This is a genomic window from Lacinutrix sp. MEBiC02404, assembly GCF_053601575.1.
In genome coordinates, this window is sequence record NZ_JBSHNV010000128.1 from 57,672 (window position 1) to 155,947 (window position 98,276).

89 protein-coding genes and 2 tRNA genes (1 of these 91 only partly in view) are annotated in these 98,276 nt (G+C 32.6%); 47 read left to right on the plus strand and 44 right to left on the minus strand.

Annotated elements, in window-relative coordinates; translation table 11 throughout:
• On the plus strand, window positions 1–404 hold the 3' portion of the coding sequence (locus ACVCXO_RS03225; RefSeq protein ID WP_452228242.1) for a serine hydrolase domain-containing protein. The gene continues 241 nt to the left of window position 1, outside the view; 404 of the gene's 645 nt are visible here — the last part of the coding sequence; its start codon lies beyond the left edge, outside the window; it ends in the stop codon at window positions 402–404.
• A 75-nt stretch (window positions 405–479) separates the two neighbouring features.
• Window positions 480–1,460: a fibronectin type III domain-containing protein gene (locus tag ACVCXO_RS03230; protein WP_452228157.1), complete on the plus strand. Its 981-nt coding sequence runs from the start codon at window positions 480–482 to the stop codon at window positions 1,458–1,460.
• A gap of 70 nt (window positions 1,461–1,530) precedes the next feature.
• On the opposite strand, the gene ftsY is transcribed toward ACVCXO_RS03230, so the two are convergent.
• From ftsY to ACVCXO_RS03270, 8 genes are all read right to left on the minus strand, one after another.
• Entirely contained in the window at window positions 1,531–2,505 is a 975-nt protein-coding gene (ftsY, locus tag ACVCXO_RS03235; protein ID WP_452228158.1) for a signal recognition particle-docking protein FtsY, read from the minus strand.
• A gap of 261 nt (window positions 2,506–2,766) precedes the next feature.
• A complete protein-coding gene (locus ACVCXO_RS03240; RefSeq protein ID WP_452228159.1) occupies window positions 2,767–2,919 on the minus strand; it encodes a DUF4295 domain-containing protein in 153 nt (50 codons plus the stop codon).
• Window positions 2,920–2,951: 32 nt separating this feature from the next.
• Window positions 2,952–3,134, minus strand: a complete 183-nt coding sequence (rpmG, locus tag ACVCXO_RS03245; RefSeq protein WP_055445230.1) for a 50S ribosomal protein L33 — start codon at window positions 3,132–3,134, stop codon at window positions 2,952–2,954.
• 25 nt (window positions 3,135–3,159) lie between these two features.
• Window positions 3,160–3,396, minus strand: coding sequence for a 50S ribosomal protein L28 (rpmB, locus tag ACVCXO_RS03250; protein WP_055445229.1), 237 nt, complete (start codon window positions 3,394–3,396; stop codon window positions 3,160–3,162).
• A gap of 75 nt (window positions 3,397–3,471) precedes the next feature.
• The gene (locus ACVCXO_RS03255; protein ID WP_452228160.1) at window positions 3,472–4,725 is read right to left on the minus strand and encodes a competence/damage-inducible protein A; all 1,254 of its coding nucleotides are present in this window, start codon (window positions 4,723–4,725) and stop codon (window positions 3,472–3,474) included.
• A complete protein-coding gene (locus ACVCXO_RS03260; protein ID WP_452228161.1) occupies window positions 4,725–5,066 on the minus strand; it encodes an Hpt domain-containing protein in 342 nt (113 codons plus the stop codon). Before ACVCXO_RS03260 ends, ACVCXO_RS03255 begins: the two co-directional genes overlap by 1 nt.
• On the minus strand, window positions 5,067–5,678 hold the full coding sequence (locus ACVCXO_RS03265) for a fumarylacetoacetate hydrolase family protein (RefSeq protein WP_452228162.1): 612 nt from the start codon (window positions 5,676–5,678) through the stop codon (window positions 5,067–5,069).
• 97 nt (window positions 5,679–5,775) lie between these two features.
• On the minus strand, window positions 5,776–6,552 hold the full coding sequence (locus ACVCXO_RS03270) for an exonuclease domain-containing protein (RefSeq protein ID WP_452228163.1): 777 nt from the start codon (window positions 6,550–6,552) through the stop codon (window positions 5,776–5,778).
• 64 nt (window positions 6,553–6,616) lie between these two features.
• Between ACVCXO_RS03270 and ACVCXO_RS03275 the strand changes: the two genes are divergently transcribed.
• Window positions 6,617–7,240, plus strand: coding sequence for a glutaredoxin family protein (locus tag ACVCXO_RS03275; protein ID WP_452228164.1), 624 nt, complete (start codon window positions 6,617–6,619; stop codon window positions 7,238–7,240).
• A 10-nt stretch (window positions 7,241–7,250) separates the two neighbouring features.
• Window positions 7,251–7,886 carry a glutaredoxin family protein gene (locus ACVCXO_RS03280; RefSeq protein WP_452228165.1) on the plus strand — a complete coding sequence of 212 codons (636 nt, stop codon included), beginning with the start codon at window positions 7,251–7,253 and terminating at the stop codon, window positions 7,884–7,886.
• Between the two features lie 116 nt (window positions 7,887–8,002).
• Here the strand turns inward: ACVCXO_RS03280 and ACVCXO_RS03285 are convergent, their stop codons facing one another.
• From ACVCXO_RS03285 to recR, 3 genes are all read right to left on the minus strand, one after another.
• Window positions 8,003–9,334, minus strand: a complete 1,332-nt coding sequence (locus tag ACVCXO_RS03285; protein WP_452228166.1) for a dihydrolipoamide acetyltransferase family protein — start codon at window positions 9,332–9,334, stop codon at window positions 8,003–8,005.
• 102 nt (window positions 9,335–9,436) lie between these two features.
• A complete protein-coding gene (locus ACVCXO_RS03290) occupies window positions 9,437–10,534 on the minus strand; it encodes a glycosyltransferase family 2 protein (RefSeq protein WP_452228167.1) in 1,098 nt (365 codons plus the stop codon).
• Window positions 10,535–10,543: 9 nt separating this feature from the next.
• Window positions 10,544–11,161 carry a recombination mediator RecR gene (gene recR, locus ACVCXO_RS03295; RefSeq protein WP_452228168.1) on the minus strand — a complete coding sequence of 206 codons (618 nt, stop codon included), beginning with the start codon at window positions 11,159–11,161 and terminating at the stop codon, window positions 10,544–10,546.
• 82 nt (window positions 11,162–11,243) lie between these two features.
• On the opposite strand from recR, the gene ACVCXO_RS03300 reads away from it, so the two are divergent.
• On the plus strand, window positions 11,244–12,680 hold the full coding sequence (locus ACVCXO_RS03300; protein ID WP_452228169.1) for a sodium:solute symporter: 1,437 nt from the start codon (window positions 11,244–11,246) through the stop codon (window positions 12,678–12,680).
• Window positions 12,681–12,772: 92 nt separating this feature from the next.
• On the opposite strand, the gene ACVCXO_RS03305 is transcribed toward ACVCXO_RS03300, so the two are convergent.
• Window positions 12,773–13,135: a CoA-binding protein gene (locus ACVCXO_RS03305; RefSeq protein WP_452228170.1), complete on the minus strand. Its 363-nt coding sequence runs from the start codon at window positions 13,133–13,135 to the stop codon at window positions 12,773–12,775.
• Window positions 13,136–13,255: 120 nt separating this feature from the next.
• Here ACVCXO_RS03305 and ACVCXO_RS03310 point away from each other — a divergent pair, with 120 nt between their 5' ends.
• On the plus strand, window positions 13,256–15,628 hold the full coding sequence (locus ACVCXO_RS03310) for a TonB-dependent receptor domain-containing protein (protein WP_452228171.1): 2,373 nt from the start codon (window positions 13,256–13,258) through the stop codon (window positions 15,626–15,628).
• A 380-nt stretch (window positions 15,629–16,008) separates the two neighbouring features.
• On the opposite strand, the gene ACVCXO_RS03315 is transcribed toward ACVCXO_RS03310, so the two are convergent.
• Complete coding sequence (locus tag ACVCXO_RS03315) at window positions 16,009–17,019, minus strand: 3-oxoacyl-ACP synthase III family protein (protein WP_452228172.1); 1,011 nt, start codon at window positions 17,017–17,019, stop codon at window positions 16,009–16,011.
• 201 nt (window positions 17,020–17,220) lie between these two features.
• The gene (locus ACVCXO_RS03320; protein WP_452228173.1) at window positions 17,221–18,786 is read right to left on the minus strand and encodes a GMC oxidoreductase; all 1,566 of its coding nucleotides are present in this window, start codon (window positions 18,784–18,786) and stop codon (window positions 17,221–17,223) included.
• A gap of 252 nt (window positions 18,787–19,038) precedes the next feature.
• Between ACVCXO_RS03320 and htpG the strand changes: the two genes are divergently transcribed.
• Together htpG and ACVCXO_RS03330 are read left to right on the plus strand one after the other, a co-directional pair.
• Entirely contained in the window at window positions 19,039–20,928 is a 1,890-nt protein-coding gene (gene htpG, locus ACVCXO_RS03325; RefSeq protein WP_452228174.1) for a molecular chaperone HtpG, read from the plus strand.
• Window positions 20,929–21,538: 610 nt separating this feature from the next.
• Window positions 21,539–21,721: a hypothetical protein gene (locus tag ACVCXO_RS03330; protein ID WP_452228175.1), complete on the plus strand. Its 183-nt coding sequence runs from the start codon at window positions 21,539–21,541 to the stop codon at window positions 21,719–21,721.
• 136 nt (window positions 21,722–21,857) lie between these two features.
• On the opposite strand, the gene ACVCXO_RS03335 is transcribed toward ACVCXO_RS03330, so the two are convergent.
• Window positions 21,858–22,523: a hypothetical protein gene (locus tag ACVCXO_RS03335; RefSeq protein WP_452228176.1), complete on the minus strand. Its 666-nt coding sequence runs from the start codon at window positions 22,521–22,523 to the stop codon at window positions 21,858–21,860.
• A 108-nt stretch (window positions 22,524–22,631) separates the two neighbouring features.
• On the minus strand, window positions 22,632–22,835 hold the full coding sequence (locus ACVCXO_RS03340) for a hypothetical protein (protein WP_452228177.1): 204 nt from the start codon (window positions 22,833–22,835) through the stop codon (window positions 22,632–22,634).
• A 174-nt stretch (window positions 22,836–23,009) separates the two neighbouring features.
• On the opposite strand from ACVCXO_RS03340, the gene corA reads away from it, so the two are divergent.
• From corA to ACVCXO_RS03355, 3 genes are all read left to right on the plus strand, one after another.
• Window positions 23,010–24,110 carry a magnesium/cobalt transporter CorA gene (gene corA / locus ACVCXO_RS03345; RefSeq protein WP_452228178.1) on the plus strand — a complete coding sequence of 367 codons (1,101 nt, stop codon included), beginning with the start codon at window positions 23,010–23,012 and terminating at the stop codon, window positions 24,108–24,110.
• Between the two features lie 165 nt (window positions 24,111–24,275).
• Complete coding sequence (locus ACVCXO_RS03350; protein WP_452228179.1) at window positions 24,276–24,935, plus strand: hypothetical protein; 660 nt, start codon at window positions 24,276–24,278, stop codon at window positions 24,933–24,935.
• Window positions 24,936–24,994: 59 nt separating this feature from the next.
• Window positions 24,995–25,942, plus strand: a complete 948-nt coding sequence (locus tag ACVCXO_RS03355) for a tRNA dihydrouridine synthase (RefSeq protein ID WP_452228180.1) — start codon at window positions 24,995–24,997, stop codon at window positions 25,940–25,942.
• 44 nt (window positions 25,943–25,986) lie between these two features.
• Here ACVCXO_RS03355 and ACVCXO_RS03360 read toward each other — a convergent pair whose 3' ends face one another.
• Window positions 25,987–26,844, minus strand: coding sequence for a YitT family protein (locus tag ACVCXO_RS03360; protein ID WP_452228181.1), 858 nt, complete (start codon window positions 26,842–26,844; stop codon window positions 25,987–25,989).
• Window positions 26,845–27,399: 555 nt separating this feature from the next.
• Here ACVCXO_RS03360 and ACVCXO_RS03365 point away from each other — a divergent pair.
• From ACVCXO_RS03365 to ACVCXO_RS03380, 4 genes are all read left to right on the plus strand, one after another.
• Window positions 27,400–28,461, plus strand: a complete 1,062-nt coding sequence (locus tag ACVCXO_RS03365) for a hypothetical protein (protein ID WP_452228182.1) — start codon at window positions 27,400–27,402, stop codon at window positions 28,459–28,461.
• 24 nt (window positions 28,462–28,485) lie between these two features.
• Window positions 28,486–31,938, plus strand: coding sequence for a pyruvate carboxylase (locus ACVCXO_RS03370; RefSeq protein ID WP_452228183.1), 3,453 nt, complete (start codon window positions 28,486–28,488; stop codon window positions 31,936–31,938).
• Window positions 31,939–31,977: 39 nt separating this feature from the next.
• A complete protein-coding gene (locus tag ACVCXO_RS03375; RefSeq protein WP_452228184.1) occupies window positions 31,978–32,955 on the plus strand; it encodes an endonuclease/exonuclease/phosphatase family protein in 978 nt (325 codons plus the stop codon).
• A 138-nt stretch (window positions 32,956–33,093) separates the two neighbouring features.
• On the plus strand, window positions 33,094–33,276 hold the full coding sequence (locus ACVCXO_RS03380) for a hypothetical protein (RefSeq protein WP_452228185.1): 183 nt from the start codon (window positions 33,094–33,096) through the stop codon (window positions 33,274–33,276).
• Window positions 33,277–33,464: 188 nt separating this feature from the next.
• Here the strand turns inward: ACVCXO_RS03380 and ACVCXO_RS03385 are convergent, their stop codons facing one another.
• The gene (locus ACVCXO_RS03385) at window positions 33,465–34,280 is read right to left on the minus strand and encodes a T9SS type A sorting domain-containing protein (RefSeq protein ID WP_452228186.1); all 816 of its coding nucleotides are present in this window, start codon (window positions 34,278–34,280) and stop codon (window positions 33,465–33,467) included.
• 246 nt (window positions 34,281–34,526) lie between these two features.
• Between ACVCXO_RS03385 and ACVCXO_RS03390 the strand changes: the two genes are divergently transcribed.
• From ACVCXO_RS03390 to ACVCXO_RS03465, 16 genes are all read left to right on the plus strand, one after another.
• The gene (locus ACVCXO_RS03390) at window positions 34,527–35,480 is read left to right on the plus strand and encodes a T9SS type A sorting domain-containing protein (RefSeq protein ID WP_452228187.1); all 954 of its coding nucleotides are present in this window, start codon (window positions 34,527–34,529) and stop codon (window positions 35,478–35,480) included.
• Window positions 35,481–35,783: 303 nt separating this feature from the next.
• Window positions 35,784–36,623 carry a T9SS type A sorting domain-containing protein gene (locus ACVCXO_RS03395; RefSeq protein ID WP_452228188.1) on the plus strand — a complete coding sequence of 280 codons (840 nt, stop codon included), beginning with the start codon at window positions 35,784–35,786 and terminating at the stop codon, window positions 36,621–36,623.
• Window positions 36,624–36,773: 150 nt separating this feature from the next.
• Window positions 36,774–37,130: a DUF6567 family protein gene (locus ACVCXO_RS03400; RefSeq protein WP_452228189.1), complete on the plus strand. Its 357-nt coding sequence runs from the start codon at window positions 36,774–36,776 to the stop codon at window positions 37,128–37,130.
• A 256-nt stretch (window positions 37,131–37,386) separates the two neighbouring features.
• The gene (locus ACVCXO_RS03405) at window positions 37,387–38,373 is read left to right on the plus strand and encodes a hypothetical protein (protein ID WP_452228190.1); all 987 of its coding nucleotides are present in this window, start codon (window positions 37,387–37,389) and stop codon (window positions 38,371–38,373) included.
• Window positions 38,374–38,394: 21 nt separating this feature from the next.
• Window positions 38,395–39,105 (plus strand): hypothetical protein, encoded by a 711-nt coding sequence (locus tag ACVCXO_RS03410; RefSeq protein WP_452228191.1) that lies wholly within the window; start codon window positions 38,395–38,397, stop codon window positions 39,103–39,105.
• 353 nt (window positions 39,106–39,458) lie between these two features.
• Window positions 39,459–41,195 (plus strand): hypothetical protein, encoded by a 1,737-nt coding sequence (locus tag ACVCXO_RS03415; protein WP_452228192.1) that lies wholly within the window; start codon window positions 39,459–39,461, stop codon window positions 41,193–41,195.
• A 1-nt stretch (window position 41,196) separates the two neighbouring features.
• On the plus strand, window positions 41,197–41,721 hold the full coding sequence (locus ACVCXO_RS03420; RefSeq protein WP_452228193.1) for a hypothetical protein: 525 nt from the start codon (window positions 41,197–41,199) through the stop codon (window positions 41,719–41,721).
• 4 nt (window positions 41,722–41,725) lie between these two features.
• Window positions 41,726–43,330: a YARHG domain-containing protein gene (locus ACVCXO_RS03425; RefSeq protein WP_452228194.1), complete on the plus strand. Its 1,605-nt coding sequence runs from the start codon at window positions 41,726–41,728 to the stop codon at window positions 43,328–43,330.
• Between the two features lie 297 nt (window positions 43,331–43,627).
• Window positions 43,628–45,502: a Xaa-Pro dipeptidyl-peptidase gene (locus ACVCXO_RS03430; protein WP_452228195.1), complete on the plus strand. Its 1,875-nt coding sequence runs from the start codon at window positions 43,628–43,630 to the stop codon at window positions 45,500–45,502.
• Window position 45,503: 1 nt separating this feature from the next.
• Entirely contained in the window at window positions 45,504–46,085 is a 582-nt protein-coding gene (gene miaE / locus ACVCXO_RS03435; protein WP_452228196.1) for a tRNA isopentenyl-2-thiomethyl-A-37 hydroxylase MiaE, read from the plus strand.
• A 21-nt stretch (window positions 46,086–46,106) separates the two neighbouring features.
• Window positions 46,107–46,667 (plus strand): hypothetical protein, encoded by a 561-nt coding sequence (locus ACVCXO_RS03440; protein WP_452228197.1) that lies wholly within the window; start codon window positions 46,107–46,109, stop codon window positions 46,665–46,667.
• A gap of 116 nt (window positions 46,668–46,783) precedes the next feature.
• Window positions 46,784–47,461, plus strand: a complete 678-nt coding sequence (locus tag ACVCXO_RS03445; RefSeq protein ID WP_452228198.1) for a carboxypeptidase-like regulatory domain-containing protein — start codon at window positions 46,784–46,786, stop codon at window positions 47,459–47,461.
• An 11-nt stretch (window positions 47,462–47,472) separates the two neighbouring features.
• A complete protein-coding gene (locus ACVCXO_RS03450; protein ID WP_452228199.1) occupies window positions 47,473–48,480 on the plus strand; it encodes a transglutaminase domain-containing protein in 1,008 nt (335 codons plus the stop codon).
• Between the two features lie 76 nt (window positions 48,481–48,556).
• The gene (locus ACVCXO_RS03455) at window positions 48,557–50,815 is read left to right on the plus strand and encodes an FUSC family membrane protein (protein ID WP_452228200.1); all 2,259 of its coding nucleotides are present in this window, start codon (window positions 48,557–48,559) and stop codon (window positions 50,813–50,815) included.
• 108 nt (window positions 50,816–50,923) lie between these two features.
• Entirely contained in the window at window positions 50,924–52,165 is a 1,242-nt protein-coding gene (locus ACVCXO_RS03460; protein ID WP_452228201.1) for a DEAD/DEAH box helicase, read from the plus strand.
• Window positions 52,166–52,501: 336 nt separating this feature from the next.
• On the plus strand, window positions 52,502–53,815 hold the full coding sequence (locus ACVCXO_RS03465) for a hypothetical protein (RefSeq protein WP_452228202.1): 1,314 nt from the start codon (window positions 52,502–52,504) through the stop codon (window positions 53,813–53,815).
• Between the two features lie 2 nt (window positions 53,816–53,817).
• On the opposite strand, the gene ACVCXO_RS03470 is transcribed toward ACVCXO_RS03465, so the two are convergent.
• Together ACVCXO_RS03470 and ACVCXO_RS03475 are read right to left on the minus strand one after the other, a co-directional pair.
• Window positions 53,818–54,231, minus strand: coding sequence for a hypothetical protein (locus ACVCXO_RS03470; protein ID WP_452228203.1), 414 nt, complete (start codon window positions 54,229–54,231; stop codon window positions 53,818–53,820).
• Window positions 54,212–54,877, minus strand: a complete 666-nt coding sequence (locus tag ACVCXO_RS03475) for an RNA polymerase sigma factor (RefSeq protein WP_452228204.1) — start codon at window positions 54,875–54,877, stop codon at window positions 54,212–54,214. Before ACVCXO_RS03475 ends, ACVCXO_RS03470 begins: the two co-directional genes overlap by 20 nt.
• Window positions 54,878–54,941: 64 nt before the next feature.
• Between ACVCXO_RS03475 and ACVCXO_RS03480 the strand changes: the two genes are divergently transcribed.
• The 3 genes from ACVCXO_RS03480 (at window position 54,942) to ACVCXO_RS03490 (ending at window position 58,358) form a co-directional block, all read left to right on the plus strand.
• Window positions 54,942–55,289, plus strand: a complete 348-nt coding sequence (locus ACVCXO_RS03480; protein WP_452228205.1) for a DUF6249 domain-containing protein — start codon at window positions 54,942–54,944, stop codon at window positions 55,287–55,289.
• A gap of 103 nt (window positions 55,290–55,392) precedes the next feature.
• Window positions 55,393–57,183 carry a DUF885 domain-containing protein gene (locus ACVCXO_RS03485; protein ID WP_452228206.1) on the plus strand — a complete coding sequence of 597 codons (1,791 nt, stop codon included), beginning with the start codon at window positions 55,393–55,395 and terminating at the stop codon, window positions 57,181–57,183.
• Window positions 57,184–57,371: 188 nt separating this feature from the next.
• Window positions 57,372–58,358 carry a hypothetical protein gene (locus ACVCXO_RS03490; RefSeq protein ID WP_452228207.1) on the plus strand — a complete coding sequence of 329 codons (987 nt, stop codon included), beginning with the start codon at window positions 57,372–57,374 and terminating at the stop codon, window positions 58,356–58,358.
• Between the two features lies 1 nt (window position 58,359).
• Here ACVCXO_RS03490 and ACVCXO_RS03495 read toward each other — a convergent pair whose 3' ends face one another.
• On the minus strand, window positions 58,360–59,025 hold the full coding sequence (locus ACVCXO_RS03495) for a M15 family metallopeptidase (RefSeq protein WP_452228208.1): 666 nt from the start codon (window positions 59,023–59,025) through the stop codon (window positions 58,360–58,362).
• A 54-nt stretch (window positions 59,026–59,079) separates the two neighbouring features.
• Between ACVCXO_RS03495 and ACVCXO_RS03500 the strand changes: the two genes are divergently transcribed.
• Window positions 59,080–59,460: an alpha-ketoglutarate-dependent dioxygenase AlkB family protein gene (locus ACVCXO_RS03500; protein ID WP_452228209.1), complete on the plus strand. Its 381-nt coding sequence runs from the start codon at window positions 59,080–59,082 to the stop codon at window positions 59,458–59,460.
• A 199-nt stretch (window positions 59,461–59,659) separates the two neighbouring features.
• Here ACVCXO_RS03500 and ACVCXO_RS03505 read toward each other — a convergent pair whose 3' ends face one another.
• Entirely contained in the window at window positions 59,660–60,694 is a 1,035-nt protein-coding gene (locus tag ACVCXO_RS03505) for an alpha/beta hydrolase family protein (protein WP_452228210.1), read from the minus strand.
• 576 nt (window positions 60,695–61,270) lie between these two features.
• Here ACVCXO_RS03505 and ACVCXO_RS03510 point away from each other — a divergent pair.
• The 4 genes from ACVCXO_RS03510 (at window position 61,271) to ACVCXO_RS03525 (ending at window position 64,976) form a co-directional block, all read left to right on the plus strand.
• Window positions 61,271–62,194, plus strand: coding sequence for an alpha/beta hydrolase (locus ACVCXO_RS03510; protein ID WP_452228211.1), 924 nt, complete (start codon window positions 61,271–61,273; stop codon window positions 62,192–62,194).
• A 2-nt stretch (window positions 62,195–62,196) separates the two neighbouring features.
• Window positions 62,197–62,622: a hypothetical protein gene (locus ACVCXO_RS03515; protein ID WP_452228212.1), complete on the plus strand. Its 426-nt coding sequence runs from the start codon at window positions 62,197–62,199 to the stop codon at window positions 62,620–62,622.
• 252 nt (window positions 62,623–62,874) lie between these two features.
• Window positions 62,875–64,185, plus strand: a complete 1,311-nt coding sequence (locus ACVCXO_RS03520; protein ID WP_452228213.1) for a DUF819 family protein — start codon at window positions 62,875–62,877, stop codon at window positions 64,183–64,185.
• Between the two features lie 98 nt (window positions 64,186–64,283).
• Complete coding sequence (locus tag ACVCXO_RS03525; protein ID WP_452228214.1) at window positions 64,284–64,976, plus strand: DUF4369 domain-containing protein; 693 nt, start codon at window positions 64,284–64,286, stop codon at window positions 64,974–64,976.
• A 343-nt stretch (window positions 64,977–65,319) separates the two neighbouring features.
• Here the strand turns inward: ACVCXO_RS03525 and ACVCXO_RS03530 are convergent.
• The 13 genes from ACVCXO_RS03530 to ACVCXO_RS03590 all read right to left on the minus strand — a co-directional run bounded on the left by ACVCXO_RS03530 (window position 65,320) and on the right by ACVCXO_RS03590 (window position 74,311).
• Window positions 65,320–65,393, minus strand: a tRNA-Thr gene (locus ACVCXO_RS03530).
• A gap of 59 nt (window positions 65,394–65,452) precedes the next feature.
• Complete coding sequence (locus ACVCXO_RS03535) at window positions 65,453–65,722, minus strand: hypothetical protein (RefSeq protein ID WP_452228215.1); 270 nt, start codon at window positions 65,720–65,722, stop codon at window positions 65,453–65,455.
• Between the two features lie 27 nt (window positions 65,723–65,749).
• Window positions 65,750–66,715, minus strand: a complete 966-nt coding sequence (locus tag ACVCXO_RS03540) for a type I phosphomannose isomerase catalytic subunit (RefSeq protein WP_452228216.1) — start codon at window positions 66,713–66,715, stop codon at window positions 65,750–65,752.
• 9 nt (window positions 66,716–66,724) lie between these two features.
• On the minus strand, window positions 66,725–67,135 hold the full coding sequence (locus ACVCXO_RS03545; RefSeq protein WP_452228217.1) for a 6-pyruvoyl trahydropterin synthase family protein: 411 nt from the start codon (window positions 67,133–67,135) through the stop codon (window positions 66,725–66,727).
• The gene (gene idi, locus ACVCXO_RS03550) at window positions 67,132–67,659 is read right to left on the minus strand and encodes an isopentenyl-diphosphate Delta-isomerase (protein WP_452228218.1); all 528 of its coding nucleotides are present in this window, start codon (window positions 67,657–67,659) and stop codon (window positions 67,132–67,134) included. The genes ACVCXO_RS03545 and idi overlap by 4 nt, the downstream gene beginning before the upstream one ends.
• A 60-nt stretch (window positions 67,660–67,719) precedes the next feature.
• Window positions 67,720–67,995, minus strand: coding sequence for an ATP-dependent Clp protease adaptor ClpS (locus tag ACVCXO_RS03555; RefSeq protein WP_452228219.1), 276 nt, complete (start codon window positions 67,993–67,995; stop codon window positions 67,720–67,722).
• A gap of 21 nt (window positions 67,996–68,016) precedes the next feature.
• Window positions 68,017–68,853 (minus strand): 50S ribosomal protein L11 methyltransferase, encoded by an 837-nt coding sequence (prmA, locus tag ACVCXO_RS03560; protein ID WP_452228220.1) that lies wholly within the window; start codon window positions 68,851–68,853, stop codon window positions 68,017–68,019.
• Window positions 68,854–68,899: 46 nt separating this feature from the next.
• On the minus strand, window positions 68,900–69,700 hold the full coding sequence (locus tag ACVCXO_RS03565) for a class I SAM-dependent methyltransferase (protein ID WP_452228221.1): 801 nt from the start codon (window positions 69,698–69,700) through the stop codon (window positions 68,900–68,902).
• Entirely contained in the window at window positions 69,701–70,450 is a 750-nt protein-coding gene (gene tpiA, locus ACVCXO_RS03570) for a triose-phosphate isomerase (protein ID WP_452228222.1), read from the minus strand.
• A gap of 31 nt (window positions 70,451–70,481) precedes the next feature.
• Window positions 70,482–70,973 carry a TlpA family protein disulfide reductase gene (locus tag ACVCXO_RS03575; protein WP_452228223.1) on the minus strand — a complete coding sequence of 164 codons (492 nt, stop codon included), beginning with the start codon at window positions 70,971–70,973 and terminating at the stop codon, window positions 70,482–70,484.
• A gap of 140 nt (window positions 70,974–71,113) precedes the next feature.
• The gene (locus ACVCXO_RS03580; protein WP_452228224.1) at window positions 71,114–72,190 is read right to left on the minus strand and encodes an ABC transporter permease; all 1,077 of its coding nucleotides are present in this window, start codon (window positions 72,188–72,190) and stop codon (window positions 71,114–71,116) included.
• A gap of 159 nt (window positions 72,191–72,349) precedes the next feature.
• Complete coding sequence (locus ACVCXO_RS03585) at window positions 72,350–73,672, minus strand: BT_3928 family protein (RefSeq protein WP_452228225.1); 1,323 nt, start codon at window positions 73,670–73,672, stop codon at window positions 72,350–72,352.
• 102 nt (window positions 73,673–73,774) lie between these two features.
• Window positions 73,775–74,311, minus strand: a complete 537-nt coding sequence (locus ACVCXO_RS03590) for a DUF1599 domain-containing protein (RefSeq protein ID WP_452228243.1) — start codon at window positions 74,309–74,311, stop codon at window positions 73,775–73,777.
• 311 nt (window positions 74,312–74,622) lie between these two features.
• Between ACVCXO_RS03590 and folP the strand changes: the two genes are divergently transcribed.
• The 4 genes from folP to ACVCXO_RS03610 are packed head-to-tail and all read left to right on the plus strand — an operon-like array spanning window position 74,623 to window position 77,771.
• Window positions 74,623–75,447, plus strand: a complete 825-nt coding sequence (gene folP, locus ACVCXO_RS03595; RefSeq protein ID WP_452228226.1) for a dihydropteroate synthase — start codon at window positions 74,623–74,625, stop codon at window positions 75,445–75,447.
• Complete coding sequence (locus ACVCXO_RS03600) at window positions 75,447–76,142, plus strand: hypothetical protein (protein ID WP_452228227.1); 696 nt, start codon at window positions 75,447–75,449, stop codon at window positions 76,140–76,142. Before folP ends, ACVCXO_RS03600 begins: the two co-directional genes overlap by 1 nt.
• Window positions 76,143–76,177: 35 nt before the next feature.
• Window positions 76,178–76,963, plus strand: a complete 786-nt coding sequence (locus ACVCXO_RS03605) for a diadenylate cyclase (RefSeq protein ID WP_452228228.1) — start codon at window positions 76,178–76,180, stop codon at window positions 76,961–76,963.
• 1 nt (window position 76,964) lies between these two features.
• Entirely contained in the window at window positions 76,965–77,771 is an 807-nt protein-coding gene (locus ACVCXO_RS03610) for a DUF3667 domain-containing protein (protein ID WP_452228229.1), read from the plus strand.
• Here the strand turns inward: ACVCXO_RS03610 and ACVCXO_RS03615 are convergent.
• Together ACVCXO_RS03615 and truA are read right to left on the minus strand one after the other, a co-directional pair.
• On the minus strand, window positions 77,768–79,537 hold the full coding sequence (locus tag ACVCXO_RS03615) for an ABC transporter ATP-binding protein (protein WP_452228230.1): 1,770 nt from the start codon (window positions 79,535–79,537) through the stop codon (window positions 77,768–77,770). The genes ACVCXO_RS03610 and ACVCXO_RS03615 overlap by 4 nt on opposite strands.
• On the minus strand, window positions 79,527–80,276 hold the full coding sequence (truA, locus tag ACVCXO_RS03620) for a tRNA pseudouridine(38-40) synthase TruA (protein ID WP_452228231.1): 750 nt from the start codon (window positions 80,274–80,276) through the stop codon (window positions 79,527–79,529). Before truA ends, ACVCXO_RS03615 begins: the two co-directional genes overlap by 11 nt.
• 143 nt (window positions 80,277–80,419) lie before the next feature.
• On the opposite strand from truA, the gene ACVCXO_RS03625 reads away from it, so the two are divergent.
• Complete coding sequence (locus ACVCXO_RS03625; protein WP_452228232.1) at window positions 80,420–80,911, plus strand: metallophosphoesterase family protein; 492 nt, start codon at window positions 80,420–80,422, stop codon at window positions 80,909–80,911.
• 124 nt (window positions 80,912–81,035) lie between these two features.
• Here the strand turns inward: ACVCXO_RS03625 and ACVCXO_RS03630 are convergent, their stop codons facing one another.
• Entirely contained in the window at window positions 81,036–81,446 is a 411-nt protein-coding gene (locus ACVCXO_RS03630) for a DUF4293 domain-containing protein (protein WP_452228233.1), read from the minus strand.
• Between the two features lie 197 nt (window positions 81,447–81,643).
• Between ACVCXO_RS03630 and rho the strand changes: the two genes are divergently transcribed.
• On the plus strand, window positions 81,644–83,317 hold the full coding sequence (gene rho / locus ACVCXO_RS03635; protein WP_452228234.1) for a transcription termination factor Rho: 1,674 nt from the start codon (window positions 81,644–81,646) through the stop codon (window positions 83,315–83,317).
• 271 nt (window positions 83,318–83,588) lie between these two features.
• Here rho and rpsT read toward each other — a convergent pair whose 3' ends face one another.
• The 3 genes from rpsT to proS form a co-directional block, all read right to left on the minus strand.
• A complete protein-coding gene (gene rpsT / locus ACVCXO_RS03640; protein ID WP_452228235.1) occupies window positions 83,589–83,840 on the minus strand; it encodes a 30S ribosomal protein S20 in 252 nt (83 codons plus the stop codon).
• Between the two features lie 32 nt (window positions 83,841–83,872).
• Window positions 83,873–83,944: transfer RNA gene (locus ACVCXO_RS03645), tRNA-Glu, on the minus strand.
• A 172-nt stretch (window positions 83,945–84,116) separates the two neighbouring features.
• Window positions 84,117–85,595, minus strand: a complete 1,479-nt coding sequence (proS, locus tag ACVCXO_RS03650) for a proline--tRNA ligase (protein ID WP_452228236.1) — start codon at window positions 85,593–85,595, stop codon at window positions 84,117–84,119.
• 101 nt (window positions 85,596–85,696) lie between these two features.
• On the opposite strand from proS, the gene ACVCXO_RS03655 reads away from it, so the two are divergent.
• Both ACVCXO_RS03655 and ACVCXO_RS03660 read left to right on the plus strand, forming a co-directional pair.
• Window positions 85,697–86,683 carry a hypothetical protein gene (locus ACVCXO_RS03655; RefSeq protein WP_452228237.1) on the plus strand — a complete coding sequence of 329 codons (987 nt, stop codon included), beginning with the start codon at window positions 85,697–85,699 and terminating at the stop codon, window positions 86,681–86,683.
• Between the two features lie 93 nt (window positions 86,684–86,776).
• Window positions 86,777–88,315 carry an OmpP1/FadL family transporter gene (locus tag ACVCXO_RS03660; protein ID WP_452228238.1) on the plus strand — a complete coding sequence of 513 codons (1,539 nt, stop codon included), beginning with the start codon at window positions 86,777–86,779 and terminating at the stop codon, window positions 88,313–88,315.
• Window positions 88,316–88,391: 76 nt separating this feature from the next.
• On the opposite strand, the gene ACVCXO_RS03665 is transcribed toward ACVCXO_RS03660, so the two are convergent.
• The 3 genes from ACVCXO_RS03665 to ACVCXO_RS03675 all read right to left on the minus strand — a co-directional run.
• On the minus strand, window positions 88,392–90,236 hold the full coding sequence (locus ACVCXO_RS03665) for a T9SS type B sorting domain-containing protein (RefSeq protein WP_452228239.1): 1,845 nt from the start codon (window positions 90,234–90,236) through the stop codon (window positions 88,392–88,394).
• A 15-nt stretch (window positions 90,237–90,251) separates the two neighbouring features.
• A complete protein-coding gene (locus ACVCXO_RS03670) occupies window positions 90,252–96,437 on the minus strand; it encodes a T9SS type B sorting domain-containing protein (RefSeq protein WP_452228240.1) in 6,186 nt (2,061 codons plus the stop codon).
• Window positions 96,438–96,677: 240 nt separating this feature from the next.
• Window positions 96,678–98,276, minus strand: a 1,599-nt coding sequence (locus ACVCXO_RS03675; protein ID WP_452228241.1) for a T9SS type B sorting domain-containing protein, incomplete at its 5' end; no start/stop codon positions are given.

Genomic DNA, 98,276 nt, shown 5'->3' on the forward strand with positions numbered 1-98,276 from the left:
TAAATGTGTATTGGAGTAATACCAGAAGCATGGCGCGTTTTGGTTTATTAATTTCGGCTAACGGAAAATGGAAAAACACACCAATGGTATCTTCAAATTATCTTAACCAAGCTACCAAAACCTCACAAAGCATAAATGAATCTTATGGTTATTTATGGTGGCTGAATGGAAAAACAAGCTATCATTTACAAGCTACACCATTTGAATTTTCGGGTTCATTAATTCCGAACGCACCAAACGACATGTATGCACCTTTGGGGAAAAATGACCAAAAGATTTATGTAGTCCCAAGTAAAAGATTAGTGGTTATTCGTATGGGAGAAGCTGCCGATGAATCTAACTTTGTGCTTTCTAATTTTGATAATGATCTTTGGGAAAGAATAAACGCTATAATTAACGAATAGCCGTTTTCTGCGACCATTTTTTTTATTTAAATGCAATTTCTATATTCGCGTCTGAAAAATCTTATATACCTTTTTATGAAAAAAATTATTTTATTATTTACAATCTCTTTATTTATATTGAGTTGCGGTAGCGATGACTCTGGAGACTCGAACAACTGTTCTACACCAGGAGGCTTATATGTTTCGAATTTAACAAACACAACAGCATCACTTTCTTGGAACTCTAATGTAAATTCTTCTTTATATCAAGTAGAATATGGCACTTTAGGATTTAGTCTAGGCAATGGAACCACTTTAACTATTCCAGAGACCTATGCAGATGTAACCAATTTACAACCGCAAACCCAATACGCATTCTATGCTAGAGTATTTTGTAATGAGACCAATGGTTACAGCAATTGGGCTGGACCTTTTTCTTTTGTAACTTTAGAGAACAATCCTTATTGTGATGCACCTACTAATTTAGCTGTTGATTTATATCCAGATTCTGTAACGCATGAACATATTGATTTAACTTGGTCCAATGGCGAATACGGAGGATCTCAAATACAATATGGCACCCAAGGATTTACTTTTGGTAATGGTACTACAGAAACCATAACGGATAGCTACCCTAGTTATAAAAGAATTAACGGATTGAATGCGGATACGGCATACGATTTTTATATCCGTAATAGTTGTAATGTAAGTGGGTATAGCACTTGGACAGGACCATTTACATATAGTACTTTAGAAAACCCTACAAACCCTAATTGTGTGGATCCTACTGTTTTTACATCTAATGGAACAGGGACCGATGCTAGCGGAAGTAAGTATTTTAATTTTTCATGGTCACATCCAAACTCTCAAAATAGTTGGGAAGTAGCCCGCATAATAGCAGGAACAACATTTAATGAATCTACTGCAAACCTAACAGCGACATCCTATGATAGCGTTAGAATAACTTATGCATCCTCTATCTCTGGTCAAGCTTACGATTTTTTCGTACGTGCCAATTGTGGTGGAACAAATGGATATAGCGCCTGGGTTGGACCATTAACTGTTACTGCACAATAGTCCTTATTTTACAAACATAAAAAAGCCTTAAGAAATTCTTAAGGCTTTTTTTATATGTGGATATTTATTTTTATTTGAAGAATGAATCTACAAATTCGAATTTATTAAATACTTGAAGATCTTCAATACCTTCTCCAACTCCGATATATTTTACAGGAATTTGAAATTGATCACTAATACCAATTACCACACCTCCTTTTGCTGTACCATCTAATTTAGTAACTGCTAAACTGGTAACTTCTGTTGCTGCTGTAAATTGTTTTGCTTGCTCGAAAGCATTTTGTCCAGTAGAACCATCCAATACTAAAAGTACATCATGTGGCGCGTCTAAAATTACTTTTTGCATGACACGCTTTACTTTAGTAAGCTCATTCATCAAGTTTATCTTGTTGTGTAAACGTCCTGCAGTATCAATTATAATAACATCTGCATTTTGGTTAACTCCAGATTCTAAGGCATCAAAAGCTACAGAAGCAGGATCACTTCCCATTTCTTGACGTATCATTGGCACATCTACTCTATCTGCCCAAACTTGCAATTGTTCTATTGCTGCTGCACGAAAAGTATCTGCTGCACCGAGCACTACTTTTAATCCTTGCTTTTTAAACTGATATGCTAATTTACCAATGGTTGTCGTTTTACCAACGCCATTTACTCCAACTACCATAAGTACATAAGGCGTTTTACTTCCGTCTGCTTGATTTGGTAATTTAGGAATCGTGTATTCTGTTTCTTCACCAGAATGCGTTTCACTTAATAATGCTGCAATTTCTTCGCGAAGTATTTTATTTAGTTCATCGGTACCTAAGTATTTGTCTTTGGCAACGCGCTCTTCAATTCGTGTAATGACCTTTAGTGTTGTGTTTACGCCAACATCGCTAGATACTAGTACTTCTTCTAAATTATCTAAAACGTCTTCATCTACTTTAGATTTTCCAGCTACCGCTTTACTTAATTTACCTAAAAAATTAGAGCTAGATTTCTCTAAACCTTTGTCTAATGTTTCTTTTTTTTCTGAAGAAAATATTTTTTTAAAAAAACTCATCGTTGTTTTGTTGTTTGTTATTTAGTGGTGAAGTTGTTGCTTCACGTATTTCTGCGTTAAGGATTGCAGCGACATACTTTTTGCTTTTTCTGCAAAAAGATATAGCGGAAAGCCTGACCTTTAGGTAACGCCAAAATGTAATAACAATAGTTGAGCCTTTTTTAAGTTACTGAAATATTGTCATTAATCTGAAATGTAAATATAAAACAAAAGCCGCTTTCTTTAAGAAAGCAGCTTTAAAATATCTTTTTTTAAGTAGACTTATTTTTTTGCTAAAAAATCAGCTACTAAATCTGGTGCCATTACAGACTCTACAAACATGTAAGCTCCTGTTTTTGGAGACTTAACCATTTTGATTGCCTTTGTTAATCTTTTTGCAGATGTTTGTAATGATGCTACGGTTTTCTTTGCCATGACGTATAGTTTTAGTATTCTATAAAAGAATATTATTTAATTTCTTTGTGAACAGTCATTTTCTTTAAGGTAGAATTGAATTTTTTAATTTCCATTCTATCTGGAGTGTTCTTTTTGTTCTTTGTTGTAATATAACGAGAAGTTCCTGGTAAACCAGTTGCTTTGTGCTCTGTGCACTCTAATATCACTTGTACTCTGTTACCTTTTCTTGCCATTTTCTTAAGCTTTTAAATGCGGCTATTATTTTATAAAACCTTTGGTTCTTGCTTCTTTTAAAGCAGCAGAAATACCTATTTTATTAATAGTTTTTAATGCTGATGTAGATATTTTTAATGTAATCCACTTATCTTCCTCTGGAATAAAAAAGCGCTTTTTGATTAAATTCGCATCAAATGTGCGTTTAGTTCTATTCATTGCGTGAGACACGTTGTTTCCAACCATTGCCTTCTTTCCTGTAAGTTCACAAACTCTTGACATTGTTCTAAATGTATTATTGTTATTTCAAAACGAGGTGCAAATATACAAATTCTTTACGTTTCCCCAATCTTATTCTTATCTATTTTTTAAAATTTCTTTTTGAAGCATTTCAAAAGCCTTATTTACAGCTTTATTTATCACTTTTATTCTAGGTTTTCCAAAGGTGAATTTTTGAGAATATACGGTATCTTTTGTTGCAATTGCAATAAAAACGGTTCCAACTTCTTCATCGGTATCGTCTTTTGTTGGCCCTGCATTTCCAGTTGTAGCTATTGCAAAGTCGGTTTTAAATAGTTGCAAAACATTTAATGCCATTGCTTCTGCTACCTCAGCACTTACAACCGTATGTTTTGCAATAAGCTCCTCTGGCACTTTTAGCACCTCTATTTTTATTTGTGTTGCATAGCTTACCACGCTTCCCTTAAAGTACGATGACGCTCCTGATATTGACGTTATACGTTCTGCTATTTTTCCGCCAGTACAACTTTCTGCTGTTGCTAAAGTTTGGTTACTAAAAGTTAATTCTTTTGCAATTAAAGCTTCTAAGGATTCTTCTTGATCTTCAAAACCTGTAAAATATTCTTCTATTTGCGGAAGTAATAAACGAATTTGCTCGTCTACTTCTTTTATTATTTCTTCTTTATTGTCTCCTTTTGCAGAAAGCCGTAAACGTACTTTCCCTAAATTGGGTAAGTATGCCAATTTAATATGTTTTGGCAAATTATCTTCCCAAACTTCTATTCTTTCCGCTAAACTACTTTCTCCTAAACCATAAGTAAGCAAGGTTTTATGCAGTATAAATGGGCATTTATATTTTTTTTGAAGCCTTGGTACCACTTCATTATCTATTAATGCTTCCATCTCAAAAGGAACTCCTGGAAGTGAAATAAAGGTTTTATTTCCTTTTTCTAGCCACATTCCTGGAGCACTACCAACAGTATTCATTAAAGCGGTTGCTTTACTTGGTATTAAGGCTTGGTCTATATTAACTTGGGTAAGTGGTTGCTTTATATATTTCTCCCAAAGGAGCTCTATATTCTTTAAAACTGCTGCATTTTGTACAAGCGTATCTTGAAAGTAAGTTGCAATGGTTTTTTTTGTAATATCATCTTTTGTTGGACCTAATCCACCAGTGACTATAATGATATCTGCGTTTTCTTCTGCTTCGCGTAGTGACTTTAAAATATGTTCTTTATCGTCTTGAACCGAAGTTATTTGATAAACAGATACACCAATTTTATTTAGTTGCTGTGCAATAAATGCGGAATTGGAATCTATTATTTGACCTATAAGAATTTCGTCTCCTATGGTTATTATTTCTGCTTGCATTATAAATTAAAGTCGGAACGGATTTCGTCTGAAGCTTGTTTTACTGCCGCAAGTACAATTTGTAGTTTAGGAAGTATATCTACCCCTTTTTTTTCATGTTTTCCCCAGTCTTGCACTTCTATCAAGTCCTCCAAAACTCCCAACTCGAACATATCTATAGTTGGTTTCATCTTATGCGCAACTTGATATGTTGCAAGATGGTTGTTGTTTTCTACAGACTCTTTTAAAACTTGCGCATCTGCAGGAACCTCTTCTAAAAAAGTTTGTGCTAATATATTAATGAACTCTTCATCTCCTTCTGCTAGTTCACGTACTCGAAATAATTTGTAATGTTGTTCCATTTATTTTACTGTTATTGAAAACATTTGCGTGTTTTCTATACATCCTACTAGTTTGTCATTTGCAATGACCTTGCCAACTCCTGCCGGAGTTCCCGTAAATATAATATCTCCAATCTTTAAAGTAAAATATTTTGACACATATTCTATAATTTCATCAATTTTCCAAAGCATATGACTTGTATTTCCTTGCTGTACAAGGGTTTCATTTTTTTGAAGTGAAAAATTTAAATTATCTACATCTGGAAATTGCGTTTTATCTAACCAATCCCCTATTACTGCTGCTCCGTCAAAGGATTTCGCTTTCTCCCAAGGCAAGCCTTTTTCTTTTAATTGCTTCTGTAAATCACGCGCTGTAAAGTCTATTCCTAGTCCGATTTGATCATAATATTTATGTGCAAACTTTTTTTGAATATGCTTTCCCACTTTATTGATTTTTACTAGAATTTCTACTTCGTGATGCACATCCTGTGAAAAATCTGGAATAAAAAACGGTTGCTTTTTTAATAAAATAGCAGTGTCCGGTTTTAAAAAAACCACAGGATCTGTTGGCTTTTCATTTTCCAGTTCTTTAATATGGTCTGTGTAATTTCTTCCTATACAGATTAATTTCATGGTAAATTCTTAATTTTTCATTCCCATGAAAATGGGAATCTTATTTTTAAATTACGATGCGGCTTCATATGAATTCCCAACTTCGCAGGAATAACAATTAGCCTAACTTATTATTTAGAGATCTTAACTTTATTGCTGTAAGCACTTTTTTTGTATACAACGGAAAGTCAGCATTTAGCAACCAACCAAAGTAACCAGGTTCATCCTTTAACACATCTACAACACGTTTATTTTTATGTTTCCCAAAAGAGAAACACTCTTCTCCTTTTTTATTAAAAGCAAGAAATCCAGCAAAATCTGCAAACTTTTTACGAGAGCTAAATTCGGCAAGAAACTTCGTGTCATTTTCTAGCTCATCATATTTTTCTATTTGTGCTTTTAAAACTTCAAAGGTTGCATTTGTATCTGCTTCTGCACTATGCGCATCTGTTAAATCTTTATCGCAATAAAACTTATATGCGGCAACTAGTGTACGTTGTTCCATTTTATGAAAAATGGTTTGCACATCTACAGAGGCTCTATTTTTCATATCAAAATCCATATCTGCACGAAGCATTTCTTCAGCTAAAAGGGGAATATCAAAACGATTCGAATTAAACCCTCCTAAATCGGAATCTTTAATTACATTATGGATCTCTTTTGCAAGCTCCTTGAAGGTTGGTTTATCTGCTACATCTTCATCAGAAATACCGTGAATTAACGTTACTTCTTCTGGAATATGCATTTCCGGATTGACTTTCCAAGTGTTACTTTCTTGCTTTCCGTCAGGAAAAACTTTTAAAATAGAAATCTCTACTATTCTGTCTTTTGAAATATTAATTCCTGTTGTTTCTAAGTCGAAAAAACAAATTGGTTTTATTAAATTTAAATTCATTAGTTTGGAATGGTTTATGCAAATATACTTTTTATTATATTTATTTTTTAATCCATAACTAATAATGAAAAAAACTACATTTTATTTTCTACTCTTTTTTGTTTCCGCATTCAGTTTTGCACAAAATAACCATGCACATATTTCTATTGAAAAAAAGGAAAAAGGGAAACGAGTAGATGTTTACGCCGTTAATTCAAGCAGTACAGATTATGAGGTTTTTATAAAAATCAATGCTGTTGGGTTTAGAAAATCCGCTGAAAACATGGTTACAAAAGCAGTTCCTGCTAAATCGGAAGTAAAAATGGCTTCGCTAATTAGAATCTCTGATGATTCTAACGTTACTTTCGGCATGATAGTTAATGAAATTGGACACGATACGGAAAAAGTAGCCAATGCAATTGATTTCACTTTTGACGAAAACAAAAAAAACAAACCAGTTATTATTTTTGTGAAAGACTATTGTAGTTTATGCGAAAGCACTATTAAATTATTTAGCGATAATAATATTATACATACCATTTATAATATAGATGAAGACAAAGAGTACTATCAGAAAATACAACAAGAGCTTTTAAACCGAAAAAATGATAAAACGTCACTTGTTCCTATAATAGAAGTGGAAGACTCTATTTACAATAGATTAGAAAGCAGAGACAAATTGATTAAAGCGTTAAAGAATCATTTTTAATTTACAAGTAATGAAACTTATATTTTTTAGTGTATTTACGCTACTCTTTACGATAGCTACCACTGCACAAAACGAACATGAATTTGTTAGTATACAAGAAAAAGTAACCGGAAAACGCGTGGAGCTTTTTGCCATAAACACAAATGATATTGCGTATGATATTTTTTTAAAAGTAGACGCTATTGGTTATCGACGAAGTAGTGCAAGACCAATTATAAAAAATATTCCTGCACATTCTAAAATTAGAATGATAACGCTTGTTAAACTTGTAAATACAGAACCTAGTTACAAATATACTTTGGTTGTAAATGAAGTTAGCTTTGATTTAGCGATGCAAAAAGATGATACCGGTTTAAATTTTAAAATAGATAAATCTTTAAAAGCTAAAACAGTGACGTTATTTACTAAAGACAATTGTTTATTATGTAACCAAACAAAGGACGTTCTGGCAAATAATAAAATAAATTATAAAGAGTTTAATATCGATCAAGATTCTACTTATTTAGTGCTCCTAATTAAAGAATTTAAAAACAACAAGGTAAATTATAAAACGCACGCACCAGTTTTAAAAATGGATGATTCGCTGTACACAAATATCAAAACACAAAAGCAATTAATTGAAACGCTGCAAGAACATTATAAATAGAATAAATTAAGTCTATAAAAAAAGCACCATTTTAAAATGGTGCTTTTCTATTAATATATTTTATAATTTAAATATGAGATTCTTCGTTATACTCGGAATGACATCTATCCTTTTTATTAGATCTCGCGATTTGAATCCCAAGCTTCTAAATAATCTTTAACCGCTTTTACAAACTGACCTCCAAGCGCTCCATTAACCACTCTATGGTCATACGAATGTGACATAATCATTTTGTAACGAATACCTATAAAATCTCCTTCTGGAGTTTCTATAACTGCAGGCATTTTACGTATTGCTCCTAAAGCTAAGATACCAACTTGTGGTTGGTTAATTATAGGAGTCCCCATAATACTTCCAAAAGTACCAACATTAGTTACTGTATATGTTCCACCTTGAATATCGTCTGGTTTTAATTTGTTTTCGCGAGCTTTATTAGCCAAGCTATTTACTTGCTTCGTCATACCAACCAAATTTAATTGATCTGCATTTTTAATTACAGGCACTATTAAATTACCATTTGGTAAAGCTGCTGCCATACCAAGATTGATGTTTTTCTTTTTAATAATAGTATCTCCTTGTAAAGATATATTTAGCATTGGAAAATCACGAAGTGCCTTTGCAACTGCTTCCATAAAAATTGGTGTAAAGGTTAAGTTTTCACCTTCACGCTTCATGAAACCGTCTTTTACTTTCTTTCTCCAATTCCAAATTTTAGTTACATCTGCTTCAATAAAACTTTGTACGTGCGCACTTTTTTGCACAGACTCTACCATGTGATGTGCAATTAATTTGCCCATTCTGGTCATTTCTATAATTTCATCTTCTCCACTAACTACTACCGGAGCAGCTTCTGCTTTTGGTTTTGCACCTTTACTAGCTGTAACTGCTACACCATTAGATTGTGCTGGAGTCACGCTTGTAGATTGTTGCGTACCTTTATTTTGTAAATATGTTAAAATATCATTTTTAGTAACACGTCCTTCTTTTCCAGAACCTGGAAGTGCATCTAATTCTGCCTGCGCAATTCCTTCTTTTTTCGCTATGTTTTTCACTAAAGGCGAATAAAAACGCTCTTCACTAGAAGTTACAGTAGCAGTTGTTCCTTGGGCTGCAACTACCGTTTGAGCAACCTCCTTAACAGCTGGCATTGAAGCTTCCTCCTTTACTTCTTCTACTTTGGTAGCAGAAGTCGCTGTAGAAGCGCTAGCTTCTGTTTCAATAATAGCAATGGTTTGTCCTACTTGCACAACATCATCTACATTAAATAGTATTTCGACTAGAACACCATCTACTTCACTTGGCACTTCACTATCTACTTTATCTGTAGCAATTTCTAGAATTGCTTCATCTTCTTCGATAGTTTCTCCAACTTGTTTTAACCATGAGGTAATTGTTGCTTCTGCAACACTCTCTCCCATTTTAGGTAATTTTAGTTCAAATCTTGCCATATCTATAATGTAAACCTTAGTTTTTATTTTTGTTTTGCAAAATTAATAAAAAAGGAATGATTTCTTTCCATATTCATTAAAAATTAACAAAGCTTATTTTTATTAAAAATGAAGGATTTCTCCTCGGTTTTGCGAGTCGTTACTTCCAATGATAAAATTAGCTCTTTTTGGAATAATTTTAAAAGTATGCGTATTATTTTTTTGCAGATCTACTATATGCGCTATAATTTCTTTATAACTCATGGTATTTGCATCAAAAATCACTTCCGCATTTTCCTTAACCTCTTTCGCATCCGTTATTTGATATGCATCCACTGGGAAGTTTTTCAGAAAAACAGGATCCTTCTTATAAGAAAAAACAGCATAATTATTTACCGACTTTACAGCAACTGCTGGAGCCTTTCGAAACCGTATTGCAAACTGAATACCTAACCATACTATTGCGTCAAAAAAAACATTGCTCTTAAAATGCTTTTCATAAAAAATCTGCATGGCACCATAAAAACGTTTTGCATATTCGGCGTCTTTTAGAGTGCTTTCTCCTTTATAATGTATAATTGTAGTTTCGCCAAAATAATAATTTTGATATCCTGCTTTTAATATTTTATACGACAAATCTACATCTTCACCATACATAAAATAATCCTGATCAAAACCTTTCACTTCATTGTAAACACTACGTTTCATAAACATAAATGCACCAACGAGAATATCTATTTCACCGACTTCATTCTCTTTTAAATGATTGGAATAATAGTGTTTAGAATTCCCGATCATTTTTTGACAAGCGACTTTTACAACAGGAACATTACGTTTACTTTCTGGAAGAAAATTTCCGCTTCCATCGATTAAGCGACATGCAATGGCGCCAAGTTTTTCCTGCTTATCCGCAAAATTTAAAAGTTTGGTGAACGTATCTTCAGCAACTACGGTATCTGGATTTAGGATACAGATATATTCGCCTTTAGCTTGCGCTACTCCAATATTATTTCCTGTTGAAAAACCGGAGTTCTCTTTATTCTCAATTAGTTTTACCTGCGGATGGTTTTGCTTTACCATAGCACAACTATCATCTGGAGAGTTATTATCTACCACAATAATTTCTGCATCTAGATTTACAATTGCAGCTTGTACACTTTGAAGACATAGGTCTAGAAAATAGCGTACATTATAATTTAATATGATTATAGACAGTTTCAAATGAAAAATTTATGATTTTAGAGAAGCTTCAAACGGAATTCTATTAATAATACTTCTTCCAAGTGTAATTTCATCTGCATATTCTAGCTCATCTCCTACAGAAATTCCGCGAGCAATAGTAGATGTTATTACTTCATAATCTTGAATTTGTTTAAAAATATAAAAGTTAGTGGTATCGCCTTCCATAGTAGAACTTAAAGCAAAAATAAGCTCTTTTACATGACCCAATTTTACTTTTTCTACTAAAGAGGTCACGTTTAAATCATGAGGTCCAACACCATCCATTGGTGAAATCTTTCCTCCCAACACGTGATACAAACCTCTAAAAGAACTTGTATTTTCTATTGCCATAACGTCTTTAACATCTTCTACCACACAAATTAACTCTTGATTTCTGTGCGGATTTGCGCATATTTCACACAAATCGACATCACTAATATTATGGCAAGACTTACAAAACTTAATCTGAGAGCGCATATTTTCTAATGCTCTAGACAGCTTTAAAGTTTGTTCTTCCGGTTGTCTTAACAAATGTAAAACCAAACGTAAGGCCGTACGTTTACCAATCCCGGGTAATTGTGACATTTCGTTTACTGCGCTTTCTAATAGTTTTGAAGAAAATTCCATTATGGCGAATTTAATATTTATTATCAACTTGTTTGAGTATCTTTTAAAGTAATTTGTATTTTGCTCACTTTAAATAAATTTTATGTCAGCTACACAAATTATTTTACTCATAGCAGCCTATTTTGGCGTGCTTATTTTAATATCCTATTTTACTGGAAAAAAGTCTGGGAATGATGCGTTTTTTAAAGGAAACAAACAATCTCCTTGGTACGTCGTTGCTTTTGGAATGATTGGCGCTTCGCTTTCTGGCGTAACCTTTATTTCGGTTCCTGGTTGGATTGAAGCTTCACAATTTAGCTATATGCAAGTTGTTTTGGGATACATTGTTGGTTATGTTGTAATTGGTACTGTTTTACTTCCTTTATATTATAAATTGAATTTAACTTCTATTTACACCTATTTGGAAGAACGCTTTGGTAATTATGCCTATAAAACGGGCGCTTCCTTTTTTATAATATCTAGAGTTATTGGTGCCAGTTTTAGATTGTTTCTAGTTGCTAATGTTTTACAAATTATTTTGTTCGATGCACTCGGAATAGAATTCTGGCAAACGGTAACTATTACGGTACTATTAATTTGGCTCTATACTTTTAAATCTGGAATAAAAACCATTGTTTGGACGGATACTTTACAAACCTTATTTATGCTAGTTGCTGTTGGTGTTGCTATTTATTTTGTTAGTGATGCACTGGATTTAAACGGAAGCAACGTCTTAAGTTTTGTATTAGATAGTGATTTAAGTAAAACTTTCTTTTTTGATGATTTTAAATCTGGAAACTACTTTTGGAAACAATTTATTTCTGGAGCATTTATAGCTATTGTAATGACTGGTTTAGACCAAGATATGATGCAAAAAAATCTAACTTGTAAAACATTAAAAGACGCACAGAAAAACATGTTTTGGTTTACTATTGTATTAACTATTGTAAACTTTATCTTTTTAAGTCTTGGTTTATTATTAACGGTTTATGCACAACAAAACGGTATTGATGCACATAAAGACGACTTATTTCCTATTCTAGCCAAAAACCATTTAGGTGTTGGTGTATTTGCTTTTTTCCTTTTAGGATTGATTGCTGCTGCTTATAGTAGTGCCGATTCTGCTTTAACTTCTTTAACCACTTCTTTTAGTATTGATATTTTAGATATCGAAAAGAAACACAGTCCGGAAAAACAAGTACACATAAGAAAACGTATTCATATATTGATTTCTATCGTTTTAATACTTGTAATTGTTTCTTTTAAATACATCATTAAAGATGCAAGTGTTATCGCAAAACTTTTTGTATTTGCGGGATATACTTATGGTCCGTTATTAGGTTTATATGCTTTTGGTTTATTTACAAAATGGCAAGTGAAAGATAAACTGGTGCCAATTATCGCCATCCTTTCTCCTATTCTATCCTATATAATAAGTGTGAATAGTTTAAAGTGGTTTGGATTTGAATTTGGTTTCTTTATCCTAATCTTAAACGGATTTTTAACCTTTCTAGGATTATTTCTTATTAAGAAAAAGTAATCCAAACGATACCTTTTCTATACCTTAAATTTCACAAAGCGGTCTAAAAAAAAACACTTTAAATACATGAATTTTTAGACCCTTAGCACTTTCTAATACTGTTTTGTAGAAAGTAAAACCAAAGTACAAGCTTCTTCAAAAGCAATATTATTTTCTTTTAAAATTGCATAAAATTCCGGATTCTCGGTTCCTGGATTAAAAATAACACGATTAGGTTTTAAAGAAATGATATAATCGTAATACGCTTTTTGCCGTGTTGGATTTAAATATAAAGTCACGGTATCTAATCCTTCATATGGCTTTAAAACAGTATCTATAATTACTCCAGATTCTTCGCCTGCTTTCATACCAAAAGCAACGGTTTCATGTCCATAATTCACCAATTTTTGCAAAGCCATATTCGAGTATCGATTCGGTTTTAATGAAGCGCCAAATACCAATGTTTTCTTATTCATATATTCTTATTTTCAAAATGTTAAATTTTGTTAACTACTGTATAAAACAGTAACAAGTTGTAAAAGTAGTCGTCTATACTAGTATTAACAAACATCAATCAATCAAAAATCAATTCACCAATGAAAAAGCTAATCACTATTTTCTTGTTATTGTTAGCACTTACAATTCAAGGACAAACCGCAACACCATCTTTACTAAAATCTGCAACCCTTACAGGAAAAGTAATAGACGCAACATTAAACGAACCCTTACCTTATGTAACCATTGTTATTAAGGATAGCACAGGAAAAATAATTACTGGAAGTATTACAGACGATAATGGCGATTTTAAAGTTTCCGATATTCCTTTAGGAAAAAACTTTGTAAGCATCCAGTTTATAGGTTATAAGACAATCACTAAAGAAACGAACACTACAGCGAACAACAATAAAGTAAACCTTGGTACTATTGCATTAGAAGAGCAAACCACAGGACTGGATGAAGTTACTATTATAGCCGAAGTATCCACCATTCAGCAAAAAGTAGATAGAAAAGTAATTACTATTGGTAAAGATTTAACGACTACCGGAACCACGGCAAGTGAGATTATGAATAATCTTCCTTCGGTTAGTGTAGATAGCCAAAACGGAAACATTAGCTTACGTGGTAATGAAAATGTAAGAGTGTTAGTAGATGGCAAACCTACTAATGTTCCTGCCGCACAATTATTAAAACAAATTCCTTCTTCTTCCGTAAAAAGTGTAGAGCTTATTACAAATCCTTCCGCAAAATACAATCCCGAAGGCATGAGCGGAATCATCAATATTATACTTCATAAAAACACTAAATTAGGTTTTAATGGAAGTATCGATTTAGGTTTACGAAAAGAAATTAATGCCAACTTTAATAGTGCTATTAATCTAAATTACCGAAACGGAAAATTTAATTTTTACGGCAACTATGGTAATAGCTATGGCAAAAACAATAACGACGGACAAATAGATCGATTTGACGATAACACAAGACAGTTATTTGCGATGCGTGATAAGGGAAAATCGCACCTGTATAAAGTTGGTGTAGATTACTATATAAATGACAGAAACACCTTTTCTATCTATACCAATCAAAATATTTATGATGGCACAACGCAAGGTATTACACAGGTACTTTATTTAGATAATAACGAAACTAATTTTGGTCAGAAATTCATTAATACTGGCGACAATAAAACCTCCACATACAACAGTTCGTTTAAACACGATTTTAAAAAAGAAGGACATAACCTCGTTTTAGAAGGAGATTACAGTACTTATAATGGTGATGAAATAGCGGACTTTAGCTTTTCTAATGCGCCAAAATATAAAGACTTGGTAGATGACAAAAGAACAAATACGCTTTTAAACATAGATTATACGAATCCATTATCGGAAAACACAAAACTAGAAATTGGCGCAGAATACCGTTTAAACAAATCAGAAAATGAATACAACACGAACAATACAAATTTATTTGATTCGAACTATGCATATGAAAGAACGATCTATTCCTTTTATGCCACTTTTGGAAAAACCTATGAAAAATGGTCGTACCAAGTTGGTGCTCGTGTAGAGCAGTACGATGTAGAAGCTAATTTTGTACAAGACACACAAGACAATGCAACGTTTACAGATGACCAATTAAGTGTTTATCCTTCGGCTTTTGTCACCTATAAACCTTCCGATGAGAACAGCTACCAAGTAAGTTTTAGTCGTCGTGTAGACAGACCAGGATTAGGCCAAATTAATCCGATTAGAGAATGGAGCACACCAAGATTAACCTCGGTTGGTAATCCAGAATTACAGCAACAGTTTACCAATTCGATCGAGTTTAATTATACTAGACAATTAGAAAAAGGAAGCATTACCGCAGGAACATTTTATAGAAATATAAAAGACGAAATTAACAGAGCGGTATATTTAGACCCAGAAGATGCCAATAGACTTTTATTAACCTATGATAATTTTGACAAAAATGCAGCTTATGGTTTTGAAGCTTCTAGCAACTACAGACCAGCAAAATGGTGGAATATTAACGCAAGCGCAGAATATTATTTCAAGAGTGTGAAAGGTGTTGTAGAATTGGAGAATGTGGATATAAATAATACCAATTTCAATATTAGAATGAACAACAACTTTAAACTTACTAAAAAATTAAGCTTTTCATTATTTGGAATGTATCGCGGCGAAGACGAAGGTTTACAGTTTAAAACAAAACCAATGGTACTGGTAAATACCGGTTTACGCTATACTTTCTTAGATAACAAAGCGACTTTAAGTTTTGGCTATAATGACATTTTCAATACGATGAAATTTGAATTTGATCAAGAACGTCCGTATCCTACGCATGGCGAATTTAATTGGGAAAGTAATGCTTGGCAAGTTGGCTTGAACTACCGATTTGGAGGCGGAAAATATAAAGCGTTAAGTAGAAAACAAAGAGATAATAACGAAAAATCTGGTGGCGGATTTATATAAAAAAATAAAAGAAATTTAATAACCTTCATAATAGTTGATGGTTAGTGTTAATGTTTGGTTATTAAATATAGAAAACCCAAGGTGTCATTGCTTTGGGTTTTTGTTTTTTATTATAATAACTGTTAAAATTCGTTAAAACCTGACTACCAACACAATAAAAGAAAAAACATTACGTTAAACTCAAACAACTACCAACTATTATATTATGTTTGAATTAGTCTTTTAATAAAATATATTAATTGAAGTTATTGTTATATTTAAATTAACAATAAGAAAAAATCCGAAATTGCTAAGTTTTCGGATTTTTTTTATGGCTTCCAATGAAACCTAAATTATTATTATTTTGGATTCTATAATAAGATTCTTGCTTTGCAAGAATTTTACCATTTAATAATCACACTTCCCCAAGTAAAACCACTACCAAAAGCAGCAAGTACTACCGTATCTCCTTCTTTTATTTTACCTTCTTCCCAAGCTTCCGTTAAAGCAATTGGTATAGATGCAGCGGTTGTGTTTCCGTATTTTTGAATATTATTAAAAACCTGATCGTCCCGTAAGCTAAATTTTTTCTGAATAAATTGTGCGATACGTAAATTAGCTTGATGCGGGATTAACATATCGATCGCGTCTTTACCCAATCCGTTTTTCTCTAAACCTTCCATAATCACTTCGCTAAAACGAACTACTGCATTTTTAAATACAAATTGTCCGTTCATATGTGGAAAATAACTTTCGTCATTAGGGTCATTATCCGCAAGAATATCATTCACCCAACGTGTTGCCATTCCTGGCGCTATTAGTGCTAATTCTTCGGCATGTTCTCCTTGACTATGTAAATGTGTAGATAAAATTCCTTTACTATTATCTTCTTCTCTAGTTAAAATTGCAGCTCCTGCGCCATCACCAAAGATCACCGAAACGCCTCTTCCTCTTGTTGTTTTATCTAAACCATGCGAATGTAATTCACTTCCTATTACAAGGATGTTTTTATACATTCCTGTTTTTATAAAATTATCTGCAACTGCAATAGCATATACAAATCCAGAGCATTGATTTCTTACATCTAAAGCGCCAACCGTTTTAATATCTAAAGCATGTTGCACTTGTACTCCTGGACCAGGAAAATACATATCTGGACTTAAGGTTGCAAATACAATAAAATCGATATCGTCTTTATCAATTCCTGCGCGTTCTATAGCAATTTTAGCAGCTTTCACTCCCATTGTTGCTGTAGTATCTCCAGAACCGTCTTTTACCCAACGTCTCTCTTTTATTCCTGTTCGTTCTTGAATCCAAGCATCGTTGGTATCCATCATTACAGACAAATCATCGTTTGTCACCACATTATCAGGAACGTAGTGACCAAGTCCTATTATTTTAGAATTATACATAAGTGCTATTAATTAAAATCTAAATCCAATGGTATTGTTAATATAACAATATTAGGAGCCGCAATTTAATCATTAAAAGTAGTATTCTTAAGATATTTAATTTTTAATATGAATTTAACAAAACATATGGAAAGAGCAGACCTACGACTACTAATTATAGACGTGTTATTTTAGAAGTTATGGATAACCTGAACTATTGCATTATGCTTTAGCTTCTATTTTACTCATTGCATGTTCTGAAATTGCTGTAATAGATAAAGATGGGTTTACACCCGGATTTGCAGAAATCATCGAACCATCACAAACCAACATATTTTTATATCCAAAAACGTTATTGTGTTTATCAATCACACCTTTAGATGCATCTTCTGCCATAACCGACCCTCCCAAAATATGTGCAGTGGTTGGTGTTCCTAATAAAGAGTCTGTAAAATTAGCGTACGGAATTCCGTTTACTTTTTCTGCAACCTTTTTCCCTAATCCCATAGCCTCTGGAATAAAAGCACTTGGTTTTGCTCCAGACTCTGTAACGGTTTTCATTTTGGTAAACTTGCCTAATTTAATTTGTAGTGTACTATCTAAGGTTTGCATAAACAAAAGAATGGTGGTTCGTTTTGCATAGTTTTTTGAAAAGATAGTTTTAAAAAAACGGGAAGGTTGCTTAAAAAATAATCCTATAATTCCGAGAAATCGAAAAAGTGCAAATTTATTATGAATGGTTGGTATGGTGAGAGCTTTAGTAAAACTAGAACCTTCACCATAACGAACGGGTTCTAAATGACTATTTTCATCGGTATGTAAAATAGAACCAATAGCAATTCCTTTAGAAAAATCTTTTGGGTTTTTATCTGTAGAAGTCACCAACAACAAAGATTCATTATTGGTTCGAATATTTTTCCCTAGAGCATCCGACAAGTTTGGTAAAGATGCTACTTTCAGTTTTAATAATAAAGGAACAGTCCCCATAACACCTCCTGAAAAAATCACGCCTTTGGCTGTAACACTAGCTTTATTTTTTTTGCCCATACTCGACTTATAATCTATTTTATAACCATCAGAACCATCTTCATTTCCTAAAACAGAAACATTATAAACTTCTTTTTCGGCTATAATTTTAGTTCCTAATTGTTGCGCTAAATGCAAGTAATTTTTATCCAAAGTATTTTTAGCATCATATCTACAACCGGTCATGCAAGCACCACAAAACACACAACCAGTTCTATCTGGACCTTTACCATTAAAGTACGGATCTGCAACTTTTTTTCCGGCTTCTCCAAAATACACTGCTACTTTTGTAGCTTCAAAATGCGCTTCTTTACCAATATCTTTGGCAAGGTCTTTAATTAACAAATCGGATTCGTATAATTTCGGGTTGGTAGCCGCTCCTAACATTTTATATGCAGTATCATAAAACGGTTTTAAATCGTTTTCCCAATTGCTTAAATTGGCCCAACTTCCTGTATTAAAAAAATCTGTTTTAGGTATAGGCAATGTATTGGCATATACTAAAGAACCGCCTCCAACTCCAACACCTGAAAGTACTGTAACGTGATTTAAAAAAGTCATTTTAAAAATACCATGCAGACTTGCTCGAGGCTCCCAAAGCCATTTTTTTAAATGCCAATTTGTTTTTGGGAAGTCTTTGCCTACAAACCATTTTCCTTTTTCTATAACCAGTACTTTATAGCCTTTTTCAGAAAGTCGCAAAGCAGATACAGATCCTCCAAAACCACTTCCAATAATGACGTAATCGTATTCTAATTCCACAATGAGATTCGTTTTTTTTTATAAAACTAAAGCTATTATTCCTTATTTCAGACTTTTTTAAATGGAATTTCAAGATGTCAGTTTGTCACTTTTATAGTATTGGCATTTTTGTTGACTATATCATTTCAAGCAAATTAATAATAATATTTCGTCAAATCTATTTGCGGTTTTTACCGAAGTACCGAGAACTTCTCGATACACTTTTCGCTAAATTCAAAGCACTCGAAGTGACGGAAAACAAAAAACATAACAATGGCAAAAGGAAATATTAATGTTTCGGTTGAAAACATTTTCCCATTAATAAAGAAATTTTTATATAGTGATCACGAAATATTTTTACGTGAGCTTATAAGTAATGGTACAGATGCAACTTTAAAACTGAAGCATTTAACAAGTATTGGAGAATCTAAATCAGAATATGGAAACCCGATAATTGAAGTAAAGATTGACAAGGAAGGAAAAAAACTTCATATTATCGATCAAGGATTAGGAATGACTGCAGAAGAGGTTGAAAAATACATTAACCAAATTGCTTTTTCTGGAGCAGAAGAGTTTTTAGACAATTATAAAGACGCCGCAAAAGATTCTGGAATTATTGGACACTTCGGATTAGGTTTTTACTCTGCCTTTATGGTAGCAGAAAAAGTAGAACTTATCACTAAATCGCATAAAGAAGGAACAACTGCTGCACATTGGACTTGTGATGGTTCTCCTGAATTTACTTTAACGGAATCGGATAAACAAGATAGAGGAACAGAAATCATATTGCATATTGCAGAAGACTCTACAGAATTTTTAGAAGAAGCTAGAATTAGTACTTTACTTTATAAGTATAATAAATTTATGCCTATTCCAATTAAATTTGGAACCAAAGAAATTGAAGTTGCTTTACCGGAAGACGCTCCAGAAGATGCAAAACCAGAAAAAGCAACTGTAGATAACATTATCAATAATCCAAATCCAGCTTGGACAAAACAACCAGCAGATTTAGATGATGCAGCGTACACGGAATTTTATCGCGAATTATATCCTTCGCAATTTGAAGATCCATTATTTCATATTCACTTAAATGTGGACTATCCTTTTAATCTTACCGGAATTTTATATTTCCCAAAGATGACGAACGATTTAAACGTTCAAAAAGACAAAATCCAACTATATCAAAATCAAGTGTATGTAACCGATAATGTGGAAGGAATTGTTCCAGAATTTTTAACCATGTTACGTGGTGTAATTGATTCTCCAGATATTCCGTTAAACGTTTCTCGTAGTTATTTACAAGCAGATGGAGCAGTAAAAAAGATTTCGTCTTACATTACTAGAAAAGTTGCAGACAAATTAAAATCTTTATTTAATGCGAATCGTAAAGATTTTGAAGCGAAATGGGATGATATTAAAATTGTTATTGAATACGGAATGCTTTCGGAAGATAAATTCTTTGAAAAAGCAGATGCATTTGCATTATATCCTACGGTAGATGGAAAATTCTATACGTATGATGAATTATTCAACAAAACAAAAGCGAACCAAACCGATAAGGACGGTAAATTAATTATTCTTTACGCTTCAAACAAAGACGAGCAACACAGTTATATTGAAGCTGCAAAAGCGAAAGGTTACGAAGTATTAATGTTAGATTCTCCTATCGTTTCTCATTTAATTCAGAAATTAGAAAGCTCGAAAGAAAACATTTCTTTTGCTCGTGTAGATGGGGATCATATTGATAATTTAATCAAGAAAGACGAAACTACCATTTCTAAATTAAGTGAAGACGAAAAGAAAACTTTAGACGAATTATTGAAAGAAGTAATTCCTTCTGATAAATTCATGGTACAATTAGAAGCTATGGACAGTGCGGCTTCACCATTTATGATTACACAACCAGAATTTATGCGCAGAATGAAAGAAATGCAGCAAACTGGTGGTGGCGGAATGCAAATGTTTGGTAACATGCCAGAAATGCATAACCTGATTGTAAATGTAAATTCGGATTTGGTAAGTGAAATTTTAAGCACCAAAACCAAAAAGAAACAAGAACGTTTAATTACGCAAAGTTTAGATTTAGCCAGACTTTCTCAAGGTTTACTAAAAGGAGAAGAATTGACTAACTTTATTAAACGTAGTTACGAGATGATTAAGTAATTCCCATCCCTAATCCTTCCCAAAGGAAAGGGACATTAAATGTGATTGCGAGTCGTTTTTTAACAACGAAGCAATCTCTTTAAATTACCTAAAATAAAAAACCACCTTGCTAACATCATGTTTACAAGGTGGTTTTTACATTAAAAAGTATAACAACAAAAACTAGAGCAATACAAGTTGATGAAGTATATAAAATATCTGTTTACTTTCCTTCTTGTTTTCGGACTGACGGTTAATTCGTGTTCTATATATTCTCCATTAAATTCTAAAAACTATCATCAAGTCTCTTCGGTAAAGACTCGAAAAAAAATAAATCGTAAACATTCAAAAGTATATGTTTATGCTAAAAAAATACGTTCTAAAAAAGCAGAAATTGCAAGAATTACATATCGTAATCTACGAGATGCGTATACTACACAAATACAAATTCTTTTAAAATTACGAATAACGCTTTATAAAAAGATAGATTCTAAAATAGCGGAAACCGTTTTTTTAAACCAAAGAACCACTTCTAGCACTATAGATTCTTGTTTATACCTAGCCTAGAGCCCATTTACGATCTACGCTAGTACCATGATAAAAAAATGTATAATCCTTTATCATTACTAAAATGTATAAACAAAAAAATAAAACCGTCTTGGAGAAATTCAAGCACATTGCCTATTGGATAAAAAGAAAATTATTTTTAATCCTTGCCGCACTTATGATTGGCATGTCGAACGGCATTTATAACGAAGAAAAAAACGTTAAAAACAATCAGATTCAAACAGAACAACAAGATAAAAAAGAGTAAACAAACATCGAAATAATCTTTTTATAATTCATAAAAAAACCACCTTTAGAATACCTAGGTGTCTATTTGGCATCAAACCAAAAATCTACAGCTACTTTTTCTGCTCCTGCATCAGATCGTTGCGCATCTTGGCCTCTCATTCCGCCACGACCTCCTCCATTTCCGCCACGGCCACCGCCATTTCCACGGCCTCACCACCACTTCGCATTCCTTGGTCTTGACTTTGACCTCTATCTTTACTATTAGATCCTTCTTTTTTATTAGTAACAACGCCTATGGATAATTTAGAAAAATCAGTGTTTTCTTGTGTACCTATTCTATATTTTGGAATTTTAACTGAAAATTCAAATAGTTGATTCGAGTTTGTATACTTCGTTTTAATCGCAATGTCTAAACTATTTAAGTCCTTATTAAAATTTTGACTTACTTTAAAAGAACTATACGCTGCCTCTGCAGGTAATTTTTCAATCATGCTATTTAAATCTATAGCATTTGGATCCATATTTCGTGAACCTTGTACAAATTGTTTTGGTTCGTTACCAGTTGGATACTTAACGTAGACATTCTTTTTTTTCTTTCCTTTAATGTCATAATAAATGGTAAGACCATTTCTAATTATTGACATTGCAGTCTTTTTATCCGTCGTACTTACATTAAGGTGCACATAATTGCCGTCTTGTGAAACTTTATACAAAACGTTTTCATTGCTTATTTGCGTAGTATCTGCTGGAAAACTTTTTTTATTGGATGCTAAAGAATTAAAACTTGAAAGTGCAAAGAGTACGATTATTAAATATTTCATTTTTGTTAAAAGTTAGATTTTAAAATTTATAGTATGGTATAAAGACTATTAAAATTTAGAAAGGTTTAATCCTTAAAAAATTAAAAATTAAAAAAAGACGAAAACTATTTAGTTTTCGTCTTCAGGTTGGATTAATTTGGATTGGTATTTCTCTAAAAATTTCTTTTGTCTAGTAATCATTTGCTGTCTTATTTTATCGATATCCATAAAGTCTGACCCAAAATCACTTCCAAAAAAACCATCATTAAAGAAACGTTTGCTAAAAAGGGAATCTAGTAAAAAAACAGATTCAACCCCTTGACTTTCAAACATCGAAATAATCTTTTTATAATTCACAAAAAAACCACCTTTCGAGGTGGTTTTTTTATTGACTTATTGATAAATATTAGGTAAATTCGTTTCGCTTTCCGTATAGGTTACTTTAACGGATTTAGAACATTTAGCTATTCGTGCGTTTTAAAGATATTTTGTTAAACAATACACCCAATGGCAATAAAAAAAACCATTTCACGACATAAGAATATGACAAGATTTATAAAAAAGAATAAGTTAGAAATTGGTTTATCTCCTGACGATTTAGTTTTTAGAGGGCAAATAAAAACGGACCAAGTATTACTAAGGATTATTGACTTTGACGCAAAAAATTTAACGGAAGATGATGTACAAACAGTCAAAGAAGTTGGCGAGTTCCAGTATAAAAACACAGTTACTTGGATAAACGTCGATGGTCTTCATAATACGTTAATAATGCAAGAAATAACCTCTGTATTTAACCTAGACACCTTGGTTATGGCAGAAGTTTTAAATACAGACGCAAGACCAAGAGTTATTGAGTATGACAATTGCACCTTAATAACAGTTAAGATGTTAAGGCTAGACGAAACCACAGGAAAAACGATAGTAGAAAACCTAAGTTTAATTCTCACAAAAACAGTTTTAATTTCTTTTCAAGAACAAAAAGGAGATGTATTTGAGCCAGTACGAGAAAGAATTAGAAAGCAAAAAAAGAGGATTCGTAATGGAGGTACCGACTATTTAACATTTGCCTTATTAGATATTGTTGTCGATAATTATTTATACGTTATAAGTGTATTAGGAGAAAAAATTGAAACCTTAGAAGAAAACCTTTTACTGAACCCGAATAAAAATATTATTAACGAAATTAATAACTATAAACGAGAGTTAAACTTTTTACGTAAAAGTATCAAGCCTGCCAAAGAAATGATTTTTTCATTAGCTAAAACAGATTCTGATTTTATAACAGAAAGCACCTATCTTCATTTCAAAGAACTGGAAGATAACATTAGCCAAGCCAATGATGCTTCAGACGATTATCGTGAGATATTATCCGACCAGCTTAATATTTATCACACCACCATAAGCAGTAAGCTTAATGATATAATGAAATTTCTTACCGTATTTTCAGTAATATTTATTCCATTAACTTTTATAGCTGGAATCTATGGAACCAACTTTGAATATGTTCCAGAACTTTCTTATAAATATAGTTATTTCATAATGTGGATTATAATGATCTTAGTTGCAATAGGCATGCTGTTATTTTTTAAAAAGAAAAAATGGTTTTAATAAAATAGATTCATCTTATATTTCACGAAGCATATTTAAAACTGTCTTTCGAGGTGTTTTTTTTATTGGCTTAGTGAGAAAAAACAGTTAGATTTCGTTTCCGTTTTATCTAACGTATTTAAAACAAGTTTATATTTCTCACACTTTATATTACCATTATATTATATGAATAGATTACTAGTATTAATCCTTTTAGTTTTAACAGGCTGTAAGTCGTCTCACACAAACTCTGAAAATGAAACTTCCACTAGTTTTGAAGGAGAAATAAAATTCGCTATTACAATTACAACTACTCAAAAAGCTTCAAAAAGCCTACAACAGAGACTTGATGATAGATATGGAGATAGTTTATATATGTATTATTCTAAAACAGGGGATTTTAAAAGACAACATATAAATACGGGCAAAAATGGTATTGACGCACAATATTATAACGCAAATAAGGGAAATGTAATTATCACCAATAAAGAAGCTCGAATAGTAAAGGAATTAAATGTAATGACAAATTCATTAAAATTTTTAAGCAAAAGAAAAATTGACAATGAGAAAATCATGGGTTTAGATTGTGCATGTTATGAATACCTAACTATTTGGAAAAAAAAGAACGTAGATGTAACTTTAAATTATTGCTTTAGTTTAGATAGCCCAGAAATTGATCCTGAATTATTTTCAAAACACAATGATTTCTTTTTGAATACATTTTATGAATTTACTAAAAGACCATACTTAAAATATTCTATGGAGACCGATCAGTTCAAATTATCTTATTCTGCTGTGGAATTAAGTGAGAAGCAAATTAACAAGAAAACTTTTGAAGTGAAATAAATTTTATTAAAGTATTTAACTAAAAAACAATTCTATTACCTTTGCGCCAACCATAAACTATGCCTTTCACTTTATTATCTTCGCCTTTACAGGGTTTTACCGATTTTCGTTTTCGGAATGCACAAAACAAATATTTTGGAGGTATGGATACTTTTTACGCACCTTATATTCGTTTAAACGGAAAGCTAAAAATAAAGTCTTCGTATGAACGCGATTTACTTCCAGAAAACAATACAACGCTAGAAGTCATTCCGCAAGTAATTACCAATGATGCGGAAGAATTTTTATTCGTCGCAAAATATGTACAAGATCTTGGCTATAAAGAACTCAATTGGAATTTAGGTTGTCCGTATCCAATGGTTACCAATCGCGGTATGGGTTCTGGACTCATCTGCGATCCAAATAAAATAGACCATATTTTAGAGCGTGCGCATAATGAAACCGATATTCTGGTTTCTATGAAAATGCGAATGGGTTATGAAAACAGTGAAGAAATACTCCACACCTTCCCTATTCTAGATAAGTATCCGCTTAAAAATGTTGCTATTCATGCGCGTATTGGAAAGCAATTATACAAAGGTGCCGTCGATTTAGAGGCTTTTCAAAAATGTATTGATGTTGCAAAGCACAAACTGTATTACAATGGCGATATTACGAGTGTAGATCAGTTTAAAAAAATGCGAGAACGCTTTCCTAGTATTGATCATTTTATGATTGGTCGCGGATTAATTGCGGATCCTTTTTTACCGAGTATGATAAAAAACGATACGCTAGAATACCCTAAAAACCGATGGGAAATATTTGAGGAGTTTCATAATGAAATCTATCAACAATACGATGCTTCTTTATCTGGACCAACACCAATAAAAATGAAAATGCTTGGCTTTTGGGAATACTTTTCCCAATCGTTTTCCAATCCGCAAAAAACATACAAAGCTATTAAAAAAGCGGGGAATCCTGTAAAGTACAAACAGGCAGTAAAAGAAATTTTAAATAAAGAAAAATAAAAACCACCTCTAGAAAGAAGTGGTTTTTTTATTATCTCATTTTTTTAAATCGATTCTGTATTAGACTCTAAAATACTAATATCTGCTTTAGCATCAACTTTATAAACAATCCTTTTAATAGCTTCCAATTGCTTGGTGTTTTTAGTAATTAAAATCAGTTTTCCTTGTGAGTCGTGATGAATCAATTTAAAGATCGTTTTGGTATAATCTTTATGTTTTAAAAAAGCTTCCTGAATACGTAAATTCTGTTTCGAAAACACAAAAACGGTCATATGTGTTGTAGACTGTTTTATATAATAAGCTATCGTTTTACTAATAGCTATAATTGCTGCAATACTATATGCTGCCATGGTAAAATCTTCAAAAACTAAAATCCCTAAGAAAATAACAACACCATCAACCATTAAAATAAGTTTGCTATATGGAAGCTTTATTTTGGTAGCCAAAATTCGAACCAAGATATCATTTCCTCCAGTTGTAGCTCCTGCTTTCATTACCATAAAAACAGAAAAGCCTACAATAACGCCTCCAAATATAGAAGACAATAAAACATCTTCTACAAAGATTTTATTTCCAGAGAATTTTGAAAAAACATCAATATAAAAAGATACAGATACCATAGAAAAAGCAGTTTTTATACCCGTTTTTCTACCAAGCACTTTTGTTCCCCAAAGCAACAAAGGAATATTAATAAGTAAGGCTACCAACCCAATAGACATTCCTGTAAGCTTATTAATAACAATACTTAATCCTAAAATTCCACCTGGCACTATATTATGCGGAATAATAAATATTACGTAGGCAATTGCCAATACAAACGAACCTAGCAAAACATGCGTATAACTTTTCAGTTCTGTAAGTACTTGCTCTCTTTTCAACAACAATGTGATTCTTTTTATCATAACATTAGGTATAAAAAAATCCCTTTGATTTCAAATGATATCAAAGGGATTAAAAATTTAAGTTTAATTAATTTTAAAAGCTCTGATATTGAAAAATAGACAACTTATTACACATATATATACGTGTATTCTTGGCACTATTAATTAAAATCAGGTTTAAAAAATTCATTTTATTATAGGTATAAAAAAAAGCGTTCTATATAAATAGAACGCTTTTAAATATTAATTAATATATATACGCTCTAGCCTTCGAGTTTAAACATCGAATGCTTTTTACAAATAGTATTTAAGTTATTGTTTTTCATAATTATAATGCAAAGGTAAAATTATTTTGAACATACAAACCATTCTTTTACACATAATTAACTTTAACAAAAATATAATGATATAATACAGCTGTTATATTTCAAATTTCGTACTTTTTGTTTACCAAAACAAACTATCTTGAAACGATTAACAATAGGATTTAGACCTCTATTTTAGTCAAAATAAATACTATGCACGCATTGTATTTTTAAGAATTATAAATTACCTTATAGCCTTTACATAATTACCATGGACAAAAAGTTAATTTCGAAGAAAAAACCAGCGTTTCCAATAACAGAATCCCTGTCTAAATATCTTACCAAGCAAGGTAGGAACATAAAAATCCCTATTTACTATGATGATTTATTAAGGTTTCAAGGTGCTATAGAAGTTTTTGATGCGGAAGGAAATGACACCTTATGGATTAGTTGTTACTACTCCGAGCATGAACGGGAAGAAATACACCATAGCTTAAAACAAATGTATTCTATCTTACATTCCGACGGAAGTGACAGCATTTTACCGTATTTAAATATTGACAGTATTGATTTTTGCACCTTTGGTAATAGTAAACCTTTTCGTATAAAAGTTAGAAATATATTAAACGACAACTATCTTTTTCTTTATATAAAAAAGGCAGATGCATCCCGTATTTACGGCTTAGAATTAGAGGATATATTATCCCCAAATCACATTAATTTTTTAGTCCACAAAGACACTTTAATAGAAGAACATATTTCTGGAATCCCAGGAGATATCTATATAAAAGAGTATTTACATACCATTTCAGAACAGGATAAAAGAGAATTAGCAAAAGAGTTTGTTAAGTTTAATGAACGTTGTTTTGTTAGACTATTAGGAGATATGCGTTCCTACAATTATGTTATTGTAATTAGCTACGATTTTGATCGTAAACAATACCGTATTCGTGCAGTCGATTTTGATCAACAGAGTTATGAAGGAAATGTCAAGGTTTACAAACCGCAGTTTTTAAAAGAAAATAATCCGTTTGTAAAAATGAGCTTAGAGCTTTTAGCAAAAGAGTCGATAGAGCAGTATAAAAATGAAGAACGTTCCCTATTAGCAAAACGTGCAAAGAGCGAACAAAAACGTTTAAAACTCTTAATACAATGCATGAAAAAAGACAATATTTCTAATCCTGAAAAAGTTAAGGAATTAAAAACAGGATTGTTTAGTTTAACGGGGGATGTTCGATTTAAACGCGCAAAAAACATGGGCGAATTGCTAAAAGCAGCTTTAGAATTTGTTATTAGAAATTACCAAACCGGAAATCCATATATTCTAAGATAACATAACTATAATTACCACCATACAATGAAAATAAAAAAGGTTCTTGTTGCCAATAGAGGCGAAATTGCGATTAGAGTACTTCGTGCTTGTACAGAATTAAACATTGCTACAGTTGCGATTTACACGTATGAAGATAGGTACTCGCAACATAGAAATAAGGCGGATGAATCGTACCAAATTGGCGAAAACAATCAGCCTTTAAAACCATATTTAGATATTGAAGCGATTATAGATTTAGCAAAATCTAAACATGTAGATGCCATTCATCCAGGTTATGGTTTTCTTTCTGAAAACTCCGAATTCGCTAGAAAATGTGCCGAGAACGATATTATTTTTATTGGTCCAGATCCAGAAGTAATGGATGCTTTAGGCGATAAAATTACCGCTAAAAAAATAGCAGTAAAATGTAATGTTCCTATTATTGAAAGCAATACAAAGAAATTAACTTCTTTAAAAATCGCCATTTCGGAAGCAGATAAAATTGGTTATCCTTTAATGCTAAAAGCAGCTTCTGGTGGTGGAGGTCGTGGTATGCGCATTATTAGAAATACGGAAGATTTAGAACTTCATTTTATATCTGCAAGTAACGAAGCATTAAATGCGTTTGGTGATGGCACTATGTTTTTAGAAAAATATGTAGAAAATCCGAAGCATATCGAAGTCCAAATTGTAGCAGACAGACATGGTAATATTCGTCATTTGCATGAAAGAGATTGTTCGGTACAAAGACGACATCAAAAAGTAGTAGAAATTGCACCTTCCTTTAATGTTTCCGAAGCAGTAAAACAAAATTTATACAAATATGCCATTGCAATTACTTCCGAAGTAAACTATAATAATATTGGTACGGTAGAATTTTTGGTAGACCAAGAAGATAATATTTTCTTTATTGAAGTAAATCCAAGAATTCAAGTAGAACATACCGTAACCGAAATGGTGACTGGTTTTGACCTGGTGAAAACACAAATATTTATTGCTGGTGGTTATAAATTATCTGACGAGCAAATAAAAATGTACGACCAAGACAGCATTGCTACTTATGGTTTTGCATTACAATGTAGATTAACCACAGAAGATCCCGAAAATAATTTCACGCCAGATTATGGTATTGTAACTACCTACAGAAGTGCTTCGGGAATGGGAATTCGTTTAGATGCGGGTAGTATTTACCAAGGCTATCAGGTGAGTCCGTTTTTCGATTCTATGCTTGTAAAAGTTTCTGCGCATGGTAGAAGTTTAGATGGGGCAACCCGCAAAATGGTTCGTGCTTTAAAAGAGTTTCGAATTCGTGGTGTGAAAACTAATATTCATTTTTTACAAAATGTGATTCAGCATGAAGATTTTTTAAGCGGAAAAGTAACCGTAAACTTCATTCAAAATACACCTAGTTTATTCAAAATAAAACTACCACAAGACAGAACTTCTAAAGTGGTGAAATTTTTATCTGAAGTTAGCGTCAACGGAAACTCCGATGTAAAATTTAAAGACGATAGCAAGATTTTCAGAAATGCAAAAGCACCAAAATTTAGTGCATCGGCTCCTTTCCCAAAAGGAACCAAAGATTTATTAACCGAACTTGGTCCGGAAGCATTTTGCCAATGGTTAAAAGACGAAAATAAAATACAATATACAGATACTACGATGCGAGATGCGCATCAATCGCTTCTTGCCACAAGAATGCGAAGTTTTGATATGCTTAAAGTTGCCGAAAGTTTTGCGAAAAATCATCCAAACACTTTTAGTATGGAAGTTTGGGGAGGCGCTACTTTTGACGTGTGCTTGCGCTTTTTACATGAAAGTCCGTGGACACGTTTACGCGAATTGCGAAAAGCAGTTCCAAATATATTATTCCAAATGCTATTACGTGGTTCTAATGCGGTTGGTTACAAAGCGTATCCTGATAACCTTATCGAGAAATTTGTAGAGAAATCTTGGGAAAATGGTGTCGATATTTTTAGAATTTTCGATTCCCTAAACTGGGTAAAAGCGATGGAACCTAGTATTAATTATGTGCGTAACAAAACGGGCGGAATTGCACAAGCAGCAATTAGTTACACAGGAGATATTTTAGATCCTAATCAAACCAAGTACAACCTTAAATACTATACACAACTAGCAAAAGATTTAGAAAATGCTGGAGCGCATATGATTGCTATTAAAGATATGGCAGGTTTATTAAAACCCTATGCGGCAACCGAGTTGGTTGGTGCTTTAAAAGACACCGTAAACATTCCTATTCATTTACATACGCACGATACTTCTTCTTTACAAACAGCAACGTATTTAAAAGCTATTGAAGCTGGAGTTGATGTTGTAGATGTTGCTCTTGGTGGCTTGTCTGGTTTAACCTCGCAACCCAATTTTAATGCGGTTGTAGAAATGATGAAATACCAAGATCGTGCACATGATTTTGATATGCATAGTTTAAATCAGTTTTCTAATTTCTGGGAAGACACTCGCGATTTGTATTATCCTTTTGAATCTGGTTTAAAAGCTGGAACTGCCGAAGTTTTTCAACATGAAATTCCTGGCGGACAATATTCTAATTTACGTCCGCAAGCAACTGCTTTAGGTTTAGGAGATCGTTTTGATGAAGTTAAAAAAATGTATGCAGAAGTAAATGCCATGTTTGGTAATTTAATAAAAGTTACACCAAGCTCTAAAGTAGTTGGTGATATGGCTATTTTTATGGTTACTAATAATTTCACTCCAGAAGATGTAATGACGCGAGGCGAAGAAATTTCGTTTCCAGAATCGGTTATTAATTTCTTTAAAGGAGATCTTGGGCAACCGGTTGGTGGCTTTCCTAAAAAGCTTCAAAAAATTATACTTAAAAATAAAACGGCATATACCGACAGGCCAAATGCGCATTTAGAACCAATAGATTTTACGGTAGAATATGCAGCCTTTAAAAAGAAATTTCAAAAAGGTTTTACAAGAGCCATAGAAATAGAAGACTTCTTGTCCTACACTTTATATCCTAAAGTGTTTGAGCAGGCGCATGAAAATTATAAACGCTACGGAAACTTAGCATTGGTACCTACAAAGAATTTCTTTTATGGGATGCAGCTTGGCGAAGAAATACTAATCGAATTAGAACCCGGAAAAACCGTTATAATCAAACTTCTTTCTATCAGTATTCCTAACAATGAAGGGATGCGAACCGTTTTCTTTAAAGTCAATGGGGAGAATCGATTTGTGGAAATTTTAGATACCTCCTTAAATATTAAAATTGAGCAAAACGCTAAAATAGATCCTGCAGATACCAATCAAATTGGAGCTCCTTTACAAGGTTCGCTTTATAAAATACTAGTTAAGAAAGGACACGAAGTAAAAGAAAACGATGCGCTTTTTGTTATTGAAGCCATGAAAATGGAAACTACGGTAAATGCGTTTAAGTCTGGAAAAATTAAATCGATTACTTTAAAAGAAGGAAGCATGGTAAAACAGGATGATTTAGTGATTACTATGGAATAATAAGATATATAAAGATTTCCGTTTTCACGGAAAGCATACATGAAACACATATTTAAAACAATTCTAGTATTATTCGTAGCATTAATACTATGCGCCATTATTTTTTTCTTTTGGGCTTCTACATCTGTTTTAGCAGAAAGCGATTACCAAAAGATAGAAGTAAATAATTTTAAATCTATTACAGATACCGATTCTATATATAGCATTGTTACCTATAATATTGGTTATTTAAGCGGTATGACTAATAACCTTCCGGTTGCAAAGCCGAAAACGTTATTTGATGCCAATTTAAAAAAGGTTTTAGCGGAATTTAAAAAGTTAAAACCAGATATTATTGCATTTCAGGAAATTGATTTTGATGCATCGAGATCGTATCATATAAATCAGCATAATGAAATAGCAACATTAGGTTATACCTATGAAGCGGAAGCTGTAAACTGGGACAAAACGTATGTTCCTTTTCCATATTGGCCGATTTCCACAAACTTTGGCAAAGTACTTTCTGGACAATCTGTATTGAGTAAATATCCAATAAAAAGCCAAGAAAGAATCGTTTTAGAACGTGTTCAAAGTAGTCCATTCTATCGGAATGCTTTTTACATTGACCGTTTAGCACAAGTAGTTAAAGTGCAAATTGAAAATAAAGAAGTCGTTTTAATTAATGTACACTTGGAAGCTTTTGATAAACAAACTCGCGAAAACCAATTTAAAGCGGTTATGAAAGTGTTCGAAAAGTACGCTGCTACAAATCCAACCATCTTATTAGGCGATTTTAATAGTGATGCCAATGACGAAAATGCAGTGATTCAAAACATACTACAAAATAACAGTATTGGAAATGCAGCATTTACAAATAGTGATTATGCTTTCACATTTAACTCCGAAAAACCAGAGGTACGTATCGACTATATTTTTTACAGCAAAAACACCATCCATTATGTAGATGGAAAAGTACTCAACCAGTTTGAACAAGCATCAGACCACTTGCCTATTGCAATGCGTTTTAAATTTAAATAATGTACTAAAGTTTTTCTTCAAACAAAACGATTCTTTTAGCCGAAGATACTTTAATGAATGCCGTTTTAATGAAACAAATTCTTAGTAAATGGGGCGTTGTAACAGAACATGTTGCCAATGGTATTATGGCTGTGGAACATGCCAGAGTTACATGGTTTGGATGCTACCAGAAGGATTAAAAAACCAGGCAGTTTAAATGCGCAGACTCCTGTTTTTGCAATAACAGCAGATGTAATGACTAGTAAAAATAAAGAGACCTCTCCATTATTTAATAGATCCTTTGGAAGTCGCTTGAAATGGATAAACTATATGCTGCTATAGCACAAGAAACGGTAACGTACATCAACCCAACTAACGAATGTTTAGATTTAGTTTAGTTCTTTGTGAATAAAAGATGAAGTTATTATTCTTAAACAAAAAATGTCATTTTAAATAGTGCGCTATACACACTCTTTAAAATGACATTAGTACTGGCCTAAACCATTATTCGCAGTAAGTTCCTAGTAATTTTACTTTATAAACTTTCTAGAAACCACTTGATTGTTGGCGTCCTCTATAACAGCAACATAAGCACCATTACTTAAGGCACTAACATTCGCTTTGTTTCCTAATGATTCACTAATTAATTTACCAGCAATATTATAAATACGAACCGTTTTTATAGTACTATTAGAAGATGTAACATTTAAAGTTCCAGCATTCACAAATACGCGAACAGCAGTATTATTATTTAAATAATGTTCTCGAGATAAGTCTGCAACAGAAAGCACTCTAATATTATCAAAATCCAGACTTTCGGTACCATCCCCATTATCGTCTATTCGAGTAATAGAAAGTCCTAATACATCTATAAGTAAATCATCAAGACTCTTTGGACCATCCACGGTTAGTACTGCGGGTAATAACGAAATAGTATACGTTTCAAAATTGGTTGCAGAAGCAGGCACTGTAATACTTAAAGACTCCGCTGATGTCACATTTGTTCCTGTTTCGTTATCAAATAAAAGAATTACTAATTCCATATCTTCACCAGACAAATTCCTTGCGTCAAATCTAATACCACCAACACCTACGCTAGTATAATTCCCTCCCCAAGTTATATTGTCAAGAATTAATCTATTAGGAGGTAACGTTCCTGGAAATATAGATGGTGATCCACTTGCTGTCAAAAACCCACCAGCTACAGAAACAGGAGTAAACGATGTATTTAAATTATCCCAACCTTCAAAATCATTATCTGTACTAAAGGTGCTTTCTTGCCCAATACTTATTTGACCATAAGTCACTTGTGCTAAAAGAATAAATAAAATGTAAATTTTTTTCATAATTTTTAATTTTTAATTTTTGTAAAACTAGTATTTTTATTTTAAACAAATACTAAAAGAAAGGCAAGAAAAATAAGTTCCCTTTTGCATACATATAAAACCACCTCTTTTGGTGGTTTTATTATGCCTTTATATTCCTATTAACCCAAAACCACGTAGTTATACCCGTTTTTTATGGTAAGAAAAAACCATAGGTTTGCCAAACACCTATTATTCCTAATAACGAACTAAAAAAACAGGTAAAACATGAAAAAAAATTACGTACTTATTTTATTATTTATCACATTAACGTCAAATATACATGCTCAAAATTATTGGGGAGTAGACGCTTCTGTAGATGTCGCGAATGCTGAATTTCAAAATGACTTTATAGAAACTGGAACTGCAGGAAATTATTCTAACTCCACTTGGACAGCACTTTCTATAAATGATAACGGCGGTACCGTAACACCAGGAGCAGCATATTGGACAAGAAACACACTTGGCTATTCTCAAGGTGCATATTGGTCTACATCCACGCTAACAAACGCGCCATCACAGGCTAATGGTATCGCTATTTTTGATTCCGACTTCATGGACAATGGTGGCACACCTAATGCATTCGGTACGGGCACATCACCATCTGGTCATAAAGGAGAACTGATTTCGCCAAGAATAAATTTAACAGGAAACACAGATGTACCTCTAGCTGTGAAATTTTATTCCCAATATCGAAATTTTGCTATTTCGGAATTAAGTGTTTCCTTTTCTTCTGATGATGGAACGACTTGGGGAACTTCGGTTGCTTATACTACATTACAAGCAACTCCTTTCGATGAAGGCTTTTTGACTTTAGCATTACCAGCAACTTCGACTCAAGGAGTTACTAACTTATCACAATGTAGACTAAAATTCACTTTTGATGGAGATTATTATTTCGCAATAATTGACGACGTAACTATTTTAAATGCAGCTGCTTTATCTACAGATAATTTTACGCAAAACCATAAAGTTACATTGTTTCCAAATCCTGCTACAGATTATATTCAAATTAATGGCCTAACAAAAACCGAAGACTACACTATCTATAATACTTTAGGTCAAGAAGTGAAAAGTGGTTTTATTTCTGAAAACCAAAAATTAGACATCCAAAGCCTTGCCAACGGCATGTATTTCTTAAAACTAGAAGAAGGAAATTCTTTTAAATTCATGAAAAAATAAGCAGTATAAAACACCTTTTAATAATCTAAAAAACCACCTTTTTTAGGTGGTTTTTTTAAACGCTTATATTCCTATTAAAACAAAATCACGTATTTATACCTGATTCTTTTATGGAAAAAAAACATAAGTTTGCCAAATGCGCATTATTATTAATAACGAGCTAAAAAAACAGGCAAAACAGGCAAACGTTTGTAGTTCTTTTAATTAAAAACCATTTAATTTGTAGCCTGTTAATACAACTACTTCCCTCCTAAACATTAACAAATAGTAACCCCATTTTTAAACCCCAAATAAAATACCATTATGAAAAAAAACTACATTTCAAATCTCTTAACATTAAGCCTTTTATTATTAGGAGTTACAAGCATTTTTGCACAATCTACTGAGGATTTCGAATTGGAAGGCATAGGGTCTAGCTCCTTCACAGATAGCGGACAAACATTTAACGTAACAAGTCCAACAACTGGAGAAACCTATGACATCTTTAATTGTATTGGTTGTGGTTGGAATGGTTCAGCAACAGATGCACAATTCATCGAAAACTCAAGTGGATCTAATGGTACTAACAATGGTAGTAGCTTTACCATTTCTACTGGAGGTGTCGAAATTGGCATAACTTCTTTATACCTATTTTGTTCTACAACTAGTCTTAGCCCACATTCTGGAAGCTTAACAATTACAGGTTATAAAGCCGGTGTAATGCAATATACCTTTACAAAAACTTCTGGATTTTCAAATGTCAGTACTTTAACTCCTTTTAACGGATTTACTTTTATCGATTTTACTACAGAAGGCGGTGCTAATAATACCCAAAAAAGAATCGACCAATTGGTGATTACAGGTACTAATGATTTAGATTATATGGCGCTAGATGCATTTTCATGGGCACCAGGAAACACACTATCTGTAGACAATAACATCATGGATTCGCAAATACAGGTATACCCAAACCCAACCTCAAAAATTATCAAAATTTCGGGAATAAAAAGCGCAACGACATATTCTATTTATGATATTCTTGGAAACCAAATAACACAAGGAAGCGCAACTAAAAACACTGAAATTAATATTCAAAGCCTTGCCAACGGCATGTATTTCTTAAAACTAGAAGAAGGGAATTCTTTTAAATTCATAAAAAAATAAGTAGCACGAAACACGTTTTAATAATCTAAAAAACCACCTCTTTTGGTGGTTTTTTTATGCCAATACTTCACACTTACGGAAAACCGTAACGTTTCGTTTCTATTCTGTTTTATATTGCCGCTTTAAACTAGAAACCCAAAACTATATTACATGAAAAAAATTATTTTGTCCTTTGCCATTATCACACTATTTGCATCTTGTAAATCGGCGAGTTTACATCGTGGTGGCTACAACCAATTAAACCAAACCCAAACCGTATTATCTAGTTCTAACTTTAATGTACTTGGTAGTTTTTCAGGTACAGCAACAGAAAAAATAGTAACGGGTAATATCACGAATAAAGAAGGAATTATTGCGCAAGCCAAAGCAAAATTACTAGAAAACGCAAAAGCTGCAGGTATAACATTAACCGGTAGTAGAGCACTTATTAACGTAACTATTGATGTTACAGAAACTAAAAAGAGAATCAATGCAACCATCTCAGCCGAAATTATTGAGTTTAAATAAAAATAATTTTTCCTAAAGAAAAAACCACCTTTTGGGTGGTTTTTTTATGCGTTTATTTTTGGATTATGGGAAACCGTAAAGCTTCTATTTTAAACTGTTTTACATTGCTATGTAATAATAAAATATACGTAGTACTACGTATATAATTAATGTAGGAAAAGTTGTAGGTTTGTTTTTCAGGTTCCTACTCAATATTATTAATAAAAAACCCCACTAGAACGTGCTACCAAAAATCAAAAAATCATTAAAAAACACTATGAAATTAAACATTCTTGCTCTTATTATTCTATTGACAACAATTGGTTGCTCAAAAAATAAAACAACTACATACATTGGTAATATTAACAATGCTGTTAATGGGGAAATAAGAATATCCAACAATGAAAATGATATTCAAGGTGTTTTTTACAATTCAGATAAAGACAGTGAAATTCAACTAAAAGGAATTAGGATTGGAAATAAGTTAACCTTGGAAGAGTACACAAAAAATAATGTTATTTCTGGTTTTTTTGAAGGAGAAATAGATAATGATGGATATAATGGAAGCTGGTTTAATCCAGACAAAACCATACAAGTTCCTTTTACCTTCAAATTAAAAACACCTAAATTAAATTCAGACGAAAAAAAACCTAAAACGGATAAATCTCTAGCACTAAATCTAGACCAAGAAAAGCTTAATAAAGGTATAGAGAAGAGAAATATATTTCTTTATGAGCTTTTAAGCAAAATAAATTTATCCTTAGAAAAAGAAAAAAGCAAACTGATAAATATTAAAAATGACAGCTATTCTTCAAGAGTTCAAAAAGAAAAAAACATTTTAAAAACTGAAAAATCAATAGAAGATTTAGAAGTTATACTTAGTGCAATAAGAAATCGAATTGCTAACCAACAGTTAACAACTTATTTTGAATTCCAAAAAAAACCTAATAGTCTTGTAAAGCACATTTATACTTCCTTTTTAAATAGCGATTTTTCTAAATTGGAATTTCTCTTTGATCCATATGGAGAATATAGTGATGCTGTAGAGCCTTTAATGATTTCTCAAATCGTAGTAAACAATATGGGATATAAAAATAAATTCGAGCAATTTAAGACTATAAAATTTGAAATAATAAACACGAGAATTGACAATAACATTGCTTATGTTTTAGTTAATGCAGAAAAAGAATATGATACCGATGAAACTCTTTTTACATTAATTAACAGAAACGAAATTTGGTATTTAAAAGATATTAGTAATTAACTAACCCAATATAAAAACAAAATGAAAAAAATAACATTAACTATATTACTTTTAGTAGTATTTAACTTCATAAGTGCGCAAACAGCAGAAAACAAAGATTACGAATCGATTAGTTTTAATACCGAAAAATTAAATGAAGGTAAAGAGAAACTAAATATTTTCTTTTATAAAATATTAGGAGAAACAAAAACTGAATTAAAAAAACAAAAGAACAAATTAAAAGAAGTTTCTGAAAGTACGAGATATAGCTCTAAAGTTACAAAAGAAAAAGAAACTTTGAAAATATTAAACGAAATTGATAAAATAGAGAGTGTTTTAATTGAAGTTAGAAGTAAGATTGCAAGTGAAAAATATTCAAAGGCATATCATTTTCAAAAAGCACCAGAAAGTGTAATTAATCATTTCTTCGCAGCTTTTCAAAATAATGATTATTCCAAATTCGATTATTTAAAGGACCCATATGGTGAGTATTCTGAAGATTTAAACTTTTTAAGCTTAATGTCTGTGTTCACTACTTATTTGAAAGAAAAAAATTCATTTGACGCATTTAAAAATGAAATAGAGTTTGAAGTAATTAATACACGTATAGAAAATGATAAAGCTTTCGTTCTAGTAAAGACTAAAAATGAAGAAGCGGTAACCAATAGCTATAGAAATAATTCTAATTCGGAAAGATTATTCACGCTTATCACAAGAGAAGGGTATTGGTATTTAATAGATATTGAACAATAATAGTGTTTAAGAACAGGGCAAATAATAATATATAGTAGATTTCTTTCTCTACAACAAATATAAAACCACCTCTTTTGGTGGTTTTATTATGCCTTTATTTTACGATTATGGGAAACCGTAATGGTTCTATTTTAAACTGTTTTACATTGCTGCGTAATAATAAAATATACGTAGTACTACGTATATTATTAATATAGGAAAAGTTGTAGGTTTGGTAGATATACACCGAAAGCATTTAACAAATAAAAAACGCACGCTGAGCAGGTACATTTGCATGATATGAGTAGTAAAAATTACTATATAAGCCCTTGACAGCAATTAAAAATAAGAGATCCGAATTTGAAAAATATACTATGACACATACAGAAATAATAAAACAAAATGCAGATAGCATAAATAATAAATTAGTTGATGCTGTTATAAAAAAAGCACAACAACTTATTATAGATTCAGAAATTATCAACCGTAGAATGCTTGTAGACCATTTGAATGAAGTACTACAAGTAAATTTAAAAGAAGGTCTTTATATCAAACAAATACTTAAAGAGGCTTATTTACAATCTACATATTCTTCAAGTATTCAAGAGGCCATCACTAATAATATCCTTGATAATGATGGCAAGAATAGCGTATTTAATCCGGATCGAGTACAACAACGTTTGGAGTCTTTAGATATAAAAGATCCACAGATAGATTTAAAAGATTTTAAACTTATTGAACAAGAAACAAAGACGGTAAAAGAGGTTGATGGAACTTTTGAAATTCAGACTGTCCAGAAAAATATTGACATACTAAAACCTAAAAAGGAAATATCTATTACAGGTAATATTAAAGTTGAAGCAATAACAGAACACGCTTTTAGTATCAAAAAAGAGTACACTAAAATTATTCAAATTCACGAAAAAGTAAAAGATATAAACTTAGACTTGATCGATGATTTTGATAAAACTAGAAATAAATTAAAACTAATTAGGGAAGATTTACTAAACCTTTTAATTGATTTATTTGGTGATGGAATAAAATCTTCAGAGCCAGAAATGTTTGATGTTTCTAAAATTAATTGGGAAAGTTTTGAGGACAGCTATACTAAATTAGACACTTACTTTTCAGGCATTAATGATAATGTGAAAGTTTTCAAAGATGCACACCAACAACACATGTCTGCAATATCTTTATCGGGAAAAAATGAGTTTAACACTTTTTTAAGTAAAACTTCATCGCTAGCAAATTCAGGAACATTGGATAAATCAAAGTTAAAAGGTGCTGCCGGAGCTGCTGCAGTAGGTTTTTTAGTTAAAGGAGGTATGGCTGTACTGAAATCTAGGACTGAAGCTAAAAAGACAATTGCTCAAATAGAACTTGATATTGAAAAACTGAAAGAAGGAATGAGCAGTGATGTACAATTAATTTTAGCTGACATTTTAAAATTAGGAAGGTTTTATACTGAATTAAAAGATAAATTAATTCCTGAATTAAAATTATTTAGTCAGAAAGCAGTTAATAAATTGAGTAATGACATTTCCCCTTTATATGAGCAGATTATTTCTAATTCCGAAATAAAAGACTTAAGAGATAGTAACAAATATTTAATGACAGAACGTCGAACAATTGAAGCGGAATTAGTTGATAAAAAAGAACAAGTTAACTTTAACGACAGCACATATCAAAAACTAATAGAATTAATTGATTTAAAGAGACCTGAATATGACTTTTTATCGTCATTAATACCTGTTAAGCCAAATTTATTTTATAAAATTTTATCTCCAACAAAATCTATTAATTTATACAACGAAACATTAATCGACTGGTATACTTACTGTAAGCCTTTTATTGATGATTTCAAGAACTATCAAAATAATATTATTAGAGAAGAGGAATTAAAAAAAGAAAATCTTGCAGATATTGATAAATTAAAAAATAGAGGACTAAATATTCAAAAAGAATTAAAAACTAATTCTGAAAGAATAAGAATTATTTTCGGGGAAACAGGGAACAAAACCGTTTTATCGGATTTATTAACTCACATCAGGGAATTTACGACTTCTTCAAAAGGAGTTCTAGAAGTTAATATTTCAAAAGAACTTATTTAATATGGAAAACAAAATTATTACACAAGCAGTACTAAATAAATTGGATTCAACTGTAAATAAAAATTTTTTAACTGAAAATATTCATAATATTTATGATGAATTAATTATAGATAATACAGAAAATAATGAGCGTGTAATCAATATTCTTTTTAAAAAAATGGGTAATGATAAACGTTTTGATAAAATTGATGATGACACCAAAAAGGCAATTGTACAGACTGGATTGTCTTGCTTATCGGATGTTTTTAAAACCTTAGATTTAAATCAAAAGAAAAATATTCTTCAAAAGGAAAACAATAAATTAACCAAATTATTTCTACAGAACTATGAAGATAAACTTTTAAGTTTAAAGGAAGAGGTAAGGAAAAATCAAGCAGATTTTTTAGAATTACAAAATAACGCTGATAATATGTCTTTAGGACAGTTGGCTAATACAATAAATGAATTTCATAACCCAAATACGACTACAAATGTAACTGATCAAGAAATTGATGACTTACTAAATGGTGGTACTTTAGAATTTTAAAATTATGATTACAGAAGAACTTATAAAAAATTACTTTTTAACAAAAGGAAAGACAATAAAAGCTTATCTATTAGGAAATGAAGATAAATTATTCCTAACAGAAGATCATGATCATATAAAAAATGTATTTAAAAGTAATAAAAAGAAAACTCGGATGTTTTTTTATCGCGTTAATTACTTCTTAGCATTGTTAATTTTTTTGAGTCTATTAATTTTTAGTTTTAGTTTAGTTTTAATAAAATCAAAAATTGATAATTCACAAAATCCGATAGGTTTTTCGATTGTTTTAATTCCGTTATTACTGATTTTCCTATTATACTTAAAACCTCTGGTTCATTTATTTTCTTTAAAAAACAAGAGGAATAAAATGAATATTCACTTGTATAAAAATTTATATGGGGAAAATAATTTTAAAAACTTATCCGAAACTCCAGAAATACAAGAAAAAAAGGATAGAAGTATATCAAAAGGCCTCATTGTAGGAATTATCTTGGTATTAGTAATATTATTTATGTCAGCACCCTTTATTGGAATGATTGGACAAGAGGAAGGAATTAAAGAACAAAGAGAAGAAGTTATAAAAACTAATACAAATTCAATAACTGAAGAAGAAGAAGTTATTGATTTAAATCTTCAAACAAACAGTAAAACTTTTGGACTTTACCCTCAAACCTCAACAAAACTACTAACTTTGAGTGACATTAGATCAGCTAGTTTAGCAGATTTAAAAATCATGAGAAATGAAATATTTGCTCGACATGGTCACGCTTTCAAACAAGGTGGGGAAATAGATAATTATTTTAGAAATCAAGATTGGTATAAATCTAAAAATTTAGATGCAACTAGTTTATTAACAGAAATAGAGAAGGATAATATTTCCTTAATAAAGAGTAGAGAAAATGAATTTGTCGAATATAAAGGTAAAATCAAATCCGACCCTATTACTATGAAAATCAAATTCTATGGAGAGTATAATTGTATTAATGATGGTTCTTTAATCGAAGGATACTATTATTATAATAAGAGTGGCGAGTCAAATAAATTGATATTGAAAGGTCATTCTTGTGGTACAAAGATAACAATTGAAGAAAAAGATTCTAACAACAAGACTACTGGAGTTTTTATTGGAGTACAAAGTAATGATAAAATAGAAGGTGTTTGGAAAAATTCAAAGACGGATGAAAAATTAGACTTCATAATTAGAAAAGATAAAATCGCAACTATTACAGGAACAGATATCATTATGAGAAACGGACATTCTACAAAATCAGAAATTGTAGGATCTTTCAAAAAAGCAGGAGAAAAAGTTATAATTTTAGATACTTCCACTTCTGAAAAACAAACTGTTTTAATCAAAAACAAAATTATTGTAAACGATAATGATGGTGAAGTTAACACTTTACAAAAAGGGAAATCTGTTAAAATCATTGCTATTAATGAAGAACCTCCAATAGAAATTTTAATTAGTTTTAAAAATAAAAAAGGAAAAATAAAAGAAGTACTGGTATCTGAAAATGATATAGATTACATCAATGAATCTTGGTATAAAGTAAAACGAGATAACGGAGAAATCGGTTGGGTTTTTGGTAAATTTATTAAAATGATGTAACCTAAAAGTCTTAAATAAATAACTTTAAAAATCATTTTCCCTTTTTATTGGAAAATGATTTTTGCTTTTTAAACAATAATTAAAAAAATAATGCAGAAGATGATATTGTATTTTCTTTTTATTCTTTCTGTTTATTATATCAATTTAATAAAAATCAAACTTAAGCCACACAAAATCAATCACCAATTCCCATCCTACCAACACCCACAAAACATTTACAATTCCCTTAACATTCTACCACTTCCCTATTCCTAAAAAATAACTAACTTGTACCAACAAATTATGACAAGCGTTATTATGAAAAAAAGACACCATGCATTGGGAGTATTTCCCCTCTTATTTTTAGCAATTACTATTGGTTTTGCACAAGAAAAAACGATTCCCGTTTTTGAAAACGGAGAAGCACAAATAGTAGAAGGTTTTAGTGATTATAAAGAATGGATTCGTCATGACCTTTGGGTAGAAACTACCTTTAATACCGATGGAGACGCTACTTTAGATAGAATGCATGTTGCCGTTACTAGACCAAAACAAACCGACACCGAAGGTTTAAAGCTTCCGGTTGTTTATGTGAGTAGTCCATATTTTGCAGGTGTTGCAGGTGATCTTCCTGGTGTGATGTGGAATGTAGAACATGAACTTGGGGAACCAGCAAAAGAAGCACGTGTACATCCTGAAGTAATTCGTAGAGGCGAACGTCCAATAATCTCGAACTCACATCTTAAAAAATGGGTGCCTCGTGGTTATATTGTGGTGCATTCTTCTTCACCTGGAACGGGATTATCACAAGGTAGCCCAACCGTTGGTGGACAAAATGAATCGCTTGCACCAAAAGCAGTTATCGAATGGTTAAATGGTCGCGCAAAAGGATATACAACACCAGATGGAAACGAAGAAGTGAAAGCAACTTGGTCTACCGGAAAAGTGGGTATGACAGGAACTTCGTATAACGGAACGATTCCGCTTGCTGCAGCGACAACAGGTGTTGCAGGTTTAGAGGCTATTATTCCTATTGCTCCAAATACTTCCTATTATCATTATTATAGATCTAACGGATTAGTGCGTTCTCCAGGTGGTTATTTGGGTGAAGATATTGATGTGTTGTATGATTTTATTCATAGTGGCGACGAAAGTAAACGTCCGTATAGCAATAAAATCGTTAGAGATACCGAAATGAAAAACGGTATGGACAGAATTACTGGAGATTATAATAAATTTTGGGAAGGACGTGATTATTTAAATCAGATGTCCAACATGAAAGCGGCTTTATTAATGTCGCATGGTTTTAATGATTGGAATGTGATGCCAGAACATAGTAATCGTATTTATCAAAAAGCGAAAGAAATGGGATTAGACACCCAAGTGTATTACCATCAAAACGGACATGGAGGACCACCACCAATGACGATGATGAATCGTTGGTTTACGCATTATTTACATGGAATAGATAATGGTGTGGAAAACGATGCCCAAGCTTGGATTGTAAGAGAACATGACAAACATGAAAATCCTACGGCATATAAAGCATATCCAAATCCGGAAGCTAAAAGTGTAACACTTTATTTGGAAGAAGGCGGAAATAAAACAGGTGCTTTAACTTGGAATAAACAAAAAGGACAAGCAAAAAACTTAGGATCGATTAATGCTCCAAATACAAAACCTAAAACGGAAACTTTTGTGGATGATTTTAATATCTCTGGAAAAGAACATGCACAAGCTTTAAAATCGGAAAACAGATTATTATATGTCACGCCTATATTAAAATCAGATATACATCTTTCTGGTGAAAGTGAAATTACCATTAGCGTTGCAAGTAGTAAATCTGCAGCAAATTTATCAGTTTGGATGGTTTCCCTTCCGTGGAAAGAAAACACCAAATTAATTACAGATAATATCATTACTCGTGGTTGGGCAGATCCTCAAAATTCTAAATCATTAACGGAAAGTGCGCCTTTAAAACCAGGAGCATTCTACGATTTAAAATTCAAATTACAACCAGATGACCAAATCATTCCTGCCGGACAACAAATAGGTTTAGTGATATTCTCTAGTGATAAAGAATTTACGCTACACCCAAAACCAGGAACAGCATTAACTATCGACTTAAATAAAACAAATATTTCCATTCCGGTAGTTGGAGGAATAGATGCATTAAAAAAAGCTACAAAATAATATGCTCGGACTTAAATTAGAAACAGATCCTCGTTGGGTAAATATTGCAGAATCTAATTTAGAAGATATTCTAGTAGATCATGCGTGGTGTGAACAAAAAGCAGCTACCAATGCAATTAAATTGGTGTCTTTAAATCCGCAACATGTAGATTTAGTGACCGACCTTTTAGTGATTGCGCAAGAGGAATTAGAGCACTTTCAAATGGTGCATAATATCATTAAAGAGCGCGGGTATACTTTAGGTCCGGTAAAAAAAGATTCTTATGTCAATGAGTTGGCAAAGTTTATAATGAAAGGCGGCAACAGAAACCAACAATTGGTAGATAGACTCTTGTTTTCGGCTATGATTGAAGCAAGAAGCTGCGAACGTTTTAGGCTTTTATCTACTACGATGAAAGATCAAGAACTAGCCAAGTTTTACCATGACCTTATGGTTAGCGAAGCTGGTCACTACACTACTTTTATAGGTTTTGCAAGAAAATATGGTGAAGGTATCGATGTAGAAAAACGCTGGCAAGAATTTTTAGATTTTGAAGGCGAACTGATTAAGAGTTATGGTAAAAGTGAAACTATTCACGGATAACTTCTTAGAACCAAACACCTTTTGAAACGCTCTTTTACCGATAGAAAAAATTGTATACAATTTGCCCTAAAACAACATTTAGGGCTTTTTGGTATTTGGTTGGTTTTCGTTTTATTTGGAAGTGCTTTTGCATATTTAGGGAGTAATGTAGAAGAGTATAAATTCGGATTTATGCTTTTCGGATTTGCCTTTATTATACTAAGTACCGGCTTTATGCTATATGTACTTCCTTCTAGCATTTTACATTATTACGAACAAGCACTTACTAAAAAACACGGAAGCTATACTACTGCAAAAGTGACCAATAAAAGAATAGATGATTATTCGCATAGCACAAGTTCTTTGGATGGCGGTAATTCTGAAATGATTGCAGAATTTCTTTATGTTATTGCATTTGAGTTTACCTATAACAGTAAAACATATGCCAGTGAATGCCTCTGGACACACAAAGCTACTTATGAAGCAATTACCTTAGAAACCGAATTACCGATTCCGTTTTTAAAAACCAATCCGAATAAAATAACGGTAAGAAAACGTAAGCTTGCCAACCAATTGGGCATAAAAGCGAATATGAATAATTAGCAAACTTGCTAAAAAAGATACTTCACGCATTGAAAAGCGTCGTTTACTAATTGCCGGTTTTAAAACCCTTATAAGATATATAGCTTTGATGTATACTAACATTAAAACTTAATATCATGAAAAATCAAATTCAATTACACATCCAAACACCTTGTTCTGAAGATTTCAATCAATTTTCACCAACTGCAAAAGGAGGGTTTTGTGGTTCTTGCGAAAAAGAGGTTATCGACTTCACTGCCATGTCAGCTTCAGAAATTAGCTCTTATTTTAAAAATAAAACAACAGAAAATACCTGCGGAAGATTTAACAGCAGCCAATTAACAAGCTACAATCAAAAACCAACAACGAGCAGTATCCGAAGTTTTGCTACAGGAATTGGATTAGCGTGTTTATCTATTTTCAGCATCAATTCCGCGCAAGCGCAAGACACAAAAATAGGAGAAACTACAAGAAATTCTTCCGAAATTAATTCCGTAGACCAACAACAAGAAATAGACGTAAAAGGAACTATTTTAGACGAAAACGGTTTGGCATTACCTACGGCAACAGTCCTTTTACAAAACTCTACCATAGGAACAAGTACTAATTTTGATGGCTACTTTGCCTTTCCTAAAAAACTAAAAAAAGGAGATGTTTTATTAATTAGCTATGTTGGTTATAAAACCAAAAAAGTAATTATTAGTAATGAAAGTTCCAATTCTGAAATAAATCTACAAGTAGATATGGCGATGGGAGATATTGTTCTTATGGGAAAAGTCGCTTCTAAAAAAGTGTATGTTTCTAAAAGAAAATAAAACAGATCTTCATGAAAAACATTCTCTTTTATATTGCTATTTTCTTTTTACAAAGTGCTATTTCGCAAGTATCCGATTTTAAAAATATCGACTTCACCATTGCAGATAATACTGCTATGCTTCACGAAGGCAAAGGTTTAGAAAATCTTCCGCTACTTGCGTATCACCTTACGCATAAACTACCTACAGATGTTGAAAAATTTAGAGCTATTTACACTTGGGTTTGCAAAAACATTACAGGAGATGCCAGACAAGATAGCAAAGTTACCAAGCAAAGAAAAAAACTAAAAAACGATAGTGCAGCATATTTAAAATGGAATAATATTTACAGGAAAACAGCTTTTAAAAAGTTATTAAAAAACAAAAAAACCATGTGTACCGGTTATGCGTATTTAATAAAAGAATTGTGCTTTTTAGCAAATATAGAAAGTGTAATTATTAATGGTTATGGTAGATCTACAGAAGCGAATATTTTTAATTTGGAATTAGAAAACCATTCTTGGAATGCGATAAAACTAAACAACAAATGGTATCTAAGTGATGCTACTTGGTCTAGTGGTTATATGATGAACTATTCGCGTTTTGTGCAAGATTATAATGATGGCTATTTTTTAACCGATCCTGTATTGTTTGCAAAGAATCATTATCCGACAGAAAAAAAATGGTTATTAGATGCTACTTTAATAGCTTCCGAATTTACGGCTTCACCTCTAGTTTACGGCGAAACGTTTACGCATAAAATAATTCCTCTGCTTCCAAAAGAAATGCAAATCTATTCCGAGGTAAACGAAGAAATCATGTTTCGTTTTAAAACATTAAAAGCTATGGACACCAATAAAATAGCGCTCATTCAATATGCAGGAATGCTGGAAAAAGCGTTCCCAATTTATGATCTTAAAAACGAAAACGGCTATCTAATTTTTACAACTCAGTTTAAACAAAAAGGCGATTATGATGTGCATTTAAAAATGGAAGATGATATTGTTGCAACCTATACTATAAAAGTTTCTAAAAGTTAAAAAAAATAATTTCTTAACATTATAATCAACATAAGATTAATAGCGATAAAAACAATTAAACTACCTTTGCAGCGCTATGCAAAACAAGTTAAAAAACTACCTAATAACTACCGAATTATTTCTTAAAGGCTCCAGCTTTTACAGAGGTATTGTACTTACTATCGCTGTAGTTTCTCCTTTAGTTATTTTTAATGCTATTGACTTATTTCAGTTCGCTCCTGCTCTGGCGCTTGGTACTTTTTTAAATGCACCAAGTGATGTTCCTGGAAGTTTAAAACGTAAAATTAACGGGATCCTAATTAGTATTATACTTACCATGCTGGTTACCTTTATAATACTTGTAACCAAACCTATCTTTATAGTATTACTATTAGCCATTGTTATTTTAAGTTTTGCTATTAGTTTAATTTCGGTATACGGATTTCGAGCTTCTTTAATTTCTTTTTCTGGTTTGTTGGCTATTGTATTAGCATTAGCGGTAGAAAAAACAGATTTAAAATCGATTGTTCTTCATGTTGGATTATTGGGTATTGGAGGAATTTGGTATTTAACGGTATCCTTACTTTCTAATTGGTTGTTTCCAAGAAAAGATGATGACCAACTGCTTTCGGATACCTTATCCCTTACTGGACAATATTTAAAAGTAAGAGCCAAGCTACTTACCAAACCAAATAAGCGTGAAAAGTTTTCAAAAAAAGCATTAATCCTACAAACACAAATAAGCGAGAAACACGAAACCTTAAGAGAATTACTTTTAGAAGGAAGAAAACGTTCTGGTAGATCTTTTTCTAACGAGCGCCGCCTTTTAATATTTATATCTTTAGTCGATATTTTTGAATTGGCTTTAGCAAACTCCTTAGATTATTCAAAAATAGATTCGCTATTCGGTGCGCATAAAACGCATTTAAAATCCTTTAAAAAAATGAATAAAGTGATGGGGAATCACCTCATCACCTTATCGGAACTTTTAATAAAAAAAGGAAAACTTCCAGAAATAGATGTATTAAATACAACCTATCAAAATACCGAAAAGGCAATTCGAGATTATGTCGATGAAATAGGATTACCAAAAGCACGAGAAGGAGCTATCACGCTAAGAAACCTTCAAGATTACCAAAAGCAATTATTACAAGAAGTTAAAGCAATAAGACGTGTTTTAAAGAAAGTAAAAGATAATACCAAGGCCTCTTTAAAAGCCCAAGAGTCGAAGCAATTTTTAACCTCTCAAGAGTATAGGTTCAATGTATTGCTTCAACATTTTAGTTTAAAGTCACCAATGCTTAGACATGCCTTACGACTTTCTACTGCTATCGCTTTTGGCTTTCTATTAGGTAGTTTCTTAGACTTAAAAAATGCCTATTGGATTGTGCTAACCATCGTGGTTATTATGCGTCCAAATTATGGTCTTACCAAAGAACGCTCTAAAAATAGAATTATAGGAACCTTGATTGGAGCACTAATAGCAATAACTATTATTTTAATTACACAAAATACTACGGTTTACATGGTATTAGCTGTAGTATCCTTAACCTTTGCGTTTTCACTAATACAGCAAAGCTATAAAACAGGAGCTGCATTTATAACGCTACATATTATATTTGTTTATGCATTGATAGATCCCAACGCTTTTTTGGTCGTACAATATCGGGTTATAGATACCGTACTTGGCGCTACTATTGCTGTTTTGGCGAATTACTTACTTTTTCCAAGTTGGGAGTATAAAAATTTAGATTCGGTTATTGTAAACGTAATGTTATCTAATAGCAGTTATTTAGAAGCTACCAAAAATTTATACCACCATAAAGAAGCAAACAGATTAGTATATAAATTACATAGGAAAGAAGCTTTTTTAGCGATGAGTAATCTAAATGCTGCATTTCAAAGAGTGACACAAGATCCTAAATCGAAACAAAAAGAAGCTGCTTTAATTTATGATATAGTAACTTTAAACCACACCATACTTTCGGCAATAGCATCTATTGGAAGTTATATTTTAAATCATAATACCACTTCCGCTTCCGAGGAATTTGATACCATTATTGAAAGTATTACCAACGCATTAAAACACGCTGCTTCCACATTAGAAAGTACCAAAAGCGTTATTCTTTCCGAAGAAAAAGAAATAGGGCAAGCACATGAAAAACTGCAAAAAAAATATGCAGATCTATCATCAAAACGAGATTTAGCGATTGAAGCTGGTCAGACACAAATTGAAGATATTGAACTATTACATTTACAAGAAGCGCATTTAATTAGCAATCAATTACTTTGGCTAAAATCGTTATCTATCAATTTAAACAATGTGGCATTAAAGTATAAATTGGCTTTTAATTAATCGATACTTCGCTCTAATTATTCGTCTAAAAACGCCGTTTACAAAAAGGGATTCTTTTATATCTAATCTGCAATTACTTTTAAGTTATCTTTGCACAAAATAAATTACATGTCATTTAAAGACTTACAACTAAATAAACCTTTGCTACGTGCTATTGCAGAAGCTGGTTACGATAACCCAACATTAGTACAAGAAAAAACCATTCCTTTTGTACTAGACAAAAAAGATGTTATCTGCTCTGCACAAACAGGAACAGGTAAAACTGCTGCATTTGCTTTACCTATTTTGCAATTATTATATGATAAGCAAGTAGGATCCAAAAAAGGAAAAAAAATACGCGCAGTAATTGTAAGTCCAACACGAGAATTAGCAGCGCAGATTCATGAGAATTTTAAAATCTATGCCAAAAACACCGATTTAACGAGTATGGTTATTTATGGAGGAACAAGCATAGAACCACAAAAAGACGTATTAAAAAAAGGAGTAGATATTTTAATTGCTACGCCTGGAAGGTTATTAGATTTACACAAACAAGATTGTATAAATCTGGATTATGTGGAAACATTGGTTTTAGATGAAGCCGATCTTATGTTGGACATGGGATTTATTGATGATGTTAAAAAAGTGGAACGTCTTTGCCCAGAAGATAAACAGATTTTATTGTTTTCGGCAACCATCCCTTTTAAAGTAGAGCAACTTGCAAATACGATTTTAAAAACGCCAGAACGTGTAGACATTACGCCTACTTCGACTGCTGCAAAAAATGTAAGTCAGGTGTTGTATTATGTACCAAAAAAGGATAAAATAGAATTGTGTTTACACTTACTTCGTAAAACGATTAAAGGAAACATTCTAATTTTCAGACGTACTAAATATGGTGTCGATAAATTAGAAAAAACACTTTTGAATAATGATTTTAAAGTAGAAACTATTCATGGAGACAAAGACCAAAACTTGCGTCAAGATGCACTTAAAAAGTTTAAGAATGGTTATGTAAATATTTTGGTTGCTACAGATGTTGCTGCTCGTGGAATTGATATTAACGAGTTAGATGCGGTTATTAATTTTGATTTACCAAACGTACCAGAAACGTATGTACATAGAATTGGTAGAACTGGTCGTGCTGGTAATTTTGGAACAGCGTATTCGCTGTGTTCTGCAGATGAAAAAGCGTATGTAAAAAGTATTCAGCAGTTAATTAATGTACAGATTCCTGTAGAAGAAGAGCATCCGTATCCTTTAGATCCTAAAGCAGAAGCGGTGCGACATACTTCTAAAAAAACAGGAAGTAAGCACAAAAAAGGACGTAAAAGCGAAGCTTCAAAGAAAAAGAAGAAACGCTGGTATTAGAATTGTTGATTGAAACCTATGTCATTTCGAGCATGTCAAGAAATCTCTGAAACAATTACTCCTGCAAGACAATGACAGAAGACTAATGACTAAAACTTATGTCATTTCGAGTGAAATTGCTTTTTTGCAATTTAGTATCGAGAACTAATTTATATTAAAAATTGAAAAACGGCGGAAGACGGAAACCCATGTCATTTCGAGCATGTCGAGAAACCTCTTTTTCAACCTTTTTCACTTATCCCTTTTTTCCCTTTTCACCCAATAAAAACACCATTTTTCGACGTACGTATTAAAAACTAATAATTTGTTTATCTTGCTTGGCATAACCAATTGGTAATGAGAAACGATTACACTTCCGATGTCTTTAAAAAGTTACTAGATAAATTACAACAAGAAAGTTGGCAATTAGAATTGCTGATTTCTGGTTTTGCAATCTTCGGATTAATTGGGTTAAAAGGATATATTTTTGATGAACTAATCTATAGCACTCAAAACACGAACGTATACTCCATTGCCTTATTAACCAGTTTAGCTCCAATTATTCTCATTTTACTATTTAATCTTATCGTTCACGTTTTGCTTCGTGGTTTATGGATTGGCGCCTTAGGTTTACGGTATGTTTCTGGCGATATTGATTATGAAAAACTAAAGTATTCTGAAAAATTCACCAACTATTTAAAACAAAAAGTAGGTTCTTTCGATAGATATATTTCCAGATTAGAAGATTATTCTAGTATCATGTTTGCGGTTTCCTTTTTAATGGTTTTTTACATCATAGGATTCGCCACGTTGACTTTAGTATTCGTTTTAGGGAAGTATTATTTCAATCTATATGAAGGTCCTTTTTCCAATATTTTAGATGCAATAGGTAATGTTGTAGGCATTATATTTTTATTTGGAATTCTTTTAACTTTTATAGATTTTATAACCCAAGGATTTTTAAAAAAGAAAAAGTGGCTCTCCAAAATCTACTTTCCTTTTTATAGGGTTTTCAGCATATTAACTTTGTCGTTCTTATACAGACCGCTTGTCTATAATTTTTTAGACAATAAATTCGGAAAACGAATTAGCCTACTTTTATTTCCTTTGTACCTAATTATTTTTTTTTCCACAGGAACCTATTACCAAAATTCTAACTATATAAAAAGAACTAATATTTCAACAAGTCAATATGTTAGTAATAATAATTACTATAATGTATTACCTGAAAAAGAGTTTATTAATATTGCTGCTATTCCAAGTAAGATTATTTCAAAACCGTATTTTCCTTTTTTCATTCCTTTTATAGAAGGCATTGAAGATCGAATTATAGAATTTAATCCTTCCTTAAAACCTGAAAAAGACAAACGAGGTCTAAGTACAGATGTCGTCACTGTAAACAATAATTTAAAAACGAATAAAGACAGTTTAATTACAGAATATTTAAAAACCTTTAAACGTATTTATCACGTTTCTATAGATAGTACAAAGTATAATTTAGATTATATCCTTTCGGAAAACAAAAAAGAGCAAATTGGTTTTGAAACAATAATAGAACTCGACAGCTTAAAAAAAGGAAGACATACACTACATTTTAAAAGACAAATGAAACCAGAAAAGGATTCTTTAGGAACTATTATTAGTATACCTTTTTGGTATTACCCCGATTAATATTACACACTTAATCGTTTATCAAAATAATGTTTTAAAACAGAAACCTGAACACAAATCATTAATCCTAAAGAAAGAATAGCATACATTAATGTTTTAGGCAAACTAAAGCTAGAAAGGGACTGTGTTAGGTTATTATTAGTGAGTTTACTAAAATCTAAAGCATGAAACCAAGTAGATTCTTCGGTAGTAGTACTCAGAAATAAATAGCCCGTTATTGCAACTAACAAAAATCCGCCAACAAACCACAAATAACTAGGAATTAAAGGCTTGTAAGTCGTTACCTTTTTACTTTCTAAAGCTTCTACTTGCGCCATGATCGTATTGGTAAAATCTAATGAAGGAGATTCTAAATCTAACGCATGCATCATCTTATCTACTAATTTCTCTATATTTTTATTTTCTTTCTCTTGCATAACTTTCAATGATTTCTGGTTCTAATTTATGCTGCAAAATGGTAGTCAGTTTTTTTCTACTTCTAAATAATTTCACTTTCACATTATTCGCTTTCACACCAATAACTTTCGCTATTTCTTCTAAAGAAAGTTCTTCAAAATAATACAAGGTTAACAAAGCACAATCGTCTGCTGGTAACATTTGCAAACAGTCTTGAATAGCTTGTTTACTTTCTTGCGCTTCCATCATACTTAAAGCATTATCTAAAGTTTTTACTTCATGTGCTGTAAATTCATTAATAGCAACGGTGTTTTGCTTTCGCTTATTACTTTTCAATCGATCTAAACAGGTATTATACGCAATTCTATAAATCCAAGTGGAAAATTTAGAATCGCCTTTAAAGTTCTTCAGCTTTTTAAATACTTTAATAAAAGTATCTTGCGAAACCTCTTCTGCTTCCTCTCTATTCTTCAGCATTTGTATAGCTAAAGTAAAGATCAAGTCCTTATAACGATCTACCAATACAGCAAAAGCTTTGGTATCTCCTTGTAGGATTTGATGGATGGTTATTTGATCTTGGTTAGTGGTCATTTGGGTATTGGACGACAAAACAATAGACGTGGTTACATCTATAAAAGAAAAATATTTAGAAAAAGTTGTAACCATCCTTTAAAAGTTGTCGTCTTAAGCATAAGAACACATAAAATTAATCAATTTAAAACGAACAATTATGGGATCAGAATTAATTATTTTACCAGTGATATTTGGTGCAATTTTCGGAGTATTTTATTTATACTTCTCTACTAGAAACAAAGAACGCTTAGCACTTATTGAAAAAGGTGCAGACGCTAGTATTTTTACAAAAGCAAAGGGACACACCGCTCCAATATGGAAAGTATTCATTTTAAATTTAGCCTTATTATTAATGGGAATTGGGCTAGGTACTTTTATCGCTTCTTTATTAGACAGCTTCACAGCACTAGATGAAGATGCTATTTACCCTGCAACTATTTTCTTTATGGCTGGTGTTGGATTATTTATAGGATTTAATCTGACTAAAAATTTAGATAAAGAATAATACAATACCACCAAATCATCATTAAAAACCGCTAGCCAATCACTAGCGGTTTTTTTTATTTAAAACTGTATCTTTAACACTCAGAAACACAAATTCTATACTTATGAAAAATATTTTAGCAATTCTTTGCTTGTGTGTTACCATGACAGCTTGTAAAAACGATTCGAAAACCGAAAAAAGCACAGAAATGATGGCAACTGTAAATGAAGATTTTAAAAATATGTTGGATACCTATTATCAAGATGGGTTAAAACTAAATCCATTGGCAGCAACATACGCTGGAGATAATAGGTATAATGATAAAATGCCAAATTCTCTTGCTCCAGAATACAAAGCAAAAGTAAAAGCGTATTACACCAATTATAAAAATATTTTAAATCGGTATAAAAACGAAGACTTAAACGAAAACGAAAAATTAAGTAAGGCTACTCTAAATTGGGATATTGATAGCAACCTTGAAAATTTAAAATTCAAAAAAGATTTAATGCCAATAGACCAGATGTGGTCCCCTAATTTAAGCTTTGGCCAATTAGCTAGTGGTTCTAGTGCGCAACCTTTTGAAACGGTTCAAGATTATAACAATTGGCTAAAACGTGTAGATGGTTATTTACTTTGGTTAGCTTCCGCGGAAAGCAATATGAAAACCGGAATAAAAACGGGTTATGTTTTACCAAAATCGTTGATCACAAAAGTAATTCCGCAAATGGCTGCAATGGCGGAAGCAGATGTAGAAAATCACTTGTTTTATCAACCAATAAAAAATATTCCCGAAGGTTTTTCAGACGAAGAAAAGAAGACACTAACAGCTTCTTATACTGCAATGGTTAAGGATAAAGTGATTCCTGCATATCAAAAAATGTATGATTTTATGCGTACTTCTTATTTAGAAGCAGGAAGAACATCTAGCGGAATTTCGGCAATTCCTAAAGGAAAAGAATATTACAACCATCAAATAAAAACCTACACAACAACCAATAGGTCTGCAGATGAAATTCATGCACTTGGCTTAAAAGAAGTCGCTAGGATTTTATCGGAAATGGAAAAAGTAAAAACCGAAGTCGGTTATGAAGGAGATATTATTTCGTTTTTCGATTTTGTAAGAAACAATAAAGAACTCATGCCGTTTACAGATGCACAACAAGTTCTAGATAACTTTAATGCAATTCATGAAACCATGAAACCAAAGCTGGCAGAATTGTTTGATGTAACTCCAAAAACAGCTTTCGAGGTAAGACGTACCGAAGCTTTTAGAGAAGCATCTGGAAGTGCAGAATACAATCCCGGTTCTTTAGATGGAACACGACCAGGAATTTTTTACACACCAATTCCTGATGTTACCAAATACAATACTTTTAGTGATGAGGCGTTATTTTTACACGAGGCAATTCCTGGGCATCATTACCAAATTTCTTTGCAACAAGAAGATGCAGATTTACCACAATTTAGAAAAACACTTTGGTATAGTGCATATGGTGAAGGTTGGGCTTTATACACCGAATCTTTAGGAAAAGAATTAGGTTTATATACAGATCCTTACCAATATTTTGGAATGCTTGGTATGGAAATGCACAGAGCAATCCGTTTGGTGGTAGACACCGGATTGCATGTAAAAGGTTGGACACGTGAAGAAGCAATTCAATATTCATTAGATAACGAAGCAGAAAGCGAAGCAAGCATTACTTCAGAAATCGAACGTTATATGGCGAATCCCGGACAAGCATTATCGTATAAAATCGGACAACTTAAAATAATAGAGCTTCGTGCAAAAGCAGAAAAAGAATTAGGAGCAAAATTTGACATTAGACAGTTTCACAACCAAGTATTAGAAACGGGTTGTGTGCCTTTAGCTTTATTAGAAACTAAAATTGATAATTGGATTGCAGCTAATAAATAAGTTCTCGTTATGTCACTTCGAGTGATCCCGATCTTTCTTCGAGATTGTATCCAAAAGCCTAAAGTCGAAACACTCGAACTGACAAAAACATAATCGTGATGTCACTTCGAGTGAAATTGCTTTTTTTGCAATTTTGTATCGAGAAGTGCTTTAATTTTGAGGAACAAGCAAATTATATCAAAAACAAAATGACAAAAAACCTAATTGTATTATTTACCTACTTACTAAGCAGCATTGCTTTTAGTCAAACTACAATTGTAGACAAAGAAAATAGAAATCCGGTGTCTTATGCTACCGTTTCCTTTGGAAATGGAAATGGAATCTTTGCCGATGACGAAGGTAAATTCACCTTTACAAAAAAACTATATGCAGATATAGACACGCTTTTTATTTCTGCTTTAGGATATAAAAACGCAAAAGTGGCAACTGTCAATCTTACAGATACATTGGAACTAGATGCCTTTCAAGATGCATTAGACGAAGTACTTTTACGCTACACACCAAAAGGTAAATCGAAATCGGAAACCTTAAAACCAACCGTTCACGATGATTATTATAAATGTTGGTTGCCAACCATAGAAAGTGAAATCGCAGTTTATTTTGAAAATGAAAACCCTGCGAAACCAAAAAAAGTAAGCACTTTACTTTTACCAATAAAAGTAGAAGCAAAAGATTGGAGTAAACGCAAAACAAAAACGTCTAATAAACTTCCGTTTTCTACTTTATTTCGCGTACAGTTTTATGAAAACAACAACGGATTTCCAGGCGATGTTTTAACCTACGATAAAATAATTTTTAGAGTAACAGAAGCGAGTGAAAGTATCTTTGAAGTCGATGTTTCTAGCAATAATATTTTTATACCTAAAGATGGTATGTATGTTTCGCTTCAGGTTTTGGGCTATACAGATAAAGCTGGAAAACTATTACCAAATAAAAAATACAGAGAAGTAAAAACAGCACGTGGCATTATAAAGGTATCGACCACTTTTAGACCTCTTTTACCTTTTACTGATAAAATTAAAACGCCAAAAACATTCGTAAAACGTGTGTTTTTAAACAATAACCAATGGGTTTTATTTGATAAAGAAAACATTCAAGATTCCAATCTTTTAAAAGCTGGTTTAAATAATTATGCGATTGGTTTAGGATTGCAGGTGTATAAAGAGGAAGAGTAAATTACTCCACAGGAAAATCAAAATACTGATTTTTATAAGGTTCACCTCGCAACGTAAAATGCCACCATTCTTTTGGGTAATGTCTAAAACCATGGGTACTCATTATATTATGCAATACGGCTCTATTGGCTTTTTGTGTTGTCGTTAAATCTTCATGTAGATACCAAGAAGCTTCTCCAAAATAATCATAAGGCGTTCCCATATCTAGCTCTTTTCCAGTTTTTAAATCTACAATAGTGAGATCTATAGTACTACCGCTACTATGTCTAGAACGTGATGCTATATAACCGTCTCTAAACAAATTACGTTTATCTACATTTGGGTAATACTGTTGTTTCATTAAAGTATCATTCACATTTTTTGCCCATTTTGAAAAATGATTTACTGCCTGTTGCGGTCTATACGAATCAAATACTTTTAAAGACAAACTATCTTTTCTTAGATCTTCTTGTACTTTTTTTAAAGCATAAGCAGCTGGTTTAGTAAGTATGCAAACCTCAGCGTTGTAACCATCTACTGGTTGGCCAACAAAATTATTGTTCAAGCAATAACGCAGCTCTAATTGTATATCAGGAATCACTTCGTCTACATAAACAAAACCTTCTGGTAATTGTGCAAAAACAGACAATGGAAGTAGAAACAGTAAAAAAATAACCTTAATTTTCATTTTAGAATCTTTAAATGCTAATTTAGAAAAATTAATTTTTAAACGATAAATATTTTGCTTTTCAATGATGCCATAACATCACCTTTAAAAGATGGAGAAGTAATTTACTATCCGGAATGTTTTCATCCAACAGAAGCGAATGCATATTTTAAAACTTTGTTAAAAACGATTGCTTGGCAACAAGATGCCATAACACTCTTTGGTAAAACACATGCCCAACCTAGACTTACTGTATTATACGCAAACAATAGCAAAGCCTACTCCTATTCTAACATCACCATGCAACCTAAAACTTTCACAAAAGCCCTTTTAGATATTAAGCAACATATAGGAACTACCTGTAATACACATTTTACTACCTGTTTAGCAAACTTAAATCGCGACGGAAAAGATAGTAACGGTTGGTATGCAGATAATGAAAAAAGAATTGGGTAAACAGCTAATAATAGCTTCGGTGCGCTTTGGCGCTACTCGATCTTTTCATTTAAAACATAAAACAATAAAAGAACGTGTTTTTGTATGCTTAGTGGCGTGTATAATTTAGTCAACAAAAACGGAATAGAAAATCTGCAAAGATTTTCCGAATAGGCGAGAACCAAGCAATTAAATATACATGGTGTTGTGCTTAGTATTTTTATAATTTTTCTTTGAACCAATTAATTAATAACTTATTTAGCTCATCTTTTTTATTAGAAAACTTGTGATCAGTTTTTACTTTCTCAAGCTTAAAATCATAATCTATTTTAGTCAACTTATCAGCTATTATGTCAGCTTGATTAGGGTTTACTTGCTGATCTTCGGTTCCGCAAAGAATAAGTAAACTAGCATTTTTGTCTAATTCATTAGCCCAATAAGAAACAGAACGGTTTTTTAATTCTTCCCTTTTGTTTTCTTTATAATTTGGAATTAGTTTAGCACATACTAAACTTTCCATTTCAGGTCTGTCAATAATTAATTTTTCTAAATCAGATGGTCCATTTCCAATTACTGCGGTTTTAATTAGATTACTATATCTAAGAGATAGGTAAGTCATCATTCCGCCTCTTGACCATCCAAACATTCCAATACGACTTGAATCTGCTTTTTTAATTGTTTTAATCGTTTCTGTTAAATTTAGAACATCGTTAATGTCATTACCTCCAAACTCATCATTTTCTCTATAACAGCTGGCTATAACTAAATAATCTTGGTCTGCTAATTTTGAAGCCGATTGTATTAAAGAATGAAGCGTTTTTGCTTTAGCCATTTTTCCAACTTCTTTATTTCCTCCTCTATTAAAAATAATTACAGGGAATTTGCCTTCTTTTTTGGGTTCAGCAATTATTCCATTAACTAATAGAGAATCACTCTTATAAAGAATAACATAAAAATTAATGTTATCTAAATATTTATAGTTTTTTGTTAAAGAATTATTTTCAGAGATGCTATTCCAAATCGGTGGTATTTCTGAAAGGTTTATTATTTTTTTAGATATAATAGCTCCATTTTTTAGATTGTATGAATTCTTGTAGTCGTCAACGCTAATTTTATAATCTAGAGTTGTATTGGTTAATGATTCCGAATTTTGATAAGATTTGTAATACTTTGTTCCAAATTTTAAACCTAAAAAAAGAAATCCAATTAGTATTAAAATCCCGATAGATATTGTAATTCGTTTTATTAATTTCATAAAATAGTTCGTTTATATATGTGACGAATTATCTAGACTTTTGTTACAGTTAGGACATTAAGCACACAAGCTTAAAATAAATCTAGAACATGGTAATTTACTCCTTATAAAAGGTGCCACGCAAGAAAATTGGCTTCATCAAATACCAAAACAAAGAAAGAAATTGGAGAAAGAATTAATCTAACTTTTAGAATTATTGCATAAAAAAAACAGAGGTCCCTCAACCTCTGTTCTTGTAATTTGCATATTATATTATGGTATGATTTAGGGTCTCTAGTATCAACAACATAATGCAAATATTAATTAATTAATCCATTATACTAAAAGTGTGTTATTAGTACACCTCAAATATAGAATTATATCCCATAGTTAACGTTTAAAAGTATTTATATTCGTTGAAATGCGTGTTTTTTTAACATTTAGCGGTCAAAATCATTAAAAAATCGATAAAACACATATGTTAACATTATAAAAGAATCTAATTATTTTTGCTTTATGTAGATTAATTTCATCTAATTTTACGTTATAGATACTATTTAGTATTCTTTTTTAGCAAAAAACATTAAAATCTTACCCATGAAATTGAAACTTTTAATTCTTACCATATTCATTACTTGTCGTTTTTTTGGACAAGACAAGCTTTTTACTGCGGAAGAAATTGCTATTAATGAATTAATTGATGGTACACTTTTAACTCCTATAGACAATAGTAAATCGGTATTAACAATTATTATCGCAGGTTCCGGTCCAACGAATAGAGATGGAAATCAAAATTTCTTAATGAATAACTCCTTAAAAAAGCTAGCGGAAGGATTATCTAACCAAGGAGTTGCATCCTTTCGATATGATAAACGTATCGTGAAACAAATCCGAAAAGGAAAAGTAGACAAAAATATTATGTTTGATGATTTTATTACGGATGCCGTTTCTGTACTAGATTACTTCAAAGAAAAAAATAATTTTTCAAAAATATACATTATTGGTCATAGCCAAGGTAGTTTAGTTGGTATGCTTGCTGCCAAAGATAAAGCAGATGGTTTTATTTCTTTAGCTGGAGCCGGACAATCGATAGATGCCGTTATTCAAGAGCAAATAGAAAAAAACATGGCAATGTATACCGAAGACTCTAAAAAAGTATTTGCCATTTTAAAAGAAAACAAAACAACACCAGACTATCCTCCTGCTTTAGCTTCCGTTTTTGATATTAGCTTACAACCTTTTATGAGTAACTGGATACAATATAATCCTACGGAAAAAATTAAAGAATTAAACATGCCAATACTTATTATAAATGGCACAAAAGATTTACAAGTGACTACTGCAGAAGCAAATCTTTTAAAAGAAGCCAACCCAAAGGCAGAAATTAAAATTATAGAAAATATGAATCATATTTTATTTACTATTGCAGGCGGTACTTTAGAAAACTCTAAATCGTATAATGAGTCTTTTAGAAAAATAAATCCGGATGTGATTTCTAGTATTATCACTTTTATAAACTAAAAATGAAGCAGGCTTTTTTCATACTAATAGCTATTATCTCTTTAAATGTATTTTCACAATCTGAACAATTTGCAGGAGAATACGTTTGGATTGTCGATACCACAAACGCAAATTTTAAATATACACTCTCGCTACAACCAAACGGCACATTTACATTTCATTCCTACACATACCATTTACAAGCAAATACTCCCGAGTCCAACAAATATGGAAAAGGAACTTGGACAGTAACAAAAAAAAATATTTCATTTACTACAAATTCTAATACCGATTTTGACAACATATACACCCTAGACCTCAATAATTCTAAAGCACGATATATAAGTAAATCACCACGGGACAAATCAAATAGCGTGGTAAAAACTAAAATTAAATTCTATACCTCTAATATAGGTTGGATAAAAGGAATTGAAATGAGGAAGTTATAACAAGTTCTTTCCTATTCCTATTCCTATTCCTATTCCTATTCTATATTTTGAATACATGGTATAAAAAAAGAAAAGCATTCCGAAGAATGCTTTTCCTAACTAACCAACCAAAAATTAGTTACTACACTTTTATTAAAAGTAACCACACTCTAAAAAGCTTCTCATAGTAACTGAAAAGTATATTTCAAATCTCGTGCCAAACTTCTAAAATTCCCATTTAATTTGGTATTTTGCGTGTATAAACTAACGAACATGGAAAACACACCTCTAATTACAAATGATGCAATAGTATTTGGCTTTTTAATGCTTGCGCTAGGCTTTGTATTTTATACCGAAAATATTAAAACAGGATTTTGGTCCAAATTTTATAAAATTGTGCCAGGACTTTTTATGGCATATATGCTACCTGCCGTTTTAACATCTTTTGGTTTCATTTCTCCAGAGTGGGAAACGGTAGATACCGCTGGTGAAATAGTGAGTCATAAATCTAGTATTTATCATGTATCGAGTCGCTATTTACTTCCCGCAGCGTTGGTATTAATGACGCTAAGTATCGATTTAAAATCCGTTTTCAACTTAGGTTGGAAAGCCCTTATTATGTTTTTCACAGGAACGATAGGAATTATAATTGGAGGTCCAATTGCTATATTACTAATCTCCATGGTTTCTCCAGAAACGGTTGGTGGTATTGGTCCAGATGCAGTATGGAGAGGATTATCAACGCTTGCAGGAAGCTGGATTGGTGGAGGTGCAAACCAAACAGCCATGTTAGAAATTTATGGCTATAACCAAAAACTATATGGAGGAATGGTCTTTGTTGATATAGTAGTTGCCAATATTTGGATGGCAATTATACTTATTGGTATTGGTAAACGAGACCGAATTAATAAATGGCTTAAAGCAGATACTGCTTCTATTGAAGCGCTTAAAGAAAAAGTATCGTCCTTTACAGAAAGTGTAAAAAGAAATCCAAGCTTAACAGATTACATGATCATTCTAGCGATCGCATTTGGCGCTGTTAGTTTTGCCCATTTATGTTCCGGATTTTTAGCTCCATTTTTTAAAAATGCCGTCGCAGGAATAGCATCTGCTACCACAAGAAACATGCTTACCTTTTTAGGATCTTCTTTCTTCTGGATGATAAGTATTTCAACACTTATTGCCATAATCTTATCGTATACCAAAGCCAAAAACTACGAAGGTGCTGGGGCAAGCAAAATAGGAAGTATTTTTATTTACATATTAGTAGCTTCTATTGGTATGAAAATGGATTTAACCATGATTTTTGACAATGTAGGCTTAATAGCAATTGGTGTCGTATGGATGACCATTCATGCCATCCTATTAATTCTAGTAGCAAAACTTATAAAAGCCCCTTATTTCTTTCTGGCTGTTGGTAGTCAAGCAAATGTTGGTGGAGCAGCTTCTGCACCAATTGTGGCTTCTGCCTTCCACCCATCCTTAGCAACCGTTGGTGTACTTCTCGCAGTATTTGGTTATGCCGTTGGTACTATTGCGGCAATTGGTTGTACTATTTTAATGCAAATAGCAGCAGCTGGCTAGCATTTATTAATTATTTATAGCATATTTGCGCATCTTAAAAATAACACGATATAGGTTTTCGTTTTCACGGAAATCATTCTGAAATAAATTCAGCTTAAATGAAAAAAACAATATTTGTACTCGCATTAGCAATTCTTTTTTCTTGTGGAAAAGAGCAAGATTTAACTATAAAAGTTAATATCAAGGGATTAAAAAAAGGAACCGTTTATCTAAAAAAAGCACAAGACACCACTATTATAACCGTAGACTCTTTAGTTATTCAAGGCGAAGCTCCAATTGTTTTTAATAGCACTTTAGAAACTCCTGAAATGTATTTCTTACAATTAAACAAGAATACTAGCGATGATGAAACTATTTCCTTTTTTGCAGATAAAGGAATTACAGAAATTACTACTAGTGTGAAAAATTTTGGTATGGACGCTAAAATCAAAGGTTCTAAGCAGCAAAAAGCTTTAGAAGAGTATCTATTGGTAATGTCTCGTTTTAACGACAGAAACCTGAATCTTATAAAAGAAGAGTTTGATGCAAAAGTAGCTAATGATACTGCTAAAATTATTGCCAATACAAAAGCCTATAACAGTTTAGTAAAAAGCAAGTACTTATATACCGTAAACTTTGCAATAGCAAATAAAGACAATGAAATTGCTCCTTATTTAGCACTATCTGAAATTGCAGATGCACAAACAAAATGGTTAGATACTATAAATAATGTTTTAACACCAAAAGTAAAAGCATCTAAATACGGTAAAGAATTGGAAGCTTTTATAATCGAGAGAAAGAAAAGAAACTAAAAAAATAACTTTTAGTATACATTCAAAATCCCAAACAGCAATGTTTGGGATTTTTTATTGCTACACGTGAGAGGAATACTTCCATCTGGTATACCAAAGGACTAAAAAAAGATTATCTAAAAGAAGAGTGGCTTTAAATAGCCTATCGAGCAACTCTTATCCGCTACGTTATAGACTAACTTCTCGCCCCAAAATGTACCGCATAAAAAAACCTCTCAAAAAAAGGAGAGGTTTTTTAAAGAGCCGATGGAGGGACTCCCTTCGACTACGCTCAGGATAAACTTCTCGCCCCAAAACATATCGCATAAAAAAACCTCTCAAAAAAATGAGAGGTTTTTTAAAGAGCCGATGGAGGGACTCGAACCCACGACCTGCTGATTACAAATCAGCTGCTCTAGCCAGCTGAGCTACATCGGCGAAAAACGAATGCAAATATAATCTTGTAGAACATATTTGCAAATATTTTTACAACAAATTTATCCTAATTTATTAATTTTTTCAATTAGTGCAAGACCTTTAGTTTCTAACTCTTGGTTAATAGCCTTAAAATGAGCCTTTTTGTTTTCAACACTTCTATCATTAACTTTTGAAATTAATTCGTCAAATGTTGCAATAGCTTCATCAATAATTTTTTCGCTTCCTTTTGCGTCTTTTGCAGGATTTGCATATTCCCAAACGTAAACTGCTTCAATAATATCTCCTAACACATAGTTTATGTCTTTTTTTAGGATTCTTTTATTTGCCATAATGTAAAATTTTAATTTCCTGCAAAATTAAACATAAACTTCTAATAGTCTAGCTTTTTTAGAACTAATTTGATACGTTTTAATTGCTGCCGGAAGTAATACGGTTTCTCCTTTTGTAATTATTTGGTTAAATTGCTCTGTTTTTATTTCTGCTTCACCAGATACACACATATAAATAATAAAGGAATCTACTTTATTTTCTTTTTTAATGGTCTTTGTTATTTCTAAATAATTTGTCGTAAAATAGGGACAATCTACCATTTGGTTTTCCTCATTTTCCGTTTTAGAGTAACGCACCCTAAAATCATCTTGCTTTCTAAAGTTAATAGCATCTATTGCTAAATCATTGTGTAACTCTCTTAGATTGCCTTTATTATCTAACCTGTCCCAATCGTATATTCGGTAGGTAACATCACTTGTTTGTTGTATTTCTGCTAGTAGTACTCCTGCTCCAATAGCATGTACTTGCCCTACTTCTATAAAATACGAATCTCCTTCTTCTACTTTCTCAAAATTTAAAATCTCTGGAAGTGCTTTGGCCTCTAAATGCTTTACATATTTTTCCGGAGTCATTTCTTGATTAAAGCCTACTATTAGATTTGCATCTTCTTCGGCTTGTAAAACATACCACATTTCTGTTTTACCGAAGGAATTATGTCGCTTAGCAGCAAGAGTATCGTTTGGATGTAACTGAATAGATAAATCTTTTTTGGCGTCTATAAATTTAATTAACAACGGAAATGTATTACCAAAAACACGGTAATTTTTCTTTCCTATTAAATCTGCTTTGTAAATTTCTAAAAGCTCTTTTAAAGTTTTTCCTTTTAAAACACCGTTACTGACGATAGAAATATCTTTCTCTATATCACTAATTTCCCAGCTTTCACCAATATTTGGCAAATCACTTTCTTTATTTAAAAGTTCTTTAAGTTTTTGTCCTCCCCAAATTTTTTCTTTTAAAATGGGTCGAAACTTTATAGGGTATATTAACATATTCAACATCTATATTCCAGAGTAGCTTACAAAATTTCTAGGCGTTTCATAAAGTGTAACCTCTAGTGCTAAGTTTGATGCTAATTGTTTTTTAATTTTATTGTAAATGACTACTACTATATTTTCTGCCGTAGGATTTAAGTCTTTAAATTCTGGCACTTCGATATTTAAGTTTTTATGATCAAAAGCGTCTTCTACTTCTGTTTTAATAATATCTTTTAAAACTTTAATATCAATTACGTAACCTGTTTCTGGATCAATTTCTCCTGTTACACTTGCTATAAGTTCATAATTATGACCATGAAAGTTGGGGTTACTACATTTATCAAAAACTGCGGTATTTTTCTCATCACTCCAATCTTTTCTATACAGTCTGTGTGCTGCATTAAAATGTGCCTTTCTACTAACCGTTACTTTCATTTTTGCGCAATGTTTATGTGTTGGTAGAATTTATCGAAAATAATTTTAAACCAAGCGGTATATATTTCGGGATGGTTTGCAATATCTTCTTTAACAGATTCTAAAGGCATCCATTTCCAGTCTGCAACTTCGTCTGGATTAATATTTGGTGTTTGGTTGTATTTACCGATTAATATATGATCGTATTCATGTTCTGTTAAACCATTATCAAAAGGCGCTTTGTAAATAAAAGAAATAGATTCTTCTAATTCTGTTACAAAACCCATTTCCTCTTGTAATCTTCTTTTTCCTGCTTGTATATTACTTTCTCCATCACGTTGATGACTACAACATGTGTTGGTCCAAAGTGCTGGCGAATGGTATTTACCTAAAGCACGTTGTTGTAACATGAGCTCATTGGCATCATTAAATACAAAAACCGAAAATGCACGATGCAATACTGCTTTTTCATGCGCTTCCAATTTTGGCATTAAGCCAATTTGTTCGTTATTTTCGTTTACAAGAATTACCTGCTCTTCCTCCATTTTACAAAAATACGAGTAATAATTTGAATGTTCTAATTTGAAATTTATTTCTAGAAGTAATTAAATAATTTCTGCGCTTAGCCCAGCATCTAACAACATAGTGCAACGAGGTTCTAATTCATCATAAACACCTGTTTTTACTGTGCATTGTCCTTTATAATGTACAAGAATAGCACATTGTTCTGCTTGTTCTGGTGAGTGATCACAAGCATAAATAAGGGTATCGATAACATGATCAAATGTATTTACATCATCGTTATAGACCACTATTTCATTAAGATTCTGTTCTTTAGTATCTACCTGAGTTTGTTCCTGTATTTTTTCTTTTGTACTCATTATTAAGGCAATTTGGTTTTACTAATTTATGAATTTTAGCGAAACCCATTTGTTTTTTTCCAATTTTTCGTCCAACTTTAACATATGCTTGTTGCATGCTGCTTCAATTGTAGGAATATCATTATTATAGAATCCGCTTAAAAAAAGTATTCCATTCTTATTTAATGACTTCGCATATGCTTCCATATCATTTAGAAGGATGTTTCTGTTTATGTTGGCTATAATGACATCATAACTTTTCCCTTTTATTAAACTTGCATCTCCTTCAAAAACGGTGATTTTGTGACAGTCATTACGTTCTACGTTTTCTACGCTATTTAAATAACACCAATTATCGATATCTATTGCATCTAATTGTATTGCTCCTTTTTTTTCTGCTAGAATTGCCAAAACTCCTGTACCACAACCAATATCTAAAACCGTTTTTCCTTTAAAATCATTTTGAAGTATATGTTGCAGCATCATGTGTGTCGTTTCATGATGTCCTGTACCAAAACTCATTTTAGGTTCTATTATAATATCAAATTCTGTATCTGGTTTTTCATGAAAAGGGGCACGAACAGAACATAATTTATCTACAACAATTGGGTTAAAATTCTTTTCCCATTCTTCATTCCAGTTGGTTGGTTCTATTTCTTCAGAAGTATGTGTAATTGTAAATTCTTCAGAATCTAATATCTGAATATCATTTAAAATATCTTCTTTCCATTCTTCTTTTTGAATGTATGCGGTAACGCCTTCTTCGGTTTCCACAAAACTTTCAAATCCTGCATAGCCTAATTCTGCTATTAAGATTTCTGTTCCTGGCTGTAACGGTTCTACTTTAAAGTAGAAGCCTAAATATATTGTGTTTGACATGTTTTTCTAAAATATATAACTAAAATAAAATAAGGTAATTCTAAATTTAAAGCTTTTTAATAATCCAATAATCTTGAGAGGTTCCCCAATCTTCTTTTCTACCTGCAATATGATCCATGATGGTAAACTTACCTTCAAACATCTTTTTCATTAATTTTGGAGGATGATATGCTGCATACGTTCTATGACCTTCTAATGTATTTGCTTGAATCACCAATTCATTCGCTTCAAATTTAAGTTGTTCCTTTTTAATCAACTTTTCTTTAAATGCTTCGCCATGTGTTGTAATAATTAATATGGCATTTGTATTTGCTATTCGATGCAACTCATGAATCCAATTACTATGATTTTCTTTAGATAAATGGGTAAAAATGGATAACCCATAAATGGCATCAAAAGTATTTTCTTTAAAACTTGTTGGCGGGTTTATAGCATTACTATGAAATTGCACATTTTTAATATACTTTGAATTCCATGCAATACTCTCGGCATTATAATCTGTTCCATAAAAAGTAGTTGCTGGCAACAAATCTGGAAAATGCCTGATAACTCTTGCTGGACCACAGCCCCAATCTAAAACCTTTTTTCCGTTTAAATCGATATGTTTTTCTAATAATTCTTTTAGCGCTGTAGCATCAATAATTCCATTTTTAATATACTCGCTATAGTTTAAAAGATGCGATTCGTATAATAAGTAATCTGGTGGTAGGTTTACACCTGGGTTTTCTTTTACAAATTTACTATTTTCGGTTTTATTACGAATTTTCACAACTTGATATCTCAAATTGTCTGATACTCTAATAATACCTAAATTTCTTAAAAGTCTTTTTATGGATGCTTTCCCCATTTAAAACGCATTTACTATAGCGTAAAAATCTTCCGCTTTAAGCGCTGCTCCACCAATTAATCCGCCATCTACATCTGGCTTAGAAAAAATCTCTTTCGCATTTGCCGGTTTAACACTTCCTCCATAAAGAATAGAAACAGACTGCGCTACATCATTACCATATGTATCCGCTAACGTTTTTCTTATAAATGCATGCATATCTTGTGCTTGCTCTGGACTCGCTGTTTCACCAGTACCAATGGCCCAAACAGGCTCATAAGCCAAGACGATGTTTTTAAAAGCTGTTGCATCTAAATGAAATAAAGCATTCTTTATTTGAGATGCTACTATATTTTCGTGATTGTTCCCTTTTCTATCTGCTAATTCTTCACCAAAACAAAAGATAACTCGCATGTTATTTACTAAAGCTGTATCTACTTTTTTGGCTAGTAACTCATCCGATTCATGAAAATACGCACGACGTTCTGAGTGTCCTAAAATCACAGTTTGTATACCAACACTTTGTAACATGGAAGCACTAACTTCTCCTGTGTACGCGCCATTTTCTGCAAAGTGCATGTTTTGTGCAACCACCTCGATATTACTTTCTCTTAATGCTTCAAATGCATGCCAAAGGTTTGTAAATGTTGGCGCAACCATAACTTCTGCATTAGAAGTTTGCTTTTGGTTTTTAAGGCTTGTTATTAAGGTTTCTGTCTGTGAAAGATCATTATTCATCTTCCAGTTTCCTGCTACTATGTTTTTTCTCATGTTGTCTAATTTACGTATACAACAAAAGTAACTAATTTAATGCTTGTAACAGCTTTGTATCGTCAGCTTTTATAGCTCTATGTAATTTTATGTGTCCCTGAGGATCGACAACTAGATACCGTGGAATCCAATCTAAGTCAATAGATTTACTAAAATCACTCTTCATTCCTTTTGCCATAAAATAGTGCTCGCCTTTCACTTGATACTTCTCAATTCCTTTTTTCCAACTTTCCAGCGATCTATCGGCAGATAGAAATATAAACACCACATCGCTATTCGATTCTTGCAATGCTTTTACTTTTGGCATTCCTTTTAAACAGTCGCCACACCAAGATGCCCAAACATCTATTAAAATGGTTTTTCCTTTATGTTTTTCTAAAATATTTTTGAAATAAATATTCTCTCCTTCGGAAGAAATAAAATTAAAATTTAATGCTTCTTCTGAAAATTGTGTAGGTGTTTCTTGCGCTTTACAACTAATAAATAGGATGCTAACAAGGAATATTAGTAGGTGTTTTTTCATGTTTTATTTTTTGCAATTGAGGATAATTTCTTCTTTTTAAATAGACAAAACCCATCCAACTTCATTTCTTTTATTAAAAATGAAGCCACCTTCCCTTGAAAAAAGGAAAAGAGTTATTATCTGCTTTTATTAAAGTTATTTTATTTTAAATTCACTTTTGGATCTAACCAAGTATAAATTATGTCGACAAAAATATTAATAATTACAAAAAGTGTTGCAATAATTAATACAGAACCCATGATTACAGGTAAATCTAAGGTGTTTAATGCATTTACAATTTCTTTTCCTAAGCCATTCCAACCAAAAATATATTCTACAAAAACAGCGCCAGCAAGCATCGATGCAAACCAACCGGAAATTGCAGTTACCACAGGATTTAATGCGTTTTTGATTGCATGATTTTTAATGATTTGAAACTCACTCAAACCTTTTGCTCTAGCTGTGCGAATGTAATCTTGATTAAAAACTTCTAATAACGAATTTCGCATTAATTGAATAATAACTGCCAATGGACGAATCCCTAAAACGATTGCCGGAAGGATTAAGTTTTTTAATTTCAGGTTGAATTTTTCACCATAATCATCCAATTCATATAGGCTTCCTGTCATTTCTAAATTGGTGTATTTATGCAATACATAACCAAATAGCCAAGCGAATAATATAGCCGAAAAGAACGAAGGAACAGACATACCAATGGTACTAAATATTTGAATCGCTTTATCTAAAAAGGTATCTTTTTTTAATGCAGAAATAATTCCTAAAAACACACCGAGAAGCATTGCTATTACGATTGCCGAAACGGCTAAAACAAACGTATTTGGCAAAGTTTCTGCTAACACCTGACTAACCTTTTTACCTTGTTTAGTAAAGGATTCTCTTAGATATGGGAATTTTAAAACGGTAGTGGTATTACCAATAGAAAACAGTTTGGTGGCTGTGTATTTGTTTTTTCTTAAATAGGTATAATTATTTTCATTTTTAGCGTGGAACGAAATAGGCGACAAATCATTTAAATAGTACAAATATTGTGTCCCAATAGGCTTATCGAAACCATACTTTTGTTTTACTAATGCTAACTGCTCGCTATCTTCATTTTGACCAAGCATCATTTGTGCTGGGTCTCCAGGAAGTATATTAAACAAAAAGAATATAACGGTTACTACCCCAAATAAGGTGAGTATTGCATAACCGATTTTATTTAGTAAATAACTTATCAATAAGTGGTTTTGTTAATTGTTGTTTTGTTTTTCGATACAAATTATTCCTTCCCTAGAGATCACTGCGCTTCTCGATACAATTCGTTCATGCTTCACGAATCACTGCGCTTCTCGATACAAAATCGCAAAAAAAGCAATTTCACTCGAAGTGACGTTGTCTTATTTTTTCAATATAATCTCTACTAACGATTCATAAGAAGTATTATTTACAACATTAATAGAATCTAAAACATCACCATCAGCTCTTCTTTTAATAACATTCATTTTTTCAATAGCATCTGCATCTAGCGCATCTGCATCTTCTTTTGTAGCAATTTCATTATCTATTAAGAATAAAGTTGTAGCGAAATCTTCTTTTGTTTTAGGAGCTGGTTTTCTTTCAACAACTGGCAATTCTAAATCGTCAATATCATTCCAATGTAGTTTTTGAGTAACGGTTCCTTTCTTCAACTTTACAATTCCAGGACTAGCACGAACGACTGTTTTAAGTGCTTTTTCATCACATAAATACCAATCGAAATCCAGATTATACGCTGCATTTGTTTTTAGCTTTACGTCTGATCCAGATGCTGTTAAACCAATAACAGTATATCCATTTTTAATCGCTTTATCTGTTGCTGCTTTTATTGCCTGCATTCCTAAAGCTTCCGCAGTTTCTAAATTATACGAGATTATCAGGATAAGATGATCTTCATTTAAAAATTGTTCGGTTAAATTCTCATCATCGCTTTCTATAGAAAAGTCTTTAATTGGAGGATCATATCCTTCATCTATAATATTAGTTTCTACGTCAATATATTCACCGTCTACCGTTGGATAGCTTCCGTTGGTTGTTATAATTTTTTCTTCGCCATTTACATTAAATTTCCAAGCATATTCTACGATTGCTTTTGGTGCATCTTCTGGCGTTTCCATTCCTTCTTGAATATTAGCACCAACATTATACGCTCTAAAATCCCAAGTTGGTAAATGCATTAACACGTAATAACCAAACCAAAGACTTCCTAAAAAGCCTAAAAGCGCTAAAATGGTTGTCGGGAATTTACCTAATAATGGTTTTACATGTCGCAACCCAATGAGTAAAACTACAATTAACGCTAGTAATATTAAGTCTTTGATAAAGCTCTCTATTGGTTTCATTGGTAAGAAATCACCAAAGCATCCACAATCTTTTACTTTATCAAAATACCAAGCGTAAAAAGTTAAGAATGTAAAAAATACAATCATGGCAAAAAGGCTCCAGACCGTAAATTTTGGTTTATAACCGATAAGTAAAAAGACTCCTAACACCACTTCTAGAACGACTACCAATACAGAAATCCCTAAAGCATAAGGTTCTAAAAATGGCAGATTTAAAACGTCTGCACTAAAATATTCCTGTAATTTATACGAGAAACCTAATGGATCATTTAGTTTTATTAATCCTGAAAATATAAATAATCCTCCAACTAGGATTCTGCAAAGGTGCACTAAGTATTTCATAAATATAAAGACCTTTCGACTGCGCTCAAGGTGACATTTAGTTAATATAATTATTCCTAATTTCTTTGGAATTTAGTTTTTGAAATTTGTTATTTAATTTATTTATTCTTTCAAATGAATCATAGCAAAAATAGCGTAGTTAATCATATCTTGATAATTAGCGTCTATACCTTCACTAACAATAGTTTTTCCGGCATTGTCTTCAATTTGCTTTACACGAAGTAATTTTTGTAAAATTAAATCCGTTAAACTACTCACACGCATGTCTCGCCAAGCTTCGCCATAATCATGATTTTTATCTTCCATAAGCTGTTTGGTAATAGCAACTTTATCATCATAGAGTATTGTCGCTTCCTCGGTAGATAAGTCTGGTTGTTCTACAACTCCTTTTTCTAACTGAATTAGCGCCATGATACTATAGTTAATGATACCAATAAACTCACTTACTTCTCCTTCATCTACTTTTCTAACCTCGTTTTGTTGCAAACTTCGAATGCGTTGTGCTTTTATAAAAATTTGATCCGTAAGCGATGGTAAACGAAGTATTCGCCAAGCGCTTCCGTAATCCGACATTTTATTAATAAATAAGCTTCTGCACGTATTTACTACCGCGTCATATTGTTTTGAAGTATCTTGCATATCTAATGAACTCATATTGGTTTTTTCTATTTCCTAAAAAATGATTAAAATTCATTTATATTTTGTTACTTTTATTGTGTATAGATATACTATGCCTTATAAAAAGTATCTCATCTAAAAAATTTTTATTTCATTTTCGGTTAAAAACAAAAAATCAAGATGAGTTCAAAATCAATTTTCCGTAAATTTCGCATAAATAGTTCAGAGTTCAAAGTTTCGGGTTTTAAAGTTTTACTTCTGCCACGAATACTTTTGCTAAACGGAATAATATATAACCTAAAAAGAGATTCCTGCCTGCGCAGGAAATGCATATGACAATAAATTGCAAAGGCAAACTCATCGATTTAGCAACTCCCAAAGTAATGGGCATATTGAATCTTACTCCAGATTCTTTTTATGATGGCGGAAAATATAAAAATAAAGGCGAAATTTTATCGCAAGTGGAAATCATGATTAATAACGGAGCCACTTTTATCGATATTGGCGCCTACAGTTCTAGACCAAATGCAACGCATATTAGTGAAGCAGAAGAATTAAAACGTTTGCTTCCCATTATAGCATTATTAATGGAGGAATTCCCTGAAATAATAATTTCTATAGATACGTTTAGAAGTGAAGTTGCAAAACAATCTATTACAGCTGGAGCTGCTTTAATTAATGATATCTCGGCTGGAAAACTAGACAAAGACATGTTGCAAACGGTGGCTAATTTACAAGTTCCTTATATTATGATGCATATGAAAGGTACGCCGCAAACCATGAAAGAGCAAACCGATTATAAGCATATCATGAAAGATCTTATTTTTTACTTTTCGGAAAGAGTTTCCGAGGCTAAAAAACGTGGTATTAAAGATATAATTATAGATCCTGGTTTTGGATTTGCAAAAAACACCCCACAAAATTTTGAAGTCTTGAAACATTTAGAACTTCTTAAAATATTAGAATTCCCAATACTTGCAGGAATTTCTAGAAAATCTATGATTTACAAAACTTTAGAAAACACAGCGCAAGAAGCTTTAAACGGAACCACCGTTTTAAATACCATTGCTTTACAAAAAGGAGCAAATATTTTACGTGTTCACGATGTAAAAGAAGCTATAGAAACTATTAAATTAACAGACCAACTTAACGATTAATGAAACATTTATTTTACGTATTTATTTTAATTCTTATTACCTCTTGCGGTACGGAAAAAGCAATCCAATTACCAGAAATAAGCAATACTAAAACCACAGAAGTATTAGATATTTCGCCTGCATATATTTTTTATGACGAAACAAAACCGGATAGCTTAGAGCTCAATAGAAAAAATTTAATCAGCACCACCAATTGGCTAGTTAACGTGGATAAAAGATTAACGCTAGATCAAGTGATTCCGCAAATTATTTTTTTACAAGACAAAAAAAAGAATTCTAGTCATAAAAAAGAAGGCGTAAAAAACTATTACACCTGTAATAATACAAGTATTAAAAACTTAGGTTTTTTGGACTTTACAAATGTGGATTATAAAACCTACGCAGACGAAAAAGACGCTGAAATAGAAAAAACTATTTTTGTAGTGGATGTTATGGTAAACAATATGGAAGAGATATTCATTCAATCTTTTTTACCAGAAACCGTAAACACTGATAAGACTATTATAGATGGCATTCTTTCGGATATCAAAACAATAAAATTTTCGAATGGGTTTGATTTCGATTCTAGTGGTTTTACTATAAACTTGCATTTTAATAGAAATTTAAGTTTCCAAGAATATATTAGTATCAAATCGCTATTCCTAGACTTTGATGCAGACGGACCTATGGTTTCTACCAACGAATTTATTTATTAATCTTATTTTACTAAATTTACAAAAACCCCCGACCTTTGGAAATATTTGATGACCTTTTAAAATTCACAGCAATAGACTTTATAGATGTTATTCTAGTTGCACTGCTACTCTACTATGTCTACAAATTGGTAAAAGGCACCGTTGCCATTAATATTTTTATCGGGATTGTAATTATTTATATTATTTGGAAAATCACACAAGCACTTCAAATGCAGCTTTTAAGTAATATTCTTGGTGGTTTTATTAGCGTTGGTATGTTTGCACTTATTGTGGTTTTTCAACAAGAGATTAGAAAATTTCTACTTATGATTGGTTCTACCAATTTTGGAAGTAGAAAAAAATTCTTCAAACAACTAAAGTTCTTACAAACCGAAACTAGTGATGGTACCGATATAGAAACCATTATAGCGGCATGTACTAAAATGGCAGCTTCTAGAACTGGAGCACTTATTGTTTTAGAACATAATAACAGTCTTGACTTTTTAAAAGCTACCGGAGATTTAATGAATATTGAAGTTACGCAACCTATTATAGAAAGTATCTTTTTTAAAAATAGCCCATTACATGATGGCGCCATTATTATTGAAAACAATGTAGTCAAAGCGACACGAGTAATCTTACCCGTAAATAATGAAAAAACCTTACCACAGCGTTTTGGTTTACGCCATCGAGCAGCAGTTGGAATTACCGAAAAAACGGATGCATTGGCTTTGGCTGTTAGTGAGGAAACAGGACAGATTTCGTATTTTAAAGGTGGTGCATTTGTTATGTTTAAAGACACCGAAGACCTAGTAGAAATAATAAAGAAAGATTTAGCATAATATGACTTGTAAAAACTGCGATACTTTTTTAAACGAAACCGATGATTTTTGCAATAGTTGTGGCGCAAAAGTGATTCGGAATCGGCTAACTATTAAAAATCTTTTTGAACATTTTACGGAAACCTTTTTTAACTATGACAATAAGTTTCTTCAAACATTTATTCATTTATTTACAAAGCCCGAAGCTGTAATTGGCTGTTATATTGATGGAACACGAAAGAAGTATGTAAATGTTATTAGCTATTTTGCTGTTTCGTTAACTGTTTTTGGTTTACAGTTATTTATAATGAATACTTTTTTTAAAGATGCGTTTGATTTATCCTCTTTTAACAAATCGGCTGCTTCTGGATTTGAATCCCCGGAAGATTTTATAAAATCACAGGAACAGTTTCAAAAAATAATTAGTAATTATCAAAGTTTATTATATATTATTACCATTCCTTTTACTGCCTTTGCTACTTGGATTGCTTTCTATATTTCAAAAAACAGAACTTATAATTACACAGAACATGTAGTAGTTAACCTTTATTATTCTGGGCAAGTTATTATTGTAACTTCGCTAATTACTATTCTATTATTGTTTTTTGGGATTGATTTTCTTACAACTAGCACTATTTTAACTGTGCTTTCTATTTTTTATCTTGCCTATATTTTTAAACGTCTTTTTAATTTAAAATTTGGCGCTTTATTATTAAGAATACTATTAGTATTGATTGCTTTTTTATTTATATTCCTTGTTATAATGATAACTTTCTTTATTGTTGTTTTTGTTTTAATCAAAGTATTTAACCTAGATTTCAAGTTTTAAACCTCTTCGGCTTTCATAAACTGCACTTCGTATAGATTTCGGTAATAACCATCTTTCTTTTGAAGTAGTTCTTGATGTGTTCCTTCTTCCACAATTTTCCCAGCATCCATAACAATAATTTTGTCGGCTTTTTTAATGGTTGCAAGTCGGTGAGCAATTACGATAGAGGTTCTTCCTTTGGTAATTTTATCGGTAGCATTTTGTATTAATTGTTCCGAATAGGAATCTACAGAAGAAGTAGCTTCGTCTAAAATTAAAATACTAGGATTGGTAACATACGCTCTTAAAAACGAAATTAATTGTCGTTGTCCAGAAGAAAGCATTGCGCCTCTTTCTTTTACGTTATATTGGTAGCCATTAGGTAAACTCATAATAAACTCGTGAATCCCAATATCTTTTGCGGCACGCTGCACTTGCGCTTCGGTAATTTCCGGATTATTTAAAGTAATATTATTTAAAACCGTATCTGCAAACAAAAATACATCTTGTAAAACCACTGCTATTTTAGCACGTAATGAAGCTAATGTAAGCGCTTTAATATTAAAACTATCAATAGTAATGGTACCACTATTAATTTCATAAAAACGATTCAATAAATTAATAATCGTAGATTTCCCTGCTCCTGTTGCTCCAACAATAGCAACGGTTTCTCCTGCCTTTACGCTAAAAGAAATTCCTTTTAGAACTTCTTCATCTTCCACATAACTAAAGTGCACCTTTTTGAATTCTATATTTCCTTTAAAAGAAGAAACTTCTTGCGTTCCTGCATCATCAATTTGCGATGTGGTATCCAAAATTTTAAACACTCTATTAGCAGCTACCATTCCCATTTGAAGCGTATTAAACTTATCTGCAATTTGGCGTAATGGTCTAAAAAGCATAGGAATAAACATAATAAATGCAAACAAATCTCCTTGGGAAACGGTATTATCTGCCACCGCATTCAATCCACCATACCAAACAATAAGTCCGATAGTTATCGAAGAAGAAAGGTCTGCAATAGGAAAGAAAATAGAGTTATACCAAACGGTTTTTAGCCATCCTTTTTTATGTCTTTCGTTAATTGCTTTAAAGTTTTTAGACTCGGTATCTTCTCTGGTAAAAAGTTGTAATATTTTCATTCCTGTAACGCGTTCTTGTACGAAGGAATTTAGATTTGAAATTTCGGTACGTACTTCTTCCAAAGCGCGTTTCATATATTTCTGAAAAACTCTAGTCGCATACAATACTAACGGAAGCATAGCAAAAACAATAAGGCTTAGTTTCCAATTCATAAAAACCATCACTGCAGAAACCACCACCATAGTTAATAGGTCTCTAAAAATCATAAATAAACCTTCCCCAAAAATATCGGCAATACGCTCCATATCTGTCACCGCTCTTGTAATTAAAACGCCAACCGAAGAATTATCATAATACTTCATTTTAAATTGAAGCAAATGATTAAATAATTTTACACGAATATCTTTAACCACATTTTGCCCAAGCCAGCCAGCATAATAAATAAAAAATAATTGAAAGACGGTTTGCGCGATTAACAAACCAATCATAATTAATATTAACAACAGAAACCCTTCTGCATCTTGCTTAATAATATTATTATCAATCACATACTGTGTTAAATACGGAATTGCAGCACTAAAAGCGGCTAATAAAACAACTGCTAAAAACACACCAATAAAGACCGTTCTATACGGCTTTATGTAATACGTTAGACGTTTTAAAAGTCCGACATCTAATATTTTATCTTGTTTTTTATTTATCATATTTTATAGACTCTGGATATGCCACTTCTATTAAATAAAGGGCATGTGCTGGAACAGAATAGCCAGCTTTACTTCTGTTTTTAGATTTAATGATATCATGCATGGATTCTACTTCTATTTTTCCTAAACCAATACGAACTAAAGTACCAACGATTGCTCGTACCATATTTCGCAAAAAACGATCTGCTTTTATGGTAAACTGTAGTTCTTGATTTACCAATTTCCAATCGGCGCGTGTAATATCACAATTATACGTTTTTACATCTGTATTCGTTTTAGAAAAGCATTGAAAATCTTTATACTGCAATAAAATTCGAGATGCTTCCTGCATTTTAACAATATCTAATTTAGGCCTTACGTAATACGATTGCTCCGAATTAAAAACATCTTTTTTGAGTGCAATTCGGTACAAATATTCTCGGCTTTCCGCATGAAATCTAGCGTGTGCATCTTCAATTACTTTAAAAATATTTTGAATTGCAATATCTTTGGGCAGCAAAGCATTTAATTTATAGACTAATTCTGTTTCTAAAAAGACAACTTCCGTATCAAAATGGGCATACATTTGAGAAGCATGAACTCCAGCATCTGTACGACCTGCACCAACAATCGGTGTTTTTTCTTTAAGTAAAACAGACAACGCTTTTTCTATAACTTCTTGTACCGTAATAGCGTTTGGTTGATTCTGCCAACCATGATAAGCTGCACCATTATAAGAAAGTTGTAAAAAATATTTCAAGTTAAAGTGGTATTTTTGTAAAAGGCAAAGATAGAATTTTAATCTATCTTTAAATTTCAAATAAAAGTTAATTAATCTTAAGATTTTCACTTTATAAATCTTAATTCCTAAAAAATAGATTTCCACTTTCGTGGGAAGTATGCATGACTAAAATTCTCCTACTTTCAGACACACATAGTTATATTGACGATGCCATATTAAAGCATGTAAAACAAGCGGATGAAGTCTGGCATGCTGGTGATATTGGCGATTTAAAAGTAACAGATGCTATTCAAAAATTAAAACCGCTACGTGCTGTTTATGGAAACATTGACAACAACGAAGCTAGAATGGAATTCCCAGAAAACAATAGGTTTATGTGTGAAGGTGTCGATGTTTGGATTACACACATTGGCGGTTACCCAAATAGATACGATATTAGAATAAGAGACGAAATAAAAAAGAACCCGCCAAAGCTTTTTATTTCTGGTCACTCGCATATTTTAAAAGTGATGCAAGACAAAAAACTTAACCTATTACACATGAATCCTGGAGCTGCTGGCAAACACGGATTTCAACAAGTAAGAACTATGCTTCGTTTTGTTATTGAAGGAACAACGATTAAAGATTTAGAAGTTATTGAATCTAAGAAATAAAAACGCCTAAAGATTAAACAAAATTATCAATAGGCAAAAGCTTCCTTCTTACAAAAAATTAGGCAAAAAAAAGCCCAAGATCTTCACCTTGGGCTCACGCACTAATACTACTAAGATGATAGGTTTATCGTAATCTATCTACAGATTTTACAAGATCTTCATCCTTCTTAATGGCCTTATTAGCTAAAACTAATAACACGATAGAAATAATAGGAAGAAAAATCCCAATACCTTTCTCAGAAACGTTAGTCTCTCCAGATACGTTTAGCGATTGATACACAAATAATCCTAGTAAAAAAAGATTTAATATGATGTTAAGTCGTCCCAACATAAATTGCGACTTCCTATTTTTAAACATAAATATAGAGATTAAAGATAAAGCTGCTGAGCCTAAAAACAATCCAAAATACAACATATTATCTTTTGCAAAAACTAAAGTGTTATTTACAGTAGTCCATAAATTAAACACAAAAGTTAAACCTGCAGAAACTCCTGCGGCCAATAAAAGATAAATACTTTGTATACGTTGAATCATAAAATTCTTTAAATCTTGAAGACAAAAATAACAGTTTCTTTTATAAAAAGGACAGAAAAACTTAAAATAAAGTTGTATAATTGCAATAACAATATGTAACATACACGGTTATACCTTGTTAATTCTTCAGAATAAGATCTATTTTCTTCAAAATAATTCAAATTCTATATCTAACACAAAATATTCAATTCAACATAATGTTTGAAATCACACAATTAAAAGAAATGAAGCTACCTGAATTACAGGAAATAGCTAAAACTTTAAACGTATCTAAGTACCGTACTTTAAAAAAATTAGACTTAGTATATCAAATACTAGATCACCAAGCTGCAAATCCTAAAGCTGTAGCAGCAGTTGCACCAGTGGCAAAACCTGTTGAAAAAACAGAAGTAAAAAAACCAAGACAAAGAGTTCAAAAGCCTGCTACTCCAAAACCAGCAGTGCAAAAAACAACGCCAACTACTCCTACAACTCCAGAAAAAAGCGAAGAAGTTGTTACTACAGAAACTAAAGTAGAAGAAAAACAACAACCAAAGCCAAAGTCTAAACCTAATCCAAGACCAAAGCCGCAAGCAAAAAGAGAACCGCAAAAAGCGCAAAAAGAAAAAACAGATTCTACCAGCGACAAACCGGAAAGAGCAGAAAAGCCTAGAGAAAACAAAAAGCCGCAACATAAAAACCAAAACCAGAATAAAAACGCTGGAAATAACGGAAACAAAGACACCAGAAATCGCTATAGAGAACCAGATTTTGAATTTGATGCTATTATAGAAAGTGAAGGTGTTTTAGATGTTATGCAAGATGGTTACGGATTTTTACGTTCTTCAGATTATAACTACTTATCATCACCAGATGATATTTATGTATCGCAATCGCAAATTCGTTTGTTCGGATTAAAAGTTGGAGATACTGTTTTAGGAAATGTTCGTCCGCCAAAAGAAGGTGAAAAATATTTCCCATTAATTAAAGTGAGTAAAATAAATGGTCAAGATCCAAATGTGGTAAGAGACCGTGTTGCTTTTGAGCATTTAACGCCTTTATTTCCACAAGAAAAATTTAACATTGCTGAAAAGCAAGCTACTATTTCTACACGTATCATGGATTTGTTTGCGCCAATTGGTAAAGGACAACGTGGTATGATTGTATCCCAACCAAAGACTGGTAAAACCATGTTATTAAAGGATGTTGCAAATGCTATTGCAGCAAATCATCCAGAAGTATACCAAATGATTTTACTAATTGATGAAAGACCAGAAGAAGTAACAGACATGCAACGTAATGTGCGTGGTGAAGTTATTGCCTCTACTTTTGATAAAGAAGCACACGAGCACGTAAAAATCGCAAATATTGTTTTAGAAAAAGCAAAACGTCTTGTAGAATGCGGGCACGATGTGGTTATTCTTTTAGATTCTATTACACGTCTTGCAAGAGCATACAACTCGGTACAACCAGCATCTGGTAAAATATTAAGTGGTGGTGTAGATGCAAATGCATTACACAAACCAAAACGTTTCTTTGGTGCAGCACGTAACATTGAAAATGGAGGATCTTTAACTATTATAGCTACCGCTTTAACAGAAACAGGCTCGAAAATGGACGAAGTTATCTTTGAAGAATTTAAAGGAACTGGTAACATGGAACTACAATTAGATCGTAAGATTTCTAATCGTAGAATTTTCCCTGCTATTGATTTAACCTCATCCAGTACACGTCGTGATGATATTCTATTAGATGAAACAACCATTAAAAGAATGTGGGTAATGCGTAAATACCTTGCAGATATGAACCCTGTAGAAGCGATGGAGTTTATTAATGAAAGATTTAAACAAACCAGAAACAACGAAGAGTTTTTAATTTCTATGAACGGATAAAACCACTTCACATATAATACATAAAAAAGCCTTGAGAATCGTCTCAAGGCTTTTTTTATGCGCTTCTTATATACTTATTCACTTAACTATTTAGGCGTTACCACAAGGGTCGTGCTATGCACTACTAGTTTTGGCTCGAAGCGTACGCTCGCCAAAAGCTAACCGTTGCTATCCCTAACGCAGTTAGTAACACCTAATCTAAATATAGTAAACAAAAAAAGCTCCTCCAATGGAGAAGCTTCTTATAATTTCTTGTAGAAGTTTTTACGACTTATAAAGCAGCAACATACTTTGCTAAACCAGACTTAAGGTTCGCAGCTTTATTAGCATGTATAACATTTTTCTTCGCTAATCTATCTAACATAGATATTACAGAAGGAAATAAAGCATCTGCTTCTTTCTTATCCGTTACCTCACGTAACTTCTTGATAGCATTACGCGTTGTTTTATGCTGATATTTGTTTCTTAAACGTTTAGCTTCGTTACTTCTAATTCTTTTTAACGCTGACTTATGATTTGCCATTTGTTTGTTTTTTTCTTTTTATTAAAAAATTGTAGCCCGTAGGGGAATCGAACCCCTCTTACATGGATGAAAACCATGCGTCCTAGCCGATAGACGAACGGGCCTTTTTTGCTTTTGAGATTGCAAATATAATAATAATTTTTAAACCTGCAATAAATTATTTTTAAACTTACAATACTTTTCAAAAAACTCACAACGTTTCCATTGCGGATGCAAAAATACAACTATTTTTAAATGTTGCAATAGCTAAGCAATATTTTTTTCAAAAAAAATGAATTAATATGCTTTTGCAAACAACACTCTACGTTTAGAAGGGTTTCCTGTAAATACACATTTTCCATCTTCTTCTTTTGTATCCATTGGTATACAGCGTATTGTAGCTTTTGTGATCTCTTGGATTTTATCTTCGGTTTCTGTTGTACCATCCCAATGCGCAGAAATAAAACCTCCTTTATTTTTTAAAATATCTTTAAAATCATCGAAATTTTCCACTTCAGTGATGTGAGAATCTCTAAAATCTAGTGCTTTTTGGTATAAACTATTCTGAATTTCTTCTAATAAACGCTCTACTGTAGAAGTTAAATTGTCTATTGCAATCACTTCTTTTGTCTTTGTATCTCGTCTAGCGATCTCTACAGTACCATTTTCTAGATCTTTTGGTCCAATAGCAATACGTAATGGCACTCCTTGTAATTCATGTTGTGCAAACTTAGCTCCTGGTCTATACCCATCTCTATTATCATATTTTACAGAAACGTTTTTTGCATTTAAGTCACTTTTTATCAGGTTTGCAATTTTACTTACTTCTTCAAATTGCTCATCTGTTTTATAAATAGGAACAATAACCACCTGGTTTGGCGCTAAACTTGGAGGCAATACTAATCCTTCATCATCACTATGCGTCATGATTAAAGCACCCATTAATCTTGTAGAAACACCCCAAGATGTTGCCCATACATAATCTTTCTTTCCTTCCTTAGAGGTGAACTTTACATCGAAAGCCTTTGCAAAATTCTGACCTAAAAAGTGAGAGGTACCTGCTTGTAATGCTTTTCCGTCTTGCATTAAAGCTTCAATACAATAGGTTTCATCTGCACCCGCAAAACGTTCACTTTCAGATTTCACACCTTTAACAACAGGCATTGCCATAAAATTTTCTGCAAAAGTGGCATACACGTTATTCATTAATTCTGCTTCTTTAACGGCTTCTCCTTTTGTTGCATGCGCCGTATGCCCTTCTTGCCATAAAAACTCTGCAGTACGAAGAAATAAACGAGTACGCATTTCCCAACGTACTACATTTGCCCATTGGTTTATTAATAAAGGTAAATCCCTATAGGATTGCACCCATCCTTTAAAGGTACTCCATATAATAGCTTCACTAGTTGGTCTTACCACTAATTCTTCTTCTAGTTTTGCTTCCGGATCCACACGAAGTTTCCCTGGGTTATCTGGATCGTTTTGTAATCTATAATGTGTAACAACGGCACACTCTTTTGCAAAGCCTTCCGCATTCTTTTCTTCTGCTTCAAACAAGCTTTTAGGTACAAAAAGAGGGAAATAGGCATTTTGATGTCCTGTTTCTTTAAACATTTTGTCTAATTCTGCTTGCATTTTTTCCCAAATGGCATATCCATAAGGTTTAATAACCATACAACCGCGAACTGCTGAATTCTCTGCTAAATCAGCCTTTACAACCAATTCGTTATACCATTTGGAGTAGTCTTCTGCTCTACTTGTTAGTTTTTTGCTCATATACAGGGTTTTGGCACAAATATTGTGACTATGTTAAATAATGAAATAGTTCAGCAAAACTAACTATTTTTGTATAGTTCAACAATAAAATCTTAAGAGATATGCAATTTAAAAAATACACCAAAGCACAAATGCCCTTTTTAGCACTATTAGCTATTGCTTTTGTTTTGACCTCATGTGGTTCATCACAATACGTTAGCGAAGATAATGATGGTATTTATGGATCGACGCAAGAACCTGTAGAACACAATGATGTAGTTAATGATGAAAACAGCTTATACTACAAAAATTATTTTCAAGAAAACGCTACAGAATATGATTACATAACAGAGGAAGATGCTGTATTTACAGATATTGATTCCTATGAAGGTAATTATGTTGAACAAGAAACTACAGAACCACAATCTTACGCAGGTTGGGGACAAGACAATAACGATGTAACCATAAACGTATACTCTAACTTTGGAGGTTATGGATACAACAATTACTGGAATAGACCTTATGGATATGGTTATTCTTCTTATTGGAATTCTGGTTGGGGATATTCTGGCTTTTATGATCCTTTCTGGGGTTCTCCTTATTATGGTGGCTTTTACGGATATGGTTATGGAGGATATTACCATTCTCCATACTGGAATAATTATGGGTATAACAATTACCATGGTAGAAATAGTGTAGCATATCACAGTTCAAGACGTGGTAACAGTATAATTAACGGAAGAAATAGTGCTATCTACGGTAGAAACACAACTAGATCTAATGTGAGAACAACTACTCCTAGAAGAAGAAATAGTACAACAACGCAAACAACCAGACCTAGAACGAGTACTTCAACGTCTACAAGACCTAGAACAAGGACTACTACAACAAAACCTAGAACAACGACTAAACCTAGAACAACGACTAAACCTAGAGTACAATCCACTAGAACTAAAACAAACACGACTACAACAACACCAAGAAGCAACACGTATTCTACGCCAAGATCTTCATCTAATAGAGGTAGTTCTACATCCAGCTCTTCATCAACTAGAAGTAGTTCATCTTCTACTAGAAGCAGTTCTTCAAGTAGTCGTAGTAGAAGATAAATTCAGAATTAAAAAATCACTAGCGAGCTAACTAACCATTTTATTTTTAAAGGTGTTAGCTCGTTTTATTTATACTAATTAAATTATTTATACATGAAAAAAGGAATCTTACTGTGCATAGGCTTTATGTCTATGTCGCTAACTTACGCACAAGACATTACAGATGCACTACGTTATGCCAAAGATGACGTTCAAGGAACTGCAAGATATAGAGCATTAAGTGGTGCTTTTGGAGCACTTGGTGGAGATATGAGTGCCATAACTATTAATCCTGCAGGTTCTTCCGTTTTTAACGATAGCCACATTTCTATATCCCTATCTAATCAAAACAAAAAGACCGATACTCGATATTTTAATGGAAAAAATAATGACTCAGAATCGAATGTCGATTTAAACCAAATTGGTGCTGCCTTTATATTTAATAATGGAAACGCTAATTCTAATTGGAAAAAATTCACACTAGGTGTTACTTACAATAAAATAGAAGATTACAATACGGATTGGTTTGCTCAAGGGACAAATAATAACAATTCTATTGGTGATTATTTTTTACAAAATGCAGACGGATTACGATTAGATCGTATTTCACGTTTTGAAGGAGAGTCTTATGGAGAGGCATATAGTGATATTGGTGTCACCTATGGAGATCAAAACCAACAGGCTTTTTTAGGTTATGAATCTTATATTTTAGAACCAGATGCGAATACAGATGATAACATCTTTTACACTTCGAATATCGGAGATGGAGAATACAACCAAGAATACACCTATGCAGCAACTGGTTATAATGGAAAATTCACCATTAATGCTTCTACTCAATATGGCGAAAACCTATATTTAGGAGTAAACGTAAACACGCATTTTATAAACTACGAACGTTCTACTTATTTATTTGAAGGAAATGATAATACAGGTTCCCTAATTAATGAAGTTGGTTTTGAAAATAACTTAAAAACAATTGGCTCTGGAATCTCATTACAACTTGGAGGAATTTTTAAGGTTACAGAACAATTTAGAGTTGGTTTATCTTATGACACACCAACTTGGTACACCATAGAAGATGAAACCAGCCAATCTATTAAAACGTTGAGTTATGATGGAATTGCATTAGAAGATGGCGGCACTTTTTACAACGCCAACATCAATCCAAGAGTACTCAATTTATACGAACAATACAATTTAAAAACACCAGGGAAGTTAACAGGAAGCTTAGCTTATGTTTTTGGAACTCGTGGTTTATTAAGTTTTGATTATTCTTTAAAAGACTACAGCAATACTAAATTTAAACCGGCGTCGGATATAGATTTTGCTTATCAGAATAATATCATGAACGATAGATTAACGACTGCAGCTACGTATAAAATAGGTGGTGAATATAAAATAAAGCAGTTTAGCTTAAGAGGTGGCTATAGAATGGAAGAAAGCCCATATAAGGATGAAGAAACCATTGGAGACTTAACAGGATATTCTTTAGGTTTAGGATATAATTTTGGAAAACTAAAATTAGATATAACTTTCGATCAATGGCAAAGAGAAACGAACTATCAACTATATCAAGTTGGTTTAACGGATGCAGCAAATTTAGATAGTAAAAATGCGAACGTGACTATGTCTGTTAGTTTTAACTTATAACCTTAAAATAATTATTTAATATAAAAAAACCGGAACATTCATTGTTCCGGTTTTTTTATATTATTATTTGTTGCTTTTATCTCTTTAAAGTAAAATGAGAAACATATTCTTTTTTACCTATACCATTAACAATGTTTGGCTCTTTGTACTCTATAGAAAACCAATAATCATTAGGAGGCACTGGTTGTCCATTAAAAGTTCCATCCCAGCCAATACTAGCAGCATTGAATTGTTTTATTAATTTACCATATCTATCAAAAATAGAAATTACGGCATCCGGATTAATACCAGTAATTCGCCATACATCATTATACCCATCATTATTGGGTGTAAAAACTAACGGATAGTCTACTACTAATATGGAAGTGCTTATTTGTCCGCAACCATTAATATCTCTCACGGTAATACTATTTTCACCCATAATAACATCACTAAAGGTATAACTATTACCATTCCCTTCAAAAACACCATGATTCAAACTAAACTCATAATTGCCTTCTAATCCTAATTCTTCATTAACATGCACTTCAATAACATTCGCGCTATTAAATACTTCAGAAATAACTTCAACCGATAAAGCTGTAGGTGTATAACTACCTATTACTTGTGAAATCGTATTTTCATCATCTATAGCTGTGGTACAACCCGTACTATTATTAGTAACTAATACACTGTAAACGCCAGGCTCTAAAGGTTCATAAAACGAATCCACACTTAATATAGTAGTAGGATTACTTATTTCCATCCATTCAAAACTATATTCTGCTGTAGATAATTCGGTATCTAGAATTGGATTATCAATAAGTTCCGTGCCATTAGTATTTTCACAAATATAAAAATTATCTAAATGTACTATTGGATTTAAAAGAACAGACAAATCAAAGTCCCCAACACTAAAGCATTCTATTATAGGGGACGCAGTATTATCAATTCTAACATAAATTATTTCATGAGCAAACGTATTAACATATGCACTAAGAAGTTGATTTTCATGAGCAATAGCATCTTCCTCTGACGAAAAATAAGAAACGGAATATAGGTCTGGATTCAAACCATTTAAAACTTCTTCATTCCAAGAGTCGAGATCAAACGCACCAATGCCATCATTTTCATTTAAATTATCACATATAATATATGGTTCGATATCCTCTTTAACAATAGGTGTCTCAATAAATTCTACTTCATACTCAAATACATTAAGCAAACCGCCATGTATATCATAAACTTCTGCCATATAATTATTAGTATGCATAGATAGAAATACTTCTTCATCTCCACCTGCTATTAAAAGGTAAGATCCTGGATTTACTATATCTTCCTCGTACCAAATATATGTTTCTGCATTTTCAGTATGCGCATTTAACGCTATAGACTCTCCTTCACAGGCTTTTAACCCCTCTAAAATAGCACAATTAGTAGTACCATCTCCAGAATTCTGATTTATGGAAATAACTCCGGATTCTCCAGAAAAGTTGGTCACTAATAACATATAAAACTCACCCGAAACAGCATTTGTAATAAAAACATTTTCAACACCATTTGGGGAATAACTACAATCTATAATATTAGAGCTGGTTAACCCAGAATTACATGCTTCTGTAGTATCTACAAACGGCCCGTACAATATAAAGTCCACATCCAAATTAGGTACTCCCAGTAAATCATTAGTTTGCTGAATGGTTAAATAAATTTCACCACTTATTCCTATTTGAAGAAAAAACCAAGCTGGATTAGGTTGCGTTGTAAGACAGCCATAATCTGGTCCTAGCTCCGCTGTAGAATAATCTGATGTATTTAAAAAAGATAAATCTGTGGAACTACAAATAGGCTCAGCGGTTACGCACGAAGACGCACCACCATTTAGTTGTCCAGAAACTAAGGAGCTAGAAAAAAGAAAAAGAAGCACCAATAATACTCTCATTTTATAAGTTACAAATTATCTCTTCAAAGTAAAATGAGCTCTAAATTCTTTTACACTTGTATCTTCTAAATTATTAGGGTCTCTGTACTCTAAAGAAAACCAGTAATCACTTGATGGTAAAGGTTGTCCGTTAAAAGTTCCATCCCAACCAATACTAGTAGGACTTAGTTGTTTTATTAATTTACCATATCTATCAAAAATATGAATTACAGCATCTGGATTAATACCAGAAATACGCCATGTATCGTTATGTCCATCATTATTTGGCGTAAAGAATAATGGGTAATCTACTACTAATATTGTAGTACTATCATCTCCACATCCATCTGCATCTCTTACCGTTATGGTATGATTTCCTGCTGTTACATTATTAAAGGTATAGATATTTGTTCCATTACTTACAAAAGGACCATTATCAATACTAAATTCATAAGATGCACCAGGAATATCATCTACACTTGCCTGAATAACATTTTCACTTGCAAATGTTTCAGAAACAATAACAGCTTCTAATCCTGTTGGCGGAATACTATTTGTAACTACAGACATGGTATTAGGATCTCCCATAACCGTTACACAACCTGTACTATTATTTGTAATAAATACACTATACGTTCCAGCTGCTACAGGCTCGTAAAAAGAATTTGTTCCTAAAACAGTAGTTGGATTACTAGCTTCCGTCCACTCAAAAGAATAATCCAATGTACTTAAACCAGTATCTATTGTTGGATCATTTACAATATTACCGTCATTATCAAAACATAATATAAACGAATCCTGAAGATCTACAATTGGTCTAGGGTTTACTGTAAATGTTTCTACTTGAGAATCCCTACATGTTCCTCCCGTGGTATACAAAATAGAATATGTAGCTCCAGGAATTGCATCTGTTACTTCTCCTGTAGCGCTATCAATTATAGAACCATCTGCAGGATCTATATCGAATATAAATACACCTCCTGAAGTTCCTGTTACATTTGCTGTTCCTCCAAAACAATTTGGAGTCATACTAAACGAAGCATCTTCTAATGGAATAATCATAACCGTTTCTGAATCCGATAATACACTGGAACAAGTAGTTGTTGGCGTAGTTACACTTGTTAATTGAATAGTTTGAGTTGCAGTAGCCCCAGAAACCGTTACCGTTGCTACACCTGAAGCATTTAGTGTTACTGGACTTGCAGGAACTCCCACAATTCCCGAGTAATAAACTACATCTCCTGCTGTTCCTGTTATAGTAAACTCTGCATCTGTTCCTGAACAAGTACTAAAATTACTTGTTAATGATATTATTGTTGGATTAGGATTTATGATAACTGTATTCGTTTCAGATAAAGTCCCGCTACAACCTGTACTCGGACTACTAGCGTTCGTTAATACTATTGTTTGATCTACAGTCGCGCTAGTTACTGTTACTATTGCTACACCGGAAGCATCTAAAGTTACTGGACTTACAGGAATTCCTGTCACTCCTGAGTAATCAATTATATCTCCTGCTGTTCCTGTTATAGTAAATAAAACATCCTCTCCTGAACAAGCACTTCCATCACTTGTTAAAACTACTGTTGGTGGCGCTATTATGGAAACTGTTTCTGTATCTAACAACACACTAGAACAAGTCGTTGTAGTGTTTGTTACCAAATCTAAAGTAATTGTTTGATTTGCTGTTACTCCCGAAACTGTTATTGTAGCCAAACCGGATGCATCTAGCGTTACAGGACTTCCAGGAACTCCTGTCACGCCAGAATAATCGACTATATCTCCTGCTGTTCCTGTTATGGTAAATATCGCATCATCTCCAGAACATACACTTGTATTACTTGTTAAGGATAATATGACTGGATTAGGATTTATAGTAATTGTTGCGGTATCTGTAAGCGTACTGGAACAAGTAGTTGCTGGAGTAGTTACTGTACTTAAGAAAATTGTCTGGTCTGTTGTAGCTGCTGTTACTGTTACCGTTGCTTCCCCTGAAGCGTTTAAAGTTACAGGGCTTACTGGAGTTCCTGTTACTCCTGTATAATCTACTACATCTCCTGCGGTTCCTGTTATCGTAAACACTGCATCACTTCCAGAACAAACATCTGTATTTGTTGTTAAGGATACTATTGTAGGATTAGCATTTACCGTAACCGTATTTGTATCTGATAATGCACTAGAACATGTAGTTGTTGGGTTATTCACAGTATCTAATGTAATCGTTTGATCTGTAGTTACACCAGTTACTGTTATCATTGCTGTACCAGAAGCATCTAAAGTTACTGGACTTGCTGGCAATCCTGTTATCCCAGAGTAATCAACTATATCTCCTGCTGTTCCTGAAATAGTAAATACTGCATCACCTCCAGAACATGTACTACCATTACTTACTAATGTAACCGTTGGTGCTGCAATTATTGTAACCGTTTCCGTATCTGATAATGTACCAGAACAAGTAGTGGTGGTATTCGTTACAGTTGTTAAACTAATGGTTTGATTTGTGGTTACTCCTGCTACTGTAATTGTTGATATACCTGAAGCGTCTAGAGTTACTGGGCTTGCTGGTGTTCCCGATACTCCCGTGTAATCTACTACATCTCCTGCTGTTCCTGTTATTGTAAAAACGGCGTCTTCTCCCGAACAAATATTCATATTACTCGTTAGCGATACTATTGTTGGACTAGCGATTATGGTAATCGTTGCCGTATCTGTTAAAGCACTAGAACAAGTAGTTACTGGGTTCGTAACCGTAGACAACACCATAGTTTGATTTGTTGTTACTCCTGTAACGGTAACTGTTGCTATACCTGAAGCATCTAAGGTAACCGGACTTCCTGGCGCTCCCGTTACTCCTGTATAATCTACCACATCCCCTGCTGTTCCTGTTATAGTAAATATAGCATCACTTCCAGAACAAACATCGGTATTCGTTGTTAATGAGATTATTGTTGGATTCGCATTTATAGTAACCGTATCCATTTCTGACAAAGTACCACTACAACCTGTACTTGGGTTACTAACATTAGTTAACGTTATCGTTTGATCTGTTGTTACTCCTGCTACTGTTACTGTTGCTACACCAGAAGCATCTAATGTAACCGGACTTATTGGTGTTCCTATAACTCCTGTATAATCTACTACATCTCCTGCTGTTCCTGTTATAGTAAATACCGCATCATCGCCAGAACAAGCACTACCATTACTTGTTAAAACAATGGTTGGATTTGCATTAATAGTAACCGTCACTGTATCTGTTAATGGACTAGAACAAGTAGTTGTTGCGTTAGTCACAGAACCTAATGTTATAGTTTGATCTGTTGTTACTCCTGTTACAGTTACTAATGCTACACCAGATGCATCTATAGTTACTGGACTTGCAGGAGTTCCTGTTATTCCTGTATAAGCGACAACATCTCCTGCTGTTCCATTTATAGTAAACGTTGCATTTCCACCAGAACAGGTAGAAACATTACTTGTTAAGGATGTTATTGTTGGATTTGCATTTACGGTAATTGTTGCCGTATCCGATAAAGCACTAGAACAAGTAGTTGTTGTGTTTGTTACCGTACTTAATGTAATGGTTTGATCTACTGTTGCTCCCGTAACTGTAATTACTGCTTCTCCTGAAGCATCCAAAGTTACTGGACTTGCTGGAGTTCCTGTTACACCAGTATAATCTACCACATCTCCCGCTGTTCCTGTTATAGTAAACACGGCATCATTTCCAGAACAGATATCTGTATTTGTTGTTAATGATGTAATTGTAGGGTTCGCATTTATGGTAACGGTTTCTACTTCTGATAAAGCACCACCACAACCTGTAGTTGGGTTACTTACATTAGTTAGTGTAATCGTTTGATTTGTAGATACTCCTGCTACAGTTACTGTTGCTAGACCTGAAGTATCTAAGGTTACTGGACTCACTGGAGTTCCTGTTACTCCTGTATAATCTACAATATCTCCTGCAGTTCCTGTAATAGTAAAGACTGCATCTTCGCCAGAACAAGCACTACTATTACTTGCTAAAGTAATGGATGGATTCGCATTTATAGTAACGGTTTCGGTGTTGGTTAGTGTTCCCGAACACGTTGTACTTGGATTGGTAACATTGGTTAAAGTAATCGTTTGATCTGTTGTTACACCTGCTACTGTTACTAAAGCTACTCCGGATGCATCTAATGTTACTGGACTTGCTGGAGATCCTGCAATACCTGTATAACTAACAACATCTCCTGCTGTTCCTGAAATAGTAAACTCTGCATTTCCTCCAGAACAGGTAGAAACATTACTAGTTAAGCCAATGGATGTTGGACTAGCATTTATGGTAACCGTCTCTGAAGTAGATACTGGTCCGCCACAAGTAGCACTTGGGTTATTAATATTAGTTAATGTAATCGTTTGATCTGTTGTTGCTCCAGCTACTGTTACTGTTCCTACACCAGAAGCATCTAAGGTTACTGGACTTGCCGGAGTTCCTGTTACTCCTGTATAATCTACAACATCTCCTGCTGATCCTGTTAAAGTAAACACGGCATCATCACCAGAACAAATTGGTGAGTTTGAAGTTAATGTAACTACAGGTGCTGCTACAATATTTACTGTTGCTGATGTAGTTAATGGTCCACCACAAATAGAATTCAAATTATCGGAAGACAATAAATTAAGTGTTTGTGATGTTGTAATTCCTGTTATAGTAATTACAAATTCTTCTGTAGCATCTAAAGTAATCGTTTGTGTAGTTCCTCCATTAAGATTATATTCTATCACATCGTTTTCTGAACCAGAAATAGTAAACACCGCGTCTCCACCTGGACATGTATCTGGACTACTTGTTACTGTAATTACTGGCGTTGGCGATACCACAACCGTTATTGGTTTGTAGGCTAAGATTACATCACTTGTTAGAGCATCTGTATACGTTACCTGAGCTACATACGTTGTTGTTTGGCTTGGGTTTACATCTAACCCTGTTGGATCTGTACCAATTACAGCGCCAGACTCATCTAGCCATTGAAAGCTAGTAACGGTATTTGCAGTTCCATTAGGATAAAACTGCCAAGCTTCTGGTGTTGCAACATTCCAAACGCCTGTATTTCTACCAGGAGGTGAAATACCCTCTGTACCTGCATTATTTTGTATCCCTACAGCTGCTCTACCACCTGCCCAAGCTGCACAAATATCTTTTTGAAAAAGATAGTTTTCAATAATATTTGTGGTTTCATAAAATATTATCATTTGGGTAGATCGTGTTGCTCCCCAACAAGAATATTGTCCTACATTAAAAAATGTAAAAACAAAAGCTCTAAAAGGAGCTTCTCCTTTTATACTATAGGTTGTTCTATAACTCCCAGCAGTGATTGGGTCCGTTCCCGTTGTAGTTCTAGGGTACATATCATGAATAGCTCCAAAAATATTTCCATTTCTTAAAGCTGCATCTGTATTATTAGGGATTAATGCTCCCGCGGCTGGAGTCCAATAATGACCTGCACCTGCATTACTAGTATCAAAACTTACCGCTCCGTTAGTAGATAATACACAGGAGGAGTAGTTTTGTTCGTAAAACTCAAAATCGAAGGCAAAATTTAAAACGGAACTCCAATTATCATCGGTAGTTAAAGGTGTATCTGCGGCAGTATCTCCAAAAGAAAAAGGAGGATTTACTGGTATGGATCTCACGTCATAACTATCAGAAGTACCGACTTCTGTATAATCTGCTGTTAAAGTTAAAGTTGGTATCGTACCTGTATCTAAATCAACGCAAAAAGCATCTGTAATACAAACATTAGCACCACAGCTTATGCTACCACTACTTGTATTTAATGAGATTTGTGAAGAACCCGTACCTGCACTATAAGTAGCAGGAAACACTCTAATTTCTATTTGGGCAGTATCGCAATTAGAAGGAACGGCATTTTCGCAAATCTGGTATGTAATATAGTAAATGCCTTGCGGCGTATTTGCTGCAATACTAACAAAGCCCAATGGATTGAAAGTTATAAATCCTAAAGGATCAGGAATAGTTTCCGTTAATGTAAAATCACCATAAGTGGTATTAATAAGCGCTGTACCATTAAAATAATCATTTGCCCACATTCGCGGTCCAGCTGCGTTTGCTGCGCCTGGATTATCCGATCGACCTACAACTACATCATCTATAGCAATAAGCTGCGCATAAGTAGTGTTAATAAATAGTAAACAACATAAAATAAGTAACTTTTTCATAGAGAGAAATAAAGGTGTAATTTAATTAACACATAGCTTATCAACTAAATAGCCATTAATATTTAAAATAATTGCTTAAAATTAAGAAAATTTTAGTAAACTTATAGTTAAATTATCATGAAATAGTAAATACTCCCCTTATAAGCTAGAATACAAAGAATTAATACCCTAAACTATTATCATTTATTATTTTCAATAATATGGAAAAAGAATATAATACATTCCTATCTTTCATTAAAATTATCTTTTCAATGTAAAATGTGCTTTAAAAACTTTTTTACTAGTATCTAATCTATTGTTTGGATCACTATACTCTAAAGTAAACCAATAATCACTAGCTGGCAGTGGTTGTCCGTTTAACGTCCCATCCCAACCTTCATTATTAGTATTTATTTGTTTTAATAGTTTACCATATCTATCAAAAATGTAAATTTTAGCAGCTACTTGGTTCCCTAAACCTATAATTTGCCATGTATCATTGTGTCCATCATTATTTGGTGTAAAAAACAAAGGATAATCTATTATAAAAACGCTTGTACTTAATACACCACAACCTTCTGCATCTTTAACCGTTACTTCATGTTCTCCAGAGGACACATTATAAAATACATATGAATTTGTACCATTACTTTCAAAACTATTTCCATCTAAACTAAATTCATAAACAATCCCTAATTCTTCATTTACATGTACTTCAATTATATTTTCGTTTACAAATGTTTCCGAAGTAATTATTGCCTGTAATCCACTCGGAGTACTACTTTGAATGACGGTTGTCATGGTATTTAAATCTCCTATAACGGTGGAACAACCGGTAGTAATATTAGTCGCTAACACGTTATAAGTTCCCGCAAGTGTAGGCTCGTAATACGAGTTGGTTCCTAAAACAATTCCCGGATTCATTGTTTCTGTCCATTCGAATAAATAGTCCGACATCGATAAATCGGAATCGATTCTTGGTTGATTAATACTATTTCCTTCGGAATCTAAACACAATATAAATTCATCTTCTAAATCAATGACAGGTAAAGGAAGAACGGTAAAATTAACTATTTGAAAATCTGCATTACATATGCCACTTACGGAATACATTATGGAATAAGTGGAATCTGGAATAGCATTAATGACTTCTCCTGTTGTTGCATCTAGGCTTGCGCCATCGGCAGGATGGATATGAAAAGTAAAAACACCTCCACTAACCCCAGTTATGTTTGCTATTCCTCCATCGCAAGTTGCTGTCATATTAAAGGATGCATCTTCTGATGGTAAAACGGTTACTGTTTCTGTACTATTTGCTATACAGGCTGTTCCCGTGGTTGTATATTCTATAGTATACGTGACTCCGGAAACACCATTAGTCACTTCTCCAGTTACTCCGTTTATTATTGCCCCATCGGTTGGTACAGGTCTAAAAGTAAAGGTTCCACCTGCATCTCCTGTGATATTTGCTGTTCCGCCATCACAAGTAGATGTCATATTAAAAGAAGCATTTCCGGAGGTTAAAACAGTTACCGTTTGTGTGCTACTTGTTCCGCAGGTTCCTGGACTCGCATATTCAATAGTATAGGTTGTTCCAGAAATACCATTAGTAATCGTTCCGCTAGTTGCGTTTATTGTTGCGCCATCGGCTGGTATCGGATTAAAAGTAAAGCTTCCGCCAAGATCTCCTGTGATATTTGATGTTCCGCCATCACAAGTTGCTGTCGTATTAAAAGAAGCGTCTCCTAAAGTTAAAACAGTTACCGTTTGTGTGCTGCTTATTCCACAAATCCCTGGACTTGTGTATTCAATAGTATAGGTCGCTCCTGAAACACCATTAGTCACCAATCCGCTAGTTGC

Excerpts from the sequence above, each read along its gene's own strand:
- ACVCXO_RS03230 (WP_452228157.1), top strand. The coding sequence starts at position 480 with ATGAAAAAAATTATTTTATTATTTACAATCTCTTTATTTATATTGAGT.
- ftsY (WP_452228158.1), bottom strand. The coding sequence starts at position 2,505 with ATGAGTTTTTTTAAAAAAATATTTTCTTCAGAAAAAAAAGAAACATTA.
- ACVCXO_RS03240 (WP_452228159.1), bottom strand. The coding sequence starts at position 2,919 with ATGGCAAAGAAAACCGTAGCATCATTACAAACATCTGCAAAAAGATTA.
- rpmG (WP_055445230.1), bottom strand. The coding sequence starts at position 3,134 with ATGGCAAGAAAAGGTAACAGAGTACAAGTGATATTAGAGTGCACAGAG.
- rpmB (WP_055445229.1), bottom strand. The coding sequence starts at position 3,396 with ATGTCAAGAGTTTGTGAACTTACAGGAAAGAAGGCAATGGTTGGAAAC.
- ACVCXO_RS03255 (WP_452228160.1), bottom strand. The coding sequence starts at position 4,725 with ATGCAAGCAGAAATAATAACCATAGGAGACGAAATTCTTATAGGTCAA.
- ACVCXO_RS03260 (WP_452228161.1), bottom strand. The coding sequence starts at position 5,066 with ATGGAACAACATTACAAATTATTTCGAGTACGTGAACTAGCAGAAGGA.
- ACVCXO_RS03265 (WP_452228162.1), bottom strand. The coding sequence starts at position 5,678 with ATGAAATTAATCTGTATAGGAAGAAATTACACAGACCATATTAAAGAA.
- ACVCXO_RS03270 (WP_452228163.1), bottom strand. The coding sequence starts at position 6,552 with ATGAATTTAAATTTAATAAAACCAATTTGTTTTTTCGACTTAGAAACA.
- ACVCXO_RS03275 (WP_452228164.1), top strand. The coding sequence starts at position 6,617 with ATGAAAAAAACTACATTTTATTTTCTACTCTTTTTTGTTTCCGCATTC.
- ACVCXO_RS03280 (WP_452228165.1), top strand. The coding sequence starts at position 7,251 with ATGAAACTTATATTTTTTAGTGTATTTACGCTACTCTTTACGATAGCT.
- ACVCXO_RS03285 (WP_452228166.1), bottom strand. The coding sequence starts at position 9,334 with ATGGCAAGATTTGAACTAAAATTACCTAAAATGGGAGAGAGTGTTGCA.
- recR (WP_452228168.1), bottom strand. The coding sequence starts at position 11,161 with ATGGAATTTTCTTCAAAACTATTAGAAAGCGCAGTAAACGAAATGTCA.
- ACVCXO_RS03300 (WP_452228169.1), top strand. The coding sequence starts at position 11,244 with ATGTCAGCTACACAAATTATTTTACTCATAGCAGCCTATTTTGGCGTG.
- ACVCXO_RS03305 (WP_452228170.1), bottom strand. The coding sequence starts at position 13,135 with ATGAATAAGAAAACATTGGTATTTGGCGCTTCATTAAAACCGAATCGA.
- ACVCXO_RS03310 (WP_452228171.1), top strand. The coding sequence starts at position 13,256 with ATGAAAAAGCTAATCACTATTTTCTTGTTATTGTTAGCACTTACAATT.
- ACVCXO_RS03315 (WP_452228172.1), bottom strand. The coding sequence starts at position 17,019 with ATGTATAATTCTAAAATAATAGGACTTGGTCACTACGTTCCTGATAAT.
- htpG (WP_452228174.1), top strand. The coding sequence starts at position 19,039 with ATGGCAAAAGGAAATATTAATGTTTCGGTTGAAAACATTTTCCCATTA.
- ACVCXO_RS03330 (WP_452228175.1), top strand. The coding sequence starts at position 21,539 with ATGTATAAACAAAAAAATAAAACCGTCTTGGAGAAATTCAAGCACATT.
- ACVCXO_RS03335 (WP_452228176.1), bottom strand. The coding sequence starts at position 22,523 with ATGAAATATTTAATAATCGTACTCTTTGCACTTTCAAGTTTTAATTCT.
- ACVCXO_RS03340 (WP_452228177.1), bottom strand. The coding sequence starts at position 22,835 with ATGTTTGAAAGTCAAGGGGTTGAATCTGTTTTTTTACTAGATTCCCTT.
- corA (WP_452228178.1), top strand. The coding sequence starts at position 23,010 with ATGGCAATAAAAAAAACCATTTCACGACATAAGAATATGACAAGATTT.
- ACVCXO_RS03350 (WP_452228179.1), top strand. The coding sequence starts at position 24,276 with ATGAATAGATTACTAGTATTAATCCTTTTAGTTTTAACAGGCTGTAAG.
- ACVCXO_RS03355 (WP_452228180.1), top strand. The coding sequence starts at position 24,995 with ATGCCTTTCACTTTATTATCTTCGCCTTTACAGGGTTTTACCGATTTT.
- ACVCXO_RS03360 (WP_452228181.1), bottom strand. The coding sequence starts at position 26,844 with ATGATAAAAAGAATCACATTGTTGTTGAAAAGAGAGCAAGTACTTACA.
- ACVCXO_RS03365 (WP_452228182.1), top strand. The coding sequence starts at position 27,400 with ATGGACAAAAAGTTAATTTCGAAGAAAAAACCAGCGTTTCCAATAACA.
- ACVCXO_RS03370 (WP_452228183.1), top strand. The coding sequence starts at position 28,486 with ATGAAAATAAAAAAGGTTCTTGTTGCCAATAGAGGCGAAATTGCGATT.
- ACVCXO_RS03375 (WP_452228184.1), top strand. The coding sequence starts at position 31,978 with ATGAAACACATATTTAAAACAATTCTAGTATTATTCGTAGCATTAATA.
- ACVCXO_RS03380 (WP_452228185.1), top strand. The coding sequence starts at position 33,094 with ATGCCAGAGTTACATGGTTTGGATGCTACCAGAAGGATTAAAAAACCA.
- ACVCXO_RS03385 (WP_452228186.1), bottom strand. The coding sequence starts at position 34,280 with ATGAAAAAAATTTACATTTTATTTATTCTTTTAGCACAAGTGACTTAT.
- ACVCXO_RS03390 (WP_452228187.1), top strand. The coding sequence starts at position 34,527 with ATGAAAAAAAATTACGTACTTATTTTATTATTTATCACATTAACGTCA.
- ACVCXO_RS03395 (WP_452228188.1), top strand. The coding sequence starts at position 35,784 with ATGAAAAAAAACTACATTTCAAATCTCTTAACATTAAGCCTTTTATTA.
- ACVCXO_RS03400 (WP_452228189.1), top strand. The coding sequence starts at position 36,774 with ATGAAAAAAATTATTTTGTCCTTTGCCATTATCACACTATTTGCATCT.
- ACVCXO_RS03405 (WP_452228190.1), top strand. The coding sequence starts at position 37,387 with ATGAAATTAAACATTCTTGCTCTTATTATTCTATTGACAACAATTGGT.
- ACVCXO_RS03410 (WP_452228191.1), top strand. The coding sequence starts at position 38,395 with ATGAAAAAAATAACATTAACTATATTACTTTTAGTAGTATTTAACTTC.
- ACVCXO_RS03415 (WP_452228192.1), top strand. The coding sequence starts at position 39,459 with ATGACACATACAGAAATAATAAAACAAAATGCAGATAGCATAAATAAT.
- ACVCXO_RS03420 (WP_452228193.1), top strand. The coding sequence starts at position 41,197 with ATGGAAAACAAAATTATTACACAAGCAGTACTAAATAAATTGGATTCA.
- ACVCXO_RS03425 (WP_452228194.1), top strand. The coding sequence starts at position 41,726 with ATGATTACAGAAGAACTTATAAAAAATTACTTTTTAACAAAAGGAAAG.
- ACVCXO_RS03430 (WP_452228195.1), top strand. The coding sequence starts at position 43,628 with ATGAAAAAAAGACACCATGCATTGGGAGTATTTCCCCTCTTATTTTTA.
- miaE (WP_452228196.1), top strand. The coding sequence starts at position 45,504 with ATGCTCGGACTTAAATTAGAAACAGATCCTCGTTGGGTAAATATTGCA.
- ACVCXO_RS03445 (WP_452228198.1), top strand. The coding sequence starts at position 46,784 with ATGAAAAATCAAATTCAATTACACATCCAAACACCTTGTTCTGAAGAT.
- ACVCXO_RS03450 (WP_452228199.1), top strand. The coding sequence starts at position 47,473 with ATGAAAAACATTCTCTTTTATATTGCTATTTTCTTTTTACAAAGTGCT.
- ACVCXO_RS03455 (WP_452228200.1), top strand. The coding sequence starts at position 48,557 with ATGCAAAACAAGTTAAAAAACTACCTAATAACTACCGAATTATTTCTT.
- ACVCXO_RS03460 (WP_452228201.1), top strand. The coding sequence starts at position 50,924 with ATGTCATTTAAAGACTTACAACTAAATAAACCTTTGCTACGTGCTATT.
- ACVCXO_RS03465 (WP_452228202.1), top strand. The coding sequence starts at position 52,502 with ATGAGAAACGATTACACTTCCGATGTCTTTAAAAAGTTACTAGATAAA.
- ACVCXO_RS03470 (WP_452228203.1), bottom strand. The coding sequence starts at position 54,231 with ATGCAAGAGAAAGAAAATAAAAATATAGAGAAATTAGTAGATAAGATG.
- ACVCXO_RS03475 (WP_452228204.1), bottom strand. The coding sequence starts at position 54,877 with ATGGTTACAACTTTTTCTAAATATTTTTCTTTTATAGATGTAACCACG.
- ACVCXO_RS03480 (WP_452228205.1), top strand. The coding sequence starts at position 54,942 with ATGGGATCAGAATTAATTATTTTACCAGTGATATTTGGTGCAATTTTC.
- ACVCXO_RS03485 (WP_452228206.1), top strand. The coding sequence starts at position 55,393 with ATGAAAAATATTTTAGCAATTCTTTGCTTGTGTGTTACCATGACAGCT.
- ACVCXO_RS03490 (WP_452228207.1), top strand. The coding sequence starts at position 57,372 with ATGACAAAAAACCTAATTGTATTATTTACCTACTTACTAAGCAGCATT.
- ACVCXO_RS03495 (WP_452228208.1), bottom strand. The coding sequence starts at position 59,025 with ATGAAAATTAAGGTTATTTTTTTACTGTTTCTACTTCCATTGTCTGTT.
- ACVCXO_RS03505 (WP_452228210.1), bottom strand. The coding sequence starts at position 60,694 with ATGAAATTAATAAAACGAATTACAATATCTATCGGGATTTTAATACTA.
- ACVCXO_RS03510 (WP_452228211.1), top strand. The coding sequence starts at position 61,271 with ATGAAATTGAAACTTTTAATTCTTACCATATTCATTACTTGTCGTTTT.
- ACVCXO_RS03515 (WP_452228212.1), top strand. The coding sequence starts at position 62,197 with ATGAAGCAGGCTTTTTTCATACTAATAGCTATTATCTCTTTAAATGTA.
- ACVCXO_RS03520 (WP_452228213.1), top strand. The coding sequence starts at position 62,875 with ATGGAAAACACACCTCTAATTACAAATGATGCAATAGTATTTGGCTTT.
- ACVCXO_RS03525 (WP_452228214.1), top strand. The coding sequence starts at position 64,284 with ATGAAAAAAACAATATTTGTACTCGCATTAGCAATTCTTTTTTCTTGT.
- ACVCXO_RS03535 (WP_452228215.1), bottom strand. The coding sequence starts at position 65,722 with ATGGCAAATAAAAGAATCCTAAAAAAAGACATAAACTATGTGTTAGGA.
- ACVCXO_RS03540 (WP_452228216.1), bottom strand. The coding sequence starts at position 66,715 with ATGTTAATATACCCTATAAAGTTTCGACCCATTTTAAAAGAAAAAATT.
- ACVCXO_RS03545 (WP_452228217.1), bottom strand. The coding sequence starts at position 67,135 with ATGAAAGTAACGGTTAGTAGAAAGGCACATTTTAATGCAGCACACAGA.
- idi (WP_452228218.1), bottom strand. The coding sequence starts at position 67,659 with ATGGAGGAAGAGCAGGTAATTCTTGTAAACGAAAATAACGAACAAATT.
- ACVCXO_RS03555 (WP_452228219.1), bottom strand. The coding sequence starts at position 67,995 with ATGAGTACAAAAGAAAAAATACAGGAACAAACTCAGGTAGATACTAAA.
- prmA (WP_452228220.1), bottom strand. The coding sequence starts at position 68,853 with ATGTCAAACACAATATATTTAGGCTTCTACTTTAAAGTAGAACCGTTA.
- ACVCXO_RS03565 (WP_452228221.1), bottom strand. The coding sequence starts at position 69,700 with ATGGGGAAAGCATCCATAAAAAGACTTTTAAGAAATTTAGGTATTATT.
- tpiA (WP_452228222.1), bottom strand. The coding sequence starts at position 70,450 with ATGAGAAAAAACATAGTAGCAGGAAACTGGAAGATGAATAATGATCTT.
- ACVCXO_RS03575 (WP_452228223.1), bottom strand. The coding sequence starts at position 70,973 with ATGAAAAAACACCTACTAATATTCCTTGTTAGCATCCTATTTATTAGT.
- ACVCXO_RS03585 (WP_452228225.1), bottom strand. The coding sequence starts at position 73,672 with ATGAAATACTTAGTGCACCTTTGCAGAATCCTAGTTGGAGGATTATTT.
- ACVCXO_RS03590 (WP_452228243.1), bottom strand. The coding sequence starts at position 74,311 with ATGCAAGATACTTCAAAACAATATGACGCGGTAGTAAATACGTGCAGA.
- folP (WP_452228226.1), top strand. The coding sequence starts at position 74,623 with ATGACAATAAATTGCAAAGGCAAACTCATCGATTTAGCAACTCCCAAA.
- ACVCXO_RS03600 (WP_452228227.1), top strand. The coding sequence starts at position 75,447 with ATGAAACATTTATTTTACGTATTTATTTTAATTCTTATTACCTCTTGC.
- ACVCXO_RS03610 (WP_452228229.1), top strand. The coding sequence starts at position 76,965 with ATGACTTGTAAAAACTGCGATACTTTTTTAAACGAAACCGATGATTTT.
- ACVCXO_RS03615 (WP_452228230.1), bottom strand. The coding sequence starts at position 79,537 with ATGATAAATAAAAAACAAGATAAAATATTAGATGTCGGACTTTTAAAA.
- ACVCXO_RS03625 (WP_452228232.1), top strand. The coding sequence starts at position 80,420 with ATGACTAAAATTCTCCTACTTTCAGACACACATAGTTATATTGACGAT.
- ACVCXO_RS03630 (WP_452228233.1), bottom strand. The coding sequence starts at position 81,446 with ATGATTCAACGTATACAAAGTATTTATCTTTTATTGGCCGCAGGAGTT.
- rho (WP_452228234.1), top strand. The coding sequence starts at position 81,644 with ATGTTTGAAATCACACAATTAAAAGAAATGAAGCTACCTGAATTACAG.
- rpsT (WP_452228235.1), bottom strand. The coding sequence starts at position 83,840 with ATGGCAAATCATAAGTCAGCGTTAAAAAGAATTAGAAGTAACGAAGCT.
- proS (WP_452228236.1), bottom strand. The coding sequence starts at position 85,595 with ATGAGCAAAAAACTAACAAGTAGAGCAGAAGACTACTCCAAATGGTAT.
- ACVCXO_RS03655 (WP_452228237.1), top strand. The coding sequence starts at position 85,697 with ATGCAATTTAAAAAATACACCAAAGCACAAATGCCCTTTTTAGCACTA.
- ACVCXO_RS03660 (WP_452228238.1), top strand. The coding sequence starts at position 86,777 with ATGAAAAAAGGAATCTTACTGTGCATAGGCTTTATGTCTATGTCGCTA.
- ACVCXO_RS03665 (WP_452228239.1), bottom strand. The coding sequence starts at position 90,236 with ATGAGAGTATTATTGGTGCTTCTTTTTCTTTTTTCTAGCTCCTTAGTT.
- ACVCXO_RS03670 (WP_452228240.1), bottom strand. The coding sequence starts at position 96,437 with ATGAAAAAGTTACTTATTTTATGTTGTTTACTATTTATTAACACTACT.